The organism is Janthinobacterium sp. NKUCC06_STL (assembly GCF_019345455.1).
Taxonomy (GTDB): domain Bacteria; phylum Pseudomonadota; class Gammaproteobacteria; order Burkholderiales; family Burkholderiaceae_D; genus Janthinobacterium; species Janthinobacterium rivuli.
Genome location: NZ_JAHKQY010000007.1, coordinates 56143 through 168070 on the forward strand (window position 1 = coordinate 56143; position 111928 = coordinate 168070).

The 111928-nt window shown below is 64.4% G+C and carries 111 protein-coding genes and 2 tRNA genes (2 of these 113 running past the window's edge); 57 read left to right on the forward strand and 56 right to left on the reverse strand.

Annotation, left to right across the window (positions count from 1 at the left end; translation table 11 throughout):
- The 3 genes from KO539_RS20575 to cydD form a co-directional block, all read right to left on the reverse strand.
- A protein-coding gene (locus tag KO539_RS20575) for a cytochrome ubiquinol oxidase subunit I (protein ID WP_219311332.1) crosses the window boundary here: on the reverse strand, window positions 1-2 show a 2-nt sliver of it. 1576 nt of this gene lie to the left of the window's left edge; a 2-nt sliver of its 1578-nt coding sequence is all that appears in the window; the start codon is cut by the window's left edge — 2 of its three bases fall inside, at window positions 1-2; its stop codon lies beyond the left edge, outside the window.
- A 67-nt stretch (window positions 3-69) separates the two neighbouring features.
- Window positions 70-1752, reverse strand: coding sequence for an amino acid ABC transporter ATP-binding/permease protein (locus tag KO539_RS20580; RefSeq protein ID WP_219311334.1), 1683 nt, complete (start codon window positions 1750-1752; stop codon window positions 70-72).
- Complete coding sequence (cydD, locus tag KO539_RS20585; RefSeq protein ID WP_219311336.1) at window positions 1749-3437, reverse strand: thiol reductant ABC exporter subunit CydD; 1689 nt, start codon at window positions 3435-3437, stop codon at window positions 1749-1751. The genes KO539_RS20580 and cydD overlap by 4 nt, the downstream gene beginning before the upstream one ends.
- A 138-nt stretch (window positions 3438-3575) precedes the next feature.
- Between cydD and KO539_RS20590 the strand changes: the two genes are divergently transcribed.
- The 3 genes from KO539_RS20590 (at window position 3576) to KO539_RS20600 (ending at window position 5306) form a co-directional block, all read left to right on the forward strand.
- Complete coding sequence (locus tag KO539_RS20590) at window positions 3576-4127, forward strand: GbsR/MarR family transcriptional regulator (protein WP_170909696.1); 552 nt, start codon at window positions 3576-3578, stop codon at window positions 4125-4127.
- Window positions 4128-4414: 287 nt separating this feature from the next.
- The gene (locus tag KO539_RS30300) at window positions 4415-4981 is read left to right on the forward strand and encodes a PEP-CTERM sorting domain-containing protein (RefSeq protein ID WP_081922369.1); all 567 of its coding nucleotides are present in this window, start codon (window positions 4415-4417) and stop codon (window positions 4979-4981) included.
- Window positions 4982-5126: 145 nt separating this feature from the next.
- Window positions 5127-5306, forward strand: coding sequence for a hypothetical protein (locus tag KO539_RS20600; protein WP_219311338.1), 180 nt, complete (start codon window positions 5127-5129; stop codon window positions 5304-5306).
- 70 nt (window positions 5307-5376) lie between these two features.
- On the opposite strand, the gene KO539_RS20605 is transcribed toward KO539_RS20600, so the two are convergent.
- The 6 genes from KO539_RS20605 to KO539_RS20630 form a co-directional block, all read right to left on the reverse strand.
- Window positions 5377-5451: transfer RNA gene (locus KO539_RS20605), tRNA-Arg, on the reverse strand.
- A gap of 94 nt (window positions 5452-5545) precedes the next feature.
- Window positions 5546-5622, reverse strand: a tRNA-Pro gene (locus KO539_RS20610).
- Window positions 5623-5703: 81 nt separating this feature from the next.
- Window positions 5704-7041: a phosphoglucosamine mutase gene (gene glmM / locus KO539_RS20615; protein WP_219311340.1), complete on the reverse strand. Its 1338-nt coding sequence runs from the start codon at window positions 7039-7041 to the stop codon at window positions 5704-5706.
- A 40-nt stretch (window positions 7042-7081) separates the two neighbouring features.
- Window positions 7082-7915, reverse strand: a complete 834-nt coding sequence (gene folP / locus KO539_RS20620; protein WP_219311342.1) for a dihydropteroate synthase — start codon at window positions 7913-7915, stop codon at window positions 7082-7084.
- A 115-nt stretch (window positions 7916-8030) separates the two neighbouring features.
- Window positions 8031-9914, reverse strand: a complete 1884-nt coding sequence (gene ftsH, locus KO539_RS20625) for an ATP-dependent zinc metalloprotease FtsH (protein ID WP_099379575.1) — start codon at window positions 9912-9914, stop codon at window positions 8031-8033.
- Window positions 9915-10117: 203 nt separating this feature from the next.
- Complete coding sequence (locus KO539_RS20630; RefSeq protein ID WP_070219517.1) at window positions 10118-10801, reverse strand: RlmE family RNA methyltransferase; 684 nt, start codon at window positions 10799-10801, stop codon at window positions 10118-10120.
- A 42-nt stretch (window positions 10802-10843) separates the two neighbouring features.
- Here KO539_RS20630 and KO539_RS20635 point away from each other — a divergent pair, with 42 nt between their 5' ends.
- On the forward strand, window positions 10844-11314 hold the full coding sequence (locus tag KO539_RS20635) for a YhbY family RNA-binding protein (protein ID WP_010397237.1): 471 nt from the start codon (window positions 10844-10846) through the stop codon (window positions 11312-11314).
- A gap of 179 nt (window positions 11315-11493) precedes the next feature.
- Here KO539_RS20635 and KO539_RS20640 read toward each other — a convergent pair whose 3' ends face one another.
- The 6 genes from KO539_RS20640 to KO539_RS20665 all read right to left on the reverse strand — a co-directional run bounded on the left by KO539_RS20640 (window position 11494) and on the right by KO539_RS20665 (window position 18666).
- The gene (locus tag KO539_RS20640; protein ID WP_219311344.1) at window positions 11494-11943 is read right to left on the reverse strand and encodes a DUF4149 domain-containing protein; all 450 of its coding nucleotides are present in this window, start codon (window positions 11941-11943) and stop codon (window positions 11494-11496) included.
- Entirely contained in the window at window positions 11943-12419 is a 477-nt protein-coding gene (gene greA / locus KO539_RS20645) for a transcription elongation factor GreA (RefSeq protein WP_010397233.1), read from the reverse strand. Before greA ends, KO539_RS20640 begins: the two co-directional genes overlap by 1 nt.
- 168 nt (window positions 12420-12587) lie before the next feature.
- A complete protein-coding gene (gene carB, locus KO539_RS20650) occupies window positions 12588-15824 on the reverse strand; it encodes a carbamoyl-phosphate synthase large subunit (protein ID WP_176388330.1) in 3237 nt (1078 codons plus the stop codon).
- Window positions 15817-16995, reverse strand: a complete 1179-nt coding sequence (gene carA / locus KO539_RS20655) for a glutamine-hydrolyzing carbamoyl-phosphate synthase small subunit (protein ID WP_219311346.1) — start codon at window positions 16993-16995, stop codon at window positions 15817-15819. The genes carB and carA overlap by 8 nt, the downstream gene beginning before the upstream one ends.
- A 295-nt stretch (window positions 16996-17290) precedes the next feature.
- Complete coding sequence (locus tag KO539_RS20660) at window positions 17291-17695, reverse strand: heme-binding protein (protein WP_034757420.1); 405 nt, start codon at window positions 17693-17695, stop codon at window positions 17291-17293.
- Between the two features lie 59 nt (window positions 17696-17754).
- A complete protein-coding gene (locus tag KO539_RS20665; RefSeq protein ID WP_099379580.1) occupies window positions 17755-18666 on the reverse strand; it encodes a patatin-like phospholipase family protein in 912 nt (303 codons plus the stop codon).
- Between the two features lie 186 nt (window positions 18667-18852).
- Between KO539_RS20665 and KO539_RS20670 the strand changes: the two genes are divergently transcribed.
- The 4 genes from KO539_RS20670 to KO539_RS20685 all read left to right on the forward strand — a co-directional run bounded on the left by KO539_RS20670 (window position 18853) and on the right by KO539_RS20685 (window position 23493).
- Complete coding sequence (locus tag KO539_RS20670; RefSeq protein WP_219311347.1) at window positions 18853-19302, forward strand: hypothetical protein; 450 nt, start codon at window positions 18853-18855, stop codon at window positions 19300-19302.
- Window positions 19303-19374: 72 nt separating this feature from the next.
- A complete protein-coding gene (locus tag KO539_RS20675) occupies window positions 19375-19662 on the forward strand; it encodes a barstar family protein (RefSeq protein ID WP_219311349.1) in 288 nt (95 codons plus the stop codon).
- Between the two features lie 355 nt (window positions 19663-20017).
- The gene (gene leuA / locus KO539_RS20680; protein WP_219311351.1) at window positions 20018-21724 is read left to right on the forward strand and encodes a 2-isopropylmalate synthase; all 1707 of its coding nucleotides are present in this window, start codon (window positions 20018-20020) and stop codon (window positions 21722-21724) included.
- A gap of 167 nt (window positions 21725-21891) precedes the next feature.
- A complete protein-coding gene (locus KO539_RS20685) occupies window positions 21892-23493 on the forward strand; it encodes a methyl-accepting chemotaxis protein (RefSeq protein ID WP_219311353.1) in 1602 nt (533 codons plus the stop codon).
- Between the two features lie 15 nt (window positions 23494-23508).
- Here the strand turns inward: KO539_RS20685 and egtB are convergent, their stop codons facing one another.
- Together egtB and egtD are read right to left on the reverse strand one after the other, a co-directional pair.
- Window positions 23509-24741, reverse strand: coding sequence for an ergothioneine biosynthesis protein EgtB (egtB, locus tag KO539_RS20690; protein WP_219311355.1), 1233 nt, complete (start codon window positions 24739-24741; stop codon window positions 23509-23511).
- Between the two features lie 10 nt (window positions 24742-24751).
- Window positions 24752-25744, reverse strand: coding sequence for an L-histidine N(alpha)-methyltransferase (egtD, locus tag KO539_RS20695; protein WP_257626385.1), 993 nt, complete (start codon window positions 25742-25744; stop codon window positions 24752-24754).
- Between the two features lie 334 nt (window positions 25745-26078).
- Here egtD and KO539_RS20700 point away from each other — a divergent pair, with 334 nt between their 5' ends.
- From KO539_RS20700 to KO539_RS20710, 3 genes are all read left to right on the forward strand, one after another.
- Window positions 26079-26771 (forward strand): ABC transporter ATP-binding protein, encoded by a 693-nt coding sequence (locus KO539_RS20700; protein WP_034757401.1) that lies wholly within the window; start codon window positions 26079-26081, stop codon window positions 26769-26771.
- Between the two features lie 181 nt (window positions 26772-26952).
- Window positions 26953-27240 (forward strand): hypothetical protein, encoded by a 288-nt coding sequence (locus KO539_RS20705; RefSeq protein ID WP_034757399.1) that lies wholly within the window; start codon window positions 26953-26955, stop codon window positions 27238-27240.
- Between the two features lie 266 nt (window positions 27241-27506).
- Window positions 27507-32975 (forward strand): CHAT domain-containing protein, encoded by a 5469-nt coding sequence (locus KO539_RS20710; protein WP_219311357.1) that lies wholly within the window; start codon window positions 27507-27509, stop codon window positions 32973-32975.
- Here the strand turns inward: KO539_RS20710 and KO539_RS20715 are convergent.
- Entirely contained in the window at window positions 32908-33669 is a 762-nt protein-coding gene (locus tag KO539_RS20715; protein ID WP_034786047.1) for a GNAT family N-acetyltransferase, read from the reverse strand. The two genes, KO539_RS20710 and KO539_RS20715, sit on opposite strands and share 68 nt — an antisense overlap.
- Before the next feature lie 144 nt (window positions 33670-33813).
- Here KO539_RS20715 and KO539_RS20720 point away from each other — a divergent pair, with 144 nt between their 5' ends.
- Complete coding sequence (locus KO539_RS20720) at window positions 33814-36123, forward strand: FdhF/YdeP family oxidoreductase (RefSeq protein WP_219311359.1); 2310 nt, start codon at window positions 33814-33816, stop codon at window positions 36121-36123.
- Here the strand turns inward: KO539_RS20720 and fdhD are convergent.
- From fdhD to KO539_RS20740, 4 genes are all read right to left on the reverse strand, one after another.
- The gene (fdhD, locus tag KO539_RS20725) at window positions 36113-36940 is read right to left on the reverse strand and encodes a formate dehydrogenase accessory sulfurtransferase FdhD (protein WP_219311361.1); all 828 of its coding nucleotides are present in this window, start codon (window positions 36938-36940) and stop codon (window positions 36113-36115) included. The two genes, KO539_RS20720 and fdhD, sit on opposite strands and share 11 nt — an antisense overlap.
- A 69-nt stretch (window positions 36941-37009) precedes the next feature.
- The gene (locus KO539_RS20730) at window positions 37010-37681 is read right to left on the reverse strand and encodes a hypothetical protein (RefSeq protein ID WP_219311363.1); all 672 of its coding nucleotides are present in this window, start codon (window positions 37679-37681) and stop codon (window positions 37010-37012) included.
- Between the two features lie 101 nt (window positions 37682-37782).
- Window positions 37783-39240: a Ppx/GppA phosphatase family protein gene (locus tag KO539_RS20735; protein WP_176388314.1), complete on the reverse strand. Its 1458-nt coding sequence runs from the start codon at window positions 39238-39240 to the stop codon at window positions 37783-37785.
- Between the two features lie 164 nt (window positions 39241-39404).
- On the reverse strand, window positions 39405-40487 hold the full coding sequence (locus KO539_RS20740; protein WP_219311365.1) for a calcium:proton antiporter: 1083 nt from the start codon (window positions 40485-40487) through the stop codon (window positions 39405-39407).
- Window positions 40488-40807: 320 nt separating this feature from the next.
- On the opposite strand from KO539_RS20740, the gene KO539_RS20745 reads away from it, so the two are divergent.
- Window positions 40808-41122 carry a hypothetical protein gene (locus KO539_RS20745; protein WP_219311367.1) on the forward strand — a complete coding sequence of 105 codons (315 nt, stop codon included), beginning with the start codon at window positions 40808-40810 and terminating at the stop codon, window positions 41120-41122.
- 106 nt (window positions 41123-41228) lie between these two features.
- Complete coding sequence (locus KO539_RS20750) at window positions 41229-42197, forward strand: IS1595 family transposase (protein ID WP_219311369.1); 969 nt, start codon at window positions 41229-41231, stop codon at window positions 42195-42197.
- 2 nt (window positions 42198-42199) lie between these two features.
- On the opposite strand, the gene KO539_RS20755 is transcribed toward KO539_RS20750, so the two are convergent.
- Together KO539_RS20755 and KO539_RS20760 are read right to left on the reverse strand one after the other, a co-directional pair.
- Window positions 42200-43351, reverse strand: coding sequence for a diguanylate cyclase (locus KO539_RS20755; RefSeq protein ID WP_219311371.1), 1152 nt, complete (start codon window positions 43349-43351; stop codon window positions 42200-42202).
- Window positions 43352-43388: 37 nt separating this feature from the next.
- Window positions 43389-43664 (reverse strand): hypothetical protein, encoded by a 276-nt coding sequence (locus tag KO539_RS20760; protein WP_035826809.1) that lies wholly within the window; start codon window positions 43662-43664, stop codon window positions 43389-43391.
- Window positions 43665-43829: 165 nt separating this feature from the next.
- Between KO539_RS20760 and KO539_RS20765 the strand changes: the two genes are divergently transcribed.
- Together KO539_RS20765 and KO539_RS20770 are read left to right on the forward strand one after the other, a co-directional pair.
- Entirely contained in the window at window positions 43830-44606 is a 777-nt protein-coding gene (locus tag KO539_RS20765; RefSeq protein WP_219311373.1) for a transferase spermidine synthase, read from the forward strand.
- Window positions 44607-44760: 154 nt separating this feature from the next.
- Window positions 44761-47640: an EAL domain-containing protein gene (locus KO539_RS20770; protein ID WP_219311375.1), complete on the forward strand. Its 2880-nt coding sequence runs from the start codon at window positions 44761-44763 to the stop codon at window positions 47638-47640.
- Here KO539_RS20770 and KO539_RS20775 read toward each other — a convergent pair.
- From KO539_RS20775 to KO539_RS20795, 5 genes are all read right to left on the reverse strand, one after another.
- Window positions 47630-47878, reverse strand: a complete 249-nt coding sequence (locus tag KO539_RS20775; RefSeq protein WP_219311377.1) for a hypothetical protein — start codon at window positions 47876-47878, stop codon at window positions 47630-47632. The two genes, KO539_RS20770 and KO539_RS20775, sit on opposite strands and share 11 nt — an antisense overlap.
- Window positions 47879-47886: 8 nt before the next feature.
- Complete coding sequence (locus KO539_RS20780; RefSeq protein ID WP_035817724.1) at window positions 47887-48768, reverse strand: LysR family transcriptional regulator; 882 nt, start codon at window positions 48766-48768, stop codon at window positions 47887-47889.
- 91 nt (window positions 48769-48859) lie between these two features.
- Window positions 48860-49477 carry a hemolysin III family protein gene (locus KO539_RS20785; RefSeq protein WP_219311379.1) on the reverse strand — a complete coding sequence of 206 codons (618 nt, stop codon included), beginning with the start codon at window positions 49475-49477 and terminating at the stop codon, window positions 48860-48862.
- 100 nt (window positions 49478-49577) lie between these two features.
- Window positions 49578-51056: an NYN domain-containing protein gene (locus KO539_RS20790; RefSeq protein WP_219311381.1), complete on the reverse strand. Its 1479-nt coding sequence runs from the start codon at window positions 51054-51056 to the stop codon at window positions 49578-49580.
- Between the two features lie 111 nt (window positions 51057-51167).
- A complete protein-coding gene (locus KO539_RS20795) occupies window positions 51168-52298 on the reverse strand; it encodes a dienelactone hydrolase family protein (protein ID WP_257626386.1) in 1131 nt (376 codons plus the stop codon).
- A 226-nt stretch (window positions 52299-52524) separates the two neighbouring features.
- Here KO539_RS20795 and KO539_RS20800 point away from each other — a divergent pair, with 226 nt between their 5' ends.
- Window positions 52525-52896, forward strand: a complete 372-nt coding sequence (locus KO539_RS20800) for a flagellar basal body protein (RefSeq protein WP_034757354.1) — start codon at window positions 52525-52527, stop codon at window positions 52894-52896.
- A 25-nt stretch (window positions 52897-52921) separates the two neighbouring features.
- Here the strand turns inward: KO539_RS20800 and KO539_RS20805 are convergent, their stop codons facing one another.
- Window positions 52922-53521, reverse strand: coding sequence for a TetR/AcrR family transcriptional regulator (locus KO539_RS20805; protein WP_099402527.1), 600 nt, complete (start codon window positions 53519-53521; stop codon window positions 52922-52924).
- A gap of 140 nt (window positions 53522-53661) precedes the next feature.
- On the opposite strand from KO539_RS20805, the gene KO539_RS20810 reads away from it, so the two are divergent.
- From KO539_RS20810 to KO539_RS20820, 3 genes are read left to right on the forward strand one after another with little or no spacing between them, the layout of a single operon-like run.
- Window positions 53662-54723 carry a sugar phosphate isomerase/epimerase gene (locus tag KO539_RS20810; protein ID WP_219311383.1) on the forward strand — a complete coding sequence of 354 codons (1062 nt, stop codon included), beginning with the start codon at window positions 53662-53664 and terminating at the stop codon, window positions 54721-54723.
- Window positions 54724-54736: 13 nt separating this feature from the next.
- A complete protein-coding gene (locus KO539_RS20815; protein WP_219311385.1) occupies window positions 54737-55597 on the forward strand; it encodes an alpha/beta fold hydrolase in 861 nt (286 codons plus the stop codon).
- Window positions 55594-56523, forward strand: a complete 930-nt coding sequence (locus KO539_RS20820; protein WP_374106471.1) for an alpha/beta hydrolase — start codon at window positions 55594-55596, stop codon at window positions 56521-56523. Before KO539_RS20815 ends, KO539_RS20820 begins: the two co-directional genes overlap by 4 nt.
- Window positions 56524-56573: 50 nt before the next feature.
- Here the strand turns inward: KO539_RS20820 and KO539_RS20825 are convergent, their stop codons facing one another.
- Together KO539_RS20825 and KO539_RS20830 are read right to left on the reverse strand one after the other, a co-directional pair.
- Window positions 56574-57107, reverse strand: coding sequence for a molybdopterin-dependent oxidoreductase (locus KO539_RS20825; RefSeq protein WP_219311389.1), 534 nt, complete (start codon window positions 57105-57107; stop codon window positions 56574-56576).
- A 30-nt stretch (window positions 57108-57137) separates the two neighbouring features.
- On the reverse strand, window positions 57138-59108 hold the full coding sequence (locus KO539_RS20830; RefSeq protein WP_219311390.1) for a TonB-dependent siderophore receptor: 1971 nt from the start codon (window positions 59106-59108) through the stop codon (window positions 57138-57140).
- 294 nt (window positions 59109-59402) lie between these two features.
- On the opposite strand from KO539_RS20830, the gene KO539_RS20835 reads away from it, so the two are divergent.
- The 8 genes from KO539_RS20835 to KO539_RS20870 all read left to right on the forward strand — a co-directional run bounded on the left by KO539_RS20835 (window position 59403) and on the right by KO539_RS20870 (window position 67536).
- The gene (locus KO539_RS20835) at window positions 59403-60227 is read left to right on the forward strand and encodes an IclR family transcriptional regulator (RefSeq protein WP_035817702.1); all 825 of its coding nucleotides are present in this window, start codon (window positions 59403-59405) and stop codon (window positions 60225-60227) included.
- Window positions 60228-60266: 39 nt separating this feature from the next.
- Complete coding sequence (locus tag KO539_RS20840) at window positions 60267-61421, forward strand: acyl-CoA dehydrogenase family protein (RefSeq protein WP_176388302.1); 1155 nt, start codon at window positions 60267-60269, stop codon at window positions 61419-61421.
- Between the two features lie 11 nt (window positions 61422-61432).
- A complete protein-coding gene (locus KO539_RS20845; protein WP_219311392.1) occupies window positions 61433-62971 on the forward strand; it encodes a class I adenylate-forming enzyme family protein in 1539 nt (512 codons plus the stop codon).
- A 60-nt stretch (window positions 62972-63031) separates the two neighbouring features.
- Window positions 63032-64198 carry an ABC transporter substrate-binding protein gene (locus KO539_RS20850; RefSeq protein WP_058047972.1) on the forward strand — a complete coding sequence of 389 codons (1167 nt, stop codon included), beginning with the start codon at window positions 63032-63034 and terminating at the stop codon, window positions 64196-64198.
- Window positions 64199-64304: 106 nt separating this feature from the next.
- The gene (locus KO539_RS20855; RefSeq protein ID WP_219311394.1) at window positions 64305-65177 is read left to right on the forward strand and encodes a branched-chain amino acid ABC transporter permease; all 873 of its coding nucleotides are present in this window, start codon (window positions 64305-64307) and stop codon (window positions 65175-65177) included.
- On the forward strand, window positions 65174-66136 hold the full coding sequence (locus tag KO539_RS20860; protein WP_219311396.1) for a branched-chain amino acid ABC transporter permease: 963 nt from the start codon (window positions 65174-65176) through the stop codon (window positions 66134-66136). The genes KO539_RS20855 and KO539_RS20860 overlap by 4 nt, the downstream gene beginning before the upstream one ends.
- The gene (locus tag KO539_RS20865; protein ID WP_219311398.1) at window positions 66129-66842 is read left to right on the forward strand and encodes an ABC transporter ATP-binding protein; all 714 of its coding nucleotides are present in this window, start codon (window positions 66129-66131) and stop codon (window positions 66840-66842) included. Before KO539_RS20860 ends, KO539_RS20865 begins: the two co-directional genes overlap by 8 nt.
- On the forward strand, window positions 66835-67536 hold the full coding sequence (locus tag KO539_RS20870; protein WP_099379620.1) for an ABC transporter ATP-binding protein: 702 nt from the start codon (window positions 66835-66837) through the stop codon (window positions 67534-67536). The genes KO539_RS20865 and KO539_RS20870 overlap by 8 nt, the downstream gene beginning before the upstream one ends.
- A gap of 23 nt (window positions 67537-67559) precedes the next feature.
- Here KO539_RS20870 and KO539_RS20875 read toward each other — a convergent pair whose 3' ends face one another.
- Window positions 67560-68480 (reverse strand): HDOD domain-containing protein, encoded by a 921-nt coding sequence (locus tag KO539_RS20875; RefSeq protein WP_219311400.1) that lies wholly within the window; start codon window positions 68478-68480, stop codon window positions 67560-67562.
- A 34-nt stretch (window positions 68481-68514) separates the two neighbouring features.
- Here KO539_RS20875 and KO539_RS20880 point away from each other — a divergent pair, with 34 nt between their 5' ends.
- Both KO539_RS20880 and KO539_RS20885 read left to right on the forward strand, forming a co-directional pair.
- Window positions 68515-68718, forward strand: a complete 204-nt coding sequence (locus KO539_RS20880) for a hypothetical protein (protein ID WP_219311402.1) — start codon at window positions 68515-68517, stop codon at window positions 68716-68718.
- A 3-nt stretch (window positions 68719-68721) separates the two neighbouring features.
- Window positions 68722-69306 carry a DinB family protein gene (locus KO539_RS20885; protein WP_219311404.1) on the forward strand — a complete coding sequence of 195 codons (585 nt, stop codon included), beginning with the start codon at window positions 68722-68724 and terminating at the stop codon, window positions 69304-69306.
- Between the two features lies 1 nt (window position 69307).
- Here KO539_RS20885 and KO539_RS20890 read toward each other — a convergent pair whose 3' ends face one another.
- Window positions 69308-69700 carry a VOC family protein gene (locus tag KO539_RS20890; protein WP_219311406.1) on the reverse strand — a complete coding sequence of 131 codons (393 nt, stop codon included), beginning with the start codon at window positions 69698-69700 and terminating at the stop codon, window positions 69308-69310.
- An 83-nt stretch (window positions 69701-69783) separates the two neighbouring features.
- Between KO539_RS20890 and KO539_RS20895 the strand changes: the two genes are divergently transcribed.
- From KO539_RS20895 to fghA, 6 genes are all read left to right on the forward strand, one after another.
- Window positions 69784-70323 (forward strand): GNAT family N-acetyltransferase, encoded by a 540-nt coding sequence (locus KO539_RS20895; RefSeq protein WP_219311408.1) that lies wholly within the window; start codon window positions 69784-69786, stop codon window positions 70321-70323.
- Between the two features lie 131 nt (window positions 70324-70454).
- Window positions 70455-70706: a hypothetical protein gene (locus KO539_RS20900; RefSeq protein WP_035817681.1), complete on the forward strand. Its 252-nt coding sequence runs from the start codon at window positions 70455-70457 to the stop codon at window positions 70704-70706.
- On the forward strand, window positions 70703-70945 hold the full coding sequence (locus KO539_RS20905) for a hypothetical protein (RefSeq protein ID WP_035817677.1): 243 nt from the start codon (window positions 70703-70705) through the stop codon (window positions 70943-70945). Before KO539_RS20900 ends, KO539_RS20905 begins: the two co-directional genes overlap by 4 nt.
- Before the next feature lie 204 nt (window positions 70946-71149).
- Complete coding sequence (gene lepB, locus KO539_RS20910) at window positions 71150-71821, forward strand: signal peptidase I (protein ID WP_070304325.1); 672 nt, start codon at window positions 71150-71152, stop codon at window positions 71819-71821.
- Between the two features lie 48 nt (window positions 71822-71869).
- Window positions 71870-72733, forward strand: a complete 864-nt coding sequence (locus KO539_RS20915; protein ID WP_219311410.1) for an NAD-dependent protein deacetylase — start codon at window positions 71870-71872, stop codon at window positions 72731-72733.
- 56 nt (window positions 72734-72789) lie between these two features.
- Window positions 72790-73659: an S-formylglutathione hydrolase gene (gene fghA, locus KO539_RS20920; protein ID WP_307789188.1), complete on the forward strand. Its 870-nt coding sequence runs from the start codon at window positions 72790-72792 to the stop codon at window positions 73657-73659.
- 20 nt (window positions 73660-73679) lie between these two features.
- Here the strand turns inward: fghA and KO539_RS20925 are convergent, their stop codons facing one another.
- The 4 genes from KO539_RS20925 to KO539_RS20940 all read right to left on the reverse strand — a co-directional run bounded on the left by KO539_RS20925 (window position 73680) and on the right by KO539_RS20940 (window position 78589).
- The gene (locus KO539_RS20925; protein ID WP_219311411.1) at window positions 73680-74339 is read right to left on the reverse strand and encodes a dienelactone hydrolase family protein; all 660 of its coding nucleotides are present in this window, start codon (window positions 74337-74339) and stop codon (window positions 73680-73682) included.
- 130 nt (window positions 74340-74469) lie between these two features.
- Window positions 74470-76788 carry a molybdopterin cofactor-binding domain-containing protein gene (locus KO539_RS20930; protein ID WP_219311413.1) on the reverse strand — a complete coding sequence of 773 codons (2319 nt, stop codon included), beginning with the start codon at window positions 76786-76788 and terminating at the stop codon, window positions 74470-74472.
- Window positions 76781-77248: a (2Fe-2S)-binding protein gene (locus KO539_RS20935; protein WP_219311416.1), complete on the reverse strand. Its 468-nt coding sequence runs from the start codon at window positions 77246-77248 to the stop codon at window positions 76781-76783. The genes KO539_RS20930 and KO539_RS20935 overlap by 8 nt, the downstream gene beginning before the upstream one ends.
- Window positions 77249-77290: 42 nt before the next feature.
- Complete coding sequence (locus KO539_RS20940) at window positions 77291-78589, reverse strand: cytochrome c (RefSeq protein WP_219311418.1); 1299 nt, start codon at window positions 78587-78589, stop codon at window positions 77291-77293.
- Between the two features lie 190 nt (window positions 78590-78779).
- Here KO539_RS20940 and KO539_RS20945 point away from each other — a divergent pair, with 190 nt between their 5' ends.
- The 9 genes from KO539_RS20945 to KO539_RS20985 all read left to right on the forward strand — a co-directional run bounded on the left by KO539_RS20945 (window position 78780) and on the right by KO539_RS20985 (window position 85620).
- Window positions 78780-80432 carry a Na+/H+ antiporter gene (locus KO539_RS20945; protein WP_219311420.1) on the forward strand — a complete coding sequence of 551 codons (1653 nt, stop codon included), beginning with the start codon at window positions 78780-78782 and terminating at the stop codon, window positions 80430-80432.
- 193 nt (window positions 80433-80625) lie between these two features.
- Window positions 80626-81207 carry a YfiR family protein gene (locus tag KO539_RS20950; protein ID WP_374106472.1) on the forward strand — a complete coding sequence of 194 codons (582 nt, stop codon included), beginning with the start codon at window positions 80626-80628 and terminating at the stop codon, window positions 81205-81207.
- Window positions 81204-82475: a diguanylate cyclase domain-containing protein gene (locus KO539_RS20955; protein ID WP_219311422.1), complete on the forward strand. Its 1272-nt coding sequence runs from the start codon at window positions 81204-81206 to the stop codon at window positions 82473-82475. Before KO539_RS20950 ends, KO539_RS20955 begins: the two co-directional genes overlap by 4 nt.
- Before the next feature lie 16 nt (window positions 82476-82491).
- Window positions 82492-82995, forward strand: coding sequence for an OmpA family protein (locus KO539_RS20960; protein ID WP_035817656.1), 504 nt, complete (start codon window positions 82492-82494; stop codon window positions 82993-82995).
- A 2-nt stretch (window positions 82996-82997) separates the two neighbouring features.
- The gene (locus tag KO539_RS20965; protein ID WP_257626387.1) at window positions 82998-83498 is read left to right on the forward strand and encodes a gluconokinase; all 501 of its coding nucleotides are present in this window, start codon (window positions 82998-83000) and stop codon (window positions 83496-83498) included.
- 71 nt (window positions 83499-83569) lie between these two features.
- Window positions 83570-83887: a DUF3144 domain-containing protein gene (locus KO539_RS20970; protein WP_034782889.1), complete on the forward strand. Its 318-nt coding sequence runs from the start codon at window positions 83570-83572 to the stop codon at window positions 83885-83887.
- Window positions 83887-84801 (forward strand): fatty acid desaturase, encoded by a 915-nt coding sequence (locus KO539_RS20975; protein WP_219311424.1) that lies wholly within the window; start codon window positions 83887-83889, stop codon window positions 84799-84801. The genes KO539_RS20970 and KO539_RS20975 overlap by 1 nt, the downstream gene beginning before the upstream one ends.
- Window positions 84802-84883: 82 nt before the next feature.
- Window positions 84884-85279, forward strand: a complete 396-nt coding sequence (locus tag KO539_RS20980; RefSeq protein ID WP_099379638.1) for a helix-turn-helix domain-containing protein — start codon at window positions 84884-84886, stop codon at window positions 85277-85279.
- Window positions 85261-85620, forward strand: coding sequence for a hypothetical protein (locus KO539_RS20985; protein WP_099379639.1), 360 nt, complete (start codon window positions 85261-85263; stop codon window positions 85618-85620). Before KO539_RS20980 ends, KO539_RS20985 begins: the two co-directional genes overlap by 19 nt.
- Before the next feature lie 4 nt (window positions 85621-85624).
- On the opposite strand, the gene KO539_RS20990 is transcribed toward KO539_RS20985, so the two are convergent.
- From KO539_RS20990 to KO539_RS21010, 5 genes are all read right to left on the reverse strand, one after another.
- Entirely contained in the window at window positions 85625-86164 is a 540-nt protein-coding gene (locus KO539_RS20990; protein ID WP_219311426.1) for a gamma carbonic anhydrase family protein, read from the reverse strand.
- A 37-nt stretch (window positions 86165-86201) separates the two neighbouring features.
- The gene (locus tag KO539_RS20995) at window positions 86202-86933 is read right to left on the reverse strand and encodes a CPBP family intramembrane glutamic endopeptidase (RefSeq protein ID WP_219311428.1); all 732 of its coding nucleotides are present in this window, start codon (window positions 86931-86933) and stop codon (window positions 86202-86204) included.
- 85 nt (window positions 86934-87018) lie between these two features.
- Window positions 87019-88197: a benzoate/H(+) symporter BenE family transporter gene (locus KO539_RS21000; protein WP_374106473.1), complete on the reverse strand. Its 1179-nt coding sequence runs from the start codon at window positions 88195-88197 to the stop codon at window positions 87019-87021.
- Window positions 88198-88321: 124 nt separating this feature from the next.
- The gene (locus KO539_RS21005; protein WP_219311432.1) at window positions 88322-89797 is read right to left on the reverse strand and encodes a PLP-dependent aminotransferase family protein; all 1476 of its coding nucleotides are present in this window, start codon (window positions 89795-89797) and stop codon (window positions 88322-88324) included.
- Window positions 89794-90738 (reverse strand): hypothetical protein, encoded by a 945-nt coding sequence (locus tag KO539_RS21010; RefSeq protein WP_219311433.1) that lies wholly within the window; start codon window positions 90736-90738, stop codon window positions 89794-89796. The genes KO539_RS21005 and KO539_RS21010 overlap by 4 nt, the downstream gene beginning before the upstream one ends.
- Window positions 90739-90887: 149 nt before the next feature.
- On the opposite strand from KO539_RS21010, the gene KO539_RS21015 reads away from it, so the two are divergent.
- Both KO539_RS21015 and KO539_RS21020 read left to right on the forward strand, forming a co-directional pair.
- Window positions 90888-91337 (forward strand): META domain-containing protein, encoded by a 450-nt coding sequence (locus KO539_RS21015; RefSeq protein WP_176388285.1) that lies wholly within the window; start codon window positions 90888-90890, stop codon window positions 91335-91337.
- Between the two features lie 55 nt (window positions 91338-91392).
- Window positions 91393-92103: an HAD-IA family hydrolase gene (locus tag KO539_RS21020; protein WP_219311436.1), complete on the forward strand. Its 711-nt coding sequence runs from the start codon at window positions 91393-91395 to the stop codon at window positions 92101-92103.
- Here the strand turns inward: KO539_RS21020 and KO539_RS21025 are convergent.
- From KO539_RS21025 to ssuE, 5 genes are read right to left on the reverse strand one after another with little or no spacing between them, the layout of a single operon-like run.
- Window positions 92060-92890, reverse strand: coding sequence for an ATP-binding cassette domain-containing protein (locus KO539_RS21025; protein ID WP_219311438.1), 831 nt, complete (start codon window positions 92888-92890; stop codon window positions 92060-92062). The genes KO539_RS21020 and KO539_RS21025 overlap by 44 nt on opposite strands.
- 25 nt (window positions 92891-92915) lie before the next feature.
- Complete coding sequence (gene ssuC / locus KO539_RS21030) at window positions 92916-93707, reverse strand: aliphatic sulfonate ABC transporter permease SsuC (RefSeq protein WP_035817638.1); 792 nt, start codon at window positions 93705-93707, stop codon at window positions 92916-92918.
- A 1-nt stretch (window position 93708) separates the two neighbouring features.
- Window positions 93709-94869, reverse strand: coding sequence for an FMNH2-dependent alkanesulfonate monooxygenase (ssuD, locus tag KO539_RS21035; protein ID WP_219311440.1), 1161 nt, complete (start codon window positions 94867-94869; stop codon window positions 93709-93711).
- Window positions 94870-94891: 22 nt separating this feature from the next.
- A complete protein-coding gene (locus KO539_RS21040) occupies window positions 94892-95902 on the reverse strand; it encodes a sulfonate ABC transporter substrate-binding protein (RefSeq protein ID WP_219311442.1) in 1011 nt (336 codons plus the stop codon).
- A 24-nt stretch (window positions 95903-95926) separates the two neighbouring features.
- Window positions 95927-96547: an NADPH-dependent FMN reductase gene (ssuE, locus tag KO539_RS21045; RefSeq protein ID WP_219311444.1), complete on the reverse strand. Its 621-nt coding sequence runs from the start codon at window positions 96545-96547 to the stop codon at window positions 95927-95929.
- Between the two features lie 253 nt (window positions 96548-96800).
- Between ssuE and KO539_RS21050 the strand changes: the two genes are divergently transcribed.
- The 8 genes from KO539_RS21050 to KO539_RS21085 all read left to right on the forward strand — a co-directional run bounded on the left by KO539_RS21050 (window position 96801) and on the right by KO539_RS21085 (window position 104469).
- Window positions 96801-98015, forward strand: coding sequence for an acyl-CoA dehydrogenase family protein (locus tag KO539_RS21050; protein WP_219311446.1), 1215 nt, complete (start codon window positions 96801-96803; stop codon window positions 98013-98015).
- A gap of 108 nt (window positions 98016-98123) precedes the next feature.
- Window positions 98124-98951, forward strand: coding sequence for a MetQ/NlpA family ABC transporter substrate-binding protein (locus KO539_RS21055; RefSeq protein WP_219311448.1), 828 nt, complete (start codon window positions 98124-98126; stop codon window positions 98949-98951).
- A 3-nt stretch (window positions 98952-98954) separates the two neighbouring features.
- On the forward strand, window positions 98955-100346 hold the full coding sequence (locus tag KO539_RS21060) for an LLM class flavin-dependent oxidoreductase (protein ID WP_219311450.1): 1392 nt from the start codon (window positions 98955-98957) through the stop codon (window positions 100344-100346).
- Between the two features lie 26 nt (window positions 100347-100372).
- A complete protein-coding gene (locus KO539_RS21065; RefSeq protein ID WP_219311452.1) occupies window positions 100373-101362 on the forward strand; it encodes an aliphatic sulfonate ABC transporter substrate-binding protein in 990 nt (329 codons plus the stop codon).
- 6 nt (window positions 101363-101368) lie between these two features.
- Window positions 101369-102193, forward strand: a complete 825-nt coding sequence (locus KO539_RS21070) for an ABC transporter permease (RefSeq protein ID WP_219311454.1) — start codon at window positions 101369-101371, stop codon at window positions 102191-102193.
- Between the two features lie 15 nt (window positions 102194-102208).
- Window positions 102209-102943: an ABC transporter ATP-binding protein gene (locus KO539_RS21075; RefSeq protein WP_219311455.1), complete on the forward strand. Its 735-nt coding sequence runs from the start codon at window positions 102209-102211 to the stop codon at window positions 102941-102943.
- A 74-nt stretch (window positions 102944-103017) separates the two neighbouring features.
- Window positions 103018-103917, forward strand: a complete 900-nt coding sequence (bla, locus tag KO539_RS21080) for a subclass B3 metallo-beta-lactamase (protein WP_219311457.1) — start codon at window positions 103018-103020, stop codon at window positions 103915-103917.
- Between the two features lie 72 nt (window positions 103918-103989).
- A complete protein-coding gene (locus KO539_RS21085; protein ID WP_219311459.1) occupies window positions 103990-104469 on the forward strand; it encodes an META domain-containing protein in 480 nt (159 codons plus the stop codon).
- 82 nt (window positions 104470-104551) lie between these two features.
- Here KO539_RS21085 and epsC read toward each other — a convergent pair whose 3' ends face one another.
- Entirely contained in the window at window positions 104552-105505 is a 954-nt protein-coding gene (gene epsC, locus KO539_RS21090) for a serine O-acetyltransferase EpsC (RefSeq protein WP_219311461.1), read from the reverse strand.
- 190 nt (window positions 105506-105695) lie between these two features.
- On the opposite strand from epsC, the gene KO539_RS21095 reads away from it, so the two are divergent.
- Entirely contained in the window at window positions 105696-106871 is a 1176-nt protein-coding gene (locus KO539_RS21095; RefSeq protein ID WP_035817620.1) for a multidrug effflux MFS transporter, read from the forward strand.
- 57 nt (window positions 106872-106928) lie between these two features.
- Here the strand turns inward: KO539_RS21095 and KO539_RS21100 are convergent, their stop codons facing one another.
- On the reverse strand, window positions 106929-107225 hold the full coding sequence (locus tag KO539_RS21100) for a hypothetical protein (RefSeq protein ID WP_219311463.1): 297 nt from the start codon (window positions 107223-107225) through the stop codon (window positions 106929-106931).
- An 80-nt stretch (window positions 107226-107305) separates the two neighbouring features.
- Window positions 107306-107746 (reverse strand): carboxymuconolactone decarboxylase family protein, encoded by a 441-nt coding sequence (locus tag KO539_RS21105; protein WP_219311465.1) that lies wholly within the window; start codon window positions 107744-107746, stop codon window positions 107306-107308.
- Between the two features lie 104 nt (window positions 107747-107850).
- On the opposite strand from KO539_RS21105, the gene KO539_RS21110 reads away from it, so the two are divergent.
- The gene (locus KO539_RS21110) at window positions 107851-109323 is read left to right on the forward strand and encodes a PLP-dependent aminotransferase family protein (RefSeq protein ID WP_219311467.1); all 1473 of its coding nucleotides are present in this window, start codon (window positions 107851-107853) and stop codon (window positions 109321-109323) included.
- On the opposite strand, the gene KO539_RS21115 is transcribed toward KO539_RS21110, so the two are convergent.
- The 5 genes from KO539_RS21115 to trxC form a co-directional block, all read right to left on the reverse strand.
- Window positions 109292-109882 carry a DUF1287 domain-containing protein gene (locus KO539_RS21115; RefSeq protein WP_219311469.1) on the reverse strand — a complete coding sequence of 197 codons (591 nt, stop codon included), beginning with the start codon at window positions 109880-109882 and terminating at the stop codon, window positions 109292-109294. The genes KO539_RS21110 and KO539_RS21115 overlap by 32 nt on opposite strands.
- A gap of 62 nt (window positions 109883-109944) precedes the next feature.
- Window positions 109945-110280, reverse strand: coding sequence for a DUF6616 family protein (locus KO539_RS21120; protein ID WP_219311471.1), 336 nt, complete (start codon window positions 110278-110280; stop codon window positions 109945-109947).
- 17 nt (window positions 110281-110297) lie between these two features.
- Entirely contained in the window at window positions 110298-111044 is a 747-nt protein-coding gene (locus tag KO539_RS21125) for a HEAT repeat domain-containing protein (RefSeq protein WP_219311473.1), read from the reverse strand.
- Window positions 111041-111550, reverse strand: a complete 510-nt coding sequence (locus KO539_RS21130; RefSeq protein ID WP_374106474.1) for a MarR family winged helix-turn-helix transcriptional regulator — start codon at window positions 111548-111550, stop codon at window positions 111041-111043. Before KO539_RS21130 ends, KO539_RS21125 begins: the two co-directional genes overlap by 4 nt.
- 70 nt (window positions 111551-111620) lie before the next feature.
- Window positions 111621-111928: the 3' portion of a thioredoxin TrxC gene (gene trxC, locus KO539_RS21135; RefSeq protein ID WP_219311476.1), read on the reverse strand. 145 nt of this gene lie beyond the right edge of the window; only the last 308 of its 453 coding nucleotides appear in the window; the start codon falls outside the window, past its right edge; the stop codon is at window positions 111621-111623.

The following is a 111928-nucleotide window of genomic DNA, read 5'->3' on the forward strand; positions in this document are numbered from 1 at the left end:
ATATGATTTCCTTGGTGTTTCCCTACTGTGTGTAAACTTGCTACCTTTCAAATACTGCCCGCTTGCCCGTCAGTCCCCCCGCAAGCCCGCCATGGCTGCCTCAAAGGCTGGCGTGCCACGGCGCGCATCGCCCACGATGCGGCCATCGCGCAGGCTGACCAGCCGGTCCGCCAGCGCCGCTTCGCGCCGCAAGTGGGTGGCGATCAGCAAAGTACGTCCTTCGCTGCGCGCACCCAGGCGCTGCAGGACATCGATCGCCGTCTGCGCATTCAGCGCTTCCGTCGCTTCGTCCAGCAGCCACAAGCTCGATTCGTGCAGGAACAGCCGCGCCAGCGCCAAGCGCCGCGCCTGGCCGCCTGACAAGCCCAGGCCGCCCTCGCCCAGCTTGGTGTCCAGGCCGTCCGCGAAGGACCGCACCTCGTCGTCCAGACCGGCTGCCTGCAGCGCCGCCCACAGCTGCGCATCGCTGGCGCACGGGTCGGCCAGGCGCAGGTTGTCGCGCAAGCTGTCCTGGAACAATTCCGTCTTCTGCGTGAAAAGGCAGGCGCGTCCCGCGTGGACACTGCCCGACAGCGGCGCCAGCTCGCGCGCGGCCAGGGCCAGCAAGGTGGACTTGCCCGCCCCGCTGGGGCCGATCAAGGCCACGCGCTCGCCGCCCGCGATGTGCAGCGATACGTCATGCAAGATGGCAACGTGGCTGCCCGCATGTGCGGCGTTCACGTGTTCCAGGCGCAAGCCCGGCGCGGCATCGACGGGCGGCGTCACCACGTCGTCTCCTTCAAGGCGCGGCGCCAGGCGGCGCATGGCCAGCAGCATGCGGCCCGCTTCCAGCGCGCCGCGGCGCAGTCCCGCGAATGGCTCCACGGCCGTCAGGGCAATCAGCAGGGCCAAGGCCGCCAGCGGAACACTCATCATTTGCTGCTGCACCAGCGCAGCCACGGCCAGCAGCACCCCCGCCAGGGTCGCGCTGCCCGCCACGCCATACGCGGCGCCGGCGGCAGTTTCCAGGCGCAGCAGGGCGAAATCGGCTTGTGCCAGCGAACGATCGATCTGCCCCAGCGCCGCGCACTGGGCGTCGATGCGGCCCGCCATCACGAGATCCGTCTGGCCCGCCACCAGGTCGATGGTGCCGGAGCGCAATTTTTCGATGGCGCGTGTACGCACGATGGCGGGACGGCGGGCGCGTTGCGCCACCATCCAGCTGATGCCGCCGCCGGCGGCCAGCAGCCACGCGGCCAGGCCCAGCGCCAGTTGCCACTGCATCACGCCCAGCGCCACGCCGGCCAGCAAGGCTACGCACAAGGCCGTGAAGGCAGGCACCAGCAGGCGCAAATACAGTGATTCGAGCGCGTCGATATCGGCCGTCAGGCGGAACAGCAGCTTGGCGGGCTGGCGCAGCAAGCGGCTGGCCGCTTCCGGGCGCGACCAGCCACGGAACAGCTGCACGCGGATGCTGGCCAGCGCGGCGAACGTGGCGTCGTGCGTGACGAGGCGTTCCGCATAGCGCGAACCCGTGCGGCCGATGGCCAGCAGGCGGATGCCGGCCGACGGGCCGAAGACGTCGAACAGGATGGCCGTCGACGCGTGCAGGCCGGCAATCGAGGTGGCCGTGATAAACCAGCCGGACAAGCCCAGCAAGGCCATGCCGGACACCGCCGTCAGGGCCGCCAGCAAGGCGCCGCCGATCAGCTTGCCGGGCTGGGCCAGCAGCAATTGCCGCAGCACGGGGTTGAGCATCATTGAATTTTTCATGCCTGCTGCTCCTGTGCCAGGGCTGGGGCATCGACCTGCACCGTGCGCTGCAGGCGGCCAGCCAGCACGGGGTCGTGCGTGGCGACGATCATCGTCTTGCCTTGCGCCAGTGCCAGCAAGGCGTCCGTGACGCGCGCCGCCGTTTCGCTGTCCAGGTGCGCCGTCGGTTCATCGACCAGCAGCAAATCGGCATGCGGATGCAGGGCCACGCGGGCCAGCGCCAGGCGCACGGCTTCGCCGCCGGACAAGCCCTGGCCGCCATCGCTGAGCATGACGGCCGGCTGGGCCTGCGCCACGGCAGCCAGGTCGGCCAGGTGCAGCGCCTGCGTCACCTGCGTGGCGCTGGCGCCCGTGCGGCCCAGGGTCACGTTCTGGCTGACGGAGGCGGCAAACACGTGCGGGCGCTGGCCCATCCACGCCATGCGCTGGCGCAAGGTATTGACCGTGCTGTCGGTCAGGCGCACGCCGCCGATGCGGATGTCTCCGCCGCTGGCGGGCAGCAAGCCGGCCAGCAGCGACAGCAAGGTGGTCTTGCCGGCGCCGCTGGCGCCCAGCAGGGCCACGTGTTCACCGGCGCGCACCGTCAAGTCGAAACGCTCGAACACGGGCGCTTCGCCAGGGTGGGCAAAGCGCAGTTGATGGATGTCGATAGCGGGCGGCGGCGCCACGGCCATGGCGGCGGCGGAGACGACGGCAGACAGGACCTCCGCGCCAGGCAGCGGCACGCCGTCGGCCGCCAGGTCGTGCAGGCCGGCCAGGCCCGCTTCGCCGGCCGCCTTGTCGTGCCAGACGGCGGCCAGTTCGCGCAGCGGTTCGAAAAACGCGGGCGCCAGCAACAGGATGAACAAGCCCTGCCCCAAGGTCAGCTCGCGGCCCCAGGTGCCGAAATTGATGCTGCCCAAAAGGGAGAAACCGATGAAGGCCGCCACCATGGCGACACCGAGCGCGGAAAACAGTTCCAGCACGGCCGACGACAAAAAGGCGATGCGCAGCACCACCATCGTGCGCCGGCGCACGGATTGCGACGAGGCGTTCAGCCGTTCGGCCGTGGCATCGACGGCGTCGAGCGCGCGCAGGGTGGCCAGGCCGCGCAGGCGGTCCAATAGAAAGGCGTTCATGCTGCCCATTTCCACCATTTGTGCGCGGCTGGCCGCCTGCGCGCCCATGCCGACCAGGGCCATGAAGACGGGAATCAGGGGCGCGGCGATGAGCAGGATCAAGGCGGCGATCCACGACAGCGGCGTCACCACGGCGAGGATCACGAGCGGCACCAGCATGACTTTCCAGCGCGCGGGCTTGTAGCGCACCAGATACGGCACGATGGCTTCGGCCTGTTCGGCGATGAAGCTGGCCGCCTGGCCCGACTGCGCACGCTGGCGGTCCAGCGGCGAACGGCGCGCCAGCGCTTGCGCCACTTGTGCGCGCAAGGTGGACAGGTGCGCGCGCGCCGCCGCATACATGCGCCGCGCGCCCCACGCTTCGCAGCCGGCGCGCAGCACGCCCAGCAGCAGCACGCCAGCGGCAGGCAGCAAGGCCGCGCGCCACGGCGCGCCATCGAGCATGGCTTGCACGGCCCAGGCCAGCAAGGCCGCTTGCGGCAGCCACAACAAGGCGGCGCCGCCCTGCGCCAGGCTGGCGGCACGGGGAAGAATAAAGCGGGGCAAGGACAGTGGCGTAGTCGGCATCTCTATACTTTTTGAGTTTTCAGAATTTTCTGTAAATTCGATATTTTGTATAATACTGCGAAACATGACATATATCAATTGACCCTGCGGGTGTGGCGTGAAAAAATTCAGATAATTATGAAAACTCAACATATCCAAATGACGCCGCTGATCCTGACCTTCGTCAGCCATTTCGGCGAGATGGGCAGCCGCTGGGGCTTTAACCGCACGGTGGGGCAAGTGTACGCCTTGTTGTTTGTCGCGGAGCATCCTTTACACGCGGATGAAATTGCGGAACACCTGAGTTTTTCGCGCTCGAACGTGAGCATCGGCCTGAAGGAATTGCAGGGCTGGGGCTTGATACGCCAGTCGCGCATCCCCGGCGACCGGCGCGAGTATTTTTCCTCGCTGGGCGATGTGTGGCAAATCTTCCGCGTGGTGGCCGCCGAGCGCCGCCGCCGCGAAGTGGCGCCCACGCTGACGGTGCTGCGCGAATCGCTGCTGGCGCCGGCCACGGAACCCGTGGACCAGTATGCGCAGGAGCGCATGCGCGAAATGTATGAACTGGTCGACCTGGCCAACACCTGGTTCGACGACTTGCAGCGCCTGTCGCCCGAATCGATGGCGCAGCTGATGAAAATGGGCGCCAAGGTGCAAAAATTGCTCAACGCCAAGGACCGCCTGTTTGGCGTCAGCAATAACAGCGACTGAAACCCGCCTCCCCTCTTCCCACTCAAGGCGTTGCCAGCACAAGCTGGCACGCCTTGTCACGCCATTTCTATTCCCGCACAGGCCTCGCCAGCACAGCCATACATAGCCGTATGCGATGTTGTCAAGCATGCCAATAGCATTATTTAAATTGTATTAATTTACATCAAGACTAAGCTTGCATATGCGTACTCACGCAAAGGCGACCGGGCGACAAGTCGACCTCCCTGACCGGATGGCGCGCACCCTGAAGCAGTGAAATGTCTGCAATAAAATAAAAGGGGATTTTCATGAAAAGCATAACAAGCATTGCCATACGGGCATCCATGCTGGCCGCCCTGACGGCCTGCATGGGTGTGGCACAGGCTGCTACATGGGTCGATGTGGGACCGGCCAGCGGTTTCAGCATCGAAGGCAGCACCGTCACTTACTCGCCGTCACCTGCCCTCATGGTGAAATACTATGACGACAATCTCGTGCCGCAGAGTCCCACCGACATTCAGGGCTACATCAACGGCGTTTTCGGCACCAGCCTGGGTGCGGCCGTCTCGTTTTGCGACAATGCCACCTCAGGCTGCACCGCGGGCACCACGGCAGGCGCCAGCGGCGGGGTGAATTCCTTCACGAGTGCGGCGGACTATGATTACCTGGCCATCCATTTCGGCCAGGGCGAACTGGTCTTCCAATGGGCAGCGCCCGTCGCAGCCGGCACGACTTTCACGGTAGAGGGCTTGCCCAAGGACCTGAGCAATTACCGCGCCTATGTTTCCGCCATCCCTGAACCGGAAACCTATGCCATGCTGCTCGCCGGCCTGGGCCTGCTCGGCATCCTGGCGCGCCGCCGCCAGGCAAAATAAGAGCATCGGGCAAGACCCGCAACACGGCGCCGGCGCATCCATGTTTACAGCGCGCTTGCGCCGCGCCGCCCACTCTTTACACCGCCTTTATGCCGCTCCCGCTATGCTGGCCGACATCATCAGCCATCGTTGCGAGGGAGCTCACATGCATGAATCACCATTCCAGCCGCGCGCGCGCGACCTGGTCCGCCGGCATTTGCCTGCGCGCGAACGGCTGCGCCTGGCACACCTGGCGAGCAAGAAAATACTGTCGGTGTTGTCTGCGCTGCTGTGCGCCGTGCCGCTGCTGTATTTGCTGAGCGTGGTGCTGTTTGCACAGCCTTAGGGCCGCGTGCTGACAGACAGGAAAGAGAGAAGATGCGGCCGCATGGCGCAAGCCGTGGCCAGTATGAAACTGGTCCGCCCAGAGGGAATCGAACCCCCATTCACGGTTTAGAAGACCGTTGTCCTATCCGTTGAACGATGGGCGGAGAGGTGCAGTATTTTAGTCCATGCGCGCCAGCAATGAAATGCTGGCGCGGAATAGAAAACGGGCTGTCATTTCTGACAGCCCGCTTATGACTTTGGTCGGAGTACAAGGATTCGAACCTTGGACCCCCTGGTCCCAAACCAGGTGCGCTACCGGGCTGCGCCACACTCCGAAGACAAGATAATAACGCCCCCACCCAATTTCGTCAATTGCCATAGACGAATTAGATGGAAATAACTATCGGCGCCTGCCCTTACACACCCACTTTATCGGCGATACGGCGCGCCATGCTTTCAGCGTTCGCTTTATCCTTCGCTTCCACCATCACGCGGATCAGCGGTTCCGTGCCCGAAGCGCGGATCAGCACGCGGCCCGTATCGCCCAATTCGGCCTCGACCAATTCTTTCTCGGCCACCATGGCGGCATTTTTCTGCCAGTCAAAACCGGGCGCCACGCGCAGGTTGATCAGGGTTTGCGGGAACAGCACCAGCTCGGCCAGGCATTGCTGCAGGCTCTGCCCGCTGCGCTTGAGCGCGGACAAGACTTGCAGCGCGGAGACGATGCCGTCACCCGTCGTGTGCTTGTCCAGGCACAGCAAATGGCCGGAGCCTTCCCCGCCCAGTATCCAGCCTTTTTCCTTCATGACCTCCAGCACGTAGCGGTCGCCCACCTTGGCGCGCGCAAAGCCGATGCCCTGCTGCTTGAACAGCACTTCCAGCGCCATGTTGGTCATCAGGGTGCCGACGGCGCCAGCCACGGAGCCTGTCGCCAGGCGGTCCTTGACCATGACGTACAACAGCTCGTCGCCGTTATACAGGCGGCCCGTGGCGTCGCACATGATCAGGCGGTCGGCGTCGCCGTCGAGGGCGATGCCCAGGTCGGCGCCGTGCTCGACGACCGCTTCAGCCATGGCCTTGGTTGCCGTGGCGCCGAAGCCCGCGTTGATGTTGAAGCCGTCGGGCTTGTTGCCGATGGCGATGACTTCCGCTCCCAGCTCATGGAACACGTGCGGCGCGATATGGTAGGCGGCGCCATGCGCGCAATCGACGACGATCTTCAGGCCGCGCAAGTCCAGCTCGTTCGGGAAAGTGCCCTTGCAAAATTCGATGTAGCGCCCCTGGGCATCGTCCAGGCGCTTGGCGCGGCCCAGCTTTTCAGATGGCACGCAGGCCATCGGCTCGTCGAGCGCCGCTTCGATTTCCAGTTCCACGCTGTCGGGCAGCTTGGTACCCTGGCCGGAAAAGAACTTGATGCCATTGTCATGGTAGGGATTGTGCGAGGCGGAAATGACGACGCCAGCCGACAGGCGCAACGCCCGCGTCAGGTAGGCGATGGCCGGCGTCGGCATGGGGCCGGCCAGCATTACGTCCACGCCAGCGGCCGACAGGCCCGCTTCCAGCGCCGCTTCCAGCATGTAGCCGGAAATGCGCGTGTCCTTGCCGATCAGCACCGTCGGGCGGGTCTTGCCGCCTTGCGACTTGGCCAGCACCTTGCCGGCCGCATAGCCGAGGCGCATGACGAAATCGGGGGTGATCGGAGCCGTGCCCACCAAGCCGCGGATGCCGTCGGTGCCAAAATATTTACGCGTCATAGTATTTCTCTTTTTGTTGTTTATGATAAATCTTACAGGCTCAGTGTGCCATGCGCCAGACCTTCAGTGCATCGACGGTTTCAGCTACATCATGCACACGGATAATTTCCGCACCTTGCGCTACCGCAGCAAGCGCACCGGCAACACTGCCGGCCAGGCGCTGCTCGACGGGACGTCCCGTGACGGCGCCGATCATCGACTTGCGCGACAAGCCGGCCAGCACGGGCAGGTCCAGTTCGCTGCGCAACTGGCGCGTGGCGCGCAGCAAGGCATAGTTCTGTTCCACCGTCTTGCCAAAACCGAAACCGGGATCGACGCACAGGCGTTCGCGGGCGATGCCGGCCGCCGTCATCGTGTCGATGCGCTCGCGCAGGAAGTCGATAACTTCGCGCACCACGTCCTCGTACTGCGGCTGGGCTTGCATGGTTTCCGGCACGTTTTGCATGTGCATGATGCACAGCGCGCAGTCGCTGTCCCGCACGGCGTCGATGGCGCCCGGTGCGCGGAAACCGTTGATGTCGTTGATCATGTCAGCGCCCGCCAGGATGGCTTCGCGCATCACTTCCGGTTTATAGGTGTCGACGGACAGGGGCTTGCCGCAATCGCGCAAGGCGTACAGCACCGGCATGACGCGCTGCAACTCGTCCTGCAGCGGCAGCGGCGGCGCGCCGGGACGGCTCGATTCGCCGCCGATGTCGATGATGTCGACGCCGTCAACTATCATCTGCTCCGCGCGCGAAAGGGCAAATTCCAGATGTTGATACTGGCCCGCATCGGAAAACGAGTCAGGCGTGATGTTCAGGATGCCCATCACCAGCGCCTGCGTGCCGGACAGGTTGAAGCCGAAACGGCCGAATTGCAAATAGTGTCGCATGTGAATCTTTGTAGTCGTCAGGAAAAAACTGCTGCGGCAACGAAAAAGGGCAAGGATTGCTCCTTACCCTCGTTCTTGCCATACCCTTGCGCGCCGCCGGTCAGGGCGACCGTTATCAGGCTGGTGCCGTCACATTAGGCGAGATGCCGCCCGTGCCGCTATCACCGCCCGCATTGCGGCGTGGCGGAATGACTTTCGGTGGACGCGGCTCCAGACCGGCCATGATGTCATTGATTTGCTCAGCATCGATGGTTTCCCATTCCAGCAAGGCTTTGGTCATCATTTCGACCTTGTCGCGATTGCCTTCCAGCAAAGTGCGCGCCAAAGCATATTGCTTGTCGAGAATGTTGCGGATTTCAGCATCGACCTTTTGCTGGGTCGCTTCCGAGATCGTCTTCGTGGCGCCACCGAAGAAACCTTCGTTTTCGCTGTCTTCGTAGACCATCACGCCCATGCTGTCGGACATGCCGAAACGGGTCACCATGGAACGGGCCAGCTTGGTGGCGCGCGAGAAGTCGTTCGACGCGCCCGTGGACATTTGCCCAACGAAAATCTCTTCGGCGATACGGCCACCGAACAGGATGGAAATTTCTTCCAGCATCTTGTCCTTGTAGGCGGACAGATTGTCGTGTTCCGGCAGCTGCCAGGTCAGGCCCAGGGCCCAGCCACGCGGCATGATCGTCACTTTATGCACGGGATCAGCCTTCGGCAGCAGCTTGGCGACGACGGCGTGACCGGACTCATGGTAAGCCGTATTGCGACGCTCTTCCTCGCGGATGATCATCGATTTACGCTCGGGACCCATGTAGATCTTGTCTTTCGCATCTTCAAAGTCGGCCATTTCCACCAGACGCTTGCTGCGGCGTGCGGCAAACAGGGCTGCCTCGTTGACCAGGTTGGCCAGGTCCGCGCCCGAGAAACCAGGGGTGCCGCGGGCCAGGATATCGGCTTTCACGTCGGTACCGATAGGCACTTTGCGCATGTGCACGTTCAAGATCTGCTCGCGGCCGCGGATGTCGGGCAAGCCGACGGACACCTGGCGGTCGAAACGGCCTGGACGCAACAGCGCTTTGTCGAGCACGTCGGCGCGGTTGGTGGCGGCCACGACGATCACGCCGGAGTTCGCTTCAAAACCGTCCATCTCGACCAGCAACTGGTTCAAGGTCTGTTCGCGCTCGTCATTGCCGCCACCCATGCCAGCACCGCGGTGACGGCCGACGGCGTCGATCTCATCGATGAAGATGATGCATGGCGAATGCTTTTTCGCGTTTTCAAACATGTCGCGCACGCGGCTGGCGCCCACGCCGACGAACATTTCCACGAAGTCGGAACCGGAAATCGAGAAGAACGGTACCTTGGCTTCGCCGGCGATGGCGCGCGCCAGCAGGGTTTTACCCGTGCCCGGAGGACCAACCATCAGCACGCCGCGGGGAATGCGGCCGCCCAGTTTCTGGAATTTGCTCGGATCCTTGAGGAAGTCGACCACTTCGTTGACTTCTTCTTTCGCTTCGTCGCAACCGGCGACATCGGCGAAGGTGACGGTGTTGCTGGCTTCATCCATCATGCGCGCCTTCGACTTGCCGAACGAGAATGCCCCGCCCTTGCCGCCGCCTTGCATCTGACGCATGAAGAAGACCCAGACGCCGATCAACAGCAGCATGGGGAACCAGGAAACAAAAATAGTTTGCAGGAAAGACGCTTCCTCAGGCGGACGCACATCGAAATGCACGCCATTGTCGCGCAAGTCGCCGATCAGGCCCTTGTCGAGGCTGGTGGCGGTGGTACGCACCTTGGTGTCGTCCATCAGCTTGGCGGTGATCGACGAACCTTCGATCACGACATCCTTGACGCGCTTGGCTTTGACTTCATCCAGCAAATCGGAATAAGCGATGGCCTTGCTGCCGCCTGTGGCGCCATGACTGTCGAATTGCTTGAACAGCATGAACAACAGCAGCAATACGACTACCCAGATGGCAGATTTGGAAAACATGTTATTCACGAAGACTCCTTGGATGCAGTGCGCATCTCTTTACCTATAGCTAGAAACACGATTTTACTCGCAATAAGCGGGCCGTGCCAAAGCCCGCCGATCCGTGCGCGCGAAAAAATCGCGTTCACGCAAAAAAAATGCAGTATAAACAATTTAGGCTTTTATGCCATCAGACGCTACTGCACTTCTCGTTCCCATGTGCGGATTCCCTCTTAAATATCAAGGGCGGGATCATCTTCTTCTACGGCATTTTTCAGCGGATTCTTGATTCCACGGCCCATCAGGAAGATTTCCGATGATTTATCGCGGCTGGCCTTGGGCTTTTTCTGCACCACGACCTTGAATTCAGCGCGGAATTTCTCCACGATCTGGCTGAAACCCATGTCTTTGAAGCATTTCACCAACAGCACGCCAGACGGCTTCAGGTGCAATTGCGAAAATTCGATGGCCAGGTCGATCAAGTGTTCCATGCGCGCGGCGTCCGCCGTGGCGATGCCAGACAGGTTGGGCGCCATGTCCGACAGGACCAGGTCGACCTTGCGGCCTTGCAACACCACTTCCAGCTGGCGCAGCACGCGCGCTTCGCGGAAGTCGCCCTGGATGAAGTGGAAATCGGCGATGGGTTCCATTTCCAGCATGTCCAGGCCAATCAGGGTACCATTGACCCCGCCGCCGTCCTTGCCGGCCAGCTTGCGCCGCGTGTACTGGGCCCAGCTGCCGGGAGTGCAACCAAGGTCGACAATCACCTGGCCAGGTTTGATCAGTTTTTCGTCTTCATCGATTTCTTTGAGCTTGTATGCTGCCCGGGCGCGGTAGCCCTCTTTTTGCGCCAACTTCACATAAGGATCATTTATGTGGTCGTGCAACCAGTTTTTGTTTAATTTCTTCTTTGCCATTCGCGTAGAATACTGCTTTTAAGGGAATTACTAAATATTATTATGCTAAAACTTACACCCGTAGAGCGCAGCGCACTGCGCGCCGAAGCACACGCGCTGAAGCCTATCGTCATTATTGGCGAAGCGGGCTTGACACCTGCTGTCCTCAAAGAGATCGACCTTGGCCTGGATTCGCACGGTCTGATTAAAGTCCGCGTGTTCGGCGACGACCGCGAAGCCCGCGTCGGAATGTACGATACGATTTGCGGCAATCTCGGCGCCGCCCCGGTACAACATATTGGCAAACTGCTGGTAATCTACCGTCCGAAAAAAGAAGTGGTTAAGGAGAAGGTCAGCGCCGGCAAAGGCATGCGCGAAGTGACCATCGTCAAGGCCAGCGCCAGCGGCACCAAGCGCCCGAGCGTGACGAAAGTCATGATCAAGGGCAATGAGCGCGTTACCGAAGGCGGTTCCATCAAGCGTGCCAAGCCACGTCAGAAAAGCGCCAAGAAAAGCGCACTGGGCAGCAAGTAAGCCTGTCGTTCAGCAGCCGCAAGGCTGTTGAAACAAGAAGCGGAGCACGGGATCTTCCCTGCTCCGCTTTTTTATTGCTTGTCGGATTACGCGGCGCCAGGGCGCGCTAATCCGACCTACGGCATTGATCGGTAGGTCGGATTAGCGCGCAGCGCGTAATCCGACAACACCGCCAACGTTTATTGCTGTTTCCAGATCAGCACGCCCGCCAGCAAGCTTTGCACGGCAAAGATCAGCGTCGACACGCCATGCAGCATGCCGAAACGGCTGCGCATGGCTTCGTCCATGATGCCAGATGAACCCTGCGCCTGCGCCTTGAGTTCAGCCATCAGCGGCGAAATGCCGAAATGGCTGAGCAGCGCACACACCAGCATGGACAGCACCAGCGCGCCCAGCAGGCGGCGGCGCTTGAGTTCCAGCGCGCCGGGCGCCCATTGCAGCAAGGCCAGCAGCACCACAGCACAGGCGATCGACAGCCAGGCTTCGGCGCGGAACATGCTGCCGGCGATATTGCCCGCCAGCACTCTGTCGCTCAGGGTGCCGAACAGCGTGGGCGCCACGATGAAGCCGATGGTCCACAGGCTGCCGGCCCACAGGGTGGCAACGAGGATGCGCACGCGGGCGAGCATCAGATGTACAGTACTTCCAGGATTTCGTATTCGCGCGGGCCGGACGGCGCCTGCACTTCCACCACGTCACCGGCATACTTGCCGATCAGCGCGCGGGCGATCGGGGACGTCACGGAAACCTTGTTCTTTTTCAAGTCGGCTTCATCGAGGCCGACGATCTGGTACGTGACTTTCTGACCCGATTCCAGGTCTTCCAGGTTCACGGTCGAGGCAAACACCACGCGGCCTTCCGCGTCGAGCGCGGTCGGGTCGATGATTTGCGCTGCGCCCAGTTTGCCTTCGAGCTCGGCGATGCGGCCTTCGACGAAAGCCTGGCGTTCCTTGGCGGCATCGTACTCGGCGTTTTCCGACAAATCTCCGTGCGAACGCGCTTCGGCGATCGCATCGATGACGATGCGGCGTTCCTTGGTCTTCAAATGATGCAGCTCTTCCTTCAGAAGTTCTGCGCCGTATTTGGTCAATGGGACTGAGGTCATGTTATCTCTACTATCTGCTAGTTATCGGCGCCGTTGCAGTGTGTTGCCACGTTTAACGGCCTTACCAAGTGAAAACCACAGAGGCCGCGCGCTACTCTGCACGGAACTCTGTGGTTGATAAGCATGCAGTGTACCGCCTAACGGCGGTCACTGCAAATGGCGCGCGGACTACGCTTGCTGCAGGGTCTTGTGCAGACCTTGCAAATCGTACACACGCAGCTCATCCAGGTGGCGGATGCCTTCGACGGCCGCTTCCGCGCCGGCGATGGTGGTGTAGGTCGTCACGCGCGACGCCAGGGCCGACGTGCGGATGGCCCGCGAATCGACGATGGCGCTGCGCTTTTCTTCCACGGTGTTGATCACCAGCACGATTTCATGGTTCTTGATCATGTCGACCACGTGCGGACGGCCCTCGATCACCTTGTTCACTGGCGTGACGGCGATGCCGGCAGCAGCGATCACGGCGGCGGTACCCTTGGTGGCGACCACGGTGAAACCGGACTCGACCAAGTCACGCGCCACTTGCACGGCGCGCGGCTTGTCCGACGCTTTCACGCTGATGAAGACCTTGCCCGATTTTGGCAGGTTCACGCCGGCGCCCAGCTGCGATTTCACAAACGCTTCGCCGAAGGTTAGGCCCACGCCCATGACTTCGCCCGTCGACTTCATTTCAGGGCCGAGGATGGTGTCCACGCCCGGGAACTTGACGAACGGGAACACGGCTTCCTTGACGCTGAAGTATGGCGGCACGACTTCCTGCGTGATGCCTTGCGACGCCAGCGACTGGCCAACCATGCAGCGCGCGGCAATCTTCGCCAGTTGCAGACCGGTGGCTTTCGAGACGAATGGCACGGTGCGCGACGCACGTGGATTGACTTCCAGCACGAAGACGACGTCTTTCATTTCGCCGTCGATCTCTTGCTTCTGGATCGCGAACTGCACGTTCATCAGGCCGACCACGTTCAAACCCTTGGCCATCAGCGCCGTCTGGCGTTTCAGTTCATCAATGGTTTCTTGCGACAGCGAGTATGGTGGCAGCGAGCAAGCCGAGTCGCCCGAGTGGACGCCAGCCTGTTCGATGTGTTCCATCACGCCGCCGATGAACGTCGTTTCGCCGTCGGAGATGCAATCGACGTCGCACTCGATGGCGTCGTTCAGGAAGCGGTCCAGCAACACTGGCGAATCGTGCGAAACCTTGACGGCTTCGCGCATGTAGCGCTCGAGGTCGCGTTGCTCATGGACGATTTCCATGGCGCGCCCGCCCAGCACGTACGATGGACGCACGACCAGCGGGTAGCCGATTTCCTGCGCCAGCGCCAGGGCGTCGGCTTCCGTGCGCGCGGTGCGGTTAGGCGGCTGGCGCAGTTCCAGCTTGTGCAGCATTTGCTGGAAACGCTCGCGGTCTTCGGCCGCGTCGATCATGTCGGGCGAGGTGCCGATGATCGGCACGCCATTCGCTTCCAGGTCCAGCGCCAGTTTCAATGGCGTCTGGCCGCCGTACTGCACGATCACGCCCACCGGTTTTTCGATGGCGACGATTTCCAGCACGTCTTCCAGGGTCAGCGATTCAAAATACAGGCGGTCGGAAGTGTCATAGTCGGTCGACACGGTTTCCGGGTTGCAGTTGACCATGATGGTTTCGTAGCCGTCTTCGCGCATGGCGAGGGCAGCGTGGACGCAGCAATAGTCAAATTCGATACCCTGGCCGATACGGTTCGGGCCACCGCCCAATACCATGATCTTTTTCTTGTCGGTCGGATTCGATTCGCACTCTTCGTCGTACGTGGAATACATGTACGCCGTGTCGGTCGAAAACTCGGCCGCGCAGGTGTCGACGCGCTTGTAGACGGGACGGATGTTCAGCGCATGGCGCTGCTGGCGCACGGCCGTGTCGGTCGTTTGCAGCAAAAAGCCCAGGCGGCGATCCGAGAAGCCCTTCTGTTTCAACTTGTACAGGGTGTTCTTGTCCAGGTTTTCCAGCTTCTGCGTGTCCAGCCACAGTTCCAGGTCGACGATTTCCTTGATCTGGATCAGGAACCATGGGTCGATCTTGGTCAGATTGTGCACTTCTTCCAAAGTAAAACCTTGGGCAAACGCATCGCCCACGTACCAGATGCGCTCAGGACCAGGCTCGCCCAGTTCTTCTTCGATCTTTTCGCGGTCCTTGGTTTTTTCGTTCATACCGTCCACGCCCACTTCCAGGCCGCGCAAGGCTTTCTGGAACGATTCCTGGAAGGTACGGCCAATGGCCATTACTTCGCCGACGGATTTCATCTGCGTCGTCAGGTGGTGGTCGGCGGTCGGGAACTTCTCGAACGTGAAACGGGGAATCTTCGTGACGACGTAATCGATCGACGGTTCGAACGAGGCCGGCGTGGCGCCGCCCGTGATTTCATTGCGCAGTTCGTCCAGGGTGAAACCGACGGCCAGCTTGGCGGCGATCTTGGCGATCGGGAAGCCCGTCGCTTTCGAGGCCAGGGCCGACGAACGCGACACGCGCGGATTCATCTCGATGACGATCATGCGGCCATCGACGGGGTTGATCGAGAATTGCACGTTCGAGCCACCGGTGTCGACGCCGATCTCGCGCAGCACTGCCAGCGAGGCATTGCGCATGATCTGGTATTCCTTGTCCGTCAGGGTTTGCGCTGGCGCCACCGTGATGGAGTCGCCCGTGTGCACGCCCATCGGGTCGAGGTTTTCGATCGAGCAGATGATGATGCAGTTGTCCGCCTTGTCGCGCACCACTTCCATCTCGTACTCTTTCCAGCCCAGCAACGATTCTTCGATCAGCAACTCTTTCGTCGGCGAAGCTTCCAGGCCGCGCTTGCAGATGGTTTCGAATTCTTCTTCGTTGTAGGCGATGCCGCCGCCGGAACCGCCCATGGTGAACGATGGACGGATGATGGTCGGGAAGCCCAGGGTGCGCTGCACGGCCCACGATTCTTCCATCGAGTGCGCCACGCCGGAACGGGCCGAACCGAGGCCGATCTTGGTCATCGCGTCCTTGAACTTGGAACGGTCTTCGGCCTTGTCGATGGCTTCCGGCGACGCGCCGATCAGTTCGACGTTGTATTTTTCCAGTACGCCATTGTTGAACAGGTCCAGCGCGCAGTTCAGCGCCGTCTGGCCGCCCATCGTCGGCAGGATCGCGTCAGGACGCTCCTTGGCGATGATGCGTTCAACGACCGACCAGGTGATCGGCTCGATATAGGTCACATCGGCCATTTCCGGATCCGTCATGATGGTCGCAGGATTGCTGTTGACCAGGATGACTTTGTAGCCCTCTTCGCGCAGGGCCTTGCACGCTTGCGCGCCGGAATAATCGAATTCGCAGGCCTGGCCGATCACGATCGGGCCAGCGCCAATAATCAGAATACTTTTAATATCTAAACGTTTAGGCATTTTTCTTTTTCTCCTCCGCAGCCATCAGGTTGATGAAGCGGTCAAACAGGTAAGCAACATCCATCGGGCCCGGCGACGCTTCAGGGTGGCCCTGGAAGCAGAAGGCCGGCTTGTCCGTGCGGGCAAAGCCCTGCAGGGAACCGTCGAACAGCGATTCATGGGTCACGCGGCAGTTCGCGGGCAGAGTTGCCGCGTCGACTGCGAAACCGTGGTTTTGCGAGGTAATCAAGACCTGTTTCGTTTCCAGGTCTTGCACCGGGTGGTTGGCGCCGTGGTGGCCGAACTTCATCTTCAGCGTCTTTGCACCGGAAGCGATCGCCATGATCTGGTGGCCGAGGCAGATGCCGAAGGTCGGGATGCCCTTCTCGATCAATTCCTTGGTCGCCGCGATGGCGTAGTCGCACGGTTCCGGGTCGCCAGGGCCGTTCGACAGGAAAATGCCGTCCGGGTTCAACGCCAGGGCGTCGGCGGCGGAAGCTTGCGCCGGCAGCACGGTGACTTTGCAGCCGCGTGCCGTCAGCATGCGCAGGATGTTGCGCTTGACGCCGTAGTCGAAGGCGACCACGTGGTATTTCGCGTCGGCATCGGCCAGCTGGCCATAGCCTTGGCCCAAGGTCCATTCCGTTTCGCGGTATTCGTAGGCGTCCTTGCTTGAGACTACTTTTGCCAGGTCCATGCCGGCCAGGCCGGGGAAGGAGCGGGCCAGTTCCAGCGCTTGCGCGGCGGATGGCTCGTTGCCTTGCGTGCCGACGAGGATGGCGCCGCCCTGCGCACCTTTTTCACGCAGGATGCGCGTGAGCTTGCGTGTATCGATGCCGGCGATGGCGACGATATTTTCAGCTTTGAGGTAGTCGGACAGGGAGAGGGTGGAACGGAAATTGGATGCCAGCAATGGCAGATCGCGGATGATGAGGCCAGCGGCGTGAACCTTGGAAGATTCGACATCTTCCGGATTGACGCCCGTATTGCCGATATGCGGATAGGTCAGGGTGACCATCTGGCGGCAATAGCTTGGGTCGGTAAGGATTTCCTGATACCCGGTCATCGAGGTGTTGAAAACAACCTCGCCCGTGGTATGACCGGCGGCACCGATCGAAAAACCTTTAAAGATCGTTCCATCAGCAAGCGCTAATATGGCTGGAACGGCAGGGCCAGAAAAAAATGGCGGCAAGGGCAACTCCTGATAAAGTTACCGTAGCTGCGCCACGTCAGACCGACCGCCTAGTTACCCGAGCCAGATGCACTCAGGGTGTTTCAACGGTCATTTTGAATGAGGGGATGGGTAGTCGCTACGGTATATGTGTGATTGGCTAAACCTTTGAATTATAACCAAAAGGAAGCTTTTCCACAAGGAAGAAAATACAGAAGCCCCGGCATTTTTTTGCGCAGCAGCATAAATCCTGCGCTCCATGAAAAAAGCCGCCCGGCTTGCGCGGAGCGGCTTGCAAAGCAATACCGGTTACTACTTACACTAGCGCCGCAATGCCGGCCTTGGCGATTTGCGCGTCCTCGGCGGATTTCACGCCCGAGACGCCGACGGCGCCCACATAGTGACCATCAAACACGATGGGCACGCCACCTTCGAGCAAGCCGTCGATTTCCGGTGCGCTCAGGAACGACACGCGGCCGCCATTGATCATCTCTTCATAGATGCGCGATTCGCGGCGGCCCAGTGCGGCCGTCTTGGCTTTCGATGGGGCGATGTGCGACGAGATCGGCGCCACGCCATCCATGCGCTGCAGCCACAGCAGGTGGCCGCCGTCGTCGACGATGGCGATCGTGACCGCCCAGTTATTCTTGACCGCTTCCGCTTCGGCGGCGGCAGCGATTTTCTTTACGTCGTCCAGGGTCAAAATCGGTTTCGATTGCATGGTGCATCCTTGTTATGTTGAAACAAAATTGTATACGAAATGCGCGGCGGCGCTATCCATCACTGCTCGCGTTTGGCTTTCAGCTTTTGCTTGAGCTGCGCCATCACGGCAAAGGTCGCCTGCTCGCCCGCCAGGATGGCCTGGTTGCGGCTGTTGAAATCGTTGCCCTTCATGGTGCCCAGGCTGGGCTGGATCACCACGTCCGCATCTTTCAGCTCGAACTGGTTGATGCGCTGGCCCATGATGGCAAACGTCTGCATCAGCACTTCCATCGAGCTGATGGCCTTTTGCGTGTCCGTTTGCGACGAAATATTCACGGCGATGATGAAATCGGCGCCCATGTCGCGCGCGAAGCGCACGGGCACGGGAGCGACGAGGCCGCCATCGACATAAGTGTGGCCCGCAATCGTCACGGGCTGGAACACGCCGGGCACGGCCGACGAGGCGCGCACGGCCATGCCGGTGTTGCCGCGCTGGAACAGGATCGGCTGGCCATTTTTCAAATCGGTCGCCACCACGCCAAACGGAATCTTGAGTTTTTCCAGCGGCACGCCGCCGACAGCCTTGTTGACATAGCTTTGCAGCGCTTCGCCTTTCAGCACGCCGGACGACTTGCCGAACAGGGGCAAGGCCCAGTCGGAAATGGCCGCCTCGTCCATGTCGAACGCCATCTTTTGCAGGGCGAAGCCGGAGTTGCCCGCCGCATACATGGCGCCCACTACGCTGCCGGCGCTGGTGCCCGTAACGATGTCGGCCTGAATGCCTTGCGATTCGAGCGCCTTGATCACGCCGATATGCGCGAAACCGCGCGCCGCGCCGCCGCCCAGCGCCAGGCCGATCTTGATCTTGCGCGGCGTGACGACGGTGGGTTCCGGTGGAGTCAGTACTTGTATCGGTTTCGGGGCGGTGGTATCGCAGCCGGCCAGCGCAAAGGCGGCCAGGGCAAGCAGGGTCAGGCGTTTAGGGAACATGGTGGAGAGGGAGAACCGCGCGCGGCAGTGGCAATAAAGGAGAGCCGATTGTAGCGCAAGCGGGGCTGTCCGCACTGAAGGTGGTCTTAAATGTTTAAAAATGACAATATTTCGAACCGTGTGCGCCACGCCGGCTGCTAGACTGGCCCCTGGCTTCCCACCTCCCCCACTTCCATTGAGCGGCTTATGAAAACAGACCTGTTCCACCTCATCGCGCACCCATGCTTGCTCGTTGCCGCCCTGCTGGGTGCGGCCTGCGCCAACGCCGCCCCCGTCGCGGCGACGGAGCGCCAGGATAGCATCGCGGCAAGAATGGAGGGCTTTACTTGTACGGGGAACATACAAATTCCCAATGATACGGAGAAACACACGATTGAGCTCAGCTTCGACGCCCCCGACCAGCACGGCGCGCAAGGCACCCACCTGGTTGACGGGCGCGGCAAAGCGGGGAACTTTTACGGTTGCCGGCAAAACGGCGACAGCCTGTCTTGCACATACGACGCAGGGCCGGCCAGCGGCCCGCTGACCATGCGCTTTAGCGGCAACTTGACGCAGGTAAAGGGCGAGTTCAATTCCCCTTTTGAAAATAGCGCCACCATGCAATTTTCCGCACGCTGCCAAAAATCGGCGCCGTAGCAGCGTCCAGTTTACCGAAACGGTCGTGGGCGGCGTGCGCGAAAACCTGCAGAACTTGCTCAAGGAAATAGCATGAATCGACAAGCCCTCGTCACAATCGACTTGAACGATATCAACACGCCGCGCCAGTTGCATGCGGCACTGGCCAGCGCGCTAGGCTTTCCCACCTTCTACGGCATGAACTGGGATGCCTTCCACGATGCCATCACGGGCCTGGTGGACATGCCGCAACAGCTGGAGCTGCGCGGCTGGCCAGCCTTCGCGGCGCGCCTACCCGGCGAAGCGGCCATCCTGCAGCGCATTCTGGCGCGCATGGCGCTGGCTGCGCCGGACGGGGCGACACACGTGCATTACATGTAGAACGGAAACGCTTGACAGCCCCGCCCGACTTCCCTTACATTGAGTGCATGTCCTCCTTCAAACATTCCTCCCCTTCCCTGCTGTCGCTATCGCGACTACTACTAGCACGCGCATAAGTTTGCCGCATTGCTTCGCCTGGCCACACGCCGGCGTGTTTCAAAAACCCTGGAAGGTTTGATGATGTTTGCACCATCCCCCGCTACACCCGTATTTTCTGACGCGACCGCCGCTGGCGCCGTTGCCGTCCTTTGCCTGCTAAAACTACCGATCGCTTGCCTGGCCTAGTGTTGCGTGGCCGCCCGGCAAGCTTGCGCCACAACCATTGATTTCCCCCTATCTTCAGGAGTACCCGATCATGATGTTGCAGAATCCAGCTTCCAAATACCGCGCCTTTCCTCCAGTTAAATTGACCGACCGTCAATGGCCGAACCAGATCATCAGCAAACCGCCGATCTGGATGAGCACCGACTTGCGCGACGGCAACCAGTCGCTGATCGAGCCGATGAGCGCGGAAAAGAAGCTGCGGTTCTTCGAGATGCTGATCGCCATCGGCCTGAAGGAAATCGAAGTGGGTTTCCCATCGGCATCGCAGACGGATTTCGATTTCGTGCGCAAGCTCGTCGATGAAGGCCGCATCCCCGACGACGTCACCATCATCGTGCTGACACAGTCGCGTGAAGAATTGATCCGCCGCACGGTGGAATCGGTCGTCGGCGCCAAGCGCGCCATCGTGCACCTGTACAACTCCGTGGCGCCCGTGTTCCGCAAGGTCGTGTTCGGCATGTCGCGCGAGGAAATCACGAATATCGCCACCACCGGCACCACCCTCGTCAAACAGCTGGTGGCGCAGCATCCGGAAACGGAATGGGGCTTTGAATACACACCGGAATCGTTTTCCACCACGGAACTCGATTTCTCCAAGCATATCTGCGACGCCGTCAGCGCCATCTGGAAGCCGACGCCGGCCAACAAGATGATCATCAACCTGCCATCGACCGTGGAATGCAGCACGCCCAACGTGTACGCGGACCAGATCGAATGGATGTCGCGCAAGCTGGCGCGCCGCGATTCCATCATCATCAGCGTGCACCCGCATAACGACCGCGGCACGGCCGTCGCCTCGGCCGAGCTGGCCGTGATGGCGGGCGCCGACCGCGTGGAAGGCTGCCTGTTCGGCAATGGCGAGCGCACCGGCAACGTCGACCTGGTGACGTTGGCGATGAACCTGTACACGCAGGGCGTGCATCCGGGCCTGGATTTCTCCGACATCGACAGCGTGCGCAAGTGCGTGGAAGAGTGCAACCAGTTGCCCGTCCACCCGCGCCACCCGTATGCGGGCGACCTGGTCTTCACGGCGTTCTCCGGCTCGCACCAGGATGCGATCAAGAAAGGTTTTGCCAAACAACAACCGGACAGCATCTGGGAAGTGCCGTACTTGCCAATCGACCCGGCCGACCTGGGCCGCAGCTACGACGCCGTGATCCGCGTCAACAGCCAGTCCGGCAAGGGCGGCATGGCCTATTTGCTGGAACAGGAATACGGCCTGGTCTTGCCGCGCCGCCTGCAAATCGAATTCTCGCGCGCCGTGCAAGCCGTGGCCGACGCCACGGGCCGCGAAATCGCCGCGCAGGATATCCATGACATCTTCCAGAAGGAATACCTGGAGCAGACGGCCCCGTACGCCTACGCCTCGCACCGCATGGTGGAAGACACGAGCAGCGATGAATCCGTGCAAATCGACATCAGCCTGTCGCACCGCCAGACGCCGCTGGCTCTGCAAGGCGGCGGCAATGGCCCCATCGACGCCTTCGTCAATGCGCTCGGTCTCGACATCAAGCTGATGGATTACCATGAACACTCGATCGGCTCCGGCGCCAACGCGCAAGCGGCTTGCTACGTGGAATTGCGCCTCGACAACGGCCCGACCCTGTTCGGCGCCGCCATCGACAGCAATATCGTCACCGCCTCGTTCAAGGCTGTCTTGTCGGCCGTGAACCGCCGCATCGGGCAGACGGACGCCGAAAAAACAACAGCGGCCGACGTGGCTGCCAGCGCCGCCTGAGTCTTTTCAGCGCGCTCCATAGGGAGAAAAAGCGGTACGGCTTGATCGCCGTGCCGCTTTTTCATTTCTATGAGGCAATTAGTAGTGCAAATCATGTATCGCCAGCCGTATAATTGTTTCATAACAAGACCACCGGAGACAGATCATTAGCTACCGAGGGAATCAGTATGAAATTGACGGACATGAAGATAGGCGTGCGCCTGGGCGCCGGTTTTGGCGTGGTGCTGCTGCTGATGGCAGTGCTGGTGGGCACGGGCCTGCTGCGCCTGGACAAGATCGGCGCGCTCAGCGAAGCCATCATCGAGAAAGACTGGGCCAAGGCCGACGCCATCGCCACCATCCGCAGCACCACGCGTTCAAACGCGGCACTGGTGCTGGAGCTGTTCATCCATGAAGATCCGGCCCGCGCCAACGCCATCCACGGCGAAATCGACGCCAATAAAGCCACCATCACCGATGCGCTGGCCATCCTCGACCGCCTGATCGTGCTGCCTGAAGGCAAGGAACTGCTGGCCACCCTGAAGCAGCAGCGCAAGGCTTATGTCGTCTCGTTCAGCCAGGCCGACAAGCTGCTGGTGGCGGGACAGCGCGCGGAAGCGGCCATGCACGTGCGCGACGATACCCTGCCCGCCCTGAACCAGTTGCAACAATCCGTGAACCGCCTGAATGAAATCCAGCGCGGCGTGGTCGTGCATGGCGGCCAGCAGATCAAGCAGAATATTTCCGCGGCGAATGTGTTGATGGCCAGCCTGGGCACGGCCGCGCTGCTGCTGGGCGTGCTCTTCGCCTGGCGGGTCACGCGCTCGATCACCACGCCGATCGCGTATGCGCTGCGCGTGGCGCAAGCCGTGGCAGGAGGCGACCTGAGCAGTAAAATCGTGGCCGACGGCAAGGATGAAGCAGGCCAGTTGCTGCAGGCCCTGCGCGACATGAACACCAACCTGGCCACCCTGGTGGGACAAGTGCGCGGTGGCACGGGCACGATCGCCGTGGCGTCGAGCCAGATCGCCAGCGGCAATGCCGACCTGTCGGCCCGCACGGAAGCGCAAGCCAGCGCGCTGGAAGAGACGGCTTCGTCGATGATCGAACTGACCGGCACCGTGCGCAGCAATAGCGACAATGCGCGCCAGGCCGACAGCCTGGCCCGCTCGGCGTCCACCATCGCGCAGCGCGGCGGCTCGGCCATGGCGGAAGTGATCGGCACCATGGACGCCATCAATGCCTCGTCGCGCAAGATCGTCGACATCATCGCCGTCATCGATGGCATCGCCTTCCAGACGAATATCCTGGCCCTGAACGCGGCTGTCGAGGCGGCGCGTGCCGGCGAGCAAGGCCGTGGCTTTGCCGTCGTGGCCTCCGAAGTGCGCAACCTGGCGCAACGCTCGGCCGCGGCGGCGAAGGAAATCAAGGAACTGATCGCCGACTCCGTCAGCCGGGTCGATCAAGGCGCGCAACTGGTCAGCCAGGCGGGCGCCACCATGGATGAAGTGGTGGCCAGCGTGGGCCGGGTCAGCGCCATCGTCGGTGAAATCAGCGTCGCCAACCACGAGCAAAGCGAAGGCATCGAGCAGATCAATGCGGCCATCATGCAGATGGATCAGACGACGCAGCAAAACGCGGCCCTCGTCGAGGAAGCGGCCGCGGCGGCGGCAGCCATGCATGAACAGGCGGGCGAACTGGAAACTCTCGTCAGCCAGTTCAAGCTGGAACAGAGCACCGGCGGCAAGACGCCAGGCCGTCCTGCTGCGTCCGTCCCGCGCTTGCACTAAGTTGCTTATTCTTGCTTATTCCACCTGGCGCGCCAGGCGGATGCCCGTAAATTGCCAGCGCGCGCCGGCCGGGAAGAAATTGCGGTAACTAGCGCGCGCATGGCCGGCCGGCGTGGCGCACGACGAACCGCGCAGCACATACTGGTTCAGCATGAACTTGCCGTTGTATTCGCCGAGCGCCCCGGGCGCCGTGCGGTAACCGGGATACGGCGCGTAGCTGCTGCTGGTCCACTGCCAGCAGTGGCCGAACATTTGCCGCAATCCCGTTCCCGGCGCGCCAGCGGCCGGATGCAGCTGGCCCGTTTCCACGGCGACGCCTTGCGCCGCCACTTCCCACTCCGCTTCCGTCGGCAGGCGCGCGCCAGCCCAGTGCGCATAAGCGTCCGCCTCGAACAGGGACAGATGCGTGGCCGGTGCCTGCAAGTCCAGCGGACGCAAGCCGAATAAGGTGAATTCCTGCCAGTGGCCGGCGTCATCGCGCTGCCAGTACAGCGGGCATGCAAGTTGCTGACTGCGTACCCAGTCCCAGCCTTCGGCCAGCCACAAATGTGCGGTGCGGTAGCCGCCCGCCTCGATGAAAGCGAGATATTCGCCATTCGTCACCAGCGCGCTGGCCAGTTCGAACGGCGCCACGTATTGCGGATGGCGCGGCAATTCATTGTCAAAGCAAAAACCATCGCCCGCATGGCCGATCTGCGCCAGGCCGCCGTCGAAGGCGAGCCAGGCCGTGGGCTGCGCAGCTTGCGGCGCTGGCGGAGCGGTGTTATCAAGATAAGCGGGAAACAGGGCGCTCTGCGCCAGCAGGTGCTTGACATCCGTCAACAGCAGCTCCTGGTGCTGCTGCTCGTGTTCGAGGCCCAGCGCCAGCAGCATGGTCAGCCGTTCGCGCTCGCCGCGCGCCAGTTCGCCCGCCAGCAGACGCGCGATGCGCGCATCGACGTTGGCCCGGTAGGCGCGCACGACATCCATGCCGGGCCGCGTCAGCAAACCCCGCTGGGCGCGCGGATGCTTTTCGCCCACGCCGTTGTAATAGGAATTGAACAGCACGCGGAAGGCGGGGTGGAACGGCGCGAACGCCGCTTCCATGCTTTCCAGGATAAATGTTTCGAAAAACCAGGTGGTATGCGCCAGGTGCCATTTCACGGGACTGGCGTCCGGCATCGACTGGGCGCCGCAATCCTCGTCGGACAGGGGTTCGGCCAGCCGCAGCGAGTGCTGGCGCACTTGATGGTAATGATCGATCAGCATCTTTTCTTTCTTAATCCCGGATCACTCTGGCGTAAATCACGGCAAACCACTGCTGCGGGTCCGTCCAGACTTGCACGGTGGAAAACCCCGCCTGCTCCAGCAAGCCGACGAAGGTGGCGCGCGTGTATTTGTAGCTGTCTTCCGTATGAATACGCTCGCCTTTCGCGAAGCGCCGCTGGCCACCTTTCCAGTGGACAATTTGTTCACTGCGCGCTTCCAGGTGCATCTCGACGCGGCGCTCGTCGGCATTGAAAAAGCCGTGGTGCTGCCAGGCGCGCACATCGAAGTCGGCGCCGATCAGGCCGTTCACGTGGCGCAGCATGTTCAGGTTGAAGGCGGCCGTCACGCCCAGCGCATCATCATACGCCGCGTCGAGGATGGCGTCTTCCTTGATCAGGTCAACGCCGATCAGCAGGCCGCCGTCGCCATCCGCATTCGCGCGCAGGCGGCGCAAAAACGCGGTCGCTTGCTCTGGCGCAAAATTGCCGATCGACGAGCCGGGATAGAAGAACAATCGCCGCGCGTCGCGCACGCTGTCGGGCAAGTCCAGGCGGCTGGAGAAATCCAGGCCCAGGCCCGTCATTTCGATGTGCGGAAAGCGCTGCTGCAGCCGGCTCAGCGATTCGCTGAGGAAATCGTAGGAAATGTCCACGGCCACGTACTGGGCCGGGTGCAGCAGCGGAAACAGGCTGGCGGCCTTGGCGCAATTGCCCGCGCCCAGGTCGATCAGGGTGCTGCCCGGCCCCACGGCATGGGCGATCTCGGCGCCGTGGCGGGCGAAGATGGCCGCTTCCGTGCGCGTCGGATAGTACTCGGGCAAGGCGCAGATGGCTTCGAACAGTTTCGAACCGAGCGCGTCGTACAGGTACTTGGGCGACGTCCAGGCATCGCGCGCCAGCAGGCCGCTGCTGATCTCGGCTATCGTGGCAGGAGTGGCGCTGGCCGCTTCTGCGTTGCTGGCGGGATACAAATTAAACTGCTGTTGCGCAAGTGGCATGGTCATGGGCTGGCGTCGTCAATGTTAGGTTCACGAAGGGCTTGCACGGTCAGCCACCGGGCGCGCCCCCCCCTGCCGTAGCGGTTTGCGGGCGCCTTGCCGATGACTTTTTTCCATCATAACGGAATCCGCGCAAGCCAGCCGTGCGGCAGGTAACTTAAGGTCGATGCGCGCCGTCTGCCGCAGGAACCACACAAAAGTGGTATTGCCAAGCAAAAAGCATAAGCCTGTCGTATACTACACATTGTCGGCCAAACAATCCGCGCCCCTTTGCAGTTCCCAGGCCCCCCTCTCCCCCGCGTGCCTCCCTTTACGATAGCCGTTATTAATCAAGATCACCATGCTCGAATTGCGCCATCTGTCGAAGTCCTATGCCAACGCCCGTCCCGTGCTGGCCAACATTTCCTGCCGTTTCAAGGCGGGGGAATTCATCGCCATCATGGGCGACTCGGGCGTGGGCAAGTCGACACTGCTGAACCTGATCGCCGGCCTCGATACGCCCGACGCGGGTGCCGAAGCGCACCCTATCCTGGTGGACGGCATTGCCATGTCCAGCCTCGATGACGCCGCCGCGACCCGGCTGCGTCGCGCCCGCATGGGCTTTATTTTCCAGGCCTTCCACGTCTTGCCGCACCTGACCCTGCTGCAAAACGTGGCCCTGCCGCTGCTGCTCAACGGACTGCCCCAGGAGCGTGCCGCCAGCATGCTCGAGGCGGTCGGCCTGGGCGGACGCGGCGGCGACTTTCCGCAGCAATTGTCCGGCGGCGAAATGCAGCGCGTGGCCATCGCCCGCGCACTCGTGCACAAGCCGGCGCTGGTGCTGGCCGACGAGCCCACGGGCAACCTCGACCCGGACACGGCGCACAGCATCCTGCAATTGCTGCGCGCCGAAATCAAGGCCAACGGCAGTTGCGCGATCATGGTCACGCATTCGCTGGCCGCCGCCGAAATGGCGGACCGGACCATGATTTTGACGAAAAGCGGATTACAAAATACAACAATCGTCAACCAAATTGATCAAACAATCAGTTAATTTAACTGACCATCTGTCACAAGTTTTGTTATCGTAGTATTATTTAAAACACTTGCCTGGTTATCAATGTTGTAACGCGAATGGTGTACTACGTCACCCGGACAGCCGTACTGCGATGACGAACTATAGCCGGGACCGCGTAAAGTGGTCTCGTCCCTTGCATAACCTGAAGGAGGAGTAAATGAACGTTCGGCAAAAGAAGCTGGAAATGATTGAAGCGATGAACCGGGCGCGTGCGCTCGAACCATCGAGTTTTGTGCCCAACAAGCTGCTCGATACCCTGATCGAGAAGCTGAACCTGAAAAATGATGCGGAACTGTGCCGTGTACTGGAGGTCCAGCCCCCCATCATCAGCAAGATTCGGCACGGCAAACTGTCGGTCGGTGCAACGATTTTATTGCGCATGCATGAAAAATCGGACATCACCATCCGCGAACTGAAGGAACTGTCCGCCACGCCAGTCCATTGATATACCCGCTGTTGTAATGCCATGCCAGGCACCCAGGTCCCCGGCGCCATGAACTTTTGCCATACAATTCGCGCAGTTCGCCCACCGCACCACAACCGGGCACGATAGCGAAGAGACCCAGCCCAAACCATGCTGACCGTTTCTCTGCCTTCCCGCTCCAGCCCTCCCCGCTTCTCCCCCTGTATTTCCACTCAAACTTGATCTGACACAACACGCATAGTCCGCGCAGGCATCAAGGTCAGCTTTTAACCAGCGATCCCAACCGCATGTCCAGCGATCCTCTTGCGCCGCCCGTGCTGCGCCTGACGCTCACGCGCGATCCCCTCGCCCATGCCGGCGACTGCCCCGCCGCGCCCGGCTGGCATGCCGACACCCACGTGCTGTCCGGCGCGCGCGGCATCGGCAGTTGCCGCATCGCCCTCGATATCGGCCCGGACGACGTGGTGCAACTGCTGCTGTGCGACGGCAGTTCGCTGCTCGCTGGCAGCCTGGACCTGCCGCGCTACCTGGGGCCGGCCACATTGCCGCGCGACGGCGCCCCCGCCAGCATCGAAGTGGGGCTGGCCTTGCGCCCGCAGGCGGCGCGCCAGCCGCCCGGCGCCAGCCGCGACGGCCTGGGCGCCTGGATGCTGCGGGCCGTGCGCGTGTACCGCTGCGGCGCCGCCGCCATGACGGCGCTGGCGGCGGCGGGCGCCTTTCAGGACCGCCAACTGGACCAGCGCCTGGGCCTGTACCGCTGCGGCATCGAGGCGGGCAGCATGACGGCCGTCGCCAGCCTGCCCGCCGGGCCGGAACCGGTGCTGCTGCTGTTGCACGGCACGGCCTCGTCGACCCAGCGCAGCTTTGCCGGCCTGTGGCGCAACGGCCTGGCGCCGCAACTGGCGGCGCAATACGGCAACCGCATCTATGGCTATGAGCACCGCAGCCTCAGCGACAGCCCCATCGAAAATGCGCTGACCCTCGTGCGCCAGTTGCCGCACGGCGCCGTCCTGCACCTCCTGAGCCATTCGCGCGGCGGCCTGGTGGGCGAATTGCTGGCGCGCGCGCAGCGCATCGACAGCCGCGGCGCCGTCGACCTGGCCGGCGACGGCCTGGAGCGGCTGAGCGAAAACACGGTGGGCGGCGAAGCGTTCAACAGCCATGATATCGACCACTTCACGGCGCAGGCGCGGCTGGGCGGACGCGCCGGTCACGACGCGGATGCGGCGCGCCTGCGCGCACTGAGCGTGGAACTCAAAACGCGCGCCATCCGCATCGCCCGCTTCGTGCGCGTGGCCTGCCCGGCGCGCGGCACCACCCTGATGTCGGGCCGGCTCGACCGCTGGGCCAGCGTGATGTTCAATCTGCTGCTGCACGGCGGCGTACCCGACGGCGCCATGGCTTTCCTGCTGGCCGTGGTGCGGCAGCGCTGCGATGCGCGCATCCTGCCGGGCCTCGAAGCGATGATGCCCGACTCGCCCCTGGTGGCGCTGCTCAACGCGCCCGACGTGCGCGTGGCCAGCCCGCTGCATGTGCTGGCCGGCGCGTGCAGCGGCGATGGCCTGCTGGGCTGGCTGGGCGACTGCCTCGACGACCAGCTCTACGGCGGACAGAATGACCTGGTGGTCAATTGCGCCTCGATGGCCGGCGGCGCCACGCGCAGCACGCCGGTACGGCAACTGCTGCTGCGCGGGCCGCACGCGCACCACCTGAACTACTTCGAGCGCGCGCCGTCGGGCCAGGCCGCCGTGCAGGCGCTCACTGGCGACGAGACGGCCTACCTGCCGCTGCCCGGCATCGAACACGGCCCGCTGGCGCGCGGCGGCGAAGTGCCGAAACGGCGCGCCCACGCACCGATCGTGCTGCTGCTGCCCGACATCATGGGCAGCCACCTGCAAGTGGGCAGCAACCGCATCTGGTTCGACCCCGTCAACCTCGTCGAAGGGCGCATCGAACGCCTGGCCGTGGGCCAGCCGCACATCGTCAGCGCCGGCTGGATCGAATCGTGCTACGAACCATTTGCCCGTTTTCTCGCGCAAAGCCAGGAAGTGCGGCCCTTTACCTATGACTGGCGTCTGTCGCTGCAGCACTCCAGCAACGCCTTCCTGCCCGTGCTCGACGACGCCATGCGCGACGCGGAACAGCGCGGACAAGCGCTGCGCATCGTCGCCCACGGCATGGGCGGGCTGGTGGCGCGCCTGGCCCTGAAAGACCGCTGGCAGCGTTTCGGCGCCCTGCCCGGCAGCCGCTTGCTGCAGGTGGGTACGGCCAACCGCGGCACGCAGGCGATGGTGCAAGTGCTGCTGGGACGCGACCGGCTGGTGCAGATGCTGGCCTGCTGGATCGGCTGGAAGCACACGCGGCGCCAGTTCCTCGGCTTCGTGCGCGCCTTTCCCGGCGTGCTGGACATGCTGCCGTGGCCGCAGGCGGGCGGCATCGACTACTTCGATGCCGAGGCCTGGGCGCGGCTGGCTGCAGGCGATGTTCAAGCGGGCCTGCCCGGCGGCTGGCAGGCGCCCGAGGCCCAGGCGCTGGCTGCGGCGCGCGCCACCGTGGCCCTGCTGGAAGCGGCCCCGCTCGACGCGCGCCATTGCAGCTATCTGGCGGGCTGCGCCGCCACGCCGGTGGCGCTGCGCCTGCGCGACGGCGGCATCGAGACGGCCTGGTCGCCGGACGGCGATGGCCGCACGGCCTGGCAAGGCGCGGTGCCGGACGGCGTGGCGGCCTGCTACCTGCCGGTGGCGCACGGCGACCTGCTGCTGCAAAAGGACTACTACCCGGCCATCGCGCAGCTGCTCGACAGCGGCCAGGCCGCCGCCCTGCCGCGCCACCCGCCGCACGCGCCCGGCGGCATACCGCCCCGCTTCCATCCATATGCCCCCGACGCCACGCCGCTATACCCGCAGCCGCAGGAATTGCTCGACGCGGCCATCGGCGCCGCCGGCCCCGCCAGCGCGCCGGAAAGCCGCGCGCCGCAGCTGAGCCTATCCCTCATCCACGGCAGCATGGCCTCGGCCGACGCGCCCGTCATGAGCGGCTGCTACGCCTCCGAATCGCTGCGCGGCAGCATGAGCTTTCTCGACCGCCTGCTGGCCGGCAAGCTGCAGGAAATCCACGCGCTGGGGCGCTTTCCGCAGCGCCCCGACTCCGCCCTCGTGGTGCTGCAGCCCGATGCGGCGCGCCGGCCCGGCGGCGCCATCGTCATCGGCCTGGGCGCGCTGGGCGAGCTGACGCCGGGCGAACTGGCGCGCGCCTTTGCCGGCGGCCTGCTCGAATACGCGTGCGTCTGCCTGCAGGTGCGCGCCGCCGGCCATGTGGCCGCGCCGCCGATGGGCGAACACGGCTTGCGCGTGGCCAGCCTGCTGTCCGGATCCGGCTATGGCGGCTTGAGCATCGCCCTGTGCGCGCGCGCCCTGATCGATGGCGCGCGCAGCGCCAACCGGCGCCTGGAAGACGCGGGCATGGCATGCCGCATCGGCCACATCGCCATCTACGAACAGTCCGAGGCGCGCGCCATCGCCGCCGCCGTGGCCATCGAACAGATCATGGCCGAGGCGCGCTACCAAGGCAGCTTCACGTTCGAGCGGCGCATCCGCCACAGCCCGGGCGGCTACCGGCGCATCCTGCCCAGCCTGAGCGGCGACAATGGCTGGCGCCGCGTGCAGATCGTCGCCGCGGATCTCTCCGGCGCCCTGCGCTTCACCGTGCTGACGGACCGCGCGCACAACAGCGTCGACGAAGAGCCGAACCAGCGGCAAGCCGTCGACGGCCTGATCATGGACGCCACCGACAACACCACCGACCAGCCGGGCCTGTCGCGCGCCCTGTACGAACTGATGCTGCCCAATGGCCTGAAGGCAGCCATCCCCGAGATGCGCGGCCTGATCCTGGCAGTCGACCAGAGCGCCGCCATCTATCCGTGGGAGCTGATGCGCGACGAGGCGGGCAGCGAGGAAAGCCCGCTGTCGACGCGCATCGGCATGGTGCGCCAGCTGGCCAGCCTGCGCGAGCAGCCGCCCGCCGTCAGCCCGCCCAGCAACAGCGTGCTGGTGATCGGCGACACCGATTCCGGTCTGCCCGAGCTGCCCGGCGCGCAAGCCGAGGCGCAGGACGTGGCGCGCATGTTCGGCGCGTACGGCTACCAGGTGCGCGCGCTGCTGCGCCCGCAGGCCCAGCGCGTGCTGGTGCACCTGTTCGACGAGCGCTATTTCGCCATCCACCTGGCCGGCCACGGCGAAGTAGCCGGTCCCGGCATCGCCCATACGGGCCTGGTGCTGGGACCGAAGACGCGGCTGACGGCGGCGCAGGTGGGTAAATTGAAGCGCGTGCCGCAATTCGTCTTCATCAATTGCTGCCACCTGGGCGACATGCGCCCGGACGCCATCGCACCGTGGTCGAAACTGGCCGCCAGCCTGGCCACGGCCTTCATTGAAATGGGCTCGCAGGCGGTGATCGCGGCCGGCTGGCGCATCGACGACCAGGCGGCCAGCATCTTCGCGCACAGCTTTTATCACGCCATGCTGAGCGGCGAATACTTCGGCGACGCCGTGCGCCTGGCGCGCGAGGCGGCCTACCTGCAGTTTCCGGCCTCGAACACCTGGGGCGCCTACCAGGCGTATGGCGACGACCGCTACCGCTTTCCGAATACCCAGAGCCGCCCCTGGCAAGCGCCCGACTACCACTACCACGGCCACTTGCTGGCCGACCTGGAAACCCTGCACGCGCGCCTGGCGGGCGCCGATCCTGCGCGCCGCGCGGCCATCGAGGAAAAGCTGGGCAGCATCGAAGAAGCCGTGCGCGCGCGCTTCTTCGGCTGCGCCGACATCCGCGAAAACATGGCCGCCGCGCGCGCCGGTCTCGGTGGCCTGGAGAATACCCTGCGCGCCATCGAACACTATCGGGCGGCGCACAGCGCGGCCGACGGCAAGGTGGGCTTGCGCGCGCTGGCGCACTGGGCGGAACTGGAGATACGCCAGGGCGCGGCCCTGTGCGGGCTCGATGCGGGCGCCGGCATCGAGGTGCCGGCCGTGCCCGATATGGCGCAGGGACGGCAGTTGCTGCAGGATGGAAAACAGCATATCGATCTGCTGGTGGCGCTGGCGCCCACGGCGCAGCGCCTGGCCCTGCTGGGACGCTACTGGGCCTTGCAGGCGCGCCTGGCCTGCACCGAAGGAAGCTCCGGCGCGCCGGCACTGCGCGCCATGACGGATGCCTGCCTGGCCGCGCTGGAAGAAGCGCGGCGGCGCAGCGGCGTGGCCGACTGCGACCTGATTTTCCAGGTGCTGGCGGGCGCCCTGCTGCTGAAAGCCCATGGCGACGGCGGCGCCTGGCGCGCGCTCGATCCGCAGCTGGGCGACTTGCTGCATGACGCCATCGCCTATGCGCGCCAGCGCCACGCGGACGAACACCGCGCCATCGACGCCGGCGCCCCCGTGCGCGCCGCCCTGCTGGCGGCCCTGTGGCAGGTGCCGGACGGCCAGCCTTTCGACGCGCCCGCGCGCGCCGCCTTCCTGGCCCTGTACCACGACGCCGTGCGGCGCCACGGCAGCATCGGCGAACCCGAAACGATCACGGCGCCGCTGCGCTTCCTGCTTGAACTGCTGCCGCCCGACAGCGCGGACACCGGCTTGCGCAGCGCCGTGCAGGCACTGGCCAGCCAGTTGCAGGCCTCACTTCCCGGCGTCGGTCTTAGCCAGGCACCACGCCGTAATGGCGCGCATAGCGCTCGTCCAGATTCGCCAGCGGCATCATCATGAACATGTCGGCGCTTTCGAAATCAGGATCCCAGGCCGGTTCGCCGCAAATCCAGGCGCCCGAACGCAGATAGCCCTTGATCAGCGGTGGCACCTGCGGCTTGTGCGCCGCTTCCACCTGGTGGATGGGGAAAGGCAGGTGCGGCGTGACGCGGTATTCGCTTGGCGCCATGTGCTTTTCGGCCAGCGCCTGGTACACGGCGACGGCGTTATGCCCACCATCGGCCAGGCTGATGCTGGCGCAGCCGACCAGGTAGTCGCAGCGCTCGCGGCGCATGTACTCGGCCAGGCCCGACCACAGCAGCATGATCACGCTGCCGCCCCGGTATTTCGGGTGGATGCAGGCGCGGCCCGCTTCGACCATGCGTCCGCGCAAATTCTTCAGGCGGCTCAGGTCGAACTCGTTTTCCGAATACAGCCGGCCGATCTTGGCCGCCTTGGCCGCGCTCAGCACGCGGTAGGTGCCCACCACTTTCAGGGTATCGGCATCGCGCACGATCAGGTGGTCGCAGTGCGCGTCGAATTCATCGCTGTCGAGGCCATCGGCGTTGGCCAGCGACGTCAAGCCCATGGTTTCGATAAACACCTTGTAGCGCAAACGCTGGACTTCGCGCACTTCCGCCGCGGTAGTGGCCTGGCTCAGCACCAGTTGGACCGGACGGGCCTTGGCTTCGTTTGATGCGATTATGTTCTGCATGGTTTCATCCCTGTGATCAAGACGACTCCAGCGTACTTGTCTAATATGTCAGGAAAATGACAGCCGAATGTCATTTCCGTGACGCAAGTCAATGTCATTCGGGGATCGTGCATAATTACCACACTCGCCCAGCCCAAAGAGCCCATGAAAGACACCGACGCCGTCCACATCACGCCCTACACCAAGCCCGCCGCCGGCTGGGACGCCCTGAAACACGTGGCCATCAGCCTGCGCCAGGAGCGCGTTGCGCCCGGGAACCTGAAGGCGCTGCTGGCGCAAAACCAGCCCGACGGTTTTGACTGTCCCGGCTGCGCCTGGCCCGACCGCAACCACGCTTCCACGTTTGCCTTTTGCGAAAACGGCGCCAAGGCCGTCGCCGCCGAAGCGACCAGCCGCCGCGCCGGCCCGGAGCTGTTCGCCAGCCATACCGTCACGCAGCTGCTGCAACAATCGGACTACGCACTCGAGCAGCACGGCCGTTTGACGGAACCGATGGTGTACGACGCTGCCAGCGACCGCTATGTGCCGATTTCCTGGGATAACGCCTATGCCCTCGTGGGGCGCCACCTGCGCGCCCTGCCCGCCCCGAACCAGGCTGCGTTCTACACGTCGGGCCGCGCCAGCAACGAAGCCGCCTTTCTGTACCAGCTGATGGCGCGCCTGTACGGCACCAATAACTTCCCCGACTGCTCCAACATGTGCCACGAGGCGACCAGCCGCGGCTTGCCGGCCACGGTGGGCATCGGCAAGGGCACGGTGACGCTGGCCGACTTCGAACTGGCCGACACCATCCTCATCTTCGGCCAGAATCCCGCCACCAACCACCCGCGCATGCTGGGCGAACTGCGCGACTGCGCGCGCCGCGGCGGCAGCATCGTTTCCATCAATCCCCTGCGCGAACGGGGCTTGCAGCGCTTCATGGACCCGCAAAGCGCGCTGGAAATGGCAACCTTGGGCAGCACGCGCCTGGCCGGCCTGTTCGTCCAGCCTACCCTGGGCGGCGACTTCGCCCTGATCAAGGCCGTCGCCAAGAGGGTCGTCGAACATGACGATGCGGCGCAGGCGGCAGGCAGGCCCGCCGTCATCGACCACGCCTTCATCGCAGAACACTGCAGCGGCTTCGACGCCTTCCGCGACGACTTGCGCGCAGAGAATTGGCAACTGCTCGTGGCAGAATCGGGCGTGGCGCGCGCGCAGATCGAGGCGCTGACGGACATTTTTATTCATGGCCAGCGCATCATCGCCACCTGGGGCATGGGCCTGACGCAGCACAAGCACAGCGTGGCGGCCATCCGCATGCTGTCGAACCTGATGATGCTGCGCGGGCAGATCGGCAAGCCGGGCGCCGGGCTGTGCCCCGTGCGCGGCCACTCCAACGTGCAGGGCGACCGCACGGTGGGCATCGAGGAAAAGCCGACAGCGGCCTTCCTCGACCGCCTGGGCCAGGTGTATGGATTTGCGCCGCCGCGCGCGCATGGCCACGACGTGGTGGCCAGCATCGAAGCGATGCGGCGCGGGGAAGTAAAAGTGTTCATCGCGCTGGGCGGCAATTTCGCCGCCGCCACGCCGGACACGCCGCTGACCTTTGCCGCCCTGCGCCAGTGCGCGCTGACGGTGCAGGTGGCCACCAAGCTCAATCGCAGCCACCTGGTCATCGGCAAGGCAGCCTTGCTGCTGCCCACCCTGGGGCGCACGGAGATCGACCTGCAGCACGGCGTGGCGCAGGGCGTGACGGTGGAAGACTCGATGAGCATGGTGCATATCTCGTACGGCCGCAATGCGCCCGCTTCGCCGCAGTTGCGCTCGGAAGTGGCCATCGTGGCCGGCATGGCCGAAGCGACGCTGGGCAGCAGTCTGGTCGACTGGCGCGCGTACGCGGCCGATTATGCGCGCATCCGCGACGACATCGAAAAGGTGTTTGACGACTTTTACGACTACAACGCCAGGGTGGCGCAGCCGGGCGGCTTTCATTTGACGGTGGCGTCGCGCGAGCGCGTGTGGAAGACAGCCAGCGGCAAGGCCAGCTTCCTCGTCGCCCCGCTGGACCGCGATACGCCGCTGCACCGCGCTAGAGCGCGCCATGGCAAGCGCCTGATGGTGTTGATGAGCACGCGCTCGCACGACCAGTACAACACCACCATCTACGGCATGGATGACCGCTACCGCGGCGTGTACGGCACGCGCAAGGTGGTCTTCGCCAACGTGGAAGATATCGCCATGCTGGGCTTTGCCGATGGCGAACTGGTGGACTTGATCGGCGCCTGGGACGATGGCGTGGCGCGCCGCGCCGACGGTTTCCGTCTCGTCGCCTACGACATCCCGCGCGGCTGCCTGGGCGCGTATTATCCCGAGACGAACGCGCTGGTGCCGCTGGCCAGCACGGCCGACGGCGCCGGCACGCCCACGTCGAAGTCCGTGCCCGTGCTGCTGCAACGCAGTGCAGTTAAAGCGTGATGGCTGGCGTGTAATCGACGTAGGCATCCTGGCGGCAGAAACCCACCAGCTTCATGCCCGCCTGCGTGGCGATGGAAATGGCCAGTGAACTGGGGGCGGAAATCGTCGCCAGCAGCGGGATCTGCATGCGCGCCGCCTTGCGCGCCAGCTCGTAGCTGCCACGGCTGGACAGAAAAACGAAGCCGCGCCGCATGTCGATATCGTGCAGCGCCAGATGGCCAATCAATTTATCCAGGCCATTGTGGCGGCCGACGTCCTCGAACACGTGCACGATATCGCCGTCGGGCGTGCACCACGCGGCCGCGTGCACGCCGCCCGTTTCCCGCATCAGCGCCTGGCGCTCGCGCAAGCCGCTTGATGCGCGCGCCAGTGCGGCCGGCAAGTCGACGTGGATCAGGGACGGCGGCAGCGCTTGCGGCTGCAAGTCGAGCATGTCGATGCTGTCGATGCCGCACACGCCGCAGCCCGTGCGGCCCGTCAGCTGGCGGCGCCGGTCCTTCAGGCGCACGAAATCTTCCTGGGCGATGCTCAACGCCACTTCGGCCGAATCGGCGCGCAGGAACACTTCGCAGTCGAAAATGGCATCGGCGGAAGCGACCACGCCTTCCGTCAGCGCGAAGCCATACGCGAACGCTTCCAGATCGCGCGGCGTGGCCATCATGACGACGTGGGAAATGCCATTGAAGACCAGCGCGACGGGGATTTCCTCGGCGACGTGGTCGATGACGGGGGTAGCAACGCCCGCCTGGTGGCGGACGATGGCGCGCTCGACGAAGCCGGCGCGTTCGATCTCTGTATCTTCTGACATGGCAACCATGGGGGAACTATCACAAGCCCCATGGTAAACCAGAACGGCCAGGCAGGGGTGCGGCCCCTGCCCGCGCCATCAATCCTTCTTCGGACGGCCCGTTTTCAGCTGCGGCAAGCCGGCCAGCACGTTTTGCAGGGTGGCCAGGTCGATCTGGCTGATCAGCGCCACGCCAATGCGCAGCAATTCGCTTTTCTTGATCTCGAAACCGGCCTTCAGGCAGGCTTTTTTCACCTGGCCCAGCACTTCATATTCCGCTTCCGGCATGGTGAAGCTGTCGCGCACGAGTTTCGGCTTGCGGGCTTTTTCCTTGACGGCGGCGACCTTGGCGACCGGCGCTTTTTTCGCTGGCGCAGGCTTGGCGGCCGCTTTGGCTGCCGGTTTCGCTACCGGTTTGGCGGCGGCTTTCGCTGCAGGCTTGGCGGCGGGCTTCGCGGCAACCTTGGCCGCTGGCTTGGCAACGGCTTTGGCGACGACGGCCTTGGCCGCCGGCTTGGCGGCGGGCGCCTTGGCTGCGGCAGCTTTCGCTGCTACTGGTTTCGCTGCTACTGGTTTCGCTGCCGCAGGCTTGGCGGCGACCGGCTTGACGGCGGCTTTTGCCACCGGCTTGGCCGCAGGCTTCACGGCTGGCTTGGCTGCAGGCTTGGCGGCTGGCGCGGCCTTGGCCGCTGCCGCATTGATCGAAGCGCTGGTGGGGAACATCGATACGGGCGCGCTGTCGGCTTTTTTCGCTGGGACGGTTTTGGTCATGGATTTTCCAATCTAATAAATAATATAAACAATATATACTGTTTTTAAAAATATTGCTTGCTGCACATCAAGTCATGCGCACGGCATGGTGCAATGACCCACTATGCGCTGGCGCGGATGGTGAAATCGACGCCCACCTCATCCCAGAATTCCTGCTCCTTCTCGATCCAGAACGACACGGTGGGATGGTGCGCCACCCAGCCGCGCTTGATATCGAGCTCGATGCGGCTCTTCATGCGCAGGCGCAGTTCGCTGAAATCGGCTTCGATGCGCGCATGCATGAGCAGGATCGACAGGCGCAGGGCCAGCACGGCCTTGGCGAAATCAGGGTCGGACAGCACTTCGCCGATCTTGCGCAAGTTGCCCTTCTGCGCCAGGATCAGCCGGCTCATGGTCTTCTGTTCGCGCGTGGTAAAACCTGGCAAGTCGGCGTTTTCCACGATGTAGGAGGCATGCTTGTGATAGCCAGTCTGCGACACGGCCAGGCCCACTTCGTGCAGCAGGCTGCTCCAGCGCAGGCATTTCACCAGGGCGTCGGAGGTGGGCTTGAGCTGCGCATACATGGCCAGCGCCTGCTCTGCCACCCGGCCGGCGCGCTGCTGGTCGATATGAAATTTCTCCATGCAGCCCTGCACCGACTGCTCGCGGCGGTCGCGCTTGGTCGAGCGCAGGTACAAATCCCACATCACGCCCATGCGCAAACCCGCCTCGATCGGCGTCATGGCGGGAATGGCCAGTTCGCGGAACAGGCCGATCAAAATGGCCAGGCCGCCGACGATGGTACTGGCGCGGTCGGGGCGCAAGCCGGGCATGTCGATGCGGCTGGTGTGACCGAGTTCGATGAAGCGGCGCGCCAGCGCGTCGAGGCTGACGCTCGTAAGCAAGCCGTCACCGAGCTTGTTGCGGGCGATGATGTCGGCGATGGTGCGGATGGTGCCGGAAGAGCCGTAAGCCGTCTTCCAGTGCTGCGGATGATACGGCGGCGCCGCATCCTCGAAGTGGCTGCGCGCCGACAAAATGGCGGCCTCGAACGACGGCGCGTCGATGCGTCCGCCGATGAAGAACGACAGGCTTTGCTTGACCGTGCCCAGGCTGAACGACTCCACCCGCTCGATATCGTTGCCGCGCCCCAGTATCAGTTCCGTCGAGCCGCCGCCGATATCCATCACCAGCCGGCGTTCGCCGGGTATGGCCAGCGCATTGGCCACGCCCATGTAGATCAGGCGCCCCTCTTCCTCGCCCGAGATGATCTCGATCGGATGGCCGATGGCTTGCTCGGCCAGCGGCAGGAAGACGGCGCCGTTGCGCGCCACGCGCATGGCCGACGTGGCCACCACGCGCACGGCATCGAGTTCGAAGCCGGCGAGGATGGCGCGAAAGCGCTGCAAACAGGCCAGCGCGCCCTGCATGGCCGCTTCGGTCAGGTCGCCATTGGCGTCCAGACCGGCGGCCAGGCGTATCGGGTCGCGCACGCTCTTGACCACGCGGATCGTGTCGCCATCATGCTTGCCGACGTGTAAACGAAAACTGTTGGACCCCAGGTCCACCGCTGCATACATACTGGCCTCTTGTCTTGTCATTGCAATGCCAACTGAAAAAGTTGGCAAACTCAGTTGCTAAACTATATAAATCATTTAAACGATTTAAAAATCCTACCACACTACCCCCATCGTATGACAGCGGCGTGACAGGATTGTGACAAGAAGTCGCGCAGCGGCGACGTTTACGGCACGATGGTGGTGAACAGATAGACAGCGAAAATCACCAGGTGCACCGTGCCCTGCATGACCGTGGTGCGCCCCGTGCCCAGCGACAGGGTGGCCACCATCAGCGACAGCAGCAACAGCACCGTCGACTTGATGTCGAGTCCCAGGGTAATCGTCAGCCCCGTGGCCAGCGACACCACCACCACGGCGGGTATCGTCAGGCCGATGCTGGCCAGCGCGGAACCGAGCGCCAGGTTCAGACTCGTTTGCAGACGGTTCGCACGCGCGGCGCGCACGGCGGCCAGGCCTTCGGGCAGCAGCACGATGGCGGCGATGACGATGCCGACCAGGGTTTTCGGCGCGCCCATGGCCGCAATCGCCGTCTCCAGCGCGGGCGCCAGCGACTTGGCCAACAGCACCACGGCGCCCAGGCACACCAGCAGCGCGCCGGCGCTGACCCAGGCGACCGTGGGCGTGGGCGGCGCCGCATGCACCTCTTCATCACCGACGGCTTCCTTGGGCAGGAAGTAATCGCGGTGGCGCACCGTCTGCACCAGCACGAAGGTGCCATACAGGACCAGCGAGATCACGGCGATGAAAATCAGCTGGCTGGAATTGTAGAAGGGACCGGCGGTGCTCGAGGTGTAGTTCGGCAGCACCAGGGTCAGAACGGCAATCGCCGCCAGGGTGGCCAGCGACGCGCTCACGCCCAGCAGGCCGAAGGTCTGCTCGCGATGGCGCCCGGCGCCCAGCAACAGGCAGATGCCGACGATGCCGTTCAAAATGATCATGATGGCGGCAAACACGGTGTCGCGCGCCAGGCCCGTCGTTTCCGGTCCGCCGGCCAGCATCAGCGAGACGATCAGCGCCACCTCGATCAGGGTCACGGCCAGCGCCAGCACCAGGGTGCCATACGGTTCGCCGATGCGGTGGGCGACCACTTCCGCGTGGTACACGGCGGCCAGCACGCTGCCGATCAGGCCAGCCACCAGCAGTATCTGGTAGGCGCCGCCAAGATTGAAGGTGGAACCGAACAGGAACAGCCAACCGGCAATCGGGGCGGCAAGCGGCCATACAGGCAGGGATTTGAGCATTTTCATTATGGGCCTGGCAAGAGTAAAAAAGGGGAACTGCGGTGCGAACGGCAAAGGACAGCCTGGCGTGCATGCCACAGCATAACTTGCCTAGCTTAAATGAAAGTTAGGGAATGCACATGCTCGGGTGCCGGCGCCCCGCGCCTCGCTCACCTTTCAACCACCTTGCTGCAGTGCACCTGCTTGCTATCAGTAACTATAGTCCCTTTAGTAACATGCCGTTGCAATTTTCTTGTGTTTTTTGCTTCCTGCAGCCATCATAATGCGGAGTCCGCCCTCGCGGCACCAACCAAGGACAGACGATGATTTCAATAAACAGCACAGCCATGCGCAGGCTCATCTTCGCCGGCAGCTTGCTGTGCGCCGCCGCACACGCGGACACGCCGCCAGCGCCCGAAGCGCAGGTTGACGCGAACTGGGCCACCCCGCCCGCGCCTGCCGCGGAATCACGCTGGCAAGACAGCCTGCCGCCCGCGCCACCCGTGGCGCCACGCGAAGAAAAGATACTGCCCAAGAGCGAATGGCTGACCGTCGAGCCGATGAAGGCGCCTGACCGGCGCTGCGATCCGGGTCTCGATGCCCTGTTCCTGCCCAAGGAATGCGGCAAGGAACCGAGCTGGCTGGGCTCGCGCAAGAAATAATCCGATTTAAATATGGCTCTGTCATCGGCAAGTAGGGAAATGTCGGAATCTTCCTGTGGCCGTGCTGTCTGACTCTGCATACTCACCTCACAGGGAGCAGAAGATCATGCGGCCAGCCGAATGGATCAGTTTTATCGCGCAGTTTGCTCATTTGAGCCAGCGCCAGCGGCAGGCGGGCGTTGCCCTGCTGCGAGGTAACTCTCCACACGACGCGACCGTCGCGCTGCTGGAAAGTGTGGCGCAGTTGCGATTGGCCTGTCCCGCCTGCCACTCGGTGCACTTGCACCGGCACGGCCATGCGCACGGCCTGCAGCGCTACCGCTGCGTGCCCTGCGGTCGCACCTTCAATGCACTCACCGGCACGCCGTTGGCCCGCTTGCGCCATAAAACCTTGTGGCTCGACTACACCGATTGCCTGCTGGCATCGGATTCCGTGCGCAAGGCGGCGTTACAGTTAGGCGTGCACCGCAACACCACGTTCCGCTGGCGCCACCGGTTTTTGTCGTTGGCAAAAACGGACCGGCCGCATGGTCTGCATGGTATCGCCGAGGCAGACGAGCTATATCTGCTGGAATCGGAAAAGGGATCCAGAAACATGACGCGTCCAGCCCGCTGCCGGGGCGGCCATGCCCACAAGCGCGGCATTTCCAATGAACAGGTCTGCATCCTGGTGGCACGCGACCGCACGGGGCAGACGCTCGATTTTGTCACGGGAAAAGGGGCGTTGACGAAAGCGCAGCTGCATCATTGCTTGTTACCCGTTATCGACAAGGACGTGCTGCTGGTGACCGATGGCCACGCCGCCTACCGGGCCTTTGCGAGGGAAGCGGGCATCAGCCACCAGGCCGTCAACTTGCGCGGCGGTATCCGCGTGCAGGGCGCCGCCCACGTGCAGAACGTCAACGCGTATCACAGCCGATTGCGCGAGTGGCTGCAGCCCTTTCACGGCGTGGCGACGCGCTACTTGCCGAACTACTTGGGATGGCGCTGGATCCTCGACGCCAGGCGCATCCGTTCACCAGAAACATTATTGAAAGCAACGCTGGGAGCATTCCCTCATCTGACGGTGACATAGCCTTAAATATCGAGGGTGCTGGCAGCTTGCGCCTCGATGACCCTGTTGCGGCCCGCCTGCTTGGCCGATTGCAGCGCCTCGTCGGCCCGCTTGAACAGGCTGACGGTGCTGTCTTCCGCGCGGATGGTGGTCACGCCCAGGCTGGCCGTCAGTTGCAGCACGGCCCGTTCCGTCTTGACGGGCAGCACCTCCACGGCGGCGCGGATGCGCTCGGCCACCATCAGCGCATCGGCCAGGGTCGTGCGCGGCAGCTGGATGGCGAACTCGGCGCCGCCCAGACGGCCCATCAGGTCGCTGTCGCGCAGTTGCTGGCGGCAGGTGTCGACGATGGTTTTCAGCACCGCATCACCGACCGGATGGCCATAGCTGTCGTTGACTCGTTTGAAGTGGTCGATATTGAGCACCACCAGCGCCGTGGGCAAGCCGGGCCGGCGCGCCAGCGCCATCCACGGCGCCAGCGCCTGGTAAAAGCCGCGCCGGTTCGGCACGCCCGTGGCCGCGTCGAGCACTTCCAGGCGCGCCAGCTCGCCGCCCAGTTTTTCACGCGACAGCAGCAAATAGCCGAAGGCGTTCGTCAGCATCATCAGGTACAGGGCGCCGAAGCCGGCCAGCTGCAGCAGCTCGGCATCAAAAGCCGGGATGGTGGCGGCCAGCACGCCGCGCGCGGCGATCAGCAAGGACAGCAATCCCATGCTGACGACGAGGAAGCGGCGCAGCATGCTCGCCTCGCGCCATTTCAGGCACAGCGCGGCCACGCCGGCGAGGAAGAAACCGGCCACGATCAGCGAACCACCGGCGCTGCGCAACAGCGGCGCCACATCGAACAGATAGCAGGCGGCAAACAGCCCCACCGACACACCCAGCGCGGGCAAGACATAGCGGCGCCAGCCGCTGCGCCCGGCCGCCTGCCACAGCGCGCCCGCGTCCAGCGCCATGCCGGCAAACAGCAGGCTGTTGCCCAGCAAGATGGAGAGGGAATCGGGCAGCACGCCGCGGAAATACAGCAGACACCAGGCCACGGCCTGGCATTGCTTGGCCACCGCCCAGGTGGACATGCTGAGCGACTTCTTGCGCTCGTACTCGAAGAAGAACAGGGCCGCGCACAGGCTCAGATTGCCGAGCGCCAGGGCCAGTACCAGGGTCTTGATATCCATGGGCTACGCCGTCGCCGCGCAGGCGCGGCACGCCAGCTCAGATTTCGTGCTCGACATTGGTACTGCCGTCGCCAACCTTGCTGGCCCAGGCCTGCACGAAATACTGCTTTTCCACTTCGCTGGGAACTTCATGCCAGAAGACGATGAGGGTGCCCTTGTGGTCGTGGATTTGCGCCACTTTTTCAATGAAACCGACATTGCCGGCCTGGTCGGCCAGCGCCGCCGCGTAGCCGTACACGCGCGTCAACCGCTCGATGCGGTCAGGCTCCGTAAAACTGTTCGTCGCCGTAATGATGGGGTGGTCCAAAAACATGCTTGTCTCCATGGTGCCCGACTGCGCAGCCGTGCCGCCACGCGCCGTATGCATATACATATACGCATGCTCGGCGCGGATTAATCGGGTATGCTCACGGGAGCTTATCAGATTTCTCTGAATGCAACAAAGCATCTCCCCCAGTCCACTCAGCGAAGTCGTCCCATGCCGGAAAACAGAAGCACCACCCCGCCTGCTCCGCAGGTGCATACCTGTGGCGACCGGCGCCGCCTGGAATTCCAGCCCGGCATGATCCAGAGCGAAATGCTGCTGTCGCGCCCCGACCATCTGCTGCTGCGCTACGCGCGCGCCATGATGTGCTTTACCCTGTTCGTGCCGCGCCCGCGGCACATCCTGATGGTGGGCCTGGGCGGCGGCTCGCTGCTGAAATTCTGCCACCGCCACCTGCCCGACACGCGCATCACGGTGCTGGAATTGCGCGCCGACGTGATCGCCCTGCGCGAGCAGTTCATGCTGCCGCCCGACGATGCGCGCCTGCGCGTCATCGAGACGGACGCCGTCAGCTATATCCGCCAGCATCCGGGCTGCGCCGACGTGCTGCTGCTCGACGGCTACGACGAGACGGGCCTGCCGCCGGCCCTGGGCAGCGCGCGCTTCTATGCGGACTGCCTGCGCGCGCTGCTGCCCGGCGGCGTACTGGTGGCCAACCTGTTCAGCTATGACGAGCACTATCCCGCCATGCTGGCGCGCCTGATGCTGACTTTCCGCGGCGCCGTGTGCCACTTCGACGGCATCGCCGGCAATAACCGCATCGTCTTTGCCGCCAAGCCCGAGCCGGGCCAGGACGCCGACGGCCGCGCCATGCGCATGGTGCGCCTGGTGCGCTGGCGCCGGATGGCCGGCCTGTCTTTCCTGAACCGCTGGCTGCCGGCATGGCAGTTATGGCGCCTGCGCCGCCAGTCAGGCGCGGGCAACGACTGAAAGTCGTCTTCCCCCGTCATAGATGTTGTTGCTTATTAGCAGTGATTTGGTGCAAAATTCGCATGATGGAAGTGGTTTATGACAAACTACGGCCAGCGTGGGGCCGGCAGGCGCCGCCGAACCCATGTGTCCATGAAGTGAGATAGGAAAAACCATGCTGCGTGGCCGCCTGCCATTGTCGATTTCCGCCGCGGCCGCGCTGACCTTTGCCTGCGGCGTCAGCGTGACGGCCGTGCTGTTTGCCGCCATCAGCCAGCTTGAATACGACAAGATGGGCCTGAGCCTGCAGCAGCGCGCCGGCGCCAGGGTGGCCGCCATCGAGCAGGGACTCGACGACGCGGTCGAGGTGCTGACCACCACGAACCAGCTGTTTGCCGCCGTCGTGCCCGTCACGCGCGAGCAGTTCCACGACTTCACCACGCCGCTGCTGCAGCGCCACCCCTTCATCCAGGCCTTCAATTTCCACCGCATCGTGCCGCATGCGCAACGGCCTGCATTCGAGGCCGAACTGCGGCGCATCGTGCCCGGCTACGCCATGACGGAAATGCGCGATGGCGCCGTCGTGCCCGCCACGACGCGCGCCAGCTACCTGGTGGTCGATTACCTCGAACCCTTGCAGGGCAACGGCCCCGCCTTCGGCCTGAACGTCAGCCCGAGCGGCGTGCTGGCGCGCGCGCTGGAACAGGCGATCATCAGCGGCCAGACCACCGCCACCGGCCTGCTGGCCCTGGCGCAAGGGCCGCAACGGGGCTTCGTCATCGTGCGTCCCGTCTACCGCCACGGCGTGCCCCTGCAAACGATAGCGCAGCGGCGCGCGGCGCTGATCGGCGATACGGCGGTCATCGTGCGCGCCGGGGAACTGGTGCAGAAAATCCTTGCCGGCGCCGACCTGCTGGGCGACTCCCAGCTTGAACTCAGTGTCTACGCGGACGCCGGCGCCGACCCGCATCAATTGATCTTCCGCCACGGCCAGGCGCCCGTCGACGAGCCGGGCGGCGCCTGGGAGTCCTTGCCGCGCTGGCTGCACTTTGCCTACCACAGCCATTATGACCGGGCCTTCACGTCCGCCGGCCGGTCCTGGCACGTGCGCGTGGTGGCCCATCCGCGACCCTTCCTGGCCGACCATCTGGGGTCATTGTTTACCCTGATCACGGGCTTGCTGTTCAGCACGCTGACGGCCGCCTTCGTGCAGTCGCTGACGCAGCGCTCGCGTCGCGTGCAACTGCTGGTGGAGCAGCGCACGGCCGACCTCAAGCGCAGCAACGAGCTGCTCAGCGCCGACGTGCGGGCGCGCCAGCGCACGGAGCGCGCCTTGCAGGAAAGCGAAAAGCGCTTCCGTCGCCTGCTGGCCCTGTCCTCGGACTGGTACTGGGAACAGGACGCCCATTTCTGCTTCACCCACATCACCAGCGGTTTCACGGACAAGTCGAACATGCCGCTGGAACGCTTCATCGGCATGACGCGCTGGGACAATAACCCGGAGATGCGCAATTCGCGCTGGGGCAAGCAGCATATCGCCAACCTGGAAGCGCACCTGCCCTTTTCCAACCTCGAATATGCGATGCAGGACCGCGACGGCCAGCTGCGCTGGTTCAGCATCAATGGCGAACCGCTGTTCAACGAGCTCGGTGAATTTCGCGGCTACCGGGGCACGGGCTCCGAAATCACGGAACGCAAGCTGGCCGAACAGCAAATCCAGCACATCGCCCACCACGACGTGCTGACGGGTTTGCCCAACCGCGCGCTGCTGCGCGACCGCCTGGCGCAGGCGATGGCTCTGTCGCGCCGCAAGAACCGCGCCTTGTGGGTGCTGTTGATCGACCTCGACCGTTTCAAGTTCGTCAACGACAGCCTCGGACACAAGGCCGGCGACCTGCTGCTGAAAACCATCGCCACGCGATTGCAGGCCAGCCTGCGCGAAAGCGATACGGTGGCGCGCCTGTCGGGCGACGAATTCGTCGCCATCCTGTGCGAACAGGCCGACGAAGTGCTCAGCGGCGCCATCGTGCAGCGCGTGATGGATGCCGTGGCCCAGCCCGTGCTATTGGACGGCAAGGAATTCTTCGTCACCTGCAGCATCGGCGTGGCCGTGTACGACATGTCGCGCTACGACGCGCCCGGCGACGTGACCCTGAATGGCGAAACGCAGAACCTGATCGAGCAGGCCGACATCGCCATGTACTGCGCCAAGAAACAGGGCCGCAACAACATCAAGTTCTACACGTCGGCCATGAACCAGGCCACCTTGGAGCGCCTGCGCATCGAGACGGCGCTGCGCAACGCGCTGGAACGCGAGCAGTTCGTGCTGCATTACCAGCCGCAGGTGGACCTGGCCAGCGGGCGCATCGTCGGCGTGGAAGCGCTGCTGCGCTGGCAGCATCCTGACCTGGGCATGGTGGCGCCGCAGCGCTTCATCGCGCTGGCCGAAGACACGGGCCTGATCGTGCCGATCGGCGCCTGGGTCATGCGCGAAGCGTGCGCGCAGGTGAAGCGCTGGCATGCGGCGGGACTCGACACCTTGCGCCTGGCCGTGAACCTGTCGGCGCGCCAGTTCAACGAGCCGAACCTGGTGGCCTCGATTGCGGAAGTGCTGCAGGAAACGGGCTTGCCGCCCGCCTGCCTGGAGCTGGAACTGACGGAAAGCCTGTTCATGCACGACGTGGCGCTGGCCGTCAGCCAGCTGCACGACATGAAGGCGCTGGGGGTGCAGCTGTCGATCGACGACTTCGGCACCGGCTATTCCAGCTTCGCCTACCTGCGCACCTTCCCCATCGACGTGCTGAAGATCGACCGCAGTTTCGTCGGCGACGTGGCGCGCGACGCGGACGATGCGGCCATCGTCGTCTCCATCATCGCCCTGGCGCACAATCTGAAACTGCGCGTGGTGGCCGAAGGCGTGGAAACGGCGGAGCAGCTCGATTACCTGCGCCGCCATGGCTGCGACGAAGCGCAAGGCTATTACTTCAGCCGGCCGCTGCCCGCGCACGAGGTGGAAGCCCTGCTGCGGGCGGAAGAAACACCCGTCATGCTGTAGCCGGCGGCGGCACCCTGGCGCCCAATTGCAGCTCCTGCCAATCGGGCTCGATGCCAGCCTGCGCCAAAAACGACGCCACATCCGATGCGCGGGCCGGATCGATATCCTGTTGCGGATGCGCCCACAACAGATCGCACTCCGAGCAAACGATCACCTGTTGCCCCGTTTTGCGGATGGTCGCATGCAGCAGGTCGCCATATTCGCCGCAGGTGGGGCACTCCATGCTCTTCTCCTTCATGCCCGGCCTTACAGCTTCTGCTGCAGGAATTCGAGGAAGCAGCTGATGCGCTGCGCCAGCTGCGTATTGCGGTAGTAGACGGCGTGGATCTGCTGCCGGTAGCCCGTATAGAACGGCTGCAGCACCTGCACCAGGCGGCCGGCGGCGATGTCGTCCTTCGTCATGAAGTCGGACAGGCAGACGATGCCCTGGTCGTGCAGGGCCAGCTGGCGCAGGGTTTCGCCGCTGGACGCGGCCAGCGCGGGCACGATCTGCAGGCTGTTGCCCGCTTCGTGGCGCAGCGGCCAGTTATTCCCCAGTTCATATTGCGCAAAGCCCAGCAGCGCATGGCCGGACAGCGCTTCCGGCGTGGCCGGTTCGCCGTGGCGCGCCAGGTAGGCGGGCGTTGCCAGCACGTGCAGCGGACTGGCACTGAGCGGGCGCGCATGCAGGGTCGAATCGACCAGGGCGCCGATGCGGATGGCGATGTCGGTGCGGTGCTCGAGCAGGTCGGCGATCTGGTCGTTGCTGGTCAGTTCCAGGCGGATGTCCGGGTACATGGCGCGAAATTCCGCCACGTGCGGCACCACGCAATGGAGCATGAAGGGCGAGGCGGCGTCGACGGACAGGCGCCCGGCCGGTTTCTGGCGGCGGATGCGGATCGATTCCTCCACGTCTTCCATCGACGCGAGAATGGCGCGCGCCTTGTCGAGGAACAGCTGCCCCTCTTCCGTCAGCTCCATGCGACGCGTGGTGCGCGTCAAGAGCGAGGTGGCCAGCTTGTCTTCCAGGCGCGACAGGGCCCGGCTGACGCCCGAGGTGGTTTGCCCCAGGTGCACGGCGGCCGCGCTCAGGGTGCCGCTGTCGATGACGGTGACGAAGATTTTCAGGTCGTCCGAATTGATATCCATTGTTGCCTTATTGTTGCCGCATTGTTGCGCTACTTTCACATATCGCGCCATTATAATAGAATCAAGGCAACAGTGAAGGCGGCAGCCAACGTCAGGCAACGTAGAACAAAATGGCGATAAAATGGCAGCTACTGCCGGCCAGCACGAACAGGTGCCAGATGCCGTGGCCATGGCGCAGTTTGTGGTCGGTGGCATAGAAAGCGATGCCGCCCGTGTAGCACAGTCCGCCCGCCACCAGCCACAGGAAGCCGTTCCACTCGAGCGCCGCCAAGAGCGGCTTGATGCCGATGACGATCAGCCAGCCCATGGCCACGTATATCACCAGCGACAATATGCGCGCGCCTTTCGCGTACACATATTCCTGCACGATGCCAAACAGGGCCAGGCCCCAGACAACGCCGAACAGCGACCAGCCCCACGGCCCGCGCAGGGTCACCAGCATGAACGGTGTGTAGGTTCCCGCGATGAGCAGGTAGATGGCGCAGTGGTCGAGCCGCTGCAGCACGGCCTTGGCCTTGCCGCGCACGCTGTGGTACAGGGTGGACGTCAGATACAAGGTCAGCAGCATGGCCGCATACACGCTGCAGCTGACGATTTTCCACGGATCGCCCGTGCGGGCCGCCACGACGATCAGGATGACGCCGCCGATGGCCGCCAGCGCGGCGCCCACCACATGGGAAATGCTGTTGAAGCGTTCGCCGTGGTACATGCTTAAGCCGAGCGTATCGAGACGCAGCAAAATTCCGGGGTCAGACCCGCCGGGACTCGGCGTCCCCGTCCGACCCCAGCCTTCCGCTGTGAGCGGTCAATCAAGCCGCTTCCGCCTTCTTGCGTGCAGGGCGGCGCGCCGGGGTCTTGCGCGGCGCCTTGACCGGCTTGTCTTCGGCCACGACAGCCACTTCCACCGGCGCAGGCTCAATCACAGGTGCAGCTTCCACCACGACATCGACCGCCTTCTTGGCCGGCTTCTTCGCCGCTGCCGCCTTGCGGGCCGGCGTGCGCGGCTTGGCCTTTGGCTTCGCTTCCACTACCGGCTCAGGTACAGGTTCAGGCATGGCTTCCACCACTGGCGCCACCTCGACTTCGACAACTTCGGCGCGCGCTTCGCGGGCGCCATCGCCATTCTTGCGGCCGCCGCGGCCATTGCGGCGCGAACCGCGCTTGGCGTTGCCTTCTTCTGCCATTACTTCCACAACCTCGGCTACCTCGTGCTGTACCTCCGGCTGCGGCGCCGGCGCATACGGCTCGACGACGTCTGTTTCCGCGTCGGCCACCGGCACGAAAGCCTGTGGCGCGGACTCACCGCGGCGCTGCTCGTTCTGCTTGCGGCCGCCACGGCCATTGCGGCGCGAATCGCGGCGGCTGCCGCCATCGCGCTGATTGCCCTCTTCCGCCGCCATGCCGGTCTCGCCAGCCACGATGGCTACGCTGGCGACTTCGCCATTTACGGGCGCGGCAACAGGCACCAGGCCGCTGCTGCGGTAGACGTAGGCGCCCGATTTTTCATCGCGGCCAAATTCCAGCAAGCCGCGCGTCTGCGCTTCTTCCAGCAGGTTGCCGAAGGTGCGGAAACCATAGTACGACTCGCTGAAGTCGGGCTTGCGGCGCTTGATCGCTTCTTTCAGCATCGAGGCCCAGATCTTGCCGCTGTCGCCACGTTCGGACACCAGCGCATCGAAAGTGGCCACGGCCATCTCGATCGCTTCCGTCTTGCGCGACTCGTATTTTTCCTTGCGGCGCACTTCTTCGTCGGGCGAACGCTTGGCCGCCGGAGTTTCGCGCGCATCGCGCTTGGCGGCCGTGCGGCGGCTTTCGCGCACCAGGTCATCGTAGAAAATGAATTCGTCGCAATTGGCCACCAGCAGGTCGGAGGTCGACTGCTTGACGCCCACGCCGATCACCTGCTTGGCGTTTTCGCGCAGTTTCGACACGAGCGGCGAAAAGTCGGAATCGCCGCTGATGATGACGAAGGTGTTGACGTGGGCCTTGGTGTAGCACAAGTCCAGCGCATCGACCACGAGGCGGATGTCGGCCGAATTCTTGCCGGACTGGCGCACGTGGGGAATTTCGATCAGTTCGAAGTTCGCCTCATGCATGGTGCCCTTGAAACTTTTATAACGGTCCCAGTCGCAATATGCCTTCTTGACAACGATGCTGCCCTTGAGCAGCAAGCGTTCGAGGATGGGCTTGATATCGAATTTTTCGTAATTTGCATCTCGCACGCCGAGCGCGACGTTCTCGAAGTCGCAAAACACGGCCATGCTGAGGTTTTCTGGGGATGACGCCATAAGGGTGAATTCTCGCTGATGATAAGGGCGGACGGGAAGCGCAACGCCTCCCTTTTCGCCTAGTATATTCGCCCATCCCCCGTTTCGGCGACAACTATCGTGCGCGGCAGCCTATTGCGCACCGCCGGCGGCGCTCGCGCTGGCGCCGGCAACGGGCCAAACGACGCTTTCATCGACCGAATACAGCTGGCACGGCAGGCTGCTGCGGCGCTGGCACGAAGCGAGCGCGCGCACGTCGGGGCTTTCTCCCTCCTCGGCCCAGCCCCAGGCGCCGCTGGCCGACAGGGCAAAGGCGCGCGGCGCCGTTTTCTCGAGGAAGTCGCGGTAGGCGGCGCGGCCCTGCTCTTCCAGGTAAGGCACGGCGGCGATATCGTCCTGCGGCGCGAAATGCGTGGCCGGCGGCGATGGCGCATCGGCCACGCGGTAGACCTGGCGCACCGGCATGCCGATTTTCTGCAGGAAGCGCTCGGTGGCGGGCAGCCACACGGCCACGCCATCGCGGCTGCCCAGGGTCAGGTGGGCGTCGCGCTTGAACGGGCCATAGGCGACCAGTTGCGCCTGCCCGCCGGACCCCGTAAACGAGCGAAACAGGCGCCGCGCCAGGGCCGGCCCGAAATACGAGTCGTTGGCGCCATACAGCCACAGGCTGGGAATGTGGTTGTAAGCGCCCATCGTGGCAAAGGACTTGGCCAGCGCCGCTTGCCAGTCGCAGCCGGGCATGTCGACGCGCAGCCCGCCGGAAAAATTGAGCACGCCGCGCACGCCGGGCACCACCCGGGTGGCCAGCGCCAGCGCCGCCATGCCGCCATACGACTGGCCCGCGACGACGATGCGCTGCGGGTCGACCCAGCTCTGGCGGCGCGCGTACGCCAGCGCGGCCAGCATGTCGCGCGCCTGGCCTTGCGCGTTGCCCAGCATGTCGCAGCCGACATCGCGGTAGGCGCCCGTGGAACGGGCAAAGCCGGCGCGCATGGGCAACATCACGGCATAGCCGCGGCGCACGAATTCCGTGGCCATATAGATAAAGCGCTCGCGCTGCTGCAGCCTTGCCGGACCAGCCTGCTTGCCATGATTCATCAGCAGCAGGGGAAACGGGCCGGGGCCGGCGGGACGGAACACCGTCGTTTCCAGCGTCTCGTGCAAGCCGTCGCCGGCCGGCAGCATGATGACTTGCTCATTCAGGCGCGCATCAAGCGGCAACGGCGTGGGAACAAGCTGGGCTTTCAGGGGCAGGCAAAGCAAACTGAGCAGCAAACCCGGGAAAAGAGGGCGAAGCAGGTGAAAAATGGCGGACTCCGTGGATGACTTCCCTGCCAGTCTAGACAGTGAAATGCCACAGAACAATATAAAAAAATTACGTGACGCACATATTTTTTGCGGCAACCACCTGTGGGAAAAATTGTTGCCTTGCACCACCACACTTTTCCCGATGGCAGGAGTAAACTGGATGCCTACTGAAGGAGTTGCCATGTCCATATCCGCCCTCACCACCGGCACCTCGGGGCTGACCGCCAACCAGCGCGCGCTGGATGTGGCCGCCAACAATATCGCCAATGCGAATACGCCGGGCTTCCAGCCGCAGCAAGCCCAGTTCCAGGAAGCCAGCCCGGCCGGCACGGGCGTCACCCTCTCCGTCGAAGGGCGCAAGCTGGCGGCCAGCGAAAGCGTCAGCGGCGCCAACGCGAATGCGGCCAAGGCGGCCGAAAGCCGGCCGAACGGCGTAGGACTCGCATCGGAACTGACGGATAACCTCGTCTACAAGGCCGGTTTTAATTTGTCGGCAAATGTCGTCAAGGCGGCCGACCAGGCCCTGGGCAGCCTGATCGACGTCAAAACTTAAGCACGGCGACTATCGACAAGATAGTTTAATTTTTCATTTCCAGCGCCAACGGCGCCAGCGCCGGTTGAATCAGCGCCAGCAGCCGTTCGGCCGGAATGCCATCGCGCGCCTGCACCGACAGGCCATGCAGCAAGGCCGCATAATAGTCGCCCAGCGCCTGCACGTCCGCCTCCCCTTTCAATTCCCCCGCCAGCTGTGCCGCGCGCAAACGCTCGATGACGGCTTGCGTGCGCGCGCGGCGGTGCTGCGCCAGCCAGTCGGCGATGCCCGCGTTGTCCGCGCTCGTGTTCGTGGCGGCCGTGACCACCATGCAGCCTTGCGGCTGGCCGCTGCGCGTGTACAGCAGCACGGCTTCTTCCAGCATGCGCGCCACCGCGTCGCGCACATTCAGGCTGGCGGCCAGCGCGTGCACGGCAAACGCGCCTTCGCCCGTTTCATACAATTCCACGGCTTCGCGGAACAGCTGCTCCTTCGAGCCGAACGCCGCATAGATGCGCGCCGAGGCGATGCCCAGCGCCGCCACCAGGTCGGCCATCGACACGCCCTCGTAGCCGCGCGTCCAGAACGCATCGCGCGCTTTTGCCAGCGCCAGCGCGCGGTCAAATTCCCTCGGTCTTCCTGCCATTTTCATCCTCTGCTTACGAACTGGCGGCCAGTATAACGCCTGGCGCCCACCGCGCATTCGCGATTTATTTTGCATGACCGCCTTGACCGAACAGAAAATTTCGCCTATTCTTTGTCGATCGACAAACAATAGGAGCCGATATGAAAACCATCCAAGGACCAAGCCTGCACCTGGCCCAATTCGCCGCCGACACGGCGCCCTTCAACACCCTGCCTGCCATCGCCGAGTGGGCGGCCGGCATGGGCTTCAAGGCCCTGCAGATTCCCGCCTGGGATGCGCGCCTGTTCGACGTGACGCAGGCCGCGCGCAGCCAGCAATATTGCGACGATCTTGTCGCGATGCTGGCGGGCCATGGCCTCGTCATCAGCGAACTGACGACGCACATCCTCGGCCAGCTGGTGGCCGTGCACCCTGCCTACGACGCGCTGTGCGACAGCTTCGCGCCGGAACACCTGCACGGCCAGCCGGAAGCGCGCACGGCGTGGGCCATCGAGCAGGTAAAACTGGCGGCCATGGCCTCGAAGCGCCTGGGCCTGAGCGACATGGGCACGTTTTCCGGCTCGTTCGCCTGGCCCTACCTGTTCCCGTTCCCGCAGCGCCCGCCCGGCCTGATCGAGACGGCCTTCGACGAACTGGCGCGCCGCTGGCTGCCCATCCTCGACGTGTGCGAGGAACAGGGCATCAACCTGTGCTACGAAATCCACCCCAGCGAAGACCTGCATGACGGCATCAGCTTCGAAATGTTTTACGAGCGCGTGGGACGCCACCCGCGCTGCAAGATGCTGTTCGACCCCAGCCACTTCGTGCTGCAGCAGCTGAACTACCTGGAATTCATCGACATCTACAAGGAGCACATCCGCATGTTCCATGTGAAGGATGCGGAGTTCAATCCGACGGGGCGGCAAGGCATTTACGGCGGTTACCAGTCGTGGGAAAACCGCGCCGGGCGTTTCCGCTCGCTCGGTGATGGCCAGGTCGACTTCAAGGCGATCTTTTCCAAGATGGCGCAGAACGATTACGCGGGCTGGGCCACCCTGGAATGGGAGTGCTGCCTGAAGGACCAGGAAACGGGCGCGCGCGAAGGCGTGGCCTTCATCAATGCCCACATCATTCCCGTCACGGACAAGATCTTCGACGACTTCGCCGGCGCCCCCGTCAGCGCGCACCAGATCCAACAATTGCTGGGCATCCAGCACAACTAATCAAGGAAACCATATGAACGACTTCATTCACGACTACGTCCGCATCGACGGCCAGCGCCTGCATTGCGTCATCGCGGGTACCGGCAACGGCAAACCGGTACTGCTGATCCCCGGCTGGCCGCAAACCTGGTATGCGTGGCGCCACGTGATGGCGGCGCTGGCCGCGAATGGCTATCAGGCGATCGCCATCGACCCGCCCGGCAGCGGCCATTCCGACCGTCCGGCCGGCGGCTACGACACGGGCGCCGTGGCGACTACCCTGCACCGCGCCATGCTGGCCCTGGGCCACGCGCAGTACGACGTGGTCGGCCACGACATCGGCATGTGGGTCGGCTACGCGCTGGCCAGCGATTTCCCGCAAGCCGTGACGAAACTGGCGCTGACGGAAGCCGTCATTCCCGGCCTGGCGCCGGCGCCGCCCATCTTTGTCGCGCCGTCGGACAACATCTTCCTGTGGCACTTCATGTTCAATCAGGTGCTGGACTTGCCGGAAATGCTCACGGCGGGCAAGGAGCGCGAGTACATCCGCTTCATCTTCGACCGCTGGTCGTACCGCCGCGACAAGGTGGCCGTCGACGTGTATGCGGACGCCTACGCCACGCCGGGCGCCCTGCGCGCCGGTTTCGCCTACTACCGCGCCATCCCCGAAACCATCAAGCAAAACCTGGAGCGCGCGAACAAGAGCCTGGCCATGCCCGTGCTGGCCATCGGCGCCGACCATGCGACCAACGACGCGCCCCTGCTGACCATGCAGGGCAAGGCCGACAATTTGAAAGGCGCCATCGTCGCCGAATGCGGCCACTTCATCATGGAAGAACAGCCGGAAGCGTTCATCGCCCACTTGCTGCCGTTCCTGGCGGGAGAACCAGTGTGAGTCTCGATCCGCTGATCGCCGCCTGGCTGGAACAAACAAGGGATGCGCCGCCGCCCGCCTCGCTGGCAGACTTGCGCGCATCCACGGAAACGGGCTTGCGCCAGTTGCACGGGCCATTGGAAGACGTCGCGGCCATCAAGGATTACGTGCTGCCCGGCGAGCATGCGCTGGCCGTGCGCGCCTACGTGCCGGCCGGCGCGGACACGAACCAGCCCTTGCCGGCCATCGTCTTCGCGCATGGGGGCGGATGGTGTCTGTGCTCGCTGGACCTGTACGACAACCCGTGCCGCGCGCTGGCCAACGCCACCGGCTGCGTGATCTTTTCCGTCGACTACCGGCTGGCGCCCGAGCACAAGTTCCCCGTGCCGCTAGCCGACTTTTACAGGGCGCTGTGCTGGGTCGCCGAGCATGCGGCGGCGCTGGGCATCGATGCGCGGCGGCTGGCCGTGGGAGGCGACAGCGCGGGGGGCAACCTGGCGGCGGCGGCCGCCCTGATGGCGCGCGACCAGGCCGGCCCCGCGCTGGCGCACCAGCTGCTGCTGTACCCGGCGCTTGATTTTGCCTTCGACACCGCGTCCTACCAGCGCCATGCGGAAGGCTTTTCATTGACCCGCGAGGCCATGCGTTTTTGCTGGTCGGCATACCTGAATGAACCGGCTGACGGCATGCAGCCTTACGCGGCGCCACTGCGGGCAAGTACGCTAAAGGACCTCCCGCCGGCGACCGTGCTGGTATGCGAGTACGACCCGCTGCATGACGAAGGCGCGGCGTATGCGTGGCGGCTGCGCGACGACGGCGTGGCGGCCGAGTGCGTGCAACTCGACGGCATGATCCATGCGGCTATGCACATGCCGGGCTTGACGCCAGCGGCGCGGGGATTGTTCGAGGTGGCGGGCCAGGCGATGAAAAAAGCACTGGCAAGGTAAGAAAATCGGCCGCCGGGGATGGCTCCACGGCGGCCGACCTTGTCACTTCCTTATTCCACCAGCTTGCGCACCTCGATACCGTTCAACCATTTCACATGGCGCGGGCCCGTGCGGATATCCTTCGCCGAGATCAGGCCAATCTCGCCATCGCCCTCGTCGAGCGCCTTGCCGTTTTTTTCGTAGTAGACGATGATGCCTTCGCCGGCCGGAGCGTTATACAGCTCGCCCCAGGAAAACACCACCGCGTAGCCATCGGTGGCGGTGGCGATGATGGCGAGCTTCTTGACGTCGTTGTGGCCCGGTGCATCGAGCACCGCCTTGTCGAGGATGTCGCGCAGGCGCACGCCCTTGTAACTGGTGATGGTCTCGGCCTTGTCGCCATTGTGGCGCGTGACGGCCAGTTCGCCGCCGTTGGCCGGCGGCAGCTGGCGCAAGTCCGCCACCTTCAGGGTCAAGGGCGTTGCCACCTTGCCCGTCACGGCCAGCGCGTGGCTCATATGCTCGCGCGCCGGCGCCGGGTCGGCCCACGCGGGCGCCGCCAGCAGCGCGGCCGAAGCAAAAGCAAGGAATATTTTCTTCAACATGCGGTGTCCTTTCATGGAACGATCAAAAAATCAGAACTGGTATTGCGCATTGGCCAGCCACGTGCGGCCCGCGCTGGGGAAACCGTCGGCCAGCGCGTAATTGCGGTCGCCCATATTTGCCACGCCCGCTTCCAGGGTCAAGGCTGGCAAGGGGCGGACCACGGCCTTCAGGTTCAGCGTCGCAAAACCACCGAGTTCCAGGGTGTTCGACACCCAGCGCCCGCTGTTCGATTCCGCGATGGCCACCACGTCGATCTGGCGCGCCGCGTGCAGCACGGCATGCGCCGTCAGCTTGTGGCGCGGTACATCGGTCAGGCGCATGGCGCGGTCGCTGACGTTCTGCATGTCCGTGTAGGTGTAGTTGCCGCCCCAGTCCAGCCATGCGCCGGCGCGCCCGCGCAAGCCCAGTTCCACGCCGCTGATGTGCGCCCTGCCCGCGTTGCGCATCTGCGCACGCACGCCCACGACATTCGCCACGCTCTGGATCTTGTCCTTCACATCGCTGTAGAACAGCGCCGCTTCCAGGCTGGCGCCCTGCACGTTTCCTTGATATCCCAGCTCATAGTTGATCGCCTGTTCCGCGCGCAAGGCCGGATTTTCGATATACGTGCCCAGGCGCTGCGAATAGCGGTCCTTCAGTGTCGGCAGGCGCGACTTGCGCGCCACGGTGGCATATACCTTCGCCTCGGGATGCAATTGATGGAACAGACCCGCCTGCAAGTCGGTGGCCGACTGATTCTCCGGCAAGGTATAGGCGTTGCCGGCGCTGTAGACGGTGTCGGGGCGCAGTGCGTTGCGCGATACGCCCAGCGACAGTTCCGTCGCCGCATTCAGGGCGATGCTGTCTTCCGCGCCCAGGGTCCACAGGGCATCCTTGTACCAGGTGGTGCGCACGCCTTTGCCATCGCGTTCCTGGTGTTCATCGGCCTTGTAGCTGGCCACAAAACGCAGGCTGTGCGCGGCCAGGCGGAACGATTCGAGTTCCACCGCGCCGCCGTTCGTGCGGTCGTTATAGATGCTGCGCCCACCGCTCACGCTACCCTGGCCGCTGGTTTTCAGAGTCGTGTAGCTGCCGTTCGTATAGGAGGTGATTTCATTGTCGTAGCTGTCGTGGTACAGGCGCAGTTTCAGGCGTTCCACGTCGCCCAGGCGCGTCTGCGAAACGAAATATACGCTTTCCTTGTTCCAGTACGGCCATTGCCAGTAGCGCGCGCCGACGGGATTCGTCGATGGCGGCTGGCCTTTTTCGCCATGCTGCTTGTAGTAGCTGAGGGCATACTCATCACCAACCACAGGCGTGTAACCCACCTTGAACGACAGCTTGTGATCCTTGCGATATGAGTTGTTACGCATGCCGCCATCTTCCGTGGCCGTCGGGCAGAAATCGGACGACAGGGGAAAGCCGTCGCTGTCGATATACGACACACCCGCCTGCAGATACCACAGGCCCTGGTTCGTGCCCACGTTGGCCGACACCTGGCGTTCGCTGCCCGAGCCGAAGCCCACGGAAACATCGCCTTCCGTCAAAGCTGTCGGCTTGCGCGACACCAGGTTGATGGCGCCGCCAAGGGTATTGGCGCCGTACGCCACCGAACTGAATCCCTTGGCCACCTGGATGGCGGCCAGGTCGCTCGTCGTGAAGCGGTTGAAATCGACGTAGCCGTCATACGGCACGTAGACGGGTATGCCGTCGATGTACAGCGGCACCTGGCGCGCATCGAAGCCGCGGATGGCGACGGTTTTTTCGTTGCGCGCATTCGTCGACAGCGATACGCCCGACAGCAGATTCAAGGCGTCGCCCACGTTGTCGCGGTTAAAGCGGCGCATCTCGGCGCGGCTCACTTGCGATCCCACCTGCTGTGCCATCTGCCCTGCCTGCTCGCGCTGGCCGATCACCGTCACCGTGCCCAGCACGAATGGCGCCGCATCCGCGTCTTCCTTGCCAGCGGCCTGCTGCGCCAGCGCCAGCATCACGGCGCCTGCCATTACCTGTTTCAACATCGTCGTTATTCTTTCTCGTTATATATCGCCCTATATAGCGATATGCAAAAAAATATAAAAATCGGTCACTCGTGCAGCGGCCGCCATCCAACAGCGCAATATACAGACATATATAACGATGCTCAAGCGACAAGGCCATAAACCGCTGCGCAGGTCAATTTTCGAAGAAAAATTCATGCACAATTTCATGCACTGCACCATTTCGCTGTGCGAACGAATGTTTCACAAAACGGTTGACACGTCCCCTTTGGCTAGGCAAACTGGTTTCCAGGGAGCCTGAAAATGAATGCAAATATGACAAATATTCAGACCGCGGCAGATCCGGAACTCATCGTCTTTGGCGATGACGAAGAAGGCAAGGACCGCCAGTTCGTCAACGCGCTGGCGCGTGGGCTGGAAGTGCTGCGCTGCTTCCGCCCCGGCGAAGTCTATCTGTCGAACGCGGACATGGCCAAGCGCACGGGCATCCCGAAACCGACCATCTCTCGCCTCACCTACACCCTCACCAAACTCGGCTACCTCAATTATTCGGACAGCCTGGGCAAATACCAGCTGGGCGCCGGCGTGCTGGCCCTCGGCTACCGCATGCTGTCGAACCTCGACGTGCGCAAGATGGCGCGCCCGCTGATGGAGGAACTGGCCGAACATGCGCAAGCGTCCGTGTCGCTGGGCACGCGCGACCGCCTCAGCATGGTGTACGTGGAAACGTGCCGCAGCAGCGCCAATGTCACCCTGCGCCTCGACGTCGGCTCGCGCATTCCCCTGATGACGACGGCCATGGGCAAGGCCCTGCTGTGCATCCTGCCGCAGGCCGAACGCGACTACCTGATGGACCACGCCAGGGTGCATGAGACGGAACGCTGGCCCCGTATCAAGGCCGGTATCGAACAAGGTTTCAAGGATTACCAGGACCGGGGCTTTTGCATTTCGGCCGGCGAGTGGCAGAACGACGTGCATGCCGTGGGCGTGCCCATGCTGGGAGCGGACGGCGAACAGGTGATGGCCTTCAATTGCGGCGGCCCCGCCTTTTTGCTGTCGCGCGAAAAACTCGAATCGGACCTGGGACCGCGCCTGGTGGCCCTCGTCAAGACAGTGGAAAAAAACCTGGGCCGCGGTTAGACTGCGCGCCCCCTCTCAACATCGCCTACGAGGACCCTGATGATACGCGACGAAGAAACCCTGAACATCCTGCTCGACAGCATCGCCCGTTTCGTGCGCGAAGTGCTGGTGCCGAACGAGGCGCTGGTGGCGGAAACGGACACGATCCCGCCCGCCATCGTGGCGCAGATGCGCGAACTGGGCCTGTTCGGCCTGTCGATTCCGGAAGCCTATGGCGGCCTGGAACTGAGCATGGAAGAGGAAGTGCGCGTCGCGTTTGAAATTGCCCGCACTTCGCCCGCTTTCCGCTCGCTGATCGGCACCAACAATGGCATCGGCTCGCAAGGCATCGTCATCGACGGCACGGAAGCGCAAAAACAATACTACCTGCCCAAGCTGGCCGCCGGCGACATCATCGGCTCCTTCGCCCTGACGGAAGCGGGATCGGGGTCGGATGCGGCCTCGCTACGCACGACGGCCGTGCGCGATGGCGATTTTTATATCCTCAACGGCAGCAAGCGCTACATCACCAACGCGCCCGAAGCCAGCATTTTTACCGTCATGGCGCGCACGGACCCCGTCAAGCGCGGCGCCTCGGCGATTTCCGCCTTCATCGTGGAAAAGGATACGCCGGGCCTTTCACTGGGCAAGATCGACAAGAAGATGGGCCAGCAAGGCGCGCATACCTGCGACGTCATCTTTGAAAATTGCCGCGTGCCGGCCGCGAACATCATCGGCGGCAAGGAAGGCGTGGGTTTCAAGACGGCCATGAAGGTGCTCGACAAGGGACGCCTGCACATCGCCGCCGTCTGCGTGGGCGCAGCCGAACGCATGCTGGCCGACGCCCTGGCCTACGCCATGGAGCGCCAGCAGTTCGGCCAGCCGATTGCCGAATTCCAGCTGATCCAGGCCATGCTGGCCGACAGCAAGGCGGAAATCTACGCGGCGCGCAGCATGGTGCTCGACGCGGCGCGCCGGCGCGACAACAAGGAAGACATTTCGACGGAAGCGTCGTGCTGCAAGCTGTTCGCCTCTGAAATGTGCGGCAGGGTGGCCGACCGCTCCGTGCAGATCCACGGCGGCGCCGGCTACATCAGCGAATACGCGGCCGAGCGCTTCTACCGCGACGTGCGCCTGTTCCGCATCTACGAAGGCACGACGCAGATCCAGCAAATCGTCATCGCGCGCAACATGATCAAGGCAGCGCAAAAGTGAAGGAGGCCGCGATGGACATCCCTTCCCTGCTGGCCGGCTTGCCGGCGCGCCTGTCGGCCATCCCCGCCTACTGGGCCGCGCGCGCGCCCGATGCGCCGGCGCTGCATGAAGGGGGCCACCACTGGACCTACGCGCAGCTGCAGCACGGTGTGGAAAGTGCAGCGCAGCTGCTGCGCCAGCTGGACGTGCGCGCAGGCGACCGCCTGATGGTGGTGGGCGAAAACGGCGCGCTGCAGGTAGCGCTGATCTTCGCTGCCGCCAGCATCGATGCGTGGATCGTCAACGTCAATGCACGGCTGTCGGCCCGCGAGATCGACACCATCGCCACGCACAGTTCCGCGCGGCGCGTGCTGTTCCTGGCCGGCGCCTCGCCGGAAGCGGCCGCGCATGCGGCGCGGCGCGGCGCCAGCCCCGTCACCGTCGATGGCATGGGCGAGCTGCTGGCGGGTGAATTGAACGAGCTGGCCATCGCGGAAGACACGGTTCCCGGCAACGAACAGGTGGCCGCGCTGATCTACACGACGGGCACCACGGGGCAGTCCAAAGGCGTGATGCTCACGCACCGCAACCTGCTGTTCATCGCCGCCGTCTCCAGCACCCTGCGTGGCCTGACCAGCACCGACCGCGCCTACGGCGTGCTGCCGATTTCGCACGTGTACGGCCTGGCCTCGGTGGCCCTGGGCACCTTGTATGCGGGCGCCGCGCTGTACCTGGTGCCGCGTTTTTCCGTCGACGGCCTGCTCTCGGCGCTGAAGAACGACGAGCTGACCATCGTGCAGGGCGTGCCCGCCATGTACGCCAAGCTGCTGCAAACCCTGGGCGGCGCGGAGACTCCTCTGCCGACGCGGCTGCGCTTTGCGTATGCGGGCGGCTCGCCGCTGGCGCCGTCGCTCAAGCACGAGGTGGAAAAGCTGCTGGGCACCGCGCTGCACAATGGCTACGGCATGACGGAAAGCGCGCCCACCATCAGCCAGACGCGCCTGGAAACGCCGCGCCGCGACGATTCCGTCGGCATGCCGATACCGGGCGTGGAAGTGCGCGTGGTGGACGTGGCCGGCACGGACGTGGCGCCAGGCGAGCCGGGAGAATTGTGGATACGCGGGCCGAACATCATGGCCGGCTATTACCGAGAACCGGCCATGACGGCGGCCACCATGCGCGACGGCGGCTGGCTCAATACGGGCGACATGGCGCGCCAGGACCCGGACGGCGCGCTGTTCATCGTGGGCCGCACCAAGGAATTGATCATCCGCTCCGGCTTCAATGTGTATCCGCTGGAAGTGGAAACGGCCCTGAACGCCCACCCGTCCGTGGTGCAGTCGGCCGTGGTGGGACGCACTGTGGACGATGGCAACGAGGACGTCATCGCCTATGTGGAGCTGGATCCGCGCCAGCCCGCCAGCGTGGCACAATTGCAGGCCTGGCTGGCGCAGACCCTGTCGCCGTACAAATGCCCGTCCGCCATCATCGTCATGGAAGCGCTGCCGGCCGCCGCCACGGGCAAAATTTTAAAGGGGCAGCTGCGGCAAATGGCGCAGAATGCACGATAAGTTGACCATGTAGTACCAGACCCGACAATAAAACCAAGCCACATCACCGGAGGAGACACGATGAAACGCACCTACACACGCATCGCCATGGCAGCGCTGGTTGCCAGCGCCTGGATGACGCAGGCCAGCGCCGACGAATTCCTGGTCGGCGCGGAAATCCCGCTGACGGGCAACCTGGCGCGGGTCGGCGCCGGCATGCAGGAAGGGATCATGGTCGCGGCCGAAGTCTTCAACAAGACCAACGGCAAGCACACGATCAAGATCATCACCGTCGACGACGAATCGGCGCCCGCCAAGGCCATCGCCGCTGTGGAAAAGCTGGCCAGCCAGGGCGTGGTGGCCATCACGGGCGGCTATGGCTCAAACAATATCTCGCCCGCCTCGGACACGGCGAATAAACTGGGCCTCGTCTACATCACCTCGGGCGGTGTGGACGACAGCCTGGTGAGCAGCGGACGCAAGAATTTTTTCCGCATCAATAACACGGCCGGCTACGAAAAAGCCATGCTGGGACTGCTGCAGGACGTGGGCGCCAAGTCCGTCTCCATCGTGTATTCGACCAAGGATGCCACCACGGGCCTGGCGAAAGACGTGGAAAAAGCCCTGGCGGCCAAGGGCGTGAAAGTGACGACGCACTCGTTCGACCCGGCCATTACGGACTTCAAGCCCATCATCAACAAGATCAAGCTGCAGGATAAATCGGAAGTCGTCGCCATGGTCGGCTACGAAAACGACTACGTGGGTATCATCCGCGCCGCCCGCGTCTTGAAGCCGAAGATCAAGGCCATGGTGGGCGTGTGGTCGCTGGCCACGCCGAAAATGGCAGCCGACTTCCCCGACCTGATGCCGAACGTGTTCGGCACGGCCCTGCTGCCCTTCCCCACGGAATTCAAGACGGCCGACGGCAAGGCTTTCAGCGACGCCTACAAGCAGCTGTACAAGAAGGAACCGGACTACCTGGGCCAGTTCGGCTATGTGCAGTCGATGCTGCTGTTCGAAGCGATCGCGCGCGCGGCCGACAAGGGCACGCTCAAGAAAGGCGGCGTGGCCGAGGAAATGCGCAAGACGGACCGCGAAACCCTGATCGGCCGGGTGCAGTTCGCCGCCAACGGCGACAACCAGAACTTCGTGCACCGCATGGCGCAGCACCAGGACAAGAAAGTGGTGATCGTCTGGCCGAAGGAACACGCGACGGGCAAGCTGGCCTATCCCGCCCTGCCCTGGTAACAGCAGCCTCCCGCTGCACACGCGCGCGCCTGCTGGGCGCGCACCGATGAACGGCAGTCCTGGCGCAGCTTCGCGATGCGCCAGGGAGTCCTGACGGGATGACGACATGACAGAATTAATCTTGCAAGCCCTGTATTCTGGCTTGCTGCAGGGCGGCTCCTACGCCCTGATCGCACTGGGACTGGCGCTGGTCTTCGGCACCATGAAAGTGATCAACCTGGCGCACGGCGAACTGGTGCTGCTGGCCGCCTACATCGCCTACAGCGTGGAATCCGGGCTCGGACTCGGCCCCATGTTCGCCATTCCCATCGCGCTGGTGATCGTCAGCCTCACGTCCGTGGGTGTCTACCTGATCGTCAGCCGCATCAAGAACGACCGCGAAATCAATTCGCTGATCCTCACCTACGGCATCGGCGTGATCCTCACCAATTTCATCCTGCTGGTCTGGAAGGCGGACATCCGCTCGACGTCGTCGAGCTGGCTGCAGGAAGGCATCGAGATCGGTCCGTTTTTCAGCATGCGCAGCGAAGTGATTTTCTTTGGCGTGAGCCTGGTGCTGATGGCGGCTCTGTGGCGCTGGCTGTCGACCAGCTGGTATGGCCGCGCCGTGCGCGCCGTCTCCAGCAACCGCGACGCGGCCAAGCTGATGGGCATCGACCCGGGCCGCACGGAACTGGTGTCCTTTTTAGTCGCCGGCATCCTGGCCGCTTTCGCCGGCGTCGCGCTGTTCAGCTATGGCGTAATCCAGCCAGCCTACGGCGGCGCGCTGACGGTGAAAGCCTTCATCATCACGGTATTGGCCGGCATCGGCTCGATTCCCGGCGTGCTGCTGGCCGCCGTGCTGCTCGGTGTGGCGGAAGCCTTGACCGTCACCCTGGCCAGCTCCGCGCTGCAGGAATTGTCCGGCATGGTGCTGTTCCTGCTGGTGCTGTTCATCATGCCGAACGGCTTGTTCGGCGCACAACGGAGGCGCGGATGAAGCGCTCAACTTTCCTTTCCACGGCGGGCCTGCTGCTGGCCGCGTATGTCGCCGTGCCGCTGGCCCTGGGCGGCAACCAGTATGTGATGAGCATGGTGGTGGCAGCCCTGATCATCGGCGGCGTGGCCATGTCCTGGGCCCTGCTGGGCAACCTGGGCGGCATGGTCAGCTTCGGCCATGCGGCCTTCTTCGGCGTGGGCGCGTATGTCTCCGCGCTGGCCACCGTGAAACTGGGCGTGCCCGTGTTTGCCGCCATGCTGCTGGGCGGCGCGGGCGCGGCCATCGCTGCCGTCATCATGCTGCCCGTACTGCGCCTGCGCGGGCCGTATTTTGCGCTGGCCATCCTCGCCTACGCGCACATCTTCCGCATCCTGGCCACGGAATGGAGTTCCGTCACGGGCGGTGCCGGCGGCATCAATAATATTCCCACCTTGCCCACCGTCTTCGGCTTCGATCTGGCCAGCAAGACAGGCGCCTACCTGGTGGTGCTGACCCTGGTAGTGGCATGCGCATTTGCCTACAGCCGCATCCGCGCCAGCCATTACGGCATCGCCCTGCGCGCCATGCACGACAGCGAAGACGCCACGCGCGTCGTCGGCGTCAACAGCACCTTGCTGAAAGGCGCGATGCTGCTCGTGTCGGCCTTCATGGCTGGCCTGTTCGGCGCCTTCAACGCCCACTACATCAACTTCCTGGAACCCGACTACGCCTTCAACAGCCTGTGGGTGACCTTGCCGATCGTGGCGGCCATCTTCGGCGGCTACCGCACGATACTTGGTCCCGTGCTGGGCGCCGTAGTGGTCTATCTGGTTGACCAGCTGATCTTCAAGTCGCTGATCCCCACAGGCCACCAGCTGGTGCTGGGCGTGCTGCTGGTGGCGATGATCGTCTTCAGTCCGAACGGCTTGCTGCCGCTGCTCCGCAAACTGTTCAACGCGAAGGAGAAAGCACATGCTTGAACTCGATAATGTATCCGTGCGTTTCGGCGGCCTGACGGCCGTCGATTCCGTCACGTTAAAGGTGGGCAGCCACGACGTGATCGGCCTGGTGGGCGCGAATGGCGCCGGCAAGACCACCCTGTTCAACGCGATTTCCGGCCTGGTGCGCCCCACCAGCGGCTGCATCCGCTTCGAGGGACGCGACATCATGGCTACGCCCATGTACCAGCGCGCGCGCCTGGGGCTGGGCCGCACTTTCCAGATTCCGCAACCGATGCATGAATTGACGGTGCGCGAAAACCTCGTCGTCGCGCAGCGCTTCGGCACCGGCAAGGTAGACCAGCGCAAGATCGATGAAATCCTCGATTTCACGAGCCTGGCGGACAAGGCCGGGCGCGACGCGGCCAGCGAACTGGCGCTGACAGAGTTGAAAGCGCTGGAAGTGGCCAAGGCGCTGGCGACCAACCCGAAGCTGCTGCTGCTGGACGAAGTGCTGGCCGGTCTGGAAACGAACGGCAAGCGCCGCTTCATGGGCATGCTGAAGGACTTGCATGCCGCCTTTGGCGTGGGCATCGTCATGATCGAGCACGATATTGAAACCATCAGCAATCTGTGCCAGCGCGTGGCCGTACTCAATTTTGGCCAGCTGATCGCCGACGGCACGCCGGACGCCGTCTTCCGCGACCCTGCCGTGATCGAAAGTTATACAGGGGCAGCCCATGCTTGAGATAGAGAATCTGCGCGCCGGCTATGGCGCCATCAATGTGCTGTGGGATGTCTCGCTGTCCATCCAGAAGGGCAAGCTGACCACCATCATCGGCCCGAACGGGGCCGGCAAGACCACCCTGCTGCGCGCCATCATGGGCCTGCTGCCCGTGGGCGCGGGCAGCATCGCGCTCGATGGCCAGTCCATCAACGGCACGCCGACCTGGAAGATGAGCGACGCGAGGGTGACGATGATACCCGAGGGGCGCATGACCTTCCGCGACATGAGCGTGGAAGAAAACCTGATCATGGGCGCGTTTCCGAAGGAGCACCGCAGCCACATGCCGGCGCGCCTGGCCGAAGCCTACGCCATGTTCCCGCGCCTGCACGAACGGCGCAAGCAGCTGGCCGGATCACTGTCCGGCGGCGAGGCGCAGATGCTGGCCATGGCGCGCGGCCTGATGTCGGACCCGTCGCTGCTGATCATCGACGAGCCTTCGCTGGGCCTGGCGCCGCTGGTGGTCAACGAGCTGTTCGAGATCCTCGCGCGCCTGAACGACGGCAAGCGCACCATCATCCTGGTGGAGCAGAATACGGCGCGCGCGGTGGGCGTGGCCGACCACGTCTACCTGATGCAAAGCGGCAAGGTGGCGCTGTCGCAAAAAGCCGATGAGGTCGACCTCGAGCACCTGCACGAACTGTACTTTGCGCGCTGAGTGATATCCGCTGCCTGCGGCTATTACTCCTCCTCGTCTTCGTCCTCGTCGGCCAGCTTGTCGAACACCAGCAGCTCACTCTTGCCCAGTCCGGTCATCACGAAGGAATCGTCGGCAGGAAAGCGGCCCGTATCGACCAGCATGCGCAGCTTGCTCAAACGCTCGCCCAGCGCCAGCGCTCGGGCCTGCGGATCGGCATCGGAATCTGCTTGCCCGGCCTGCCCGATCGCGCGAGTCACCGACTCGGGAAACTCCCATAATTCGGCGATCCGTACCGACAGGATGCGCGCTTGGGCAAACACCTGGGCGATGAAGGCGTCCGATTGCGGGAAGGCATCGGGCGCATGCATCTGGTCGATCAGGCGGAACGCCACCACCAGGCCGACATTGGCCATCAGTCCCGCCAGATAGGCGTCGAAGGCGTTGGCCTGCATGGCCGGCGCGACCAGGTTGGCCGCCAGCGCGCATTTCTCGGACTGGCGCCAGATCAGCGGCGCCGTGCGTATGGTCAGTCCACCGCTTTGCATGCTGACGATGGGACGGAAGGCGACGCGGGCCAGCAGCATGCGCATGCCGTTTTGCCCGAGCAGCATGATGGCGCCTTCCATGTTGTTGATCGATGGGCTGGCGTTATAGCGCGAATGGTAGCGGGGCCGGTTCGCCTCGCGGTAGACCTCGGCCACCAGCAGCACGTCCTGGGCCAGCTGGCGCGACAGCTCGGCCGCGCTCATGTTTTCATTTTGCAAGGTCCGCATCAACTGCGGAATGATGGCCGGAATGCGCGGTATCAGCGCGGCGCCAGCGATCGGCTCACTGGCCAGGCGCGTCAATTCGTCCAGAATCTGCTGTTCCGCCTGCTTTGTCGCCTGCGCCGAACCGGCGGCCGCCAGCCAGCGGTAGTAGGTGGCATCGATTTCGGTGATGGTGGCTGGCTGCCGTGCCATCTCGGGCGCCGCCGCTGCCGTGAGGGGCGCAAGCTTGTTTTTTTCGTCGCCGCCGTTCAGTAATTTTCCTATCCAACCCATTTTATTCTTCCAGCCCTATCTGCATCACTATCGCGACATCCGCCCCGCGATTTTACTTGATGACAGCCGTGCCGGTGCGGCGGGCGTGACCGGCGTTGTTCATCTGCCGCAAAGTGTTACAGTGGCGCTCTCGCAGCTTCCCTGCTTTGCAAGGTAAATCATGAGCAACATGCTTGCCCAGTACATCACCGCTCAGGCCTGCAACAACGCCTGGGCCAACCACCGCCTGCTGAAGGCTTGCGGACAGCTGAGCCAGGCCGAATTCCAGGCCACGCGCGTCAGTTTTTTCCCCACCATCCAGTCCACCTTGAACCACATCCTCACATGCGACTGGTTTTACCTCGATGCGCTCGAACGCGAGCTGCGCGGTGAAGCGCCGCATGCCGACTGCTATGTCTTCTTTGAAAAAGACGAGCCATTTACCGACTGCGCCACGCTGCAGGCGGCGCAGCGCGCGTCGGACCTGCGCCTGATCGCCCATTGCCGCAGCCTGTGCGACCTTGACCTGGGGCGGCCCGTGACGATATTGCGCGACACGCCGCAAGTCGACACGCGCCAACGCATGCTGGCGCATCTGTTCCAGCACCAGATCCACCACCGGGGGCAAGTGCACGCCATGCTGGCCGGCACGCGCATCGCGCCGCCCCAGCTCGACGAATTCTATTGCGCCGGCGAGGCGGACGAGCGGGCGCAGGATTTTGCGGAGCTGGGCTGGACGGAAGGCGATATCTGGGGCCAGCGCTGAGTCATTCCCCGGCGTGGCAGCAGACGCACAGCTTGTTGCCATCGAGGTCGCGGAAGTAGGCGCCATAGTAATGGGCGTGGTAATCGGGGCGCAAGCCGGGCGGCCCTTCGCACGCGGCGCCCAGCGCCAGCGCAGCTTGGTAGCAGCGGTCCACCTGGGCGCGGCTGGCCGCCAGCAAGGCCGTCATCTGTCCATTGCCGGGCGCGGCCGGCAAGCCGTCATGCGGCGCCGTCAGCACCAACAGGGGGCGCGGCGCCTCGTTCGCCATCCAGCCGGCCCAGGGTTTGGCCGGATCGTGGAATTTCTCGATCAAGCCGAGTTCTCCCAGCAGGGTCGTGTAGAAGACGTAGGCGCGGGAAAAATCGTTGGTGCCGAGGCAAATATGGGACAGCATGCTGCTCCTTGATGAATTCAGGCAGGTGTGCGGCGAAATGCGCCAGCTGATTATAATGGCGCATCGCTTTTTGACACGCTCCCATGCCAGACCTCGACCGCCTTCAGCTACACCCGCCGGCCAGCAGCGACCTTCCCGCCTTGCTGGCCTTTGAACTCGAAAACCGCGCGTATTTTGAAAGCTGGGTCACGGCGCGCGCGCCATCCTACTATCACCAGGAAGCCATCGCCGCCGCCATCGAGCAGGCGCAGCGCGAGCGCCAGCAAGACCTCGCCTACCAGTACCTGGCAAAACTGGACGGGCAAATCATCGGCCGGGTCAACCTGACGGCCGTTACCCGTCCCTATTTCAATAAAGCAACGCTCGGTTACCGCATCGGCGAACGCTTCGGCGGACGCGGCTACGCCACCCGCGTGGTGGCCCTGCTGCTGGAAGAGGCTTTCGGCCCACTGGAACTGTGGCGCCTGGAAGCGACGGCGCGGCCGCAAAACCTGGGCTCGGTCGCCGTCATGCAGCGCAACGGCTTTCACCAGTATGGCCGCTCGGAAAAAGCCATGCGCTTCCAGGATGCCTGGTCGGACTTGCTGTATTTTGAGCGGCGCAACACGCAAGCCATGGCCTGAGATGCCGCATTTTTCCGGCAGCAACGCGACTTTGATACTATCAGGGGCGACTTTGTCGCAGCGCAAAGCCGCACCATGATGGACTGATAACTTCAAGGCTCGGGAATCTTCCCAACCTTGCCAAGTCCAACATGAAACTGCGGCTACGCCTGTTCGAACACGTGCTGGTGGTGCTGGCATTGGCCGTCGTCATCTTTGCCGCCGCCATCGTGCTGGCACGGATGACACAGTGGGCGGAAGCGCGGGAACTGCCCGCCTATCTCGTACAAGGCATGCATCTGGTTGGCAAGGTACTGTTTTTCCTGGACGGCTGCATCGTCATTGCCGTCAGCAGCATCCTGGCCGCCCGGCTGTTCCGCATGCTCACCAAGGAGGATTTATGAACGACTTTCACTACCTGCTGACCCTGCGGCATCCGCGCCGCTTCTGGTGCAGCGCCATCGTCATCGCCGTGGTCTCGGCCATCGTGCTGGGGCCCTGGCTCGACAGCAATCCATGGCTGGTGGCAATCCCCTTCGTGGGCGGCGGCTTGCTGGTGGCGCTCGGCGAGCTGTGGGATGACATGCACGGCAAGCGCCTGCAGAACGGCGACGACACGCATACACCGTGCCAGCCTCGCTGAAACCGGCGTAGTGATGCGTGCACGCAACAGCGGCACGCCGTCGCACGCCCTTGCCGGCCCCATACCAGCCCTCTACCTGTGCATTGGCCGCCGTATTGGCGCCATTTAAGACTGGCTTCAGCCTCGCCGTGCATCGTGAATATATCGCCAGCAGCAATGGCGCCCCCTTCACCATCACGGGCACAGCCCAGCGAAAGAGCCGACATGAGCACATGGATGCGCGCCAACAAAGGTTTTTTGATGTTTCTCCTGCTGTTCGGCGTGTTCCGCACAGCCGTGGCGGACTGGAATCCCATACCGTCGGCGTCGATGCGCCCCAACCTGCTCGAAGGCGATGTGGTCTTCGTCAACCGCCTGGCATTCAACCTGAAAGTACCGCTCACCGATATCGTGCTGCAGCGCCTGGGCGAACCGCAGCGGGGCGACATCGTCACCTTTTCTTCGCCGAAAGACGGCACGCGCTTGATCAAGCGCATCATCGCCCTGCCCGGCGACACGGTGGAAATGCGCAATGAACAGCTGGTCATCAATGGCCAGCCCGCCCAATACACGGCGCTCGATACGGCGCCTGAAACCATCGCCCATGTGGGTCAGCTGACGGCGCAGCGCATCAGCGAACGCAACCAGACCGAGCAGCACCGCATCCAGGTCTTGCCGCAAATCGCCGGCGCGGCCCGCAGCTTTGCGCCCGTGACCGTGCCGGCCGACCATTTCCTCATGCTGGGCGATAATCGCGACAACAGCGCCGACTCGCGCTACTTCGGCTTCGTGCCCCGCGCACTGCTGATCGGCAAGGCCGAACGCATCCTCGTCTCGGCCAATATCCAGGAGCATTGGCAGCCGCGGCTGCAGCGTTTCGGCATGAAGCTCGAATAAACAACGCCCTTGCAACGGCGCCGTGCTTTTCGGTTAGCATGGCGCATCATGCAAAATTTTTCCTCAGCCAGCCAGCAGTCCGCCAGCGACGATCTTGCCCTTGAGCAGCTGGCGCAGTTTCTGCAGCGCCATCCCGACGTGCTGCTGCTGACGGGCGCCGGCATCAGCACGGCGTCCGGCATACCCGACTACCGCGATACGGAAGGCGTGCGGCGCGGCAACGCGCCCGTGCAAGGCCCCGATTTTCGCCGCCAGGAAGCCGTGCGCCGCCGCTACTGGGCGCGCAGCATGGTGGGCTGGCCGACCCTGGCGCGCGCCACGCCCAATCCCGGCCACCTGGCCATCGCCCAACTGGCCCAGCGCCAGAGAATAGGCGGCCTGGTCACGCAAAACGTGGATGGCCTGCATCAGCAAGCCGGCAGCACCGCCGTCACGGAGTTGCACGGCAGCATACATGGCGTCGTGTGCCTCGATTGCCAAAGCCGCCATACGCGCCGCCTGATCCAGGACCAGCTCGAACGCGACAATCCGCAGCTGCTGGGCGCCACGGCCACGCCGGCGCCCGATGGCGACGCCTTGCTGGAACCATCGCAGCTGGCCACCTTCCACGTGCCCGTCTGTCCCCGCTGCGGCGGCACCCTGCAGCCAGACGTGGTGTTTTTCGGCGACGGCGTGCCCGCCGCCTGCGCGGCCGAAGCCGAAAGCAAGATGCACACGGCTAGCGCCCTGCTGGTCGTTGGCTCGTCCGTCATGGTGTATTCGAGCTTTCGCCTGTGCCGCATGGCGGCCGAAACGGGCAAGCCCGTGGCCGCCATCAACCTGGGCAAGACGCGCGCCGACCATTTACTGACCTTCAAGAGCGAAGCGCCGGCACAAGACATCTTGCCTGCATTAGCGGCCATGCTGGGCTGATCCCGTGCCGGCCCTGCGCCGCTCTGGCTATACTGTGGCATTAACGAGGAGAATTCATGCTGGAACTGTTGAGTGAACACGCCTGTTTTGGCGGCGTGCAACGCTTTTATCGCCACGACGCGCAAGCCATCGGCTTGCCCATGCGTTTCTCGGCCTTCATTCCCGACACGGCGCCAGGCGCCACGGTCAGCACCAAGCGCCCCGCCCTGTTTTACCTGGCCGGTCTGACCTGCACGGAAGAAACGTTCATGATCAAGGGCGGCGCCCAGCGCGTGGCGGCCGAGGAAGGCTTGATCCTGATCGCGCCCGACACCAGCCCCCGTGGCGCGAACATCGCGGGCGAAAGCGACTCCTGGGATTTCGGCGTAGGCGCCGGGTTTTACGTGGACGCCACCGAGGCGCCATGGCGCAGCCATTATCGGATGTACAGCTACCTGCTGGAATTGCGCGCGCTGCTGGAACAGGAACTGGCGATCGATGCGCAACGCACGGGCATTTTCGGCCACTCGATGGGCGGCCATGGCGCGCTGGTGCTGGCCTTGCGCAACCCGGAACTGTTCCGCTCCGTCTCCGCCTTCGCCCCCATCGCCGCACCAAGCCAGTGTCCGTGGGGCAAGAAGGCGTTTACGGGCTACCTGGGCAGCGATGCCGCCAGCTGGCAGCCGTACGACGCCAGCGCGCTGATGCGCGGCCAGCAGGGCCAGCCGCCGCTGTTCCCCGAAGGCATCCTGATCGACCAGGGCCTGGCCGACAAATTCCTGCCCGAGCAACTGCACCCCGACATCTTCGAAGCGGCGTGCCGCGACGCCGGCCAGCCACTAAGGCTGCGCCGCCATGCCGGCTACGACCACGGCTATTACTTCATCGCCAGCTTCATGGAAGAGCATGTGCGCTTCCATGCGAGGAATCTGCGCGCCCTTGCCTGATCTATTGATCTACTCTACCGCTACGTGCTGGTATGCCCGTTGAAATGGCGCGTGTACCAGTCCGTTGCCAGCAGGGCCGCCTGGTGGCGCGTGTCGGGGCCGCCGGGGGCGGCGATCTGTTCCAGTTGTTTGTCGCAGCGCAAGGTAGCGAACGCCATGCGGTTCAGGCCTGCCACGTCGGGGTCGCGCCCGCCCACGATCAGCAGCGACGGCACGCGCACGTTTTCCAGCGCCGCCTTGCCGGCCATTTCCACCTGGCCATCGCAGACGGCCAGCGCGGCGATCTCCGCGCTGCGCCAGGCCGCCAGCTGCATCACGACGGCCGCGCTGGTGCCATAGCCGTACAGGCCGCAGGGCAAGCGCCGCGTGGACGGGTCCACTTGCAGCCAGCCCAGGGCTTTTTCCAGTTGGCGCGCCAGCAACACGATATCGCTGCGCACGAAATACGCATGGCCATTGCTGCCGCCGCCAGGCCCGACACCGGCCTGATCGAAGCGCAGGGTGGCGATGCCCGCTCGCAAGAAATCCTGGGAAGTGGCGTGGCTGGAGGCGCCCAGGTAGTCGCTGTCGGCGCCTGCGCCGTGGGCAAACAGGACGATGCCCACCGGCCGCTCGGGCATGTCGAGCACGCCATCCATTTGAAGTTCATCGGCCGTAATGCTGACAAATTGTTCTTGCATGGTTGCCTCCGCAATCGAGCTGGGATCTTGCCGGGCCGGGCACAGCCTGCATGCCCACGGCGGCTAACCTCAGTGTAGCAGCCTGCGCCCATTCACGCGCGGCGCACGTCAAATTCGCCGCGCGTCCGCATCAGACGGCGCCGTGCCGGTCCAACCCCTTCAGCACGGCTTCCGGACGGATCGGCAAATGCCGCACGCGCGAAGCGACGGCGGCAAAGATGGCGTTGCCGATCGCCGGTGCCACGGCCGTCGTGGGCGGTTCGCCCATGCCCGTCGCCGTGTACGTACTGGCAACAAATTCGATATCGAGCTCGGGCACGTCGGCCATGCGCAGCGGCGTGTAGGTATTCAGGTTGGTATCCTTCACTTCGCCGTTCAGGAAAGCCGTGCCCTCATGCAAGGCCATGCTCACGCCCCACAGGGCGCCCCCTTCCGCCTGCGCCAGCGCGCCATCGGGGTCGACGATGCTGCCCGCATCGATCACCATGAACAGCTTTTCGACTTTCACCATGCAAGTACTGCGGTCCACTTTCACTCTAGCAACGCACGCCGTCCAGGTGGGCATGTCGCGTTCCTGGCCGAAGGTGGCGGCGATGCCCAGGCCCGTGTCGGGCGGCATGACCGTGCCCCAGCCGGCCTTGTCCGCCACGCGCTGCAGCACATGGGCCAGGCGCGCGGCGCCGCCGACGGCGTTCGGCGCGCTGCCCGCGTTGCGACCCGCCGCCTGCAGCAGGGATAAACGGAAGGCCAGCGGATCGACCTTGGCCGCCTGCGCCGCCTCGTCCATAAAACTTTCCACCGCCCAATTCGTCCAGCCTGGGCCCACGGAGCGCAGCCAGCCAGGGCGGAAACTGCTATTGGCCAGGTCGTTCGACACGGCCCGCACGCGCTGCGCGCCCACCGAATACCAGTGATCGGCGCCGGCGATGGCAAACGGGTCATACGGATGGCCCTGCTTATCCTTGGCCAGGAAGGCGGGAATCATCGCTTGCGTGGGCCAGCCCGCGCTGGCCTCGTGCACCATGGCCGACACCTTGCCCGCGTCGTCGAACGCCATGCGCACATGCTGCACGGAGGGTGAACGGGGCGAATCGAAACGGGCGTCGTCGGATCGCGTGCAAATCATCTTGACGGGGCGCCCCACGGCTTGCGCCGCCAGCGCGGCCGGCACACAATAATCGCCATTCAGGCGCCGCCCGAAGCCACCGCCGAGCAGATAGGTATGCAGCATGACACGGCTCTCGGGCACCTTCAACGCTTGCGCCAACACGGGCAGGATCAGCGATTGCCATTGATTGCCCGCATGAATGTGCCAGACGCCGTCGATTTCCTGCGCCAGCGCATTGACGGGTTCCAGCTGGAAATGCAACACGGTGCTGGTCGTGTAGTGGCGTTCCAGCTGCAGGCTGGCATCGTTGAACGCTTGCTCCACGCCATCATCATCGACCACGCGGGCACCCAGGCTGGCATCGGCCAGCTGCTTGGTGGCATAGTTGAGGATATCCTGTTCCGCCACGTGGGCCGCCGCGCCGGCCCGCCATTTCACTTGCACCAGGTCGGCCGCGCGCATGGCGGCCGCATAGGTTTCGGCCACCACCATGACCCAGCCGGGCACCGTGCCGCTGGGGTCTTGCAGGGCGAACGAACGCAGGTAGCCCTGCACCTTCTTGGCCGCCGAGTCATCGATGGACACCACTTTCGCGCCGTAGCGCGTGGGCGGGATCTTCGGGCGCGCAAACAGCATGCCCTCGATTTCCGCATCGATGCCATACACGGCCGTGCCATTGATTTTCGCGGGGATATCGAGTGCCTGCACCTGCTGGCCGATCAGGCTGCGCTGCTGCGGCGTCTTGAGCACGATGGCCTTCAATTGCTCGGGCGTGTACTGGCGCGCCAGCTTGCCACGGCGCACGATGTCGCCATAGCTGATCGAGCGCCCACGGCCATGCACGACGCCGAGCCTGGCGTGGCAGGCGGACACGGGCAGGCGCAGCAGGCGCGCGCCTTCTTCCACCAGCGCGAGGCGGCCGGCCGCACCGGCACGGCTGAGCGGGTCGAAATTCTGCCAGACGGACCAGCTGCCGCCCGTCACCATCAGCCCCCATTTCGGGTCCGTGTCCACGTAATGCAGGCGCACTTTGCTCCAGTCCGCTTCCAGCTCCTCGGCCACGATGCGCGCCAGCGCCGTGCCGATGTGCTGGCCCATTTCCGCCTTGGCGATGTTGACGGTGACGATGCCGTCGCGGCCAATCTCAAACCAGATGCTGGGGTCGAACACGGGCGCAACGGTTTGTTTCGACGGCACGGATGCCGCCTTGCCGGCGGCCAGGGAACTGTCAGCGCGCAAGAAGGCCAGGGTAAAACCCGTGCCGGCGGCGGCGATCAGGAAACCGCGCCGGCCCAGCGCGCTGGGACGGGCAGTTGAATTTTCTTTCGGCAACTTAAACACCGGGCGCCTCCTGCATGCCGGCCGCCAGCTTGATGGCCTTGCGGATGCGCACATACGCCATGCAGCGGCACAGATTGCCGCTCATGACGGCATCGATATTCGCGTCCGTCGGCTGCGGATAATCTTTCAACAAGGTAGCCGCCTGCATGATCTGGCCCGACTGGCAATAGCCGCACTGGGGCGCTTGCGTGGCCAGCCACGCCCGCAGCAAAGGGTGCGTGCCATCGGGCGAGAGGCCTTCGATGGTGGTGATGGCGCAGCCGGCCACGGCGGCAATCGGCGTGATGCACGAGCGCATGGCGCGGCTATCCACGTGCACGGTGCAGGCGCCGCACATGCCGATGCCGCAGCCAAACTTCGTGCCTTTTAATTGAACTTCGTCGCGCAGCACCCACAGCAGGGGCGTCTCGGCGTCGGCCTCGGTGCCGAAGGGCTGGCCATTGACAATAAGGTTATACATAAGTGTTATACATAAGTGTTATACATAAGAAACTTTCAAGAATTACTTGCCGGCGCGCGCGCGTGCCACGGCCGCTTCCAGATTCGTCCAGGCCGGCTGGTGGCTGCGGCTGCGGCGCAAATAAGCGGCCAGCTGGGCCACGTCGTTATCCGTCAGCGAGGCGGCAAAGCCGGGCATCAGCACGCCGGGCATGGCGTCATCCTTGCTGATGCCGTGCAATATCACCTGGATCAGGTTGGCGGGATCGGGCGCGCTGACGGCGCTGTTCAAGCTCAGTTCCGGCCGCAGGGCCGCAGGCTTGCCATCGCTGTTCGAATGGCACGACGCGCAGGCGGCCACGTACAGGCTGGCGCCACGGTCGTTGTCGACCAGGCTGACGCGCTGCGAGCGGGCGATGCCAGCTTTCACCACGGTATCGGTATCGACCTGGCGCTGCTCCGCCCCGGCCACGCCGGCAAAATACGTTGCCAGCGCACGGATATCGCTATCGGGCGAAGCGCCCATGCCTTCATGCACGACGGCCGACATGGGCCCGGCCGCCACGCCGTGCAGGGCCGTCGCCCCCGTGCGCAAAAAGGCGTACAGCTCGTCCTGCGTCCACGGCAGGGGTGCCGTATTGGCGCTGGTCAAGGCCGGCGCATACCAGTGGTCGATGGACGCGCCCAGATACGACGAGCCGGCAAGTTCGGCGCCGAGCGCATTGCGCGGCGTGTGGCAGGCGGCGCAATGGGCCAGGCCTTCGGCCAGGTAGCGGCCCCGGTTCCAGTCCAGTCCTTGCGCGGGGTTCAGTTGAAAGCTGGCAGGCTTGAAAAACAGCAGCTTCCAGCCTGCCTGCAAGGGACGCAAGTTCAGGGGGAAAGGCACGCTGTTGGCGGGCGCGGCCGCATACACGGGTGGGCGCGTCATGAAATACGCGTACAGGGCCGTCAGGTCCGCATCCGAGACAAGATTAAAATGGGTGTACGGAAAGACGGGATACAAATGGGCGCCGTCGCGGCCCACGCCTTCGCGCATGGCCCGCTGGAAGGCGGCCAGCGACCAGCGGCCGATGCCCGTTTGCCGGTCGGGCGTGATATTCGTCGCGTAAATCGTGCCGAACGGCGTGGCCAGGCCGTGGCCGCCCGCATACTCGGCGCCGCCCTTGGCCGTGTGGCAGGCGGCGCAATTGCCCATGCCGGCCAGGATGCGCCCACGCTCCACCACTTGCGGAGAAAAGGCCGTGGCGGCAGGCGGATCGATGGGCGCCAGCGCGGGGCGCCAGTAATACAGGTACGCGGCCAGGGCCGCCACGATGAGCAATGCCAGCGACAGCAGCAAGCCGGTGAAGATTTTCTTGAGCAAAACAGGAGTCCGGTAAGAGGCCAGGCACGCGCCTGCCGCGCACGGATGGCGGCAGCAGGGCAGATTGTGGCAATGAATGGGAGAATCTTACCGCGATTGTGACTTGTTGTATGTACGCAATGACACGCAGGTGCTGCCCGCAGGCGGGCTGCGCCTTATAATCAGCGTTTCAGCACGCCGCCGCTCCTTCATGCATACCGTTACCATCATCCTCATCCTCGTGTTGACCGTCGTCCTGTGCGGCTTTCTCGCCCGCTCGCGCTGGGTCAGGCTGCCGCTGCCGCTGATCCAGATCGCCGGCGGCACGGGATTGGCCGTGTTTGGCGTGCAAGTGCCGCTCGATCCCGACATTTTCTTCCTGCTCTTCATTCCGCCGCTGCTGTTTCTCGATGGCTGGCGCATTCCCAAGGGCGCCTTCTTTTCCGACGCGCGCTCGATCCTGATGCTGGCCATCGGCCTCGTGCTGTTTACCGTGCTGGGCATGGGTTTCTTCATCGACTGGCTGATTCCCAGCGTGCCGCTGGCCGTCGCCTTCGCGCTGGGCGCCATCCTGTCGCCGACGGACCCCGTGGCCGTCTCGGCGATTGCCGCCGGCAACCCGATCCCGCCGCGCCTGATGCACATCCTCGAAGGCGAATCCCTGCTCAACGACGCGTCGGGCCTCGTCTGCTTCACGTTTGCCGTGGGCGCCATGATGACGGGCGGCTTTTCCATCGGCGCCGCCTCGCTGAGTTTCCTGCAGGAAGCGGGCGGCGGCATCATCATCGGCCTGGCTATTTCCTGGGGCGTGGGCCTGGCGAATAAATGGCTGGTGAGCAAGGTCGGCGAAGAGCCGGGCCTGCAAATTCTCATCAGCATCCTGATCCCGTTCGCCGCCTACCTGGGCGCCGAACAAATCCACGGTTCCGGCATCCTGGCCGCCGCCACGGCGGGCGTGTCCATGCATTACGCCGACCTGATCGGCCGTCCGCTGGCCGCCACGCGCACCCAGCGCAAGGCCGTGTGGGATACCGTGCAACTGGTCCTGAATGGCGTGATCTTCGTCATGCTGGGCGCGCAACTGCCCACCACCGTTGCCGGCTTGCCGGCCGCCTCGGCCGAAATCGGCGCCGGCAGCGCCTGGAAGCTGCCCCTGTTCGTCATCGCCATCACAGTGGGGCTGACCTTCATGCGCTTCCTGTGGGTCTTCATTTCCATGAAGCTGACCCTGTTCAAGCACCACAAGAAGGTGGCCGGCGAAGCGAAGGACGCGGCGCTGCTGGCCCGTCCCAGCCTGCGCTTGCTGCTGGTGGCGTCGTTCGCGGGCGTGCGCGGCGCGCTGACCCTGGCCGGCATCCTGACCCTGCCCTTGTTCTTGCCCGACGGCACGCGCTTTCCCGCGCGCGACCTCGTCATCTTCCTCGCCATGGGCGTGATTTTATTGTCGCTGCTGCTGGCCAGCGTCACCCTGCCCCTGCTGACCAAGGGCCTCGTGTTCGCGCCGCCGGCGCGCCGCTCGACGGAAGAGCGTAATGCCCGCGCCGCCGCCGCCGAAGCGGCCATCGCGCGGCTGGAAAAAGTGTGCGAAGGCATCGACAAGAATGACAAGCAGCAAGTCGTCACGGAGGCGGCCAACCGCCTGATCGAAGCCTACGGGCGGCGCCTCGCGTATGGTGAAAGCAGCAACGACGAGGCGATGCGGCTGCAGGAACTGGGCAAGGCCGAGCGGGCGCTGCGCCTGGAAGCGCTCAATGCCGAGCGGGACGAACTGTTCCGCCGCCGCATCTCGGGCGAACTGGACGACACCATCCATTTGCGCCTGCTGCGCGAAATCGACTTGCTGGAAGCGACATTGGAAGAATAGCAATACTCTGGCGCAGCATGGCAGTGTTGATAAGTAATTCTCATGGCAAAGAATGCAAGTTTTCACATTCGTGTTTATAATGCAAGGTTTATGGCGTAGCGCCGTGATTTACTTTCAACAGGGACTTCCGTAGAGTCTGTGTTGCTGCGTAACTATTTGAATAGCCCCCGACCTGCATAAAGACACCGACGCCGTGCCCTCCTCTTCCCGCCACCGGCAGCGCCCAGCGCCGCCCGTCCTGCTCGCTGCCGTGCTGCTGGCCTCGCTGCTCGCCTGCGCTGTGCTGGCGCCGCGCGCCGCGTGGGCACAATCGGGCGCGGTGGTGGACGCCAGGCGTCCCGCCGAGGTGGCCCAAGTCCTGTTTGGCATCATCAGCTATGTGCGCTGGCCCGTGGCGCGCCAGGAAGTGCGCGTCTGCATGCTCGGTGCGCCCCGCTACGGCGCGGCCATCGTCGACAAGCCCGCTTCCAGCCTGGGCCAGCGCATCCGCGTGAAAATCCCGGCGGTGGCCAGCACGGCCGGCGAATGCGACGTCGTCTACATGGGCAGCCTGCCCGAGGGCGAACGCGAGCATCTGCTGGCGCAGATCATCGGCAAGCCGATCTTGTCCGTCGCCGAACCGGGCACCTCCTGCACCGTGGGCACCATGTTCTGCCTGCGCCTGAACGAGGCGCAGATCGGTTTTGACGTCAACCTCGACGCCATCGCCCGCAGCGGCCTGCGCGTGCATCCAAACGCCTTGCAAATTGCACGTCGCAAGGGACCGCCGCCATGAGCGCCCGCCTGAACAACAAGCCTGTGCGCCAGCCCCGTCCCACGCTCGACAGCGTGCTGCGGCGCGCCCACCTGAGCGTGTCGCTGATCGCCGTGCTGGCGGCCGGCCTGACCCTGACGGCCGTGGCGCTGCTGGCCCTGCGCGTGTATTCGGACCAGAACCTGCGCCTGGTGGCCCGCTCGATGAGCTACACGGTGGAAGGGGCCGTCGTCTTTGGCGACTCCATGGCCGCCAGGGAAGCGCTGGCCCTGATCGGCGTGAATGAAGATATCGACCAGGCGCAGGTGAGCGACATGGCCGGCAAGGTGCTGGCCCGCTGGGAACGGGGCGAACACGGCACGCGCTACTACATCGAACGCGCGCTGACGGGCTGGATGCTGCCCGATTCGCTGACGTTCCCCATCACGCGCAATGAACAGGCCATCGGCAGCATCAAGCTGGTGCCGCACAGCCGCAGCCTGCTGCCCTTCCTGCTCAGCGGCCTGTCCTGCCTGCTCGCCTGCCTGGTACTGAGCCTGGTCGTCGCCGTGCGCCTGTCGCGCCGCATGGAAACGGAGATCACGTCGCCGCTGCGCCACCTGGCGGAAACGGCGCACCGCGTGCGGCGCGACCGCTCGTTCGAACTGCGCGTGCCGCCGGCCAATATCGCCGAACTGAACCAGATCAATGACGACTTCAACGCCCTGCTCGACGAACTGGAAGCATGGCAAAGCCATCTGCAGAAGGAACACGCCTCGCTGTCGCACCGCGCCAACCACGACAGCCTGACGGGCCTGTCGAACCGCGCCTTCATGGAAGCGGAACTGGAACGCGCCATCCTCGACGCGCGGGTCGGCAATGGCAAGGTGGCCGTGCTGTTCCTCGACAGCGACCGTTTCAAATACATCAACGACACCTTCGGCCACGCCTCGGGCGACCGGGTGCTGGTGACGATCGCCGCGCGCATCAAGCAGCAATTGCGCGAAGGCGACCTGGTGGCGCGCCTGGGCGGCGACGAATTCGCCATCGTGCTCAAGCCGCTGCGCAACAGCAGCGACGCCATGCACATCGCCGACAACATCATCGCCGCCATGGCGCAAGCCATTGAACTGCCCACCGGCAACAGCATCGTCAGCTCGCTGACCATCGGCGTGGCCGTCTTCCCCGATCACGCCATCGATGCCGTCTCGCTGGTCGGCGCGGCGGACGAAGCCATGTACCGCGCCAAGCAGGCGCAGCGCGGCACGCGCCAGGTCGCGCGCCTGCCGCAACCCCATATTCACCCCTGAACCAAGGAGCAACACCATGCAATCCATCTACACGCAATTACGCCGCGGCTTCCTCGGCTTGTTCATGCTGGGCCTGCTGGCCGCCTGCCAGAGCACGCCAGAGACCAAACCCGTGTTCAACGCCGAGCAAGTCGCCACCCTGAAGGAGCAAGGCTTCAACCAGACGGACGAAGGCTGGGAACTGAGCTTTACCGACAAGCTGCTGTTCGAGTTCGACGCCGCCAAGCTGATCCCGCCCAGCCGCGTCGCCATCCAGAAAATCAGCGCCGCCCTGCTGAAAGTGGGCATCACCCACATGCGCGTGGAAGGTCATACGGATAACGAAGGCACGGAAGCGTACAACAACAAGCTGTCGCTGGCGCGCGCCAACGTGGTGGCCGACGCCATGAGCGCCTCGGGCATTCCACGCGACAACATCACCGTCAAGGGCCTGGGCATGAGTAAACCCGTGGCCTCGAACGCCAGCAAGACGGGCAAGGCGGAAAACCGCCGCGTCACCGTCATCGTGTCGGCGCCTTGAACATGGGCGTGCCCGCCGTGCGCTGGGTCGTGATGGGCGTGTCCGGCTGCGGCAAGAGCGCCGTCGGCAGCCTGCTGGCCGACGCCCTGCACGTGCCCTACGTGGAAGGCGACGATGTGCATACGCCGGAAAACGTGGCCAAGATGGCGGCCGGCATTGCGCTCGACGATGCCGACCGGGCCGGCTGGCTTGCCGCCCTGCGCGAGCGCATCGCCACGGCCCGCGCGCAAGGCAGCGGCCTCGTCGTCTCCTGCTCGGCCCTGAAGCGCGCCTACCGCGACGTGCTGCGCGCAGGCGACCCGGCCCTGCGCTTTGTCCACTTGCACGGCCCGCGCGCCGTGCTGGAAAGCCGCTTGCAGCGGCCCGGCCATTTCATGCCGGCCAGCCTGCTCGACAGCCAGCTGGCCACCCTGCAGCCACTGCAGGCGGACGAAGCCGGCATCGTGCTCGACATCCGCCAGCCGCTGGCCGTGCTGGTGGAACAGATCCTGCAAGCGCCCTGAACGGCGGCCGCGCGGCTGGACAGCCCGCGCCCCCCTGTGTAGACTGGCGCGCACTTTCATGAGGGATTTTTATGAGCACACCAACGACAAAACCAGCACCGGGCCCGGAATTTTGGGAACGCGCCGACCAGGTCATTGCCCTGGCCAATGAGCAATGCATGCACAGCGGCGGCAATGAAGTCGCCACCTCGCTGCTGTACGCAGCTGCCCGCTTCAACGCCTTCCTCGTCGCCAGCAAGAGCAACGACGTGGCCAAGATGCAGGAAGAAAAGGAAGGCGCCGTGGCCTTCTTCACGGAACAGTACAAGCGCATGCTGACCGACAACTTCAACGACTACATCACCAACTTCGACAAGTACACGCAACCGTCGTCGGCTCCCAAGGGTTGATGACGGCAGCCAGCCTGGACAGCCACCGCGCCCGCGCCAGCCACGCCAACAGCGTGCTGGACGGCACGGTGCGCTTTGCGCCATTGCCATCGCTATGGCTGGCGGCCATGCTGGCCGGGGCCGCGACTGGCGCCCTGTGCTTCTTCAGCTGGACGGGCGTGGCGCTGTTTATCGTCAGCACGGCCATCGTCCTGCTGTTCGGCCACTCGCTGGGCAGCCACCGCAAACTGATCCACGACAGCTTTGCATGCCCAAAATGGCTGGAATACCTGCTCGTGTACCTGGGCGTGCTGGTGGGCCTGAGCGGCCCGCTGGCCTTGCTGCGCCAGCACGAACTGCGCGACTATGCCCAGCGCCTGCCCGACTGCCACCCCTATCTGCGCCACGGCGCCGGCTTCTGGCGTGATGCCTGGTGGCAATTGTTCTGCCGTCTCGATCTTGACCACCCGCCGCACATCGCCATCGAAGCGCGTATCGCGCACGACCGCTTTTACCGCTTTCTGGAAAAAACCTGGATGCTGCAGCACCTGCCGTGGGCCCTGCTGTTCTACGTCTGGGGCGGCTGGGGTTTTGTTTGCTGGGGCGTCTGCGCGCGGGTCAGCGCCGGCGTGCTCGGCCATTGGCTGATCGGCTACTTCGCCCACAACCATGGCCAGATGCATTTTTACGTCGACGGCGCCGCCGTGCAAGGCAGGAATATCCGCCTGACCTCGCTGCTGACCATGGGCGAATGCTGGCACAACAACCATCACGCGTATCCGGGCTCAGCCAGGCTGGGCCTGCGGCCGGGCGAATGGGACCCGGGCTGGTGGATGCTGCTGCTGTTGCGGCGCCTGGGACTCGTCTCCGCCCTGCGCCTGCCGCAAGACCTGGCGCCGCGGCCGGAACTGCGCGAAACGGCAGACCGCAGATAGTTATTGACCAATCGTTCACCAATGCCTATAGTGGTGGCAGACACGGGGCATCCCGCCCCGCCGCACACTTTGCACCGCTACCATGGCCAGACCCCGCAACTTTGACGAAGCCACCGTGACCAGCCAGGCTGCCGCCGTCTTTGGCAGCCTGGGCTACAACGCCGCGTCGATCGATGACCTGGTCAAGGCTACGGGTTTGCTGCGCGGCAGCCTGTACAAGGCTTTCGGCTCCAAGCGCCATCTGTTTGAGCGCGTGCTGACACAGGCACTGCAGCCTGGCTGGCCGGCGCGGGAAGAAGCCGTCGATTTGCTGATCATCGCCTTGAAGGAACTGGCGCCCTCTGACGCCGCCATCACGGCGCTGTGCCGTGCCGCCGTACTGGACACGGGCGCCGATACGTCCCGCCTGCTGGGCGAACGCCTGTTAAGCCATCTGGATCAACCACCGAAGGAGACACCATGCCCAGCCTCGAATTGAACGACGATGCACTGACCATCCGCCTGGCCCTGTGGGAAAAGCTGGCATCCTTCCACGGCAACCTGTGCATTCCCCTGCGGCATGTGCGTGGCGCCACCGACGATGACGGTTTCCGCGGCGCGGCCCTGGGCTTGCGCGCACCGGGCACCAACTTGCCGGGAGTCATTTCGGCGGGTACTTACCACAAGGGCGGCGACCGCCAGTTCGTCTTCATGACGCGCGGCATGCAGCCACTGGTCATCGAATTGCAAGGCGAAAAATGGGCGCGCCTGGTACTGGGCGTGCCCGATGCGCGCGCCATGGCGGCGCGCATCAATGCGCTGGCCACGGCGCCAGCCTGACGCATCAGCCCGGTTCGCCCGCCAGGTAGTTGTTCTTCACGCGCACGTAGTGTTCCGCTGAATAGCGCAGGTAGGCGATCTCCGCTTCAGTGAGCGCGCGCACCTTGGCGGCGGGGCGGCCCACGTACAAATGGCCGCTTTCCAGCACCTTGCCCGGCGACACCAGGCTGCCCGCGCCCAGCATCACGTGCTTTTCCACCACCACGTCATCCATGACGATGCTGCCCATGCCGATCAGGCACTCGTCGCCGATGGTGCAGCCGTGCAGGATGACGGAGTGGCCGATGGTCACGTACTTGCCGATAGTCAACGGTGAACCGTCGGGCTTGGCCGCATTCCTGTGCGACACATGGCCCATGGAAAAGTCCTGGATATTGCTGCCTTCGCCGATGACGATGCGGTTGACGTCGCCGCGCAGCACGCTGTTGCACCAGATGGAGCAGTCGTCGCCGATCTGCACGTCGCCAATCACTTGCGCCGTGTCATGCAGGTAGACGCGCTCGCCCACGACGGGACGGGTATTCAGGTAGGAACTGACTGGCATCGCTTTCTCACTCTTCATTAAATTGAAACAACAGGATTCACACCCAGCCGGCGGCCAGCGCAAAAATCGCCAGGCCATGGGCCAGGGAGGCGCCCAGCAAGCCGGCACGGCAATATACCAGCCCCGCCACCACACCTTCGATCACGGTGAACACGAGAATGGGCGCACCCACCTGCGTGACGGTGGTGGCAAGAAAAGCGTGGCACAGGCCAAACAGCAGGCCCGACACGAGCGCCGCGCGCCAGGCCGGCAGCCAGGCGCGCAATTGCTGCTGCAGCAAGCCGCGAAACAGCAATTCTTCATAACAGTTGGCGGCCAGCGCAAAGCCCAGCAGCAAGGGCAGCGCAGATGGCGCGACGGGCGGCAAGGACGGCAAGGCAAACAGGGCTTTCAAGCCCGTCGCCAGCGCGATGATCAGTGCGGCGCCCGCCACACCCAGCAGCACGGACAGGGCCGGGCGCATGCCCAGCCAGTGGATCTGGCGGCGCGCCTCGCTTTCCAGCCAGCACGTGGTGGCCACCAGCCCCAGCGACATGGCGCCCAGCGCCAGCAAGACCAGCGGCGGCGCCGTGAAGCGCAAGCCGCCCGCCGCCACTTGCCAGTAGCCGTGCGCCGTCATCGCATCGCGCGCCAGCACGAAAAACAGCATGTGCACGAGCACGCGCAGCAGCGGCACCGACCGCGGCACCGCCAGCAACAAGGCGGCGCAGACGAGGAAGGCGGGCGTGATCGCCAGCAGATACTGCGCCAGGGAAGTCAGGTCGGCCATCGCTCACATCGGGGAAAGTACGGTGCCAACGGGCACGGGCGCAGCAATTGTATGCGGCGACTGGCACAACGGGCAACCTGTCTTGCTATGCCGCCTTGCGCCAGCCATGCATCAGCCCATGCGCCGCCAACCCGGCCGCCAGCCCCCACAAGGCGCCGCCCACGCCCAGCAGGGTCACGTTCGCGGCCGTCGCCAGGAAGGTGATCAGCGCCGTTTCGCGCATGCGCACGTCCGCCATGGCCTGCGCCAGGCTGTTGCCGATGGCGCCCAGCAGGGCCAGGCCCGCCAGCGCCGTGATGAAGGGGCGCGGCAAGACCATGAACAGGCTGGCCAGGGTGACGCCGAAGATACCCACCAGGATGTACAGCACGCCGCACGCCAGCCCGGCGACATAGCGCTTCGACGGGTCCGCATGCGCATCCTTGCCCGTGCAGATGGCGGCCGTGATGGCAGCCACGTTGAAGGCATGCGCGCCGAACGGCGCCATGAGCAGCGAACCGAGTCCCGTCACCGTCAAAATCGGATTGGCGCTGATCTGGTAACCGTCATTGCGCAGCACCAGCATGCCGGGCATGTATTGCCCCGTCAGGGTGATCAGGAACAGGGGCAACGCCACGCCCAGCAGGGACGCCACGGAAAAGCGCGGCATCTCGAACACGGGCGCAGCCAGGGCCAGTGCTATGCCTTGCGCATCGATGCGCCCCTGCGCCAGCAGCAGGGCCAGGCCGATCAGCATGATGCCCACCACGGCAAAGCGTGCCGTGAAACGGCGCAGCACGGCGTACGACAGCAGCAATACCGCCACCAGCACGGGATCGGCGCTGGCGCCGCCAAACGCATTCACGCCAAACTGCAGCAGGATACCGGCCAGCAAGCCGGCGGCGATGCCACCGGGGATCAGCAGCACAAGGCGCTCGAAGGCGCCGGACATGCCCAGCAGAATGAAGGCGATGGCGGACACGATATAGGCGCCGATCACCTCGGCATACGGCGTGTGCGGCATGACGGTGGCGAGAAAAGCCACGCCGGGCGTGGACCAGGCCGTGATGATGGGCGCGCGGTAGCGGTAGCTGAGCCAGATGCCCGTCACGCCCACGCCGATGCTCAGCGACCAGACCCAGGACGCCGTCTGCGCGGCGCTCAGCTGGGCCAGCTGGGCCGCCTGGAACACCAGCACGAAGGTGCCGCCATAATTGACGAGGACGGAAATGAAGGCGGCCATGGCGGGGGACGCCAGGTCGCGCCAGCGCGCCCGGTCGGCCATAGCGGCGCTTGTTGTGGTGGTTGTCATGTATATGCCTCTGCCATTAAAAGCGAGCATATTAATGGTTACATGGACTGCCCAAGCAGGCCATTTCAAGCGCATGCGACAGACCACTTTGACGACATTAACCGAGCGCGCGGGCCAGGCGGACGATGCCGCTGTCGATCTCGTGCGGGGTCAAGGCCGCAAAGCCCAGCAGCCAGCCGCCGCGCGCCGGCGGCGTCGCGTACAAGCGGCTCAGGCCTGGCAACACGATACCCGCCTGCGCCGCCAGGCGCAGCGTGTCCAGCTCCACCCTGCCCTCGTGCAGCAGACAGGGCATCTGCAAGCCGCCCGGCGGCAGCTGCGCCGTGACGACGTGCGGCAAGTGCCGCTGCACGGCCTGCGCCATCGCATCGCGGCGCACGGCGTAGACCTTGCGCATGGCGCGCACGTGGGCAGCGAAATGGCCATCGGCGATGAAACGGGCCAGTGTCAATTGATCGAGTTGCGGCGTGTGGCCATCGAGAATGCTGCGCGCATGGGTCATCGGTTTGACCAGCGCGGGCGGCAGCACCATGTAGCCGATGCGCAGCCCCGGATACAGCGACTTGGCGAAGGTGCCCAGGTAAATCGTGCGCTGCCGCGTGTCGAGTCCCTGCACGCACGCCCTCGGCAAGCCCGCGTAATGAAACTGGCTGTCGTAATCGTCCTCGATGATCCAGCCCTGGCGTTCCGCCGCCCAGGCAGTCAGGGCCAGGCGGCGTTCGAGCGCCAGGGTGGCGCCCGTCGGGTACTGATGCGACGGCGTGACATACACCGTGTTCGCGCCGCTGCGATCCGCCCGCAGGTGGTCGATGGACAAGCCATCTGCATCGACGGGCACGGGCACGACTCGTAATTGTGCCATCTCGAACGCCTTGCGCGCGCCGAAATAGCCGGGGTCTTCCATCAGGATGGGGCCATGCGCATCGGCCAGCACTTGCGCGCACAGATACAGGGCCTGGCGCGTGCTGCTCAGCACCAGCACCTGGCTGGCCGTGGCCCGCGCGCCCCGCTCCAGATTCACATAATCGGCGATGGCCTGGCGCAAAGGCTCGGCCCCTTGCGGGTCGCCGTGCAGCAGTATGCCGGCACGGTGTTCGCCGACCGCCTGGCGCCGCAAGCGCTCCCACACGTCGAGCGGAAAGGCCCGCGTTTCCGGCAAACCCGTGGCGAAGGCTTTGACGGTCTGCTGGTCGGCCACGCCGCCGCTGGCGAGAATCTGTGCGCCGCGCGCGCTGAGCGCCACCGGCTGCGCCGGCATGGACAGCGGCGCCACCGCCGGCTTGCCCAGCAAGTTCGCCCCTATCGTCGGCGAGACGAAACTGCCCGATCCCGCCTGGCGCTCGATATAACCGTCCAGGCGCAGCTGCGCGTACGCCATTTCCACCGTGTCGCGCGACACGCCCAGCGACTGCGCCAGCGTGCGCGTGGCCGGCAGGCGCAGGCCGGGCGCCAGCACGCCATCGAGTATCAGCTGGCGCAGCGCGCGCTGCACCCGCACGCGCAAGTCGAGCGCCGCCAGTTCGGGCGCGGCGATGCGCATTTTCAGGGTGTCGAGTTCGAACTGCGGTGTCATACGGCTTTGGCGCGGGCGGCAGCAACGGCAGCCACGGCCGCCATGCTGCTGGCCAGCGAAAAACCGTGCTGCTGCAGCACCGCCACCAGCTGTTCGCCGGCACAGCCCAAACGCAGGTTTTCCGCCACCCAGTCCTGCCATGCCGCGCCGATCTCCGGCATCGGTTCATCTTCCAGCGTGAGACCGAGTATGCATGTGGCCAGCAAGGCGTTGATGCGCTTCGTGTCGATCAGGTGCTGCACCACCGCATGGCCCGACTGCGGATACGGGTGCAAGGTGCAGCGGCCGAACGCAGCCAGGCGCTGCGCGTGCATGGCGTCGAGGTTGACCGATTCGCTGGCGCTGGCGCCCACGCTGGCCACGTCGGGCCGAGTGCCGAACACCAGGTGCAGCTGCGTAGCGTCCGTCGCCCTGGCGCGGCACAGGGCCGCCAGGTCGTAGTAGCCGGACGCCGGCGGGTCTTGCGCCAGCGACTCCATCACGGGCAGCCAGCGCAGCTCATGGTACAAGCGCGCCTGCTGCACGTCGAGGAAAGACAATGGCCCGAAGGCGACGATTTGCTGCACGTCCAGCAGCAAGCCATACATGACGGCCCCATACGCGCCCATGGACTGGCCGACGGTCGTGACCTGGCTCGGTGCGATGCGGCGCACAAGCTCGCGCAGGGCTTGCGCCGTCTCGTCGACGTGGTTGCCCAGGCCCGCGATGCGGCGGTGGTACCAGGCATTGCCCGAATCGCGCACGAGAATTTTATTCAGATGCTGGCCGCTGGCCTGTTCCAGTTTTCTCAGGCGCCCGTAAAAATCGAAGGCGGGACGCGTGGTCCACGAAACGAAGCCGAAGGCGATCACCAGCGGCGCGCCGGGCACGATCCGGTCGACCAGCACATCGTCGGCAGTGGTGGCGACGAGTCGATTATCCAGCGCTTGCGCTTGCAGCATCGGCCAGGCTCCCCGATCAACGTTAAAAGAATAGAAAACATGAGTTTAATGCCAGGACTGGCAAAATGGAAACAATCGCCGCTGCCGTGCGCTGAGCGGTGCGAAAAACCTGCTAGTCTGCAGGCATTCCCCCCTCACAGGAGCATCCCATGCTGCATCGCCTGACGCATCATCTTAAATACCTTCCCCTCGCCGCCGCCATCGCCATGGCCGGCGGTTGCGCCGCCACCAGCGACAGCGCCAAGCCGAACGCCAGCCTGACGAATACCTACTGGAAGCTCACGCAGCTCGATGGGGCTCCCGTGGCGATGGCGCCGCAGCAGGAGCGCGAAGTGCGCATTACCCTCACCGACGATGGCAAGGTCACCGGTTTCACTGGCTGCAACCGCGTCATGGGCGGCTATACCGTGGCCGGCACGGCCCTGCGCTTCACCCAGCTGGCTGGCACGCGCATGGCCTGCCCGCCCCCTTTGATGCAGCTGGAAAGCGCCGTGCTGGCCAATTTGAACAGCGTGACGGGCTACCAGCTCGACGGCGAGAAGCTGATCCTGCTCAAGGATGGCGCGCCCGTGGCCAGGTTTGAATCGGTCTACCTGTGAAATAAAAATCGACTGCCGTTACAATGGCTTCCAGCCCATCATCTGGAAGGAAGCCATGTCCGCACTGCCCTCGCCGTCTTCATCCCCGCTACCGTCGGCCGCAGGCCGCTATCGGGCTTTTTTGTTTGACATGGACGGCACCGTCATCAATTCCATCGCCGCCGCCGAACGCATCTGGGGCACGTGGGCGCAGCGCCAGGGCCTTGACGTGGCGGCCTTTTTGCCCACCATCCACGGCGCGCGCTCGGTCGACACCATCGCCAAACTGCGCTTGCCCGGCGTCGACGCGCAGCGCGAGTCGCAAGGCATCACGGATGCGGAAATCATCGATGTGGAAGGGATTATTGAAATTGCGGGAGCGCTGCGCTTTTTGCAATCGCTGCCGCCCGCGCAATGGGCCATCGTCACCTCGGCGCCGAGGGCACTGGCCACTGCCCGCCTGAAGGCGGCCGGCATGCCGATACCGGCCATCATGGTGACGGCGGAAGACGTCAAGGCCGGCAAACCAAAACCCGATTGCTATCTGCTGGCCGCTGAAAAACTGGGCGTGGTGCCCTCCGACTGCCTGGTGTTCGAAGATGCGTCGGTCGGCATTGAGGCGGGCGAAGCGGCTGGCGCGAAAGTCATCGTCGTCACCGCCACGCACGCGCACCCGCTGGCCACCCGCCACCCGGCCATCGACAATTATGAAGCCATCGTGGCAAGCGTCGATGGCGACGGTTTCATCGTGCTGGCCGAGACGGCTGCAGCACCCGCGACAAGATAGCCTGCTCCAGCGCGGCGAAAGCCGCATGGCCGCGCTGTCGCGGGCGCGGCAAGTCCACCGGCACGTCCATGGTGATCTGGCCCTCCTCGATCAGCAGCACGCGGTCGGCCAGAGCCACGGCTTCGGCCACGTCGTGCGTCACCAGCACGGCCGTGAAACCGCGCGCCAGCCACAGCGACTCGATCAGCTGCTGCATCTCGATGCGCGTCAGGGCGTCGAGCGCGCCCAGGGGTTCGTCGAGCAGCAGCAGTTGCGGCTCGTGCACGAGGGCGCGTGCCAGCGCCACACGCTGTTTCTGCCCACCCGATAACGCCGACGGCCAGTCGTCGGCCCGTTCGGCCAGACCCACCGTCCACAGCGAAGCGGCCGCCGCACCGACGGAGCGGGGTAGCCCCAGGGCCACGTTATCGAGCACCGTCTTCCACGGCAGCAGACGCGATTCCTGGAACATGATGCGGATGTCGGGCGCGCCCACGCCGCTGCCGATGGCGATGCTGCCGTCATCGACGCTCTCCAGGCCCGCGATCGAACGCAGCAAGGTGCTCTTGCCGCAGCCGCTGCGTCCCACGATGGCGACGAACTCTCCCGCTTCCAGCTGCAGGTCGACGTTTTTCAGCACCGGACGTTCGCCATACGCCTTGCTCAATTGCGTCAGCTCCAAAGGCACGCCACGGCGCGCCAATGGAGCCTGCGGCGCGGCCTTCGCCTGCGGCGGCGCGCTGGCCGGGTCGTACTGCACGAAGTGCGACAAAAAATCCGTTTCGATCTGGATGGGGGCAAGCAGCATGATGTCTTCCTTCGTCATTTCGTCACTATCGGTAGGCGGGATTCCAGCGCAGGCAGTGGCGCTCCAGCCGGCGCGAGAACAGATCGGCCAGCTTGCCCAGCAAGGCGTACAGCAAAATCCCCACCAGCACCACGTCCGTTTGCAGGAATTCGCGGGCATTCATGGTCATGTAGCCGATGCCGGCCTGCGCCGAGATGGTTTCGGCAACGATCAGCAGCACCCACACGAGGCCCAGCGAAAAGCGCACGCCGACCAGAATCGACGGCATGGCGGCCGGCAGGATCACGTCGCGGTACAAAGGCCAGCCGGACAAGCCATAGCTTTTCGCCATTTCGATCAAGCCCTGGTCGGCCGAGCGGATGCCGTGAAAGGTGTTCAGGTAGACGGGAAAGAACACGCCGACGGCCAGCAGGAACAGCTTGGCCGTTTCATCGATGCCGAACCACAGGATCACCAGCGGGATCAGGGCCAGGGCCGGGATGTTGCGCACCATTTGCAAGGTCGTGTCGAGCAGGGTTTCCGCGTGGCGGAAGCTGCCCGTCAATAAGCCCAGCAGCAAGCCCAGTCCCGCGCCGATGGCGAAACCGACCGTGGCGCGCCACAAGCTTGTTTTCAGGTGCAGCCACAATTCGCCCGACACGGCCAGGTGCCAGAAGGCTTTCGCCACGGCCCACGGCTCGGGCAGGATGCGGCTCGACAGCCAGCCCCACTGCGCCGCCAGCTGCCAGGCCAGCAGCAGCGCCACGGGCAAGGCCCATGGCGCCAGCGAATCACGCCACGGCGCGGCGCCTGCCCGTTGTATCGAGCCGGCCGCCATCTCAGGCCGCCTTTTTCTGTGGCGCGGCAGGCACGATATTGCTGGCCATGACTTCGCCGAAGGGGCCGCTCAAGGACTGCTCACCCACGGCCTTGCCCTTGCCCAGCAGCGGGAATACCAGCTCGGCAAAGCGGTACGACTCTTCCAGGTGCGGGTAGCCCGAGAAAATGAAGGTGTCGATGCCCAGGTCCGCGTATTCCTGCATGCGCGCCACGACCGTCGGCCCATCACCGACGAGGGCCGTGCCCGCGCCGCCGCGCACCAGGCCCACGCCGGCCCACAGATTCGGCGACACTTCGAGCTTGTCGCGCCGCCCGCCATGCAGGGCCGCCATGCGCTGCTGGCCCACGGAATCCATCTTGCCGAAGGCCGCCTGCGCCTTGGCGATGATGTCGTCGTCCAGATGGCTGATCAGTTCATCGGCCGCGCGCCAGGCCGCCTCGTTCGTTTCGCGCACGATCACGTGCAGGCGGATACCGAAGCGCACCGTGCGGCCCCGCTTGGCCGCGCGCGCGCGGATGTCGGCGATTTTCTCGGCCACGGCGGCCGGCGGCTCGCCCCACGTCAGGTACACGTCCATCTGCTCGGCCGCCAGTTCAAGCGCAGGCTCCGACGAGCCGCCGAAATACAGCGGTGGATATGGTTTCTGCACGGGCGGATACAGGGTTTTCGCGCCTTTGACCTGGATATGCTTGCCCTCGAAATCGTAGCCGGCCGCGCCGCCCTCGCCCGCCAGCGTGGCGCGCCACACCTTGATGAATTCATCGGAGATTTCATAGCGCTTGGCGTGGTCAGCAAACAGGCCGTCCGCTTCCAGTTCGCCCTGGTCGCCGCCCGTGACGACGTTGATCAAGAGACGTCCGTTCGACAGGCGGTCAAAGGTGGACGCCATGCGCACGGCCAGGCCGGGCGTGGACAGGCCGGGGCGGATGGCGACGAGGAATTTGAGCTTTTGCGTCACGCTGATCAGCGACGAGGCCACCACCCATGCATCTTCGCAGGAGCGGCCCGTCGGCAACAGCACGCCGTCGTAGCCGAGCGTGTCGGCGGCCACGGCCACCTGGCGCAAATAATCGGCATCGACGGGACGCGCGCCTTGCGACGTGCCCAGGTAACGGCTGTCGCCGTGGGTAGGGATGAACCAGAATATATTCAACGACATGGTATTTTCTATCTCTCTTTGTTTATTTGGTGGCGACTTGCTTGACGGGCAGCAGCGCGTCCTTGACAACGATCGGTTTGGGAATCAGCTTCAGGCTGGAAAACGCGTCCGCCACCCTTTGCTGCGACGCGATGACGTCGACCGACACGGGTTTGACGCCATACGCATAGCGCGAGGCGGCCAGCGCCACGACATCCTTGCCCAGCCCCGTCTGTGCGGCGAGGATCGTCGCCACTTCCTCCGGGTTGTTGCGGCCCCAGTCGTCGACCTTGGCCACTTCATCGAGCACGATGCGCAGGATCTCGGGATGCTTTTCCGCATACGTGCGCGAGGCCAGATAAAACTGGTAGTTCGCCACCAGGCCCTTGCCATCGGCCAGCACGCGGGCGCCCAGCTGCTTTTCGGCGGCCGCCAGGAACGGGTCCCAGATGGCCCACGCATCCACGCTGCCCCGCTCGAAGGCGGCGCGCGCATCGGCCGGCGGCAGGAACACGGGCTGGATATCGGCATACGCGACACCAGCCTTTTCCAGCGCTTTCAACAACAAGTAATGTACGTTCGAGCCCTTGTTCAGGGCGATTTTCTTGCCCTTCAAGTCGGCCAGGGTGCGCAGGCCGGAACCCTTGGGCACGACGATGGCTTCGCTGGCCGGCGACGCCGGCTCATTGCCGACGTAGACCAGGTTGGCGCCGGCCGCCTGCGCAAAGATCGGCGGCGCCTCGCCCACGGTGCCGAAATCGATGCTGCCCACGTTCAAGCCTTCCAGCAGCACGGGGCCGGCCGGGAACTCCGTCCATTTCACGCCCACGCCCTGCTCAGCCAGGCGTTTTTCCAGCGTGCCGCGCCCTTTCAACAAGGTCAGGGTGCCGTATTTCTGGTAGCCAATGCGAACCTGCACCTGCACCTGGACCTCCCCTTTGACTTGCGCCTGCGCCGCGACCGGCATGCCGGCCGCCATCACGCCGGCGGCGGCGGCAAACAGCAGGCCCAGGGTGGTACGGCGCGAGAGGCGTTGTGCGTGGCGGTGTGTCATGGCGGTTCCTTGGTCGGTGAATAATCAGGCGGCTTGATACTGAGGCGCGTAAGGCTGGTCTTGCAGCGTACGCACGGGGTGCGAGACCTCGGCTGGCGCGGTCGGACGGCGGCCCTGCAGCACGAACAGGCCCGTGGAGAGTTCCTCGATGCCGGCCTGCACGCGGTCGGCAATCGGCGCGTCCAGGCTCAGGCCCCCTTCTTCGTGCCACGCCAGTTGCTGCGCATTGGCATAGATGCTCGTGAAGACTTGCTTGGCGCCCAGCGCATGCAGCACGGGACGCAGCGCATAGTCGAGCGCCAGGGTGTGGGCATGGCCGCCGCCCGTGGCCAGCGGCAGTACCAGCTTGCCGGCCAGGCCATCTTGCGGCAGCAAGTCGAGGAAGGCTTTCAGCAGCCCGGTATAGGAGGCCTTGTAGATGGGCGTGGCGATCACGATGGCGTCAGCATCGGCCACGGCGCGCACGGCGCGGGCAATCGCCGCGTCGTCGTAGTCGGCCAGCAGCAAGGCGCGCGCCGGCAAGTCGCGCACATGCAGCTTGGCGTAGCTGTGGCCCTGCAGCGCCAGCTGTTCGCCGATATGCAGCAGCAGGCGGCTGGAACTCGATGGGAGTTGCGGGCTACCGCCCAATAACAAAATGCTCATGTGATGCCCGTCCCTGTACGTTGTCGGATTGGAGTTACTCGGATGCTTGCAGCCTATCGCCATCAGCAGCCGTGTAAAACGAATGCTTTCGCGCTTCGATATGCGTTTTTTGACTATCCGGGCCTGACGCCCCGCACGCCATCGCGCATTCTGCCGCGCGGTTTTTTTCGCATATCCATGCGCGGTTTTCTTCGTGTACGGCGCACGCGGGGCGGTGCAATATCGGCGTCATCGTCTTTCTGGAATGTCACCCATGTCTAGCGTTTTTCTCCATGCCGCCCGTCCCCAGCCGCCTGTACCGGAACCCCTGCAGGACGCCATCAGCATCGCAACAAAGCTGGCCGCTCGCCTGGCTGAAACGGCCAATGCCCGCGACCAGGCCGGCGGCCATGCGGCGCAGGAACGCGAATGGCTGCGCGAATCGGGCTTGCTGACCCTGTCGATCCCCGTGGAATTCGGCGGCCAGGGCGCGTCGTGGCCCCTCGTGTACCAGGTGATCCGCATCCTGGCGCGGGCCGACAGTGCGCTGGCGCATGTCTTCGGCTTCCACCATTTGCAGCTGGCCGGCCTGCAGCTGTATGGCAGCGCGCAGCAACAGCGCCGCCTGCTCACCCTGACCGTCGACGAGCGCCTGTTCTGGGGCAATGCATTGAACCCGCTCGACAAACGGGTCACGGCTACCGACAGCGACGACGGCTATATCCTTGACGGCATCAAGAGCTTTTCTTCCGGTTCCGTGGGATCGGACTGGCTGACCGTCTCCGCCTGGCATGCGCCCACGCAGACGGCGCTGATCGCCGCCTTACCCACGCGCCAGGATGGCGTGACCGTGCAGGCGGACTGGGACGCCTTCGGCCAGCGCCAGACGGACAGCGGCAACGTGCATTTCCAAGGTGTCGCCCTGCCGCGGGAGCTGGTGCTGCAGGCGCCCGCGCAGGCCGCCACGCCGCAAGCGACCGTGCGCTCGCAGATCGCGCAGCTGATCATGGCCAATCTGTATTTGGGCATCGCCGAAGGCGCGTTCGAGGCGGCGCGCCTGTACACGGACGAACAGGCAAAGGCCTGGTTTGCCTCGGGCGTGGACAAGGCAACGGACGACCCATTGGTGCAGCACCGCTACGGCCAGCTGTGGCTCTTGCTGCGCCCCGCGCAAGTGCTGGCCGACTCTGCAGCGCAGGAACTGGAAAAGGTGTTCCGCAAGGGGGCGCTGGTGACGGCGCGCGAACGGGGCTTGCTGGCCGTGTCCGTGGCCGAAGCCAAGTGCCTGGCGCACAAGGCAGGACTCGAGATCAGCAGCCAGATGTTCGAACTGACGGGCGCCCGTTCCACCTCGGCCCAGTATGGATACGACCGCTACTGGCGCAACGTGCGCGTGCATACCCTGCACGACCCCATCGACTACAAGCTGCGCGACCTGGGACGCTTTGCCTTGACCGGCACGGTACCTGAGCCGACGGCGTACTCGTAAAACCACGGCCTGGGCGAATCGATACATTTACGCCGCAGGCTATTTAGCGGACTTCCGGGGTCAGACCCGGCGGGTCTGACCCCAGTTCTTCACTATGCAGGAGTTAACATGACCATCGCCCGCCGCAGCATCCTCCTCACCGCCCTGACCCTCGCCCTGGCGAGCAGCTTCGCCCACGCCAAGGACCCGAAAGACATCACCATCGGCACCAGCGCCGGGCCGTACGCGGACCAGATCAAGCTGGGCATCAAACCTATCCTGGAAAAGCAGGGCTACAAGGTCAAGCTGGTGGAATTCAATGACTACATCCAGCCGAACTTCGCGCTGGCCGAAGGTTCGCTGGACGCCAACGTCTTCCAGCACATCGTCTACCTGAAGAAATTCGCGCTGGAGCACAAGCTGGCCCTGACGGACCTGATCACGATCCCCACGGCGCCGATTGCCATCTACAGCAAGAAGCACAAGACGCTGGACGACGTGAAGGAAGGCACGACGGTGGGCTTGCCGAACGACCCGACCAACCAGGCGCGCGCGCTGTTGCTGCTCGACCAACTAGGATGGATCAAGCTGCGCGCCAGCTTCGACCCCGTGCGCGCGTCGGAAAAGGATATCGCCGTCAACACGAAGAAAATCAAGCTGCTGCCGCTGGAAGCGGCGCAGCTGCCACGTTCGCTGGGCGACACCGATTACTCCTTCATCAATGGCAATTACGCGCTGGCGTCGGGGCTGAAGCTGACGGAGGCGCTGGTGGCCGAGAAAATCTCGCCCAACTACATCAACCTGGTGGCCATCCGCACGGCGGACAAGGACAAGCAGTTCGCCAAGGATCTGGCGGCCGCCTACCGCTCGCGCGAATTCCTCGACATCACGAATAAACACTTTGCCGGCTATTCGAAACCCGACTACCAGCAAGCCTTGCAGACGGCAGCAAAATAAGCCATGGCAAAGACGATACGTTTCAACGCCTTCCAGATGAATACCGTCGGCCATCAGTCGCCGGGCCTGTGGACGCATGCGCGCGACCGCAGCCACCGCTACACGGACCCTGCGCACTGGACGGAACTGGCGCAGCTGCTGGAAGCGGGCCTGTTCGACGCGGTGTTCCTGGCCGATGTGCTGGGCGTGTATGACGTGTACCGGGACAGTCTCGATGCGGCCCTGGAACACGGCGTGCAGGTTCCGCTGAACGACCCGCTGGCCCTCGTGCCCATCATGGCGCAAGCGACCACGCACCTGGGTTTCGGCGTCACCTGCGCCCTCACCTATGAACACCCGTACACGTTCGCGCGGCGCATCTCCACCCTCGACCATCTGACGGGTGGACGCATCGGCTGGAATATCGTCACCGGCTATTTAGACAGCGCGGCGCGCAACCTGGGCCTGCAACAGCAGCTGGGCCACGACGAACGCTACGATCTGGCCGACGAATACCTGGACGTCGTCTACAAGCTGTGGGAAAAAAGCTGGGACGACGACGCCGTCGTCAACGACAAGGCACGCGGCATCTACGCCGATCCGGCCAGAATCCATCCAATCAACCATGCCGGGCGCCACTACCAGGTGCCCGGCATCCATTTGTGCGAGCCGTCGCCACAGCGCACGCCCCTGCTGTACCAGGCGGGCACCTCGCCGCGCGGCACGCGCTTCGCGGCGCGCCACGCGGAAGCCACCTTTGTCAGTGGCCCCAGCAAGACGGTGGTGAAACGCTATGCCGACGACTTGCGCGCCGCCGTGCGGCAAAGCGGGCGCGATGGCGACGCGCTGCTGATCTACGCGCAGGCACTCGTCATCACGGGCGCCACGGAAGCGGAAGCGCGCGCCAAGCATGCCGACTACCTGCGCCACGTGAATATCGAGGCGTCTCTGGTGCTGCTGTCCGGCTGGACGGGCGTCGATTTCAGCCGCTATCCGCTCGACGCCACCATCGACTACATCGATTCCCCGGCCGGCCGCTCGGCGCTGGCCTCGTTCAGCCAGGCCGACCCGGACCGCACGTGGACGGTACGCGAAGCGGCCGAATACATCGGCCTGGGCGGACGCGGCCCGGTACTGGTGGGCGATGCGCGCCAGGTGGCCGACCAGCTGGAAAGCTGGCTCGATGAAACGGGCATCGACGGTTTCAATCTCGCCTTCGCCGTCGCCCACGACAGCATGGCCGACGTGGTAACCCACATCGTGCCGGAACTGCAGCGGCGCGGCCGCTACCGCACGCAATATGAAGAAGGCAGCTTGCGCCACAAGGTCTTCGGCCAGGGCCCGCGCCTGCCTGCCGGTCATGCGGGCCGCCAGGTCAGCATCGCACCCGCGTCCGAATCTGCGCTGGCAGCCTGACGCATCACTCTTACCTCAAGGACTTCATGAAACGCAGAACCATCTTGCAACTGGCCGCCAGCGGCGCCACCCTCGCCGCCTTGCCCGGCCTCACCCGCGCCGCCGCGCAGGCGCCCTTGAAGGAGCTGCGCCTCGACTACGCCTATTATTCGCCCACCAGCCTGGTACTGCGCCGTTTCGGCTGGCTGGAAGAAGCGTTCAAGCCGGACGGCACCAGCATCAAGTGGGTGCTCAGCGCAGGCAGCAACCGCGCACTCGAATACCTGAACGCCAACAGCATCGACATCGGTTCGAGCGCCGGCCTGGCCGCCCTGCTGGCGCGCGCCAACGGCAACCCTATCCGCGCGCCGTATATTTTTTCGCGTCCCGAATGGACGGCGCTGGTGGTGCGCAAGGATAGTCCCATCCGCAGCATCGCCGACTTGAAGGGCAAGAAGGTGGCCGCCACCAAGGGCACCGACCCGTATCTGTTCCTGCTGCGCGCATTGAAGACGGCGGGCCTGAAACGCGGCGACATCGAACACGTCAGCCTGCAGCATGCGGATGGCCGCGCGGCGCTGGAGCAGGGCAAGGTTGATGCCTGGGCCGGCCTCGACCCGCACATGGCCGCCAGCGAACTGGAAACGGGGTCGCGCCTGATCTACCGCAACGTGGCCTTCAACACCTACGGCTTCCTGAACGTGCGCGAGGACTTCCTCGCCAGCCGCCCGGCCGAAGTGGGCAAGGTGATACAGGCCTACGAACGGGCGCGCGCCTGGATCCGTGCCTATCCGGCCGAGGCGGCGAAGATCCTGTCGGAGGAAGCGAAGGTCAGCCTGCCCGTGGCGCTGCTGCAGGTAAAACTGCGCAGTGACTTCAGCAATCCGCAGCCGTCGAACGAACATGTGAAGGCCCTGCTGGTGGCCGCGCCCATCCTCGTCGATGAAGCGCTGGTCAAGTCCGGTGCAGACCTGAACCGCGCCATCGCGGATCTGGTCGACACCCGCTTCGCCGCCCCCTTCATCAGCAAGGCGTAATCGGTCATGGCCAGAGACACGCTCGCCGCGCCAGCACAGGCCAACGACACGGGCGTGCGGCGCAAGTTTCCTCCCTTGCCGCGCTCGGCGCTCGGCCTGCTGCTGCCCGTGCTAGGGCTGCTGGCGGCGGAACTGGGCGTGCGCACGGGCGCCATCCCCGCCAACCTGCTGCCGGCGCCCAGCGACATCGCCGCCACCATCGCCGACCTGGCGCGCCAGGGTCTGGCCGGCCATGTGCTGGCCAGCACCGTGCGCGTGGCCATCGGCTTTGCGGGCGGCGCGCTGCTGGCCATCATGCTCGGCGCAGCCGTGGGCTTGAACCGCACGATGGAGGCGCTGCTCGACCCCACGTTCCAGGCCTTGCGCGCGATTCCCTCGCTGGCCTGGGTGCCCTTGCTGCTGCTGTGGCTAGGCATTGATGAAGCGCCGAAACTGGTCCTAATCGGCATCGGCGCCTTCTTCCCCGTCTACATGGGCGTGGCGTCGGGCATCCGCGACGTGGACCGCAAGCTGATCGACGCGGCGCGCATGTACCGCTTGAGCCGTCCCGCGCTGGCGCGGCGCGTGCTGCTGCCGGCCGCGCTGCCGGCCATCTTCACGGGTCTGCGCAATGGTTTGAGCCTGGCCTGGATGTTCATGGTGGCAGCCGAATTGATCGCCGCCAGCCAGGGCCTCGGCTATCTGCTCAGCGACGGGCGTGAAACGAGCCGCGCCGACATCGTGCTGGCCACCATCGTGCTGCTGGCCGTGCTGGGCAAGGCCAGCGACAGCCTGATGCAGCGCCTGGAAACCCGCTTGCTCGCCTGGCGCGACAGCTATGCCACCACCTGACGAAAGCCCCCACGCATGACTGCCCTGCTTGACATTGCCATCCATGACAAATCCTATGGCGCGCGGCGCGTGCTGCATAACCTCCAATTGCAGCTGCGCCAAGGCGAGATCGTCAGCCTGATCGGCGCCAGCGGCTGCGGCAAGAGCAGCCTGCTGTCCATCGTGGCCGGTCTCGATACGGACTTCCGCGGCACCCTGCGCCTGGACGGCCAGCTGCTGGCAGGAGTGCACGCCGACATCGGCCTGATCTTCCAGGAACCGCGTTTGTTTCCCTGGCTGACGGTGGCGCAAAACATCGCCTTCGGCCTCGGTGCCGGTGGCGAAGACGATCCCAGGGTCGCGCAGTTGCTGGAAGAAATAGGCTTGCAAGGCCATGCGCACAGCCTGCCCAAGCAGCTGTCGGGCGGCCAGGCGCAACGGGCGGCGATTGCCCGCGGCCTGTTCGGCCAGCCCCGCATCCTGCTGCTGGATGAACCGTTTTCCGCCGTCGACGCTTTTACGCGCATGAAGCTGCAGGACTTGCTGGCCGCCGTCGCCGCGCGCCATGGCTTGAGCGTGCTGCTGGTGACGCACGATATCGATGAAGCGCTGTACCTGAGCGACCGCATCGTCATGCTCGATACGCGCGCCGGACCGCCGCGCGCCCACTACGACGTGGCCGCGCCTCGCCCCCGCCTGCGCACGCCGGCAGCGCAGGCGCAATTGAAGGAGGCCATCCTCGGCGAACTGCACGCCGCGCACGCGATCTGACACCAGGCGCCATTTGCGTCCAGCTCCGTTCCATGTCAGCATACGCCACCCTGGCACCACGGATAAGGAACGCAATGCCCCCCACTCTTACACGCGCGCTGGCACTGGCGCTGCTGGCAGGCCATGGCTCCCTGGCATGGGCGCAGGCGCCAGTCACGGCGCCGACGCCGGGCTGCGACGTCTGCGCGACCTGGAACGCGGACCAGACACCGTTCCGCATCGTCGGCAATACCTATTATGTGGGCGTGAAAGGCCTAAGCTCCGTGCTGGTGACGTCGCCGCAGGGCCACGTGCTGATCGACGGCGGCTTGCCGGAATCGGCGCCCAAGATCATCGCCAATATCGCCGCCCTGGGCTTTCGCATCGAGGACGTCAAGCTGATACTCAATTCGCATGGCCATATCGACCATGCGGGCGGCCTGGCCGAACTGCAGCGGCGCAGCAATGCGCTGGTGGCCGCCAGCCCGTCGGCCGCGCTGGACCTGGCGTCGGGCGAAGTGGGCCCGGACGACCCGCAATACCACGCGCTGCCCAAGTACCCGCCCGTCAAGGACATGCGCCTGGCGCGCGATGGCGGCCAGTTCAACGTCGGCCCCGTCAACCTGACGGCGCATGCCACGCCGGGCCACACGCCCGGGGGCTTGAGCTGGACGTGGCAATCGTGCGACGGTCCCCGCTGCCTGAACATGGTCTACGCGGACAGTGTCAACGCCGTTTCGCGTCCCGGCTTCAAGTTCAGCGCCAGCAGCGAGTATCCGAACGCGGTGGCGGACTTGCGCCACAGCTTCGAAACGCTGGAAAAACTGCCGTGCGACGTGCTGATTTCGGCCCACCCGGAGGCGTCGCAATTATGGGAGCGTCTGGAGGCCAGCGCCACGGCCGGCAGCGAGGCGTTCATCGACCCGCAGGCTTGCCGCACCTACGTGGCGGCGGCGCGCACGGTGCTCGAATCCCGGCTGGAACAGGAGCGGTAGGATTGTCAACCGTGCACGCTGGCGCGGCGCCAATCTGCTACGCTGGCGCCATTCATTTAAAGAAGGATTGCCATGTTTAAACTCGCCAGCCTGATTCCCCTCGCCGCCATCGTCGCCATCACGGCCGGCTGCGCGCAAACGCCCTTACGCAGCGACGCAGCCGCCGCCGCGCCAGGCGCCACCTCGCCCGCCAAGCCGGCGCCGAAGCTGACGGGCACGCAGTGGAAGCTGAAGGAATTGAAGGGCAAGCAAGTGGTGCGCAAGGCGCCCGAACAGCGCGAAGTGACCCTGCAGCTGGCTGATGGCCGCGCCAGCGGCAACAGCGGCTGCAACCAGATGATGGGCGGCTACACCAGCGATGGCGTCAGCACCTTGAACTTTGGACAGATGGCCGGCACCATGATGATGTGCCAGCCGCTGGACATGGACCTCGAGCGCCTGCTCTTGAGCACCCTGGGCGAAGTCAATGGCTACCGCTACGCCGACCAGGAATTGCTGCTGCTGAAGGATGGCGTGCCCGTGGCGCGGTATGAAGTGCTGACGGTGAAGTAAACCCAACCGCAAATACCGGGGTCGTACCCTGAGGGTACGACCCCAGTTTCTGCGCTGGGGTTCGTTTTCCCTTCCATTCTTCTCAGTCGTTGCGCATCTGCGCCTGCGATACATTGCTATTCGCTGGCACGCTCTGCGTCAGCCACACATTTCCCCCGACAGTCGATCCCGCGCCGATGGTGATGCGCCCCAGCACGGTCGCGCCCGCGTAGATGACCACGTCGTCCTCGACGATGGGGTGGCGCGGCGTGCCCTTGATCAGCGCACCGCTTGCGTCAGCCGGGAAGCGCTTCGCGCCCAATGTCACGGCCTGGTACAGGCGCACCCGCTGGCCGATGATGGCCGTCTCGCCGATCACCACGCCCGTGCCGTGGTCGATGAAGAAGGAGGCGCCGATGTGCGCACCCGGATGGATGTCGATGCCCGTCAGGGTGTGCGCGATGTCGGCGATCAGGCGCGCCAGGAACGGCGCACCCAGCGCATGCAGACGGTGCGCCAGGCGGTGGTACAAGATGGCGATGGTGCCCGGGTAGCACAGCATGATCTCGGCCACCGAGGTGGCGGCCGGGTCGCCCGCATACGCGGCCTGCACGTCCGACACCAGCAGGGCGCGGATGTCGGGCAGGCTGGCGGCGAATGCACGCGTGATGTCGCGCGCCTGCTGCGCCAGGGCCGCATCGTCGCTGGCGCCATCACCCTCATCGCCGGCCGGCACGGCGTGAGCCGGAGCCGAGAACAGCAGGCCGCGCCGCACCTGTTCACTGAGGCGGTTCAGGGTGGTGTTGAGGGTATCGCCGACAAAATAATCGATGCTTTCGTCCGTCAGGTTGGGCCGCCCGTAATGCGTGGGGAACAGGGCCGCCGACAGGCCGTTGACGATGGTGGTGAGCGCTTCGCGCGACGGCAGTTCACGCACCCTGCCGTTATGGCGGATCTTGTGCTTGTCTTCGCGCGAGCTGCGCAAGGCCTGGATCACGGGCCCCAGGTTCCACTGGGCCGTGTCGTCGGCGGGCGCCGCGGGGTAAATGCTATGCATGGCGTATCACTTCCAGAAAACGGCAAACAAGCCGGGTCGCCCCAGCTTAAAGGCGGCACACGACAAAGCAAACGAAGAATTTCAAACATCCATATGCAAAAAACGCATATGCCTGACTAAGAGAGGTCGCCGGCAAACCCGATTGCTTCCACTAGCGTAAAATGACGGGCTAACAAAAACACTCTTCAACATGACTAAATTATTAACATGGATTTTGGCGGGCCTGGCGATGGTCGGACCGCTTGCAATTGACACCTATCTGCCGTCGTTCCCCGCCATCGTGCAAGATTTCAATGCCAGCCCCCTGCTGGTGCAGCAGACCCTGAGCTTTTTCCTGTTCACGTTCGCCTTCATGATGCTGTTTTACGGCACCCTGTCCGACTCGTTCGGCCGCCGTCCCGTGATTCTCGTCTCGCTGGTGCTGTATGTGATCGCCTCTGTGGGCGCCGCGCTGGCGCCGTCGCTGGGCTGGCTGCTGGCCTGGCGCGTGCTGCAGGGGCTGTCGGCCGGTGCCGGCTCCGTGATCGGCCGCGCCATCGTGCAAGACCGCTATTCGGGCGCCGCCGCACAAAAAATCCTCTCGCACATCATGATGGTGTTCGCGCTGGCGCCGGCCATCGCGCCCGTGCTGGGCGGCTGGCTGCAAGTGGGCCTGGGCTGGCGCTGGATATTCTGGTTCCTGTCGGCCTTCGGCGTGCTGATGTTCGTCGTCGTCTGGCGCGCGCTGCCGGAGAGCCTGCCGAAGGAGCAGCGCCACGCCTTCCACCTGGGCGACATCGCCGTCAATTACTGGAAAGTGCTGTGCCACCGTCAGTTTCTGCTGCTATCGACGGCCATCGGCGCCGCCTTTGGCGGCTTCGCCCTGTACATCGGTTCGGCCGCCTACTTCATCATCAACATCCTGCACCTGCCGGAAACGGCATTTGCCTGGCTGTTCATTCCCCTGATCAGCGGCATGGTGTTCGGTTCGGCCCTGTCGGCGAAAATCGCCCACCGCTACAGCCAGCGCCAGATGATCTGGGCCGGCTTCATCCTGATGCTGGTGGCGGCCGCCGCCAACATCGGCTACAACTATGTCTTTGCCGCCGAAGTGCCATGGGCCGTGCTGCCGCTGTTCTTCTACTCGTTCGCCCTGTCGATCGCCATGCCGCCGATGACTTTGATGGCGCTGAACCACTTCCCCAACAACAGCGGCCTGGCGTCGTCGATGCAATCGTTCATCCAGATGCTGCTGTTCGCGCTGGTCTCGGGCCTGGTGGCGCCACTGCTGTTCGACAGCGCCTTGAATCTGGCGTATGGCGTGATGGCGGGGCTGCTGGTAAGTTTGGTTTGCTGGGTGTTTGCGCAGGGTAAAAGCGACGCGTAGGTCGGATCAGGTTCGCAGAACCGTCATCCGACAACATTGTTGGCGGGTGACGTCAGATTACGGCCACGGTGCAGGGGTGACGTCAACATACTGCGCCCCGCCCTGCTCCGGCTCTGCCGCATCGCGCGTAGCCGGCTGGCTCAACGACCCAGCCGGCGAACGCAAGCTCAAGATTTCCTTGCGCGATTCGACGAAGTCGGCGGAACTGAGCGGGTGTTGCTGGTCTGGCCAATGGCTGACGGCCCATTCCTGCAACGCTTCGTAGCGCCGCCACAGTTCGGCGATGAATTCGCGGCGCGCTTCTTCGTGCTGCTCCAACGTCTTGTCGGCGCCTTCCTCAATAGGTACTTGCATGGCTGCTCCCTGGCTGATCAATCGTCCTGCCAGCCTACGCAGCAGCAAACCATACGTCTGTTCGCGAACGAACACAGGACTTATTCAGGCATCTTGCGAAAGCCCACGGCCAGGCGGTTCCAGGTGTTGATGGAGCCGATGGCCAGGGTCACGTTGACCATTTCCGCCGGCGTCAATTGTTCCGCCAGCGCCGCATACACGTCATCCGGTGCCTGGCTTTGCGGCAGCAGGGTCAGCGCTTCCGTCCAGGCCAGCACGGCCCGCTCGCGCGGCGTGAAGAACGGCGTTTCGCGCCAGACGGACACGGCATACAGGCGGCGCTCCGTTTCGCCGGCCTTGCGCGCGTCGCTCGTGTGCATGTCCACGCAAAAGGCGCAGCCATTGATTTGCGAGGCGCGCAGGCGGATCAGTTCGAGCAGCGAGTGTTCCACGCCCAGCCTGGCGATCGCCGCTTCCAGCGAGTACATGGCCTTGACGGCGTCCGGCGAAGCTTGTGTGAAGTCGAGTCGTTGCTGTGTCATGATGGCATTCCTTGTAAAGTAGAGATGCATCATTGTAAAAGCGCAAGCAGTAAGCGCGGCAGGCCAATCCCCCCGAAAACCGGCAGACCACCAGCAGACACACCATGGAATTACATATCCTGATCGACGGCACGCGCGACCTGGGCGGCCAGCTGTACCGCCAGCTCAGCGAGGCCATCCGCTCGGGCCGGCTGACGGACGGCCAGCAATTGCCGCCATCGCGCCTGCTGGCCAGCCAGCTGGGCCTGTCGCGCAAGACGGTGTCCGACGTGTATGACAGGCTCGGCTATGAAAAGCTGCTGGTCGGCAAAGTGGGCGTGGGCAGCTTCGTGCAGACGCCGCACGCGTCGCCGCAGCGGCGCCACGCCAGCACGCCGCTGGCCAGCGCGCAGCGCATCGCCCGCTGGGAAGCGACGCCCACGCCCCTGCGCCGCGCCAGCCAGGAAGAGCCCGCGCGCTACGCCTTCATCGGCGGACGCGCCACGCCCGCGCACTTCCCGCAGGATGAATGGCGCGCCTGCATGCTGCACGCGCTGCGCCAGGGTGGCCAGGCGCGCGGCCGCTATGGCCCTGTCGCCGGCTTGCCGGCCTTGCGCGCGGCGATTGCCGGCCATGCCGCCTTCAGCCGCGGCATCCATTGCACCGAGGAACAAGTGCTCGTCACCAGCGGCGCGCAGCAAGCCTTGCACCTGCTGGCGCTGACCCTGCTGGAAGCGGGCGACACGGTTGCCGTGGAAGAACCCGGCTACCCGGTGGCGCGCGCCGTGTTCGCCAGCCAGGGCGCCCGCGTGGTGGGCATCGAAGTGGATGAGGATGGCCTCATCGTCGGGCAAATCCCGGACGGCACGCGGCTGATCTATGTCACGCCCGCGCATCAATTTCCGCTGGGTATGCCGATGAGCATGGCGCGCCGCCATGCCTTGCTGGAGCGGGCCCAGCAACTGGGCGCCATCATCATCGAGGACGATTACGACAGCGCCTTCCGCTACGAAGGCCGGCCCGAGGATTCCCTGCAAAGCATGGACCGCTACGGCGTCGTCGCCCATGTGGGCAGCTTTTCGAAAATCATGCTGCCGGAATTGCGGCTCGGCTATGCGGTGCTGCCGCAAGCCATCGTGGCCGCAGTGGAAACGGTGAAATACCTGAGCGATTGCCATACGGCCAGCCTGGGCCAGCATGCGCTGGCCAAGTTCATCGTCGATGGCCATTTGCTGCGCCACATACGCCGCTGCCACGATATTTATGCGGGGCGGCGCGAACGGCTGCAGCACTGGTTCAATGGTCCGCTGGCGCCGTGGTTCCGCCTGGTGCCGGCCAGCGCCGGCTTCCACGTGGCAGCCCTGGCGCAGGCGCCGCTCGATATCGCCGAATTGCTGCGCCGCGCACGCCTGGCCGACGTCAGCCTGTATGCGCTATCGGGCTTTTACCATGGCACCGCCCGCCATGAAGGCCTGTTCCTCGGCTATGGCGCCATCGACAAGCTCGATATCGACACGGCGCTGGCACTCGTGCTGGCGATTTTGCAGGAAATAGCGCCCCTCCCCCTCAACGTGGCTGCCAGCGGTAGTGCCCCGTGATCGGATAGCTGAACAGAATATTTTCCTCGCGCGCACCCTCGCCGATGTTGTGGATGATGAGCGGCACGCCGCCCCACGACTGCTTGTCGCTGACGATGCCGATGTGCGTGAGGTTGCGCGGCAGGCGCCAGGTGACGATGTCGCCCGCGCGGTAAGCGTTCGCTTCCTTGCTTGGCTGTAAGCTGGTGCCATGGCGGGCAAAGTACGTGCCCAGGTTGGGCACGCGGCGATGGTCGATATTGCGGTCCGGCCCCTTCATTTGCCAGCGTCCCTGCTGCTGGTACACCTGCCACGCCTTGCGCATGTCCTCGTGCACCAGCACCTGCAAATCCTGCCCCAGCTGGCGGTAGGCGCGCACGACCACATCCGTGCACACGCCCCGCTCGAGCGGCACGTCGCCGCCCGGATAGGCGAGCCGTTCATAGCGCGGGTCGTACTGCACGGTCACGCCCACCTGCTTGCGGGCGGCGGCGACGAGGGCTTGCGGGGTGGCAGGGATTGCCGACGCCAGCATGGGCGCCAGGGCAAGTATCAGTGCGGAAAGCAGTTTGGTCGGCATCAACGTCAGTGTTCGGATGGAAATGCCAACTTTACCTCAGTGGCAAGGAAAACGCCGTACGCTTAGACGGCGGCCAGCTGCGCCAGGTGGGCGGGGAAATCCACGGCCGGGCCAGCCGCATTGATGGTATCAAAATAATCATGCCAGCCCGTGGCGGCGATGCCAGCCAGCAAGGCGTCCAGCGCCGCCTCGTCCGGGAAACGCCAGACGGCATAGAATTGCTGGGCAGCCGCATGCAGCTTGCCGCCATCGATGGCGCCCATGGCCAGCGCTTCGGCGCCCATGCCGGACAAGGCCGCCATGCCGGCGCCCACCGTGTCGAAATACGCCTGGTGCGCGGCGCCGTCGAGGGCCAGCCAGGCCGGTTTTGGGCTATACAGTTCTAACAGGTAATGCATGGTTTTCCTCCAAAGAATCAAGAAATCGAACGCTGGGCGCGCTTGCAGATGCGTTGTGTCGCGGCAGCAGGGCTTTCCAGCAGCCATTGCGCGCACAGGCTGCGCACCCAGTCCAGCTGGCTCTTGGCCGCATCGTTGAGCCAGTTGGCCACGGAATCCTGCACATAAACGGCCGGGTCGGCGCGCAAGGCTTGCAGCATGGGCAAGGCCAGCTGCGGCTGCTCTTTTAAGCGGGCAATATGCGCGCACCAGACGCCGCGCGGGCGCAGCGCTTCGCAGGCGAAACGGCGCACTCTTTCCGACGGGTCCGCCGTCCAAGGTGCCAGCAAGGCAATCGCTTCGTCAAGCTGCGCCGCCAGATGGGGCCGCAGCGCCAGCCAGGCCCATTCGCGCACGCCGAAGTGACCATCGTCGGCCAGCGGCCGCATGGCGGCCAGCTGCTGCGGCAAGGTCCAGCCAGCCTGGGCGGCGATGGTAAAACAGGCCCAGCCGCGTACCGTGTCGGAGGCATGCGCTTGCAGCAGCGCCAGGTCGGTGTTGGCTTCCAACAGCAATTGCGCCGCCAGCGCCATGCGTCTGGTGATGCCGTCTGCCGCCTGCGCGCGCATCCGGTCCAGACGAGCGGCGCCGACAGCGGGCACGGCCGCGGCCAGCAGTTGGGCGAAATCGATGGCCAGGCCTTCCGTCAGGGTGGCGCTGGGCACCTTGCCCCCGCTCAGCAGGGCCAGGCGCGCGGGAGCGATGTCGGCGACGCCACGGCTCATGCGGCACCTCGGTCCGTCTTGCGCCAGGCTTTTTCCAGCAGCGCGCTCAACAACTGCATTTCCTCGGCCGTGAAATCGGCAAACAGGCTGGCGATCCATTGCGCGTGTTCATCGGCCAGGGTCGCGGCGGTCATGTCTCCCTTGGGACTCAGGCGCACCAGCAGCTTGCGCCGGTCGACCTGGTCAGGATGGCGCGCCAGGAAACCGTCGCGCTCCAGGCCGTCGAGCAAGCCCGTGATGGTGCCGCGCGTCACGCCTGCCCGCTCGGCCAGTTCATGCGGCGACAGTCCGCCCGGCACGTCGCGCAGCAGGGACAACAAGACAAATTTTCCTTCCGACAAGCCATGCCGGCCCAGGCGCGCGGCGCAATCGCCATCGATGGCGGACGCCAGGCCCAGCACTTCAAAGCACAGGCGCAGCCGCCCGATGGATGCCGAAGTGTCCGCACCAAGCGCGCGGCGCTGCACGTCACCGAGCAGGGCCGTGTATTTCTGTTCGAGTTTTATCATATGGCGCAATATAATATGGCGCCATACAAAATGTCAAATGGAAAACCGCGATGGTTTTCCTCTCGCCTCACAAGCGGGCTTTATCCCTTGCCCAGGCGATGATGGCATTCGCATCGATGGCGCCCGGCTGGCGCGCCACTTCCACACCCTTGCGGAACAGGGCCAGCGTGGGAATGCTGCGAATATTGAAACGGCTGCCCAGGTCCGGCGACGCTTCCGTATTCACCTTGACGACGCGAAACGCGGGCTCCAGGGTCTTGGCGGCTTGCACATAGAATGGCGCCATGCTGCGGCACGGGCCGCACCACGGCGCCCAGAAGTCGACCAGCACGGGAATGTCGCTGCGCTCGATATGCTTGAGGAAGCGGGCGCTGG

What these genes read in the sequence shown, in the direction of transcription:
- KO539_RS20990 (WP_219311426.1), bottom strand. Translation starts at nt 86,164, where the DNA reads ATGCCAGTCAGTTCCTACCTGAATACCCGTCCCGTCGTGGGCGAGCGC.
- fdhD (WP_219311361.1), bottom strand. Translation starts at nt 36,940, where the DNA reads ATGGTTGCCATGTCAGAAGATACAGAGATCGAACGCGCCGGCTTCGTC.
- KO539_RS20830 (WP_219311390.1), bottom strand. Translation starts at nt 59,108, where the DNA reads ATGTTGAAACAGGTAATGGCAGGCGCCGTGATGCTGGCGCTGGCGCAG.
- ssuC (WP_035817638.1), bottom strand. Translation starts at nt 93,707, where the DNA reads ATGGCGGCCGGCTCGATACAACGGGCAGGCGCCGCGCCGTGGCGTGAT.
- KO539_RS20805 (WP_099402527.1), bottom strand. Translation starts at nt 53,521, where the DNA reads ATGGCAGGAAGACCGAGGGAATTTGACCGCGCGCTGGCGCTGGCAAAA.
- KO539_RS20955 (WP_219311422.1), top strand. Translation starts at nt 81,204, where the DNA reads ATGAGCGCCCGCCTGAACAACAAGCCTGTGCGCCAGCCCCGTCCCACG.
- KO539_RS20665 (WP_099379580.1), bottom strand. Translation starts at nt 18,666, where the DNA reads ATGTTCCCTAAACGCCTGACCCTGCTTGCCCTGGCCGCCTTTGCGCTG.
- KO539_RS20735 (WP_176388314.1), bottom strand. Translation starts at nt 39,240, where the DNA reads ATGTATGCAGCGGTGGACCTGGGGTCCAACAGTTTTCGTTTACACGTC.
- KO539_RS20970 (WP_034782889.1), top strand. Translation starts at nt 83,570, where the DNA reads ATGAGCACACCAACGACAAAACCAGCACCGGGCCCGGAATTTTGGGAA.
- KO539_RS20840 (WP_176388302.1), top strand. Translation starts at nt 60,267, where the DNA reads ATGATACGCGACGAAGAAACCCTGAACATCCTGCTCGACAGCATCGCC.
- KO539_RS21060 (WP_219311450.1), top strand. Translation starts at nt 98,955, where the DNA reads ATGGCAAAGACGATACGTTTCAACGCCTTCCAGATGAATACCGTCGGC.
- KO539_RS20705 (WP_034757399.1), top strand. Translation starts at nt 26,953, where the DNA reads ATGAACGTTCGGCAAAAGAAGCTGGAAATGATTGAAGCGATGAACCGG.
- KO539_RS21115 (WP_219311469.1), bottom strand. Translation starts at nt 109,882, where the DNA reads ATGCCGACCAAACTGCTTTCCGCACTGATACTTGCCCTGGCGCCCATG.
- KO539_RS20870 (WP_099379620.1), top strand. Translation starts at nt 66,835, where the DNA reads ATGCTTGAGATAGAGAATCTGCGCGCCGGCTATGGCGCCATCAATGTG.
- ssuD (WP_219311440.1), bottom strand. Translation starts at nt 94,869, where the DNA reads ATGTCGTTGAATATATTCTGGTTCATCCCTACCCACGGCGACAGCCGT.
- ssuE (WP_219311444.1), bottom strand. Translation starts at nt 96,547, where the DNA reads ATGAGCATTTTGTTATTGGGCGGTAGCCCGCAACTCCCATCGAGTTCC.
- KO539_RS20770 (WP_219311375.1), top strand. Translation starts at nt 44,761, where the DNA reads ATGCTGCGTGGCCGCCTGCCATTGTCGATTTCCGCCGCGGCCGCGCTG.
- KO539_RS20825 (WP_219311389.1), bottom strand. Translation starts at nt 57,107, where the DNA reads ATGTTGAAGAAAATATTCCTTGCTTTTGCTTCGGCCGCGCTGCTGGCG.
- KO539_RS20785 (WP_219311379.1), bottom strand. Translation starts at nt 49,477, where the DNA reads ATGTACCACGGCGAACGCTTCAACAGCATTTCCCATGTGGTGGGCGCC.
- KO539_RS20845 (WP_219311392.1), top strand. Translation starts at nt 61,433, where the DNA reads ATGGACATCCCTTCCCTGCTGGCCGGCTTGCCGGCGCGCCTGTCGGCC.
- KO539_RS21020 (WP_219311436.1), top strand. Translation starts at nt 91,393, where the DNA reads ATGTCCGCACTGCCCTCGCCGTCTTCATCCCCGCTACCGTCGGCCGCA.
- KO539_RS20915 (WP_219311410.1), top strand. Translation starts at nt 71,870, where the DNA reads ATGCAAAATTTTTCCTCAGCCAGCCAGCAGTCCGCCAGCGACGATCTT.
- KO539_RS21120 (WP_219311471.1), bottom strand. Translation starts at nt 110,280, where the DNA reads ATGCATTACCTGTTAGAACTGTATAGCCCAAAACCGGCCTGGCTGGCC.
- KO539_RS21000 (WP_374106473.1), bottom strand. Translation starts at nt 88,197, where the DNA reads ATGGCCGACCGGGCGCGCTGGCGCGACCTGGCGTCCCCCGCCATGGCC.
- KO539_RS21085 (WP_219311459.1), top strand. Translation starts at nt 103,990, where the DNA reads ATGTTTAAACTCGCCAGCCTGATTCCCCTCGCCGCCATCGTCGCCATC.
- KO539_RS21005 (WP_219311432.1), bottom strand. Translation starts at nt 89,797, where the DNA reads ATGACACCGCAGTTCGAACTCGACACCCTGAAAATGCGCATCGCCGCG.
- KO539_RS20670 (WP_219311347.1), top strand. Translation starts at nt 18,853, where the DNA reads ATGAAAACAGACCTGTTCCACCTCATCGCGCACCCATGCTTGCTCGTT.
- KO539_RS20905 (WP_035817677.1), top strand. Translation starts at nt 70,703, where the DNA reads ATGAACGACTTTCACTACCTGCTGACCCTGCGGCATCCGCGCCGCTTC.
- KO539_RS20755 (WP_219311371.1), bottom strand. Translation starts at nt 43,351, where the DNA reads ATGGATATCAAGACCCTGGTACTGGCCCTGGCGCTCGGCAATCTGAGC.
- folP (WP_219311342.1), bottom strand. Translation starts at nt 7,915, where the DNA reads ATGCGACACTATTTGCAATTCGGCCGTTTCGGCTTCAACCTGTCCGGC.
- KO539_RS20660 (WP_034757420.1), bottom strand. Translation starts at nt 17,695, where the DNA reads ATGCAATCGAAACCGATTTTGACCCTGGACGACGTAAAGAAAATCGCT.
- KO539_RS20730 (WP_219311363.1), bottom strand. Translation starts at nt 37,681, where the DNA reads ATGACCAAAACCGTCCCAGCGAAAAAAGCCGACAGCGCGCCCGTATCG.
- KO539_RS20580 (WP_219311334.1), bottom strand. Translation starts at nt 1,752, where the DNA reads ATGAAAAATTCAATGATGCTCAACCCCGTGCTGCGGCAATTGCTGCTG.
- KO539_RS20925 (WP_219311411.1), bottom strand. Translation starts at nt 74,339, where the DNA reads ATGCAAGAACAATTTGTCAGCATTACGGCCGATGAACTTCAAATGGAT.
- KO539_RS20960 (WP_035817656.1), top strand. Translation starts at nt 82,492, where the DNA reads ATGCAATCCATCTACACGCAATTACGCCGCGGCTTCCTCGGCTTGTTC.
- KO539_RS20675 (WP_219311349.1), top strand. Translation starts at nt 19,375, where the DNA reads ATGAATCGACAAGCCCTCGTCACAATCGACTTGAACGATATCAACACG.
- KO539_RS20720 (WP_219311359.1), top strand. Translation starts at nt 33,814, where the DNA reads ATGAAAGACACCGACGCCGTCCACATCACGCCCTACACCAAGCCCGCC.
- KO539_RS21100 (WP_219311463.1), bottom strand. Translation starts at nt 107,225, where the DNA reads ATGCAAGTACCTATTGAGGAAGGCGCCGACAAGACGTTGGAGCAGCAC.
- KO539_RS21075 (WP_219311455.1), top strand. Translation starts at nt 102,209, where the DNA reads ATGACTGCCCTGCTTGACATTGCCATCCATGACAAATCCTATGGCGCG.
- KO539_RS20765 (WP_219311373.1), top strand. Translation starts at nt 43,830, where the DNA reads ATGCCGGAAAACAGAAGCACCACCCCGCCTGCTCCGCAGGTGCATACC.
- KO539_RS20975 (WP_219311424.1), top strand. Translation starts at nt 83,887, where the DNA reads ATGACGGCAGCCAGCCTGGACAGCCACCGCGCCCGCGCCAGCCACGCC.
- KO539_RS20780 (WP_035817724.1), bottom strand. Translation starts at nt 48,768, where the DNA reads ATGGATATCAATTCGGACGACCTGAAAATCTTCGTCACCGTCATCGAC.
- KO539_RS20885 (WP_219311404.1), top strand. Translation starts at nt 68,722, where the DNA reads ATGAGCAACATGCTTGCCCAGTACATCACCGCTCAGGCCTGCAACAAC.
- KO539_RS21070 (WP_219311454.1), top strand. Translation starts at nt 101,369, where the DNA reads ATGGCCAGAGACACGCTCGCCGCGCCAGCACAGGCCAACGACACGGGC.
- glmM (WP_219311340.1), bottom strand. Translation starts at nt 7,041, where the DNA reads ATGACGCGTAAATATTTTGGCACCGACGGCATCCGCGGCTTGGTGGGC.
- lepB (WP_070304325.1), top strand. Translation starts at nt 71,150, where the DNA reads ATGAGCACATGGATGCGCGCCAACAAAGGTTTTTTGATGTTTCTCCTG.
- leuA (WP_219311351.1), top strand. Translation starts at nt 20,018, where the DNA reads ATGATGTTGCAGAATCCAGCTTCCAAATACCGCGCCTTTCCTCCAGTT.
- KO539_RS21105 (WP_219311465.1), bottom strand. Translation starts at nt 107,746, where the DNA reads ATGACACAGCAACGACTCGACTTCACACAAGCTTCGCCGGACGCCGTC.
- KO539_RS20815 (WP_219311385.1), top strand. Translation starts at nt 54,737, where the DNA reads ATGAACGACTTCATTCACGACTACGTCCGCATCGACGGCCAGCGCCTG.
- greA (WP_010397233.1), bottom strand. Translation starts at nt 12,419, where the DNA reads ATGACCTCAGTCCCATTGACCAAATACGGCGCAGAACTTCTGAAGGAA.
- KO539_RS20995 (WP_219311428.1), bottom strand. Translation starts at nt 86,933, where the DNA reads ATGGCCGACCTGACTTCCCTGGCGCAGTATCTGCTGGCGATCACGCCC.
- carB (WP_176388330.1), bottom strand. Translation starts at nt 15,824, where the DNA reads ATGCCTAAACGTTTAGATATTAAAAGTATTCTGATTATTGGCGCTGGC.
- KO539_RS20810 (WP_219311383.1), top strand. Translation starts at nt 53,662, where the DNA reads ATGAAAACCATCCAAGGACCAAGCCTGCACCTGGCCCAATTCGCCGCC.
- KO539_RS21125 (WP_219311473.1), bottom strand. Translation starts at nt 111,044, where the DNA reads ATGAGCCGTGGCGTCGCCGACATCGCTCCCGCGCGCCTGGCCCTGCTG.
- KO539_RS20935 (WP_219311416.1), bottom strand. Translation starts at nt 77,248, where the DNA reads ATGTATAACCTTATTGTCAATGGCCAGCCCTTCGGCACCGAGGCCGAC.
- KO539_RS20775 (WP_219311377.1), bottom strand. Translation starts at nt 47,878, where the DNA reads ATGAAGGAGAAGAGCATGGAGTGCCCCACCTGCGGCGAATATGGCGAC.
- KO539_RS20640 (WP_219311344.1), bottom strand. Translation starts at nt 11,943, where the DNA reads ATGCTCGCCCGCGTGCGCATCCTCGTTGCCACCCTGTGGGCCGGCAGC.
- KO539_RS20630 (WP_070219517.1), bottom strand. Translation starts at nt 10,801, where the DNA reads ATGGCAAAGAAGAAATTAAACAAAAACTGGTTGCACGACCACATAAAT.
- KO539_RS21015 (WP_176388285.1), top strand. Translation starts at nt 90,888, where the DNA reads ATGCTGCATCGCCTGACGCATCATCTTAAATACCTTCCCCTCGCCGCC.
- egtD (WP_257626385.1), bottom strand. Translation starts at nt 25,744, where the DNA reads ATGACCATGCCACTTGCGCAACAGCAGTTTAATTTGTATCCCGCCAGC.
- KO539_RS20685 (WP_219311353.1), top strand. Translation starts at nt 21,892, where the DNA reads ATGAAATTGACGGACATGAAGATAGGCGTGCGCCTGGGCGCCGGTTTT.
- KO539_RS21025 (WP_219311438.1), bottom strand. Translation starts at nt 92,890, where the DNA reads ATGCTGCTTGCCCCCATCCAGATCGAAACGGATTTTTTGTCGCACTTC.
- KO539_RS30300 (WP_081922369.1), top strand. Translation starts at nt 4,415, where the DNA reads ATGAAAAGCATAACAAGCATTGCCATACGGGCATCCATGCTGGCCGCC.
- KO539_RS20985 (WP_099379639.1), top strand. Translation starts at nt 85,261, where the DNA reads ATGCCCAGCCTCGAATTGAACGACGATGCACTGACCATCCGCCTGGCC.
- KO539_RS21055 (WP_219311448.1), top strand. Translation starts at nt 98,124, where the DNA reads ATGACCATCGCCCGCCGCAGCATCCTCCTCACCGCCCTGACCCTCGCC.
- KO539_RS20790 (WP_219311381.1), bottom strand. Translation starts at nt 51,056, where the DNA reads ATGGCGTCATCCCCAGAAAACCTCAGCATGGCCGTGTTTTGCGACTTC.
- KO539_RS20980 (WP_099379638.1), top strand. Translation starts at nt 84,884, where the DNA reads ATGGCCAGACCCCGCAACTTTGACGAAGCCACCGTGACCAGCCAGGCT.
- KO539_RS20875 (WP_219311400.1), bottom strand. Translation starts at nt 68,480, where the DNA reads ATGGCACGGCAGCCAGCCACCATCACCGAAATCGATGCCACCTACTAC.
- egtB (WP_219311355.1), bottom strand. Translation starts at nt 24,741, where the DNA reads ATGCTGATCGATCATTACCATCAAGTGCGCCAGCACTCGCTGCGGCTG.
- KO539_RS20835 (WP_035817702.1), top strand. Translation starts at nt 59,403, where the DNA reads ATGACAAATATTCAGACCGCGGCAGATCCGGAACTCATCGTCTTTGGC.
- KO539_RS20850 (WP_058047972.1), top strand. Translation starts at nt 63,032, where the DNA reads ATGAAACGCACCTACACACGCATCGCCATGGCAGCGCTGGTTGCCAGC.
- KO539_RS20635 (WP_010397237.1), top strand. Translation starts at nt 10,844, where the DNA reads ATGCTAAAACTTACACCCGTAGAGCGCAGCGCACTGCGCGCCGAAGCA.
- KO539_RS20890 (WP_219311406.1), bottom strand. Translation starts at nt 69,700, where the DNA reads ATGCTGTCCCATATTTGCCTCGGCACCAACGATTTTTCCCGCGCCTAC.
- KO539_RS21065 (WP_219311452.1), top strand. Translation starts at nt 100,373, where the DNA reads ATGAAACGCAGAACCATCTTGCAACTGGCCGCCAGCGGCGCCACCCTC.
- KO539_RS20865 (WP_219311398.1), top strand. Translation starts at nt 66,129, where the DNA reads ATGCTTGAACTCGATAATGTATCCGTGCGTTTCGGCGGCCTGACGGCC.
- KO539_RS20710 (WP_219311357.1), top strand. Translation starts at nt 27,507, where the DNA reads ATGTCCAGCGATCCTCTTGCGCCGCCCGTGCTGCGCCTGACGCTCACG.
- KO539_RS21040 (WP_219311442.1), bottom strand. Translation starts at nt 95,902, where the DNA reads ATGACACACCGCCACGCACAACGCCTCTCGCGCCGTACCACCCTGGGC.
- bla (WP_219311457.1), top strand. Translation starts at nt 103,018, where the DNA reads ATGCCCCCCACTCTTACACGCGCGCTGGCACTGGCGCTGCTGGCAGGC.
- KO539_RS20965 (WP_257626387.1), top strand. Translation starts at nt 82,998, where the DNA reads ATGGGCGTGCCCGCCGTGCGCTGGGTCGTGATGGGCGTGTCCGGCTGC.
- KO539_RS21010 (WP_219311433.1), bottom strand. Translation starts at nt 90,738, where the DNA reads ATGCTGCAAGCGCAAGCGCTGGATAATCGACTCGTCGCCACCACTGCC.
- KO539_RS20945 (WP_219311420.1), top strand. Translation starts at nt 78,780, where the DNA reads ATGCATACCGTTACCATCATCCTCATCCTCGTGTTGACCGTCGTCCTG.
- KO539_RS20895 (WP_219311408.1), top strand. Translation starts at nt 69,784, where the DNA reads ATGCCAGACCTCGACCGCCTTCAGCTACACCCGCCGGCCAGCAGCGAC.
- KO539_RS20740 (WP_219311365.1), bottom strand. Translation starts at nt 40,487, where the DNA reads ATGAAAATGCTCAAATCCCTGCCTGTATGGCCGCTTGCCGCCCCGATT.
- KO539_RS20600 (WP_219311338.1), top strand. Translation starts at nt 5,127, where the DNA reads ATGCATGAATCACCATTCCAGCCGCGCGCGCGCGACCTGGTCCGCCGG.
- KO539_RS21050 (WP_219311446.1), top strand. Translation starts at nt 96,801, where the DNA reads ATGTCTAGCGTTTTTCTCCATGCCGCCCGTCCCCAGCCGCCTGTACCG.
- fghA (WP_307789188.1), top strand. Translation starts at nt 72,790, where the DNA reads ATGCTGGAACTGTTGAGTGAACACGCCTGTTTTGGCGGCGTGCAACGC.
- epsC (WP_219311461.1), bottom strand. Translation starts at nt 105,505, where the DNA reads ATGCATAGCATTTACCCCGCGGCGCCCGCCGACGACACGGCCCAGTGG.
- KO539_RS20860 (WP_219311396.1), top strand. Translation starts at nt 65,174, where the DNA reads ATGAAGCGCTCAACTTTCCTTTCCACGGCGGGCCTGCTGCTGGCCGCG.
- KO539_RS20745 (WP_219311367.1), top strand. Translation starts at nt 40,808, where the DNA reads ATGCGCAGGCTCATCTTCGCCGGCAGCTTGCTGTGCGCCGCCGCACAC.
- KO539_RS20700 (WP_034757401.1), top strand. Translation starts at nt 26,079, where the DNA reads ATGCTCGAATTGCGCCATCTGTCGAAGTCCTATGCCAACGCCCGTCCC.
- KO539_RS20800 (WP_034757354.1), top strand. Translation starts at nt 52,525, where the DNA reads ATGTCCATATCCGCCCTCACCACCGGCACCTCGGGGCTGACCGCCAAC.
- KO539_RS20900 (WP_035817681.1), top strand. Translation starts at nt 70,455, where the DNA reads ATGAAACTGCGGCTACGCCTGTTCGAACACGTGCTGGTGGTGCTGGCA.
- KO539_RS21095 (WP_035817620.1), top strand. Translation starts at nt 105,696, where the DNA reads ATGACTAAATTATTAACATGGATTTTGGCGGGCCTGGCGATGGTCGGA.
- KO539_RS21110 (WP_219311467.1), top strand. Translation starts at nt 107,851, where the DNA reads ATGGAATTACATATCCTGATCGACGGCACGCGCGACCTGGGCGGCCAG.
- KO539_RS20590 (WP_170909696.1), top strand. Translation starts at nt 3,576, where the DNA reads ATGACGCCGCTGATCCTGACCTTCGTCAGCCATTTCGGCGAGATGGGC.
- KO539_RS20715 (WP_034786047.1), bottom strand. Translation starts at nt 33,669, where the DNA reads ATGCAGAACATAATCGCATCAAACGAAGCCAAGGCCCGTCCGGTCCAA.
- KO539_RS20855 (WP_219311394.1), top strand. Translation starts at nt 64,305, where the DNA reads ATGACAGAATTAATCTTGCAAGCCCTGTATTCTGGCTTGCTGCAGGGC.
- cydD (WP_219311336.1), bottom strand. Translation starts at nt 3,437, where the DNA reads ATGCCGACTACGCCACTGTCCTTGCCCCGCTTTATTCTTCCCCGTGCC.
- KO539_RS20760 (WP_035826809.1), bottom strand. Translation starts at nt 43,664, where the DNA reads ATGTTTTTGGACCACCCCATCATTACGGCGACGAACAGTTTTACGGAG.
- KO539_RS20750 (WP_219311369.1), top strand. Translation starts at nt 41,229, where the DNA reads ATGCGGCCAGCCGAATGGATCAGTTTTATCGCGCAGTTTGCTCATTTG.